This window comes from Bacillus cereus (genome assembly GCF_002567495.1).
Taxonomy (GTDB): Bacteria; Bacillota; Bacilli; order Bacillales; family Bacillaceae_G; genus Bacillus_A; species Bacillus_A cereus_AQ.
Map to the genome: position 1 here is coordinate 148,302 of NZ_NVAP01000002.1, position 115,343 is coordinate 263,644.

Below are 115,343 nucleotides of genomic sequence, written 5' to 3' on the forward strand. Positions count from 1 at the left end.
CGAGCTGTGCAAGCTCTTCTTTATGTTCTTCCATTAAGTCAGCTAATTTGTACATAAGTCGGCTTCGCTCAGCAGTGCTCATGCGAGACCAAGGGCCTTCGTCAAAAGCCATACGAGCTGCAACTACAGCTTTATGAATATCTTCGCGACCAGCCTCAGAAACGACAGCAAGTGTTTCGCCAGTTGCTGGGTTAGGTGTTTTAAATGTCTTGCCGGAAGCGCTTTCGATGAAAGATCCATTCACATATAATTTTTTCGTACCTTGAAGAAATTTTTCTACCTTTTCATGAAGATTTACAGCTAGTTGACTCATTGTATAACCCCCTTGAAATAATAATGTAAACGCAGTACAAGACGGCGCTTATTCCGAAATCAAGGATGTGGAAACTAGATGGAAAGCCTCTAATTAAAATCATAATTAACAAATACTGAAAATTCAAATTTCATTTGTGTTACAATTGTAAAAAATATGTAACATAAGAGAGTCTTCTATATGATTATAAAAAATCCTGCTTGTTTTTGCTTTCTAGTAGGAAAAACTAGAAGAACAATGGTACAATAATACATCGTGAGAGGAGGGGAAAAATGAAAGATTATCATGAAGATCCACGCTTTCGAATAGCCCATAGAGAAGCGTTAATTGGTCTTGGACTTGCTATTATTAATTTTATAATATGGTACGGATTTGCTTATGGGCTTGGTAGTAGAAATCCGAGTGAATATACATATGTATTAGGTTTTCCCGCATGGTTCTTTTATAGCTGTATCGTTGGATTTGTTGTAATGGTTATTTTGCTTAGTTTAGTTGTTCGTTTTGTATTTCAAGATATTTCACTCGATGAGGAAGAAAAAAGTGAGGAATAATAGATGAATTGGTACGTAATCATTCCAATGATAATTTCGTTTATCGTTGTATTTTTAATTGGTGTATATGCTTCAAGACGCGTACAAGCGACTGCTCATAATAAATTTTTGCAAGAATATTTTCTTGGTGGGCGTGAGCTAGGCGGTTTATTATTAGCGATGACAATGATTGCTACATACGGTAGTGCAAGTAGTTTTATTGGTGGCCCTGGTATTGCTTACAATATGGGGCTTGGATGGGTGCTGCTATCTGCGATTCAAGTTGTAACAGGATATATCGTTTTAACGGTTATCGGTAAAAAGTTTGCAATTATCGCTAGGAAGATGGAGGCAATTACTCTTATCGATTATTTAAAAGGAAGATACAATAATAAAGCAGTTGTTATACTTTCTGCTTTATGTATTATTATCTTTTTATTTTCAGCAACAGTAGCCCAGTGGGTCGGCGGTGGACGATTAATCGAGTCGCTAACTGGTCTATCTTATACAACAGCACTATTTTTATTTACTTTTTCTGTACTTGTGTACGTATTAATTGGTGGATTTCGTGCAGTCGCTCTATCAGATACATTATTAGGAATCATTATGTTAGTAGGAACGACAATCATTTTAATTGCTACTGTCATTGCTGGTGGTGGAATTGAAAAGATTATGCAGGAACTTGTTCAAATCAATCCGAATTTAATTACACCATTCGGAGCAGATGGCAGTTTAACGAAATCATATGTTACATCATTTTGGATTTTAATTGGAATTGGTGTTGTTGGTTTACCGCAAATTAGCGTTCGTGCAATGTCTTATAAAAATTCAAAAGCTATGCACCAGGCTTTAATAATTGGAACAGTTGTCGTTGGTACAATTATGATTGGTATGCATTTAACTGGTGTATTTGCAAGAGTAGTACTTCCAGGTATAACGGTACCAGATAAAGTAATGCCGCTACTCGCGATGGAAGTGTTGCCACCTTGGCTAGCTGGAGTTTTCTTAGCTGCACCAATGGCAGCGATTATGTCTACAGTAAACTCGTTATTATTACTTGTAAGCTCGTCAATTATTAAAGATATATACGTAAATTACATAAATAAAGATGCGGCAGACAGTACGATTAAAAAGGGGAGTTTGTGGATTACGGGTATTGTAGGACTCCTTGTTTATGCCGCTGCGATTAAACCACCAGATTTCTTAATATGGTTAAATTTATTTTCTTTCGGTGGATTAGAAGCTGCATTTATTTGGCCGATCGTATTAGGGTTATATTGGAGGAAAGGAAATGCTACAGGAGCCCTTGCTTCTATTTTAGTTGGAGTAGGTTCATATATGTGTATTCATCTTTTCTATCCAAATCCGTTCGGTATACATACAGTTGTCTTCCCGATTTGTTTTGCGTTTATTGCTTATATTATTGGAAGTATGAGTGCTGTGAGAAAAACAGCATAGGTTTGCTGAAGAACGTAGTCCTATAAGGACTACGTTTTTTCGTATAAATTTGTTCTTTTTTATTCTGTATATGCACGGGTATTCATAAATTAATAACAATTGAGGGGATGGAGTTGAGGTCGATGAAAAAAGTGTTATTTTTGGGAGACCCGGGAATTGATGACTCTTTAGCCATCATGTATGGAATTATGCATCCTGATATTGATATTGTTGGTGTTGTAACAGGATATGGAAATGTAACACAAGAAAAGGCGACAATTAATGCCGCATATTTATTGCAAATGGCAGGGCGGGAAGATATACCTGTTATTAACGGTGCGAAAATTCCTTTATCTGGTGATTTTGTGACGTTTTATCCGGAGATTCATGGCGCAGATGGCTTAGGACCTATTAAGCCTCCAAAAGCTTTTTCACCGAATATAAAACCTTTTTGTGCATTTTTTGATATTCTTGAAAAATATAAAGGAGAATTAATAATAGTCGATGCTGGTAGATCAACAACATTAGCAACAGCGTTTATTTTAGAAAAGCCGATGATGAAGTATGTGAAAGAATATTATATAATGGGCGGTGCTTTTTTAATGCCTGGCAATGTTACACCAGTCGCGGAGGCGAATTTTCATGGTGATCCGATTGCGTCACAATTAGTTATGCAAAATGCTAAGAATGTGACGTTAGTACCACTTAACGTTACATCTGAAGCTATTATTACGCCGGAAATGGTAAAATATATTACGAAACACTCTAAAACGAGTTTTAATAAGTTAATCGAGCCGATATTTACGTATTATTATAAAGCTTATAAAAAGATAAACCCCAAAATAACAGGTAGCCCAGTACATGACGTTGTTACAATGATGGTTGCGGCGAATCCATCCCTTCTAGATTATGTATATCGTCGTGTCGATGTAGATACAGTTGGAATTGCAAAAGGAGAGAGTATTGCTGATTTTCGGCCTCAACCTGATTCAAAAGCATTAAAAAATTGGGTGCGAATTGGTTGGTCGTTACATTATAAAAAGTTTCTTGAGGATTTTGTGAAAATTATGACGTAGACATAATAGGAACATACAAGTTAAAATAATGGAGATGGTTCTTTAAATGACCATCTCCATTATTTTGTTTTTTTTAATGATAAATAGAGAAGAGTTACACAGTAGGAGAGGAATTTTACTTGAAAAAAACTATAGTATGCGCAGTAATTGTGGGTATTTTCGTTTTGCTAATATCGGGTAACTTTTTAGTGAAAAAAGTATGGAGTTCAAATAATGATGATGCACAGTATATTGCATCTTTTATTGAAGAACATAAAGATGAAAAAAATAGTGCACTTCTAGTAAAGAGAAATGATAAAGTTGTTTATTCAGTAAATCCAAATGTTGTATTGCCAGTTGCGAGTACGATGAAATTAATTGTGGCGCTTGAATATACGAAACAAGTTACTGAAGGGAAAATTGATTCGTCTAGTTTCGTTTCGATTAATGATGTGAATCGCTATTATGTTCCGAATACAGATGGTGGTGCACAAGATAGATGGCAAAAGTATTTGGAGAAGACAGGAAAGATAACTGAAGGAGCGGTTTCTTTAGAAGAAGTGGCCAAAGGAATGGTTAAGTTTAGTTCGAATGCGAATGCTGAATACTTAATGGAATTGTTAGGAATAGATAACATTAATCGAAATTTACAAAGTTTATCACTTCCTGCACATCAACCACTATTTCCAATTGTTTCATCTTTATATATCCCAGGATATTTGCATAAAGAATTGCATGTTCCGAAATATAAAATAGAAAAAAAGTTAAAAGAAATGTCTCAAGAGCAATATCGTGAATATGCGATGATTATTCATGAACGCTTAAAGAAGAAGGGACCATTATTACAGAAGGAAATTCCGCTTTATTTAGAGGAACGTTACGACAAAATTTGGTCAGATAGATTACCAGCAGCTTCTGCAAATGATTATATGGTACTGCTTCAAAAGGCAAATCATAAAGGTGGCCTGACAGACGCAGAAGAAAAAGTGTGGGCGAATATCGTTGAAACAGATATGAGTGCTAAGAAATACCGTAAAACGTTTAGACATGCAGGGCAAAAAAATGGCTATACGCCATGGACAGTTACAAAAGCAGTTTACGCGATGGATAAACGCGGGAACTGTACAGAAATTGTGTTCTTAGCAAATAATTTAAATGAGGACGACAGTGCAGAAATACGAAAACATTTAGCGAACTTACATTTCCAAGTGTTGCAAAGTGATAAGTATGATGCGACTTTTATTAAATAAACTCGGTGCAGAAAGCACCGAGTTTATTTTTGTTTCGCTATTTGTAAGCAGTAAGACTGCCATCTCAAAATTCGGCAAATGCGAGGTAGGAGAACAACTGCCCGTAAAAGCCCGATTGGTGTGGGTTAATAATGAGTAGGAGATGGACAAAATCCACTGATTAAAGTTTCACTTTATGTACAAGCACCTTTTTACTATCTCTGGGTATGATGGGTAGTAATACTTAGGCGAGAGGGGAAAAGGTGATGAAACAGAGTAAAGAAGAGTTTATAAAGAGTGAAGGCGCTGATTTCCCTGGAAAAACATATGTAGATTGCGTATTACAACATGTATTTGACTTTCAGCGTAATTATTTATTGAAAGATATGTTTCAAGTGCATAAAGCGCATATTACGATGCTGACTGAAGAAAGTTTAATGAAAATAGAAGAAACTAAAGTTATATTAAGCGCATTAAAAAAAGTAGAGGGAATACCAAAAGATAAATTGGTATATACAGAGCAGCACGAAGATCTCTTTTTTTTAGTGGAACATTTAATTTCTCAAGAAGCGAAGTGTGATTTTGTAAGTAATATGCATATTGGTAGAAGTAGAAATGATATGGGCGTAACGATGTATCGCATGAGTTTAAGGCGATATGTATTACGATTAATGGAAAATCATTTATTATTACAAGAAAGTGTATTACAACTTGCCGATGATCATAAGGAAACAATCATGCCAGCTTATACACATACACAACCAGCGCAGCCGACAACATTTGGTCATTATACGTTAGCAATTTACGATACGATGCAAAGAGATTTGGAACGAATGAGAAACACGTACCAGCTTTTAAATCAATCTCCAATGGGGGCAGCTGCACTCTCTACAACAAGTTTCCCAGTTAACCGAGAGCGAGTTGCTCATTTACTTGGATTTACAAATGTAATTGAGAACTCATATGATGCTGTTGCTGGAGCGGATTATTTATTAGAGGTTAGCTCGTTACTCATGGTGATGATGACGAATGCGAGTAGATGGATTCATGACTTTTTATTATTAGCGACGAAAGAATATGATGGTATTACCGTTGCAAAGCCATATGTACAAATTAGTAGTATTATGCCGCAAAAAAGAAATCCAGTTTCAATTGAGCATGCACGTGCGATTACGAGTAGCGCTTTAGGAGAATCTTTTACAGTATTTCAAATGATTCATAATACACCATTTGGTGATATTGTCGATACGGAAGATGACTTACAGCCCTATTTATATAAAGGAATTGAAAAGGTGATTCGTGTTTTTAGTATTATGAATGCAGTAATCCGAACGATGAAAGTAGAAGAAGAAACGTTAAAAAGACGTTCCTATAAACATGCGATTACGATAACAGACTTTGCAGATATTTTAACAAAAAACTATGGAATTCCATTTCGACATGCTCATCATGCAGCAAGTACTATTGCAAATATGTCATTGGGGCAGAAAAAAGAGCTTCATGAATTGCATTTGAAAGACGTAAATATATACTTACAAGAAAAATTTAATATAAATCTATTAGAAAAAGAGTGGAAAGAAATTATATCGCCAGAAGCTTTTATTCAAAAAAGAAATGTATACGGTGGACCGAGTAAAAACGAAATGGAACGTATGATTGAAAATCGTAAAAAGTCATTTCGAAAAGAAGAAGAGGTATTTGAAAAGGAAAAGCAGAGAATTTTACAAACTGAAAATGATTTGAATATATTAGTTTCGAATATTATTGAATCGTAAAGGAAGGATTTAATGAATTAATCGCCAATACTTAATTAAAATATAAATAGAGAGAAGAGATTGTCGATGATTCAACTACATGTATATGAAGAGATTCTTTGCTTTAAAGAAGATGTTACACCATTTCTAGAAAAGAATGAGCAGGAAAATAACTTAATATTAGGTGTATTACAAATGGTCCAAGAACCGATATTTATGGGGATAGCGAAACAAGGGGAAGACATTAAGGTTGTATTTCTGCAAACAGAAGAGAAGAAACAAATAATTGTCGCTACGTCTGAAATTACGGAAGAGGACATCGTAGAACTTGCGAAGCTGTTAACGAAAGTATATCCAGATATTCCTGGTTTGATTGGTAATAAGATAGTTGTACAGAAATTAGCGGAAGAGATTGCGGCGATAGAAAATAAGAAAACGAATGTTGTTATGGAACAAGGTGTGTATGTATTACAACAAGTTAAAAAGAAGTGGAACGAGGAAGGGGTTTTTCGAGAAATAACTATTGATGAGTTGCCATTAATAGAAAAATGGATATATCAATTTTGTGAAGATGTGAAGCTTCCAACTACGAAAGAGGAAGTGAAACAAACTGCACATACATTAATTACTAATAATCGGCTATTTGGTTTAGAAGTAGACGGGAAACTCGTTTCTGTAGCTGCAAAAACGAGACCGACTACAAATAATATAACAGTCAATTTCGTATATACCCCAAAAGAAGCACGGAAAAAAGGTTATGCATCTAATTGTGTAGCGGCACTTAGTCAACGTATGTTAGATGAAGGCTACAAGACAATTACGTTATATACTGATCTAGCGAATCCGACATCTAATAAAATTTATCAAGAAATTGGTTATGAACAAATTGCGGAGTCTGTGCTCATATTTTTAGAGAAATAGAACAAAAAAGCACGCTATTATAGCGTGCTTTTTTGTTATTCATCAATTCTAATAACCTCGCATTGAGGGAATTCCTCAGTTTCTAGTAAGTTACGAATAGCTTTCGCAACATATTCAGGTGATAATAGCTTTCCTTCTTCTTTTAATGCAATGAAGCGGTCTAAATTTGTGAAGTCTTCTTTAGTTGTTTCGCGAATTTGTGCTTGCATATTTGTATCAACAACACCAGGTGCAAAAGCGACGATTTTTACTGGATATTCTTTTGCTACTTCTTCAGTTGCTACGCACTGTGTAAACATATTTATACCAGCTTTCGCTGTACAATAAGCGCCCCATCCGAAATAAGGATTTTTTCCTGCACCAGATGAAATATTTATAACGCGTTTATCTACCTTCCATTCTTTCGTATGTTTCATGAACGTAGATGTAAGAATCATAGGCGCAAGTAAATTAATGTGAACGTTCGTAATGAATTGTTCACTTTCGGCTTTTTCAATCGGCTTCATAGGTGCAACTGTACCGGCATTATTAATTAAATGAATAGAGGATACATTGTCTTCTTTAATAGATGAAATGATTTCTTTAAAGTTAGTTTCTAAGTTATGTACATCTTGAAGATCTAGGGAATGGAAAATGCAATTGCTGTTATATTGCTCTGCAAGTTTAGTAAGTTCTTTATTTTCTCTTCTAGAAATAGAGATGACAGTTGTACTTTCTTCTAACAATTGCGTGGCAATAGCCTCCCCTAAACCTTGTGAAGTTCCTGTTATGATAACGTAGCGCATAGTTTTATAAGCTCCTCTCATATGTGCGGAATTTTGTTGGACAACGTACATTGTATAGTTTGTCTACATTTTATAGTATAGAGCACTTTTTACTATAAATGAAATGAGATGATTACGTGCCTTTTTTGAATCGTTTTACAACAACAGTAACGGGTGCCGTCACGTTCACTGGGAATACGTTAGGACTTAGTCCTACATCGCCTGCGCCAGGCAATAACTTTGGTACGATTGATGTATTTACAACGGTGAATACATCACTTCAAGTACCTGGATTCCCAGCAGGAACGACGGATGATTGGCCTTTAAATTCTTCAAGTGCAATTTTGAACCTTCCAGCAGGGAGTAGTGTTTTATACGCAGAACTAGTATGGGCCGGCACATACCGGACTGATACTGAGGATGTTACTGCGTTTTTAAATGATAATATTACTTTTACAACACCGTCGGGAACATTTTCTATTACGCCAGATCCCGCTACTGCGCAGCAAGGTTCAGTAGGGAAACAGTTTTATTATAGTCGCTCGGCTAATGTAACGAACCTTGTTAGTGCAGGTGGGGCCGGAACATATACAACGGGTGCTGTGCCAGCTGCAAGAACATCAGCTGATTCAACAATTAGTCGTTCAGTTGGTTGGACGCTTGAGGTTGTGTATCAAAATGCGAGTTTACCACTAAGGAACTTATCAGTGTATGCAGGACAAGAAATTATTGAGGCTTCATCACCACCAGTTGATGCTATTATTTCAGGTTTTGCAACGCCGTCTACGGGAACTGTTACAGGAAGAGTACTTGTAACTGCCCAAGAAGGTGATTCTAACATTGTTGGAGATCAACTTCGCTTTGGGCCGAATGCCAATGCTACAGTTGCATTATTCGGACCGAGAAACCCTGCGAATAACTTCTTTCAATCACAAATTTGTAATGACAGTGGTAATCTAGATACGAGCGGCACATTTGGAGATCTGAACCAGCCGTTAGGAATCGCTTTAGCGGTCCGAAGACAAGGTTGGGACATTACAAATGTAGATGCCTCTTCATCATTAGTAAACAATCAAACGTCCGCGACTGTTCGTTTCGTTACAAATGGAGATGGATACGCTGCAGCTGGTTTTGGTGTTCAAATTGATGCAACAGGTCCAATTATAAACCCTGTTAAATCAGTTGATAAAACAGTTGCAGGTATAGGAGATATTCTCACATATACGATCACCGTTCCGAATACGGGAACAGGAAGTGCAGAAAATGTGGTATTACAAGACAGTATTCCAAATGGAACAACATTTATAGCTGGTAGTGTAACGGTAGGTGGAGTAACACAACCGAGTGCGAATCCAGCTAGTGGAATTAATTTAGGTACAATCCCTAGCAATACACAAAGAATTGTTACATTTCAAGTGAGGGTCACAACATTCCCAAATCCGAACCCAATTCCAAATCGTGCAATGGTATCTTACCAATTCCGTCCTTTTGTAGGAAGTCCACTCGTTACAAGCACGTCTACTTCAAATACAGTACAAACGACAGTGAATCAAGCAACTATAAGTATGCAAAAATCTGTAGATTTACAGACGGCAACACTTAATGATGTATTAACGTACACGGTTAACGTAACGAATAATGGAAACGTTACTGCGAACAATGTTATTTTTGTTGATAGTATCCCTGTTGGAACAACATTTGTCGCAAATAGCGTTACGGTAAATGGAGTAGCGCGTCCAGGAGCGAATCCAGCAAGCAGTATTAATCTAGGAAGTATTAATGCATCGCAAACAACTGTAGTGCGCTTTCAAGTTCGAGTAACATCGACCCCTCTTGTTAATCCAATTCCAAACCGCGCGAGTGTAACATTTAACTTTACTCCAGTGCCTGGTCAACAACCAGTTTCAGGGCAAGCGACAAGTAATACTGTAGTTACGACGATTAATATAGCTGATATAACAACGAGAAAAACAGTGGATAAAGCTTTTGCAACGGTTAACGATGTTCTTACGTACATGGTAACAATTCAAAATACAGGAAATGTACTTGCGACGAATGTTATTTTTCAAGATCCAATCCCAACTGGAACGACTTTTATCACAAATAGTGTAACTGTAGATGGAATTTCACAACCTGGAGCAAATCCGGGAACTGGGTTTACAGTTGCTAACATATCTCCAGGTGGGACTAGGACAGTTATATTTCAAGTACGAGTAACTTCTACACCATCAGGTGGCACGATTGCGAATCGCGGAAATGTATCTGCTAATTTCGTCGTTATTCCGAATCAACCACCAGTAACGATTAATAGACAAACAAATACAGTTGTGACACAAGTTAATACAGGTGGTTTAAATGTAATAAAAGAAGTGAATACAACGCAAGCGGCAGTAGGGGACACTTTAACGTACACGATTGCCGTTCAAAATACAGGAAACGTTCCGCTAACAAATGTATTTTTCCAAGACACCATTTCTTCCGCTGTTTCTTTCGTTGCAAATTCTGTAACAATTAATGGAGTGCCGCAAAGTGGATTGAATCCGAATACAGGATTCTCTCTTCCGAATATTCCTGCGGCTCAAACGGTTGTAGTTACATTTGAAGTAGTAATTGTACAGGATCCAGAAAATGAAGATATTTTAAATCAGGCAAATGTAACAGCAAGTTTTCAAGTGAATCCAAGTGAACCTCCAGTTACGATTACTGTTCCGAGCAACGTTGTGAATACGACGGTACAAACAGGGAGTTTTGAAGTTGTGAAATCAGTGAATACTGATGTTGCAACAGTAGGGGATGTTTTAGTATATACAATCGAAATCATAAATGCAGGTAGTGTACCAGCGACAAATGTATTTTTCCAAGATTCAATTCCGCAAGGGACATTATTTATTGAAAATAGTGTATTGGTTAATGGTGTTTTACAAGAGGGGGCAGATCCAGGACTAGGATTCCCATTAAATGATTTACCTGCTGGTGCGAGTGTAATTATTTCATTTGAGGTATTAATTGATGAAATTCCGCCAGGAAATAATGTTGTAAATAATGCGAATGTAACGGGAGATTTCCTTGTAAATCCAACAGAGCCACCGATTACTGTAACAGTACCAAGTAATACTGTTATGACTGTTGTGAATTCTTCAGGACTAAATGTAATGAAGAGTGTAAGTGCTACTGAAGCAGGTGTAGGAGATACACTAACATATACAGTTGCTATACAAAATAGTGGAACGGTAGCAGCGACAAATGTATCATTCCTTGATCCGATTCCAGTTGGAACCACTTTTGTAGCAAATAGTGTAGTAATAAATGGAACGCCTCAACCAGGTTTAAACCCAACAATTGGATTTCCCCTTGCTAATATTCCAGTAGGAGGAATGGTGACAGTCACTTTTCAAGTGACAATCACAAGTGTACCAACGAATAGAGTGCTTCCGAATAATGCAAATGTCACTGCCGATTTCCAAGTAAGTCCGTTGCAACCACCAATTACAATTGTAACGATTAGTAATGTCGTTGTAACGCGAGTGAATGTAGGATCAATTAATGTAATAAAAAGTGTAAATACACCACAAGCAGGTGTAGGAGATACGTTAACGTATACGATTCTTATTCAAAATACAGGAACTGTTCCTGCAACAAATATTATTTTTCAAGATCCAATTCCATCTGGAGCTACATTTGTAGCGAATAGTGTAACGATAAATGGAGTCATTCAGCAAGGAGCGAATCCTATAGCAGGTTTTCCTGTTACCAATATTCCAGTTGGGCAAACTGCTACAATTACGTTCCAAGTGACAGTGACAAGCGTTCCGAGTGGTGGAAATATAAGAAACCAATCGAACGTTACCGCAAGCTTCCTTATTAATCCAGCAGGTCCTCCTATAACGACTACTACAAATAGTAATTTTGTAGTGACACAAGTAAATACAGCACAGTTAAATATACAAAAATCTTCATCTGTACAACAAGCAGCACTTGGAGAAACTTACACGTATTCTGTTGTCATTCGAAATAACGGCACAGTAACAGCAACGAATGTCTCTTTCATTGATCCAATTGCTCTAGAAACAACATTTGTAGCAAATAGTGTAACGATAAATGGAACGCCACAACCTGGATTTGATCCAAATGTAGGTTTCCTGCTTCCTAATATTGCAGCTGGAACATCATTGACAGTAACGTTCCAAGTTACAGTAGTTGCACCGTCTACACGTGGAGCAGTATTAAATACAGCATCTACTACAGCGACTTTCTTATTAAACCCTTTACAACCACCAGTGACAAGAACAAATTCAAGTAATACGACAGTAGTTACAATACCATTACCTCCTCCTGGTGAAGTTACAGCAACAAAAACAGTAAATGTTGCCGCTGGAGCTGTTGGAGATGTATTAACGTATACAGTGCTAATAACGAATGTAGGAATTATCCCTGTTACAGATGTACTTTTTCAAGATGTCATTCCGGAAGGGACGACGTTTGTTGACAATAGCGTAACGATAGGTGGAATACAGCAACCTGGATTAAATCCAGAAATAGGATTTACAGTTAGTCCGTTATTAAATGCTGGTGCGAGTATTTCTGTAACGTTCCAAGTGACCATTACGGAAATTCCAGATAATGAAGTCATATTAAATGATGCTGACGTTACATTTACTTCACAACCGAATCCGCAGGAGCCACCGATTACGCAAACGATATTAACGAATTTAGTCGTTACGACAATTAATATAGCTTCAATTTTCCCAGTGAAAATAGTAGATAAAGAGGCAGCGACGGTTGGGGAAATATTAACCTACGATGTACTAATCTTTAACTTTGGAACGGTACCGGCAACGAATGTCCAATTTCTTGATTCTAGTACGAGTGGTGTAGCATTTGTTCCAGGAAGTGTGAGTATAAACGGAATACCAGAACCTGGATTAGATCCGTTCATAGGCTTTACAGTTCCAGATATACCTGTAGGTGATTTTGTACTTGTCACATACCAAGAGATGGTAACGAGCATACCTCAAGGTGGAACAGTTGTTAACTTTGTGGACGTTACCGCTACGTTTGCTGTAAGTGAAACAGAGCCGCCTATTACTGAAACGACGACAAGTAACACGACATTAACAGAAATAAATGAATCTGGTTTGAATGTTTTAAAATCAGTAAGTCAACCAATCGTTGCAGTAGGCGATACAATCACATATACAACAGTCGTTCAAAATACGGGAACAGTGATAGCGACGAATGTTCAATATAGTGATGTATTACCTTCCTCTATAACATTCGTACCGAACAGTGTAACGATAAACGGTGTGTTGCAACCTGGGTTCAATCCTAATAATGGATTCCCGCTTCCAGATATAAATCCAGGTGAAAGTGTAGAAGTCACATTCCAAGTAACGGTTGTTAGCGTTCCAGCGAATGGAACAATTGCCAATACAGCAAATGTTACTGGAAGCTTCATATTAGTACCAGGAGAACCACCAGTTATAGTAAATCAACCAAGTAATACAACACTCACAACTGTAAATAGAGGACGCTTTAATGTTATTAAACAAGTAAATAGAGCCGCTACTCTAGTTGGAGATGTATTAACGTATACAGTGCAAATAACGAATACAGGAACAGTAACAGCTAACAATGTTCAGTTTATTGATACGATTTCAGCAGGAGCATCATTTGTACCGAATAGTGTAACGGTAAATGGAGCCGCGCAACCAAACTTAAATCCGATTACTGGATTTGGAGTTGGAGATATACTCGTTGGTGAAACCGTTATAGTGACGTTTCAAGCGACAGTTACAACCATTCCGTCATCAGGAACAATTACGAACGTTGCAAATATAACGGGAAGTTTTACTTTAGTGCCAGGAGAACCACCAGTTATAGTAAATCAGCCAAGTAATACGACAATAACGAGGGTGAATAGAGGGCGCTTCAATATAATAAAAACAGTAAATAAACAAGCAACGCGATTAGGAGATACGTTAACGTATAGTGTGCAAGTTATAAATACGGGAACTGTAACAGCGACGAATGTTCAGTTTATTGACGTTCCATCGCCTGGTTTAGAATTTGTTCCAGGAAGTGTACAGATAAATGGGATTCCTCAAGTAGGTTTAGATCCATTTGTAGGCTTTTCATTACCGGATCTCGCAGTGGGAAATGGCGTATTAATAACATTCGAAGCAACTGTAATCGCGATTCCCCCTTCTAATAGTATTATGAATTCGGCGAGTGTAACTGGTAATTTTGTATTGGTTCCAGGAGAACCTCCGTTTACAATTACGAATTCAAGTAATACGACAGTCACACCAGTAAATAGAGGTAGTTTAGATATGCTGAAAGAAGTAGATCATTCAATTGTTGGAGTAGGGGAAACGGTAACGTATACGGTTCGCATATTAAATACTGGTACTGCTGATGCAATGAATGTTCAATTTATCGATGTGTTATCTCCGGAAGCCGTTTTTGTACCAAATAGTGTAACGGTAAATGGAGTTCCGCAGCCGGGGGTAAATCCACAGGTCGGATTTACGATACCAGACATTCCAGTAGGTGAGACGGTGATTGTAACATATGAAGCTACAATTACAAGTTTTCCAGATGGTGGTACAGTAGTAAACGTTGCTGGGGCATCAGCAGAATATATTTTAGTACCAGGGGAACCGCCAGTGACGGTGATGGACACGAGTAATACAGTTATTGTAACGGTAAATACTGCAATCTTATTTGTTGCAAAAGGGGCAAACTTTGAAGTAGCAATGGTAGGAGATGTTATCACTTACGGAATTGCTGTTATAAATGATAGTACAGTTCCTGTTACGAATATCGTTTTAACAGATATCATTGATCCGAATACGCTATTTATAAATGGAACGGTAACGGTAAACGATGTACCTCTTCCATTTGCCAATCCGAATACTGGTATTCCGTTAGGTGATTTTCAGCCAAATGATGCGGCAATTATTAATTTCCAAGTTGTAATAACGGGCGGACAAATAAACAATTTAGTTACAAATACTGCTACAGCGAATGGGCTCGCAACTGTAAATCCGAATGAGCCGCCAGTAGTAGTTGAAGGTGATAGTAATACAGTCGTTATCCCGTTTATTCCTCAAAATGTCTCAACGACAGTCGTAAAAACGGCAGATTTACAGACAGCAACAATTGGAGATGTCATTACGTTTACGACAGTCATCACAAACACGGGTGATACTGTAATGCAAAATATTCGTTTTCAAGATATGTTAGATAGTAGTGTCCAATTTGTTCCTGGAAGTGTAACGGTTGATAATACGCCAGTGCCCAATGTAAGCCCGGCAGCAGGATTTCTTATAGGGAGTTTAAACTCTGGTGAAGCAAGGACAGTTTCGTTCCAAGTAGCAGTGCAAAGCGCGCCAAATGGTTCAGGAAATTATATAAATCAAGCGAGTATTCGCTTCGAACATCAAGTAGGCACAGTATTGCCACCTGTTACACAAATAGTAGAAAGTAACATAGTTGTCATTCCATTTGTTCCAACGATAGAACAAATTTGCGAAACGAATCTTAATTGCTTAGGGAAAATTCCTTTTCGATGTTCTCCGTGTAATCACTTGCAAATAAATAAAGAATAAATACAGAAAGAGCATCCTGTAAGAGTAGGATGCTCTTTCTATATTGATCATGTAGATTCGTTTTCAGGCGAGGTGAAGAATTCGTCGATTTTGTTGGAGAGTAGAAATGGAATGGCTCCTTTTATAACGGAAATATCCCAGTCCCACCATGCAAGTTTTTCTAGTTTTTCAATGATTTCTGGCGGGAACCGATATCGAACTAGTTTTGCAGGGTTACCAGCGACAATTGCATATGGAGGTACGTCTTTTGTAACAACACTCCTTGCGCCAATAATGGCCCCGTTACCAATTGTGACACCAGATAAAATACAGGATTGATAACCAATCCATACATCATTGCCGACTACGATATCACCTTTAGAAGAAGGGTGACCAGTAATATGTGCTCCTTCATTGAAGAAAGTATTAAACGGGTAAGTCGTTATCCAATCAGCTCGGTGTTCACCACCAAGTATGAAAACGACTTCTTCTGCTAATGAACAAAACTTACCTATTTTTAATTTCGTTTCATCATTCCAAGAAAGAATATTTGGACCTACTGTACTATAAGTATAATCACCGATATCATACTTACTATATTCTGGTTTTTGATTTAAATATGTCATAATAAATTTAGCATCCTTTCTAGAGCAAGCAATGGATATGGAACATTATATGCAAGATGGAGTAAGGCGAACTGTGTTGTATGAATTAGTAAACTGTAAGTGTTAGTAGGTAAAATGAATAAAGAGGAGTGAAATGTATGAGATACGAAATGGGATTATATAATAAACCGTTTCAGTCAATTCAATCAGGAAAAAAAGTATATGAAGTACGCTTATACGATAAAAAACGTCAACAAATAAACAAAGGTGATGAAATTGTATTTACGAATCTTACGACAACAGAAATGATGACGGTAAAAGTAACGGAAATAAAGCGATACGAGAGCTTTAAAGCTATGTATGAACAAATCGATAAAAAATTATTGGATTGTGAAAATGATAGTTTAGAGGAAATGTTAGAAAGTACATACAAAATATATACGAAAGAACAAGAAAAAGAGTGGGGAACAGTCGCAATTCGTATTGAGGTAATAAAATGATAAGAAATCGCGGCGCGGCTATCATCGTACAGGAAGGTAAAATTGCTCTTATAAAACGTATTCGGGAAGGTGAAACATATTATGTTTTTCCGGGCGGGGGAATTGAGGAAAGTGAAACACCTGAAGAGGCAACGAAAAGAGAGGTATATGAAGAATTAGGGGTACATATACAAGTGGAGCACCTTATTGCAAAGGTGAAATATAAAGGAAATGAATATTATTATGGTGCCTATATTACAGGCGGAGTGTTCGGAAACGGAACAGGGGAGGAATTTCAGCGGGAAGGCAGAGGAAGTTATATTCCTTTATGGATACCGATAAACGAGTTGGAAAAAGTAAATATAAAACCTTATGAAGTGGTCGGAAGTATATTCAATCATTATAAAATATAACGTCTGACAACATACAAAAAAAACCATTGACATAGTCTTCTGATTTAAGTATTGTATTCGAGTATGTTTATAATCAGGAGGTTTATATGAGCAATCAAACTACTACACATCATGTGAAAATGACAACAGCAGATCCATCTGGAATCGGTCTATTTGGATTAGCGATGGTAACACTTGTAGCATCATCTCAAAAGTTAGGCTTAACAGATGGCGTTTCACTTGTATTACCATGGGCAATCTTTTTAGGAGGATTTGCACAAATCTTTGCTTGCATTCATGACGCAAAGCATAACAATACATTCGGTACAACAGCATTTGGTGCGTACGGCCTATTTTGGTTAGGTGTTGGAATGACTTGGTTAATTCAACTTGGAGTATTTGGCGAAAAATTAGCACAAGCTGCAGATTCAAAACAGCTTGGTGTAGCCTTTATCGGATATCTAATTTTCACAATCTTTATGACGATTGGTGCAATGGAAACACACAAAGTATTATTTATGATTTTCGTCCTTATTGATTTCTTATTTATCGGTCTTTCATTAAGTACTTTAGGTGTTATGCCGCACGCAATGCATAATTTAGCAGCATATTCTGAACTTCTTATTTCATTATTATCTTTCTATGGTTCAGCAGCAGCAGTGTTAAATACACATTTCGGAAAAGTTGTTTTACCAGTAGGAAAGCCTTTTGGTATTTTTACAAAGTAATAAAAAAGCACAGATGATTGTATAGTCATCTGTGCTTTTTTTATTTATTGATAGCTATAGCGGGCGTACTTGTTAATTCAGAAATTTTTTGAGAGCTCGCAGAATTACCGTCTATTGTTACATGAACTTGTTGCTTAGGGTTCGCTGTAACTACCCATGCGTTTGGTAAATAGCGTGATTTATGAGATAAGGTGGAAGGGATATTTAAAATATCTCCCATTGCATATAATGTTGCTGATGATCCACCGTCCATTGCCATCGCATTGACAGCACCTTTTTCATAAAGAATATCTTGACAATCTCTCAAGGAAGCACCAATGCTATGAGGTTGTCTACCATCAATGACGAAAAACATAATCGATCCATCTTTTTTCTGAGCCATAATGCTTCGAGGGCCATATCCCCAACCACCATCATTTGTAATCATTTTTTCTCCATTTACAATTAGTTGAGGCATAAATCCGGCAGCGGAAACGACATTTTTATTTAACAATTGGTTAGCAGAAAACTCTCCAGAAACCATTTGTCCATATTTTGTAATACCACTAGTGAGGGTAGGGGTATTACTATCTTTCGGCGTGTTTATAACTTTACCGTTTTCAATAACAATACCGATTCCAGTTTTACCGCCACCATGCCCAGTTTCATCCCAAAAACCACTGGCATTGACAGCGGCAACCGCATGGTTTCGCTTTGCCATTACGTATATTTTTTCCCCGACGTCTTTACCTTCTGAACCTTGCTGGGTAACAAGTTTTACGTTGAATGGATTACTAATTGTCATTAATTTTCCTTCGAAAAAATGATCATTATATTTTTTCTTTATTGTCTCGATAGAAACATTTAGTGGTAAATCTTTTTGTCTTTCTAACTCTTTTTTTGAAAGTTTAGAAGTTAAAAATTCACTGTTTTTCCATTTTGGATTTGTGATGGATTGAGAAATATCATTTAATTCTTCATCAGACAATAACGTGAATTTTGCATATTGTGGATGCTGAGAAGTTAAAATACTCTCGGCTGCGATAACACGTAAATTATGACCGTATGAAGTACCGAATACAATAATAGCAGCTCCTATTAGTAAGAATATTGTTAAAAGGGAGGTTGCTTTTAAAAATCTAATAAAATACTTTCTCATCATAAGGACTCCTCTTTCTGTAAAGTGAACAATTGATTCATGATTGAGCATGATACAAACACATTTTTGATTTGAAATAAGTAATGTGAAATGATGATAATACAATAATGTTTGAAGATAGATTTGGCAATAGTTGAATATGAATGTAGATGTTTAAAATGAAATGTAAATAGTCAGATGTGAAATGTAAATAAAAGTAGAAAAAAATCAATTGAAATTGATTCTCATTATTAATATAATGAGAATGAGAATCATTTATTGTTAGAGGGGGATGCCAAAGTGGCGAAAATTTTAATAGCTTATGCAAGTATGTCAGGAAATACGGAGAGTATTGCTGATTTAATTAAAGTTAGTTTAGATGCTTTTGATCATGAAGTAGTATTGCAAGAAATGGAAGGCATGGATGCTGAAGAGTTATTAGCTTATGATGGAATCATTTTAGGATCTTATACGTGGGGCGATGGTGAATTACCATTTGAAGCGGAAGATTTTCATGAGGACTTAGAAAATATAGATTTATCAGGGAAAAAGGTAGCGGTATTCGGATCAGGTGATACGGCATATGAACTGTTTTGTGAAGCGGTAAAGATATTTGAAGAGCGTCTTGTAGAACGCGGTGCAGAGCTTGTACAAGAAGGGTTGAAAATTGAATTATCTCCAGAAGATGAAGAGGATGTTGAAAAATGCAGTAATTTTGCAATTGCATTTGCTGAGAAGTTCTAAGAATGGGAGTGTCAACGTGGAGACAATGTTAAGTGCAACTGCTATTACAAAGTTAAGAGATGGAAAACTGTTGTTAGCTACTACATATAATGGCTTATTTATTGAACAAGACGGAGAATGGAAACGAATTTTAAATGGTTTTCAAAAACGAATTAGGGATTTACATAGTGAAGATAATGTAGTATATGGTGTAGGTGACGAAGGGATTTTTATTCGAAGTATGAATGATGGAGAGAGCTGGACAATTCAGCGTTTTCCAACAAAAGCAACGAGTTGGAATGTATGTAGCAATGTACAAGGAACTGTCATTGCTCATGGAGAAAAAACGCTGTACCTTTCTAATAATTTCGGTTCGACATGGGAGACTATTCATCCGTTTCTTGAGTATGGCAGTGCAGCACCGTCTATTCGATCATTATTTTTATATAAACATTACTTATTTATCGGTACGAAAATACACGCTAAATATGGTGGTGTTTGGCTCTTTAATTTGAAGACACGTAAATTAAAGAGGATTAAAATTGTGATGAATCAGATGATCTCCGCGTTGACTTTACACAATTCATACTTAGTAGCGGCAAGTGGATCGTGTAAGGGAGTTAGTGGGAATATTTCTTATTGTAAAATAGATGAAAGCATTGCGAGTGAAAAAATATATTGGCATACATGTCAAAGTGAGCAGAAAGCAAGTAGTTATTTAGACTTAAGTGTAGATCAACATGTTTTATATACAACTTCAACGCAAAATAAGGCCGGTATTAGTAGTGTGTGCCGTGTGCTTCTTGATGAAGGTATCGTTACAGTATGTGATTCAGTTAAAGGGCACGGATGGCGCATTGTTAATCAAAAAGATGGTTATGTAGTAGCTGGATCAGGTGAATTAAAAGCAATGCAGTGGGAACAAAAAATAATTTAAATAAAAAAACTTTACTTTTATTATATTGATATGATATAGTATGTTTAAACCATTTTACTTTTAATAATATAGAGATTTAAATGAGCTGTAACTTCCGAGGAGGATAGCAATGTTAAATCTCCTCGGGGGTTGCAGTTTTTTAATGTCTGACGTATTATTGTAAAGTGGTTGAAAATGAATATGTACATATAGGTACATTGTAGGAGGATTTTTTAAATGCAAAACGGTAAAGTAAAATGGTTTAACGCAGAAAAAGGTTTCGGTTTCATCGAAGTTGAAGGCGGAGAAGACGTATTCGTTCATTTCTCAGCTATCCAAGGCGAAGGCTTCAAGTCTTTAGAAGAAGGTCAAGAAGTTACTTTCGAAGTAGAACAAGGTAACCGTGGACCTCAAGCTACAAACGTAAACAAGAAGTAATTTTTGAAAAAAGAAGGGCTAGCCCTTCTTTTTTTTTGCATTTTTATAGATATCCTCCTGCTTACATATCATAATAAGATTGAATTACTGCCCGTAAAAGCCTGATTGGTGAGGGTTGACTAAAGTTTCGCTTTATATGGAGTATTTTTGTATAAAGTACATGAATAACTAAATACTGAAAATAAAGTGTTTGTGTGAAAAGGAATTTAGAAAGAGGTTAATAAATTGAAAAACGCTACACATTTCATTGTGTTCGATATTGAGAGGAATTTCAGGCCGTATAAATCAGAAGATCCGTCAGAGATAGTTGATATCGGGGCTGTAAAAATAGAAATAGGTACAATGAAGATAATTGAAGAATTTTCGGAGTTAGTAAAACCAAGTGCGCGATTAACTCGTCATACAACAAAATTAACTGGTATTACAAAGAAAGATTTAATGGGTGTAGAAAAATTCCCTCAAATTATAGAGGAATTTATTCAGTTTATCGGAGAAAATTCTATATTTGTTTCATGGGGAAAAGAAGATTATCGTTTTCTATCTCATGATTGTACATTACATGGTGTAGAATGCCCGAGTATGGAAAAAGAAAGTAGAATTGATTTGCAAAAATTTGTTTTCCAAGCGTATGAAGAATTGTTTGAACATACGCCAAGTTTACAATTTGCGGTAGAACAGCTCGGCTTAACGTGGGAAGGGAAACAACACCGTGCTTTAGCAGATGCCGAGAATACAGCAAATATACTTCTTAAAGTATATAGCGAGAGAGATATTCATAAGCGATACAAAAGACATGGTGAACTTGAACTTGTAAAAAACGGAAAACTAACGGAAAAAGCGAAAAAGAAGATGCGAAAATGGGTGTTTAAAGAGCTAAAGAAAAATACAGAACGCCCTTTTGAATGGAGTACATTTGAAAGTAGTGACACGTGGGAAAGTATAACGGAAAGATATTATATAAGTGAAAATACAGTAGAACTCCTGAAAAAACATTTTCGTACAGCGGTGAGAAAAGCGGAACGGCAGATTAGGTATTTGGCTGAGATGGAGGAGAATGCAGAGGTTAAATGACATTCTCCTCTATTTCTAGCTATATAAATTTAAATTCATTGTATTAAATACCAATTAATTTGTTGCTGTAATTGAGCAGTCATTATTGCTTTGAAATTTAGGGCGTGAGTTAGAATGTTAATCTGTTGAGGAATAGTTAATTTTTCAAATCCTTTTGCATGTGTAAAGAAATGTTGGAGGAATTTTTTCTTCTCTTCAGTTAATCTCTTATGATTTCCTATTGGAAGACCTGCGCATTTATATAAAAATTGTTTAGTATTACTTCTTAACTTTAAATCACTAATCCAATTCATAGTTTTTTCAGTGGTATGACTGTTTATGTAGTTTTTTGGAACGGTTACTTTATAATTGTAATCGCGTAAATCGTTTTTAGTAAAACCTGTCTGTTTTAAAATTTGTAATAGAGGGAAATGATTTTCCACAAGTTTATTTAAAATAAATTGTCTATTGGTTTTATTAGAATCGCCTTTGTTATGAAGTCTACGAAGTATTTTGAGGTATTGTGAAGGTTTATCTATGAAATCTTCAATAATACAAGGTATTTGTCTTATGTGTTGATTATTAGCTATAAAGTTGTAACAATCGTATTTCCCCACTAAAATGTATTCATCTTTTTGAGGATGTTTTTCAACTGGTAATAGTAGATCAAATCGATCGAGATATTCAATAGTATTGGTCATTTTTTTTTGAATAATTTTTTGTAATGTGTGAAATATACAATGGATTTATTTTTTCAATGGGGATCATGCTGATTTTAGTTAAAGAATGAGGAAGATAGTCTATAATCATGTGTATTTCCCTCCTTAAATCAAGTATATAAGACTATAAAGTTGTCTTATGATAGTAATAGAAAAGTACGTGAATAATGTGAAAAATCCTATCTCTTATAAGAGGTAGGATTTTTCACATTATTCTATTCAATTTCTCCTGGACTATAGCTATACTGCTGCTCATTCTCAATTTATTCAATCACATTTTATAACTCATTCGGAGAGAAGCTTTTATTAAAGGCAAGTGAATCAACCAGTAAAATACTATTAATCTTTTAACAACTTGTCTCCAAAATAGCAGGGCGTACATAACATACTGTATATGTGATTTTAAAGGAGATGTTTTCTTGACGAAAAGAAATTGTAGGAGTCACAATCAGTCGTTCGCTCCCTTTATCAGCCCCAATCCTATTACCTCATTTAATCCGATTCAACGTTATCCAAAAATTGATAAAACTGCTTTCATAAGTCCATTTTCTAGTGTGATAGGAGATGTGAGAATTAAAGATAATGTATATGTAGCTCCGAATGTAAGCGTTCGTGCGGATGAAGGAACTCCATTTTATATTAGTTCAAACACAAATCTGCAAGACGGAGTTATCTTACATGGTTTATTAAATAAATTTGTTTATGTTGATGATAAAAAGTATTCAATCTATATTGGGAAAAAAGTAAGTGTTGCGCATGGCGCTCTCATTCACGGTCCTTGTTATATAGGGAATAAGGTGTTCGTCGGTTTTAAAGCAATTGTGTATAATGCGATTATTGGAGAAGGAACAGTTATTTCATACAATGCAGTAGTAACAAACGGTGTACGTGTTGCGGCGAACAGGTTTGTGCCGCCTGGAGCCAATATAGATACACAAGAAAAAGCAGATGCACTTTTTCGAGTACCAAAAGACGAAGAAGAATTTGCACGAGAAGTACAACGTGTAAATCAAGAATTTCCTGCGTCTTATAACTTATTATTCGGTTCGCATCGTTGTTCTTGCGGCATACCGTACAATCATTAAAGACTAGCAATTTTTGAGAGGAAGAAGCTGTATAAAGAGAATGTACAGCTTCTTTAGCATTAGAAAAATATATCGACCTTATTTTTGATTTTGTGCGTAACTATTTGTAACTCATCTGGCTTTAAAAAATTGAGAATCTTCTTCTCAAACGTAAGTGATCAGCTTTAATCATAAGTACATTATAGAAGGAAATAGTCAGACTTTCGCTTGGCTAGTAATGTGAAATTGTATAAAATAAGTGCTTTAGTATCCTGTACTTTTAGTGACTACAGAATAGACACGCAAATATGACCAAAATAAAAGAGCGCTTGTTAAAAGCGCTCGGTAATAAATAGTTATATGGAAGTATTTATTCAATACCGCTCGGATCATACGAATACTGTTGCTTATTCTCAATCCGCTCAATCACATCTTGCAACTCATCAGGTTTTAGGAATTCAATAGGAGAGAAGCCTTTTTCAAACGTAAGTGTGTCTGCTTCAATCATAAGTACATATCGGTCATTTACCTTAGCAATATGTATTTGGTCCCCGAAATCCGCAAGCAGAGCCTTCACAGAGATATGATCTGCTTTTAGCTTTAATTCCACTTCAGGAGCATGCTCGACGATTTGAGCAGTTGCTTCCATTACTTCTTCAGTTGAAAATTGTTCCATAATTTCCCGCTTCGGACTAGCAGCCCATACTTCCATCGCTTGGTCGAATTGTTCGCGTTCTTCCGTACCTTCTTCAAATACATCTTCAATTTGGTCGTATACCATGTCCATTACTTGTGTTTTCATAATTTCAGGCATAGAGCGTTCGTACTCTACGAATTTTAAGAAGTCTTCAAAGTAGCGGGCGTGTGATGCTTGGTGTATTTTTAGTTCGCCAGGCTCCACCATACCTTCTTCAGGCATGTAGGGGTACTGGATAGATTTCATGTTTTTTGTTGTAATGGCCATTTCAACGTTACGGATAAGAGTAGATTCATCTGAAATAGAAGCAACTTTCGGTTCGAAGTCACATTTCATAACGAATACAAATGGATCATCAAAGTATTTGCGTAGTTTTGCTTGTGCGATTAAAAATACACCACCACGAACAGCGCTTGTATCAAGATATGTATAAACGAGAGGTTCGCTCATATCTTTGAAGTTTTCTTTTGTTTCTGCAAAGCGAATGCGATTAAAAAGGTTGTAATGAGGGTTTGAATCAAGTTCGTGCCCTTCTTCTACAATAAATCGACCAATTTTTGTTGGAGCTTGTTCTGTTTTTGCATGACGTTCTACTTTTCGCTTCGATATTTTTAATAACTCGCCATTTAAAAATTCTTTTAGGGAGCTATCTTCATATTCTTCAGCATCTAAAGTTTGAAAATGTTTGTAGCGTTTATCAACTGCTTCACCTTTTCCTTCTACTTGTACAACATAAAAGGACAGATAATTTATTTCAAAATCCATATTTATCACCTTGTTTCATTTCATTAACTCTTATCAGTATAGAGATGGAAAAAACTTTCGTCAATTTATATAAGGAAGGGGGAGCCCCTTCCTTCATATAATTTTTATCCCGCTATTTGCCGGGCAGTAAGACCCCCACCTCAAAATTCAGAGAAAGCAAAGAAGTTAGTTGGGGGATTAACTGCCCGTAAAAGCCCGATTGGTGAGGGCTGATAATCAGTGGAGATGAACAAAACCCCTACTGATTACAGTTTCACTTTATTTTCTCGATTAAAATCCGTCTTCTAATGCTGCGAATGGAATGTTTAGTCTGTTTTCTACTGTGCGTAAACGTTGGTTTAAGCGGTTTAGTCTACGTGTATGGCGCTCAACCGTATTTTCTAGTTGACGTACTCTTTGTTCAAGCTCATTTACGCGTCTTTCTAATTGACGATTTCCAGTGCCAGGAAAAGAGATTGGAAGTTGGAACTGTCTATTTTGGTCATATGGATTCGTTTGCTCTGCTTGATCTATATAAGATTGGTATTGTGCTTGTAAGTCATATTGTGGCTGTTGGTACGGATATTGATTATATGGATCGTATGGATTGTAGGGATACATATATAACATCCTCCATTTCTTTAAAATAGGTTAAATTCATCATAATGTATGTGCAAAAGCGGAGCGGTGGCACGGCGAATACCTATTTAAGTTGAAGGGAGTTCTCTTTATAAAAAATAACAGGAGTGTTTTTGATTTGTATTTCTTTTGTTTGATGGTATATACTGGATAAAAGGGAGGGTTTACATAAAAGTTACAATTCTATCAAACTCAAACTTTTATGTAAATATGTATAGACATTTGCAACAGAAAAGAGTAATTTATATAGAGTAAAAATAACTTGTAACATTTTATAAACATATTGTAAAATGATTGTAACAAAACATACATAAAAATGAAATAAATACATAATAGTGATGTTGGGGAAAGGGAGAGAGTATATTGTTCCGTAAAGTAAAGGGTATATTAGTTGGGGTGTTATGTGTAGCTGTAGTGAGTGGTTGCGGTGCAAAAGTAAGTGATGTTGCATTGGTAAGTGATATTGGTGGACACACTGTAGAGGCTAAAGCAGAAGTACAGGATACTATTAGTTTAGTTGATGGCCGTACAGGTACTGAAGTGAAAAAATTAGATTTATCTGGTTTAGGCTATTTTGAAGATGAAGCGAAATTTAAAAAGTCTGTAACAAAGGTTGTTGGTGAGGTTGGAAAAAGCGTCGACAAAAAGATGGTTCCTTCACGTCTAGCACCTGATGGAAGTTGGCAAGAAGGAAAACCTGCTTATGAATTAATGGAAAAAGAATTAGTAGATAAATTGTTGAATGTGGGTATGTGGGATGCTACGTATCAGTTGCCAATCGTGGAGAAAAAACCAGTCGCAACATTAGGTGATGCGCAAGGAAGTGGTACGGTAATTGGTAGATATGAAACGAATTTAGGTGGTTCTACAGGCGGCCGTATTGAGAATATTCGTTTGTCAGCAGCGAGTATAAATGGAGTTGTGTTAGCGAAAGGAGACCGTTTCTCTTTTAATGCATTAATCGGTGATACAACGCCAGATAAAGGATATCAATTAGGAAAAGAAATTGTTGATGGTAAATTAGTAGATGGATATGGCGGTGGTGTTTGTCAAACATCTTCAACTTTATACAATGCAGCAGATCAGGCTGGTCTGAAAATGGTGGAGAGAACTACACATTCTAAAACGGTAGGTTATGTTCCACAAGGAAGAGATGCTACAATTGCATATCCATATTTAGACTTAGTATTTGAAAATACGAATGATGCACCTGTGAAGCTTTATATGGGCATTCAGGGCGGAAAGCTAGTTGCTGAAGTACATAAAATGAGATAAGTATAATACCTTTATAAAAAAGCCATTATTTCTAAGTTTGATAGAATTAAGGGCTTTTTTTGTGCAATCAATATTACACCTCAAGATATAATGAATAGGAGTAAGACAGTCTAAAAAAGCATTGGATTTAATCCGTAGTTTTCTTATTGACATTATTGATTATGAGGTGTATTCTTCATAATAATAACTAAATAAATGGAAAAATTTATTAGTTTTCTTATCAAGAGAGATGGAGGGACTGGCCCGATGAAATCTCAGCAACAGGCTACAAAAGTACTGTGCTAACTCCAGCGAACGCAATAGGCGTTTGAAAGATGAGGAGAAATGGATTCACATTTAACTCTTCTTATATGCGTAAGAAGAGTTTTTTGTTTAGAGAGGGGGGATAGAGTGAAGTTTGATGTAACGTATTTTTTAGAAAGTTTTCCGCAATTATTTAAATATGTATACATAACTTTAGGGATTACTGTAGTTTCAATGATTATTTCCTTCGTTATAGGGATCGGCTTGGCAATCATAACGAAAAACAAAACGAAATATTTATACTCAATTGCAAGGGTGTATATCTCTTTCTTTAGAGGAACACCGTTATTAGTTCAATTGTTTGTGTTGTATTTCGGATTGCCACAAATATTTCCGACTTTTACAGTACTTACAGCGATGCAAGCAACTTTAATTGGTCTTAGTTTAAATAATGCTGCGTATTTGTCAGAGATTATTAGGGGTTCATTAAATGCTGTGGAGTCAGGACAAATGGATGCTTGTTTATCAGTTGGAATGACCAAAGTCCAAGCGATGCGACAGATTATTTTTCCGCAGGCAATTAGAGTAGCTGTACCATCACTTGGAAATAATTTTGTCGGATTGTTAAAAGAATCTTCGTTATCTTTTGCACTTGGGGTGGCTGAAATTTTAGCGCAAGCGAAAATGCTAGCGGCACAATCATATCGTTATATGGAAAGTTATTTGGCGGTAGCGATGGTGTATTGGATGATTACAATTGTAATTAGCTGGGGGCAAAAAAAGTTAGAAAAGAAACTAGATGCACCATATTTGTAACAGAAATGAGGTGATATTTGTGATTGAGATAAGAGATTTGTATAAGTCTTACAAACATAATGAAGTATTAAAAGGCATTTCACTTACTGTAGATAAAGGAGAAGTAGTAGTCATTATTGGCCCTTCTGGTTCGGGAAAATCGACATTATTAAGGTGCTTAAACTTATTAGAACAACCTGAGGATGGCAGTATTAGAATTGAAGATATAGAGATTCATACGAAGAAACTTTATAAAAAAGAAATCATACAATTACGTCAAAAAACAGCTATGGTTTTTCAAAACTATAATTTATTTAAAAATAAAACAGCATTGCAAAATATTACAACAGCATTAACGGTTGTACAGAAAAAAAGTGAAGAAGAAGCACAGGAAATAGCAAGAAATCTATTAAAACAAGTAGGTTTAGCTGATAAAGAGGCTTCTTATCCATCAATGTTATCAGGTGGACAACAGCAAAGAATCGGGATAGCTAGAGCAATGGCTTTAAATCCTGCTGTATTACTATTTGATGAACCGACTTCTGCACTTGATCCAGAATTAGTGAATGAAGTACTACAAGTTATTAAAGATTTGGCAAGGGAACATATAACGATGGTTATTGTTACACATGAAATGAATTTTGCGAAAGAGGTGGCAGATCACGTTATATTTATGGCTGATGGCATTGTTGTAGAGCAGGGAACGCCAGAAGAAATTTTTCAAAACCCCAAAAATGAGCGTACGAAAAAATTTTTACGACAATTAAATGCTTCTGAAGAAGGTAATCATTTCGTTATTTAGGAGGAAGAGTTATGAGGAAAACAGCATTATTACTAACATTAGCATTGACAGTATCAGTTGGGGCTTTATCAGCTTGTGGTTCGGATAAAGCAAGCGAAAAAACAAATGAAAAAGTAGTGAAAGTTGGAACTTCTGCAGGGCGTAGCCCATTTATTTTTAAAGAAGGTGAGAAAGTAAAAGGGTTTGACGCTGAGATTATTGAAGCAGCTGCTAAAAAGGCTGGATATAAAGTGGAGTGGAATGTTTCTGATTTTGAAGGATTATTCGGTTTATTAGATTCAGGTCGTATTGATACCATTGCAAATGAATTATCCGTTTCTTCGGAAAGAAAAAAGAAATATGATTTTTCAATCCCGTATGTGTATTCAGGATCTGTTTTCGCGATTAAGAAAGATAATAATGCAATTAAATCGTTAGAAGATCTAAAAGGAAAGACTGTAGGTGTTGGGCTTGGTACAGCGGGAGAACAAGAGTTAAAAGCTTTAAATAAAAATAATGCTTTTACAATTAAAACGTTCTCGGAAGATCCAACAGCGGAATTAAATGAAGTAGGGCTTGGACGCGTGGATGCCTACTATAATGATAAAGTTCAAGTGGAAACAACAATAACAAAGGCAAAACTAGATAATGTGAAAGTTGGATTTGGTCCACTTGAATGGGGAGAGATTGCATTTCCATTTGCAAAAAAGAGTGAAAAGTTAGAAGATATAAATAAAGCGTTAAAAGAATTAGAACAAGATGGAACATTAAGCGAAATATCAAAAAAATGGCTGAAAATTGATGCTACAAAAAAACAAAATTAGAGGTATTCGTTGCATAGGGCTATTTCCTATCAACTTATATAAAAAAACTAGAGGAAACTGGAGAGGAAGTTATTCATGGTACAAATTCATTCGAAAACACGTATTGGTCATGTGGAATTTAAAGTGAAAGATTTAGAGCGTCAAACTGCTTTTTATGAGAATGTAGTAGGCTTAGAAGTAATTAAACAAGAGGAGAATAAAGCATATTTAGCAGGAAAAGATGGAAAGAACACGTTACTTGTTCTTGAAAAATTAGAGGACGGGGTACTGCAAGAGCCGCGTACGACTGGTATTTATCATGTGGCCTTTTTAGTTCCGACTCGTGAGGCTTTTGCTTCGGCATTGTTTGGTGTAATTCGTAATAAGAACGTAATTGATAGCCCAGCTGAGCAAGAGGGACGTTATACATATTCAAATGAAATTTTACCAATTTCAAGGTTTAATAGTGCAAGTGATCATACGTATAGCGAAGCGTTTTATTTACAAGACTTAGAGGGAAATGGTATAGAAATTTATGCGGATCGTCCGCGCGATCAATGGGGAGAAGGACCAGGAGGAAGTACGCCACTTGATTTAAAAGAACTAGCAACGCTCGTTAATTATGAGTTTGATGGATTACCTGCTAATACTGTCGTTGGGCACGTACATTTACGAATAGCTGATGTAGAGGAATCACACGAATTTTATGTAGAAACAGTCGGTTTTGAAGTGCAACAGCGTGAAGATGATTGCTTATTTATCTCGGCGGGCGGTTATCATCATCATATCGGTGCAAATACGTGGAATGGAGTAAATAACCCGCATCCACCAGCACATGCAACTGGACTTAAGGTATATACGATTGTATTACCGCACAAAGAAGCGTTAGATGAAGTGAAAGAAAGATTAATAGAAAAACAACATAAAGTAAACGAAAGTACAAACGGATTTACAGTAGTAGATCCTAGTGGTATTACAGTGCAGTTTGAAATAGAAACAGTATAAAAGAAGTCGGAAGGTGTATAATCACTTTCCGACTTCTTTTTGATACGTAATCCAAGTAGTACAAGGGTTAAAAGGAAAGGATTTTAATATTTCTATTGCATATATACTCGTTGAATCGAATTCACCTTGAATGAAAGAGTAACCATATTTCTTTGCATACATAGCTTGTTTGAAAACGAGCAGTTTCAGTAAGGATAAATTGTCCGTAGTGTGAGTCCCGCACCATCCTAGTTCTAACGTATTATCTTTTTCTGATGTATGGAGGAAAGAGTACCCAATAATTTCGTTCTCTTCACCTATAATTAGAAAGCTTCCATCTAGTAACATATCATCAGCTAAGATCATTTCTTTCCAAGTTTGTAGCGGGAATGAGGCAACGGGATTTGCTAAATGGGTTTGCTCGTAATTTTCTTTTACTAAGTAGGCTAGTTTTTCTAGTAAATTATTATTGGATACGATGTTCGATAAAGTTTGTAAATGATAATTTGAATTAGGGACTATATCGATAGGAACTATTTTTTGTAAGTCTAATATCGGCATAAATGTTCTTCGAATTTCCATAAAATCATGTTCTTCATAATAGGCTTTTAAATGAGCTGATGTTTCCCATATAGAGGTTTGCAATGGTAGTTTGAAGTTTTCTCGTTTTTGAATGTCGCCTAATAAGTATTGTTCAATGTGTAGGTCTAAATAGAAAGGATTCGTATATATTCGAAAGTATGTGCAGTATGGATGGAAGTTACTGTTCCAGGCGAAAAAGATGCCTACTACATCTTTTTTATAGTAGGCAACATACGCATATTTTGTTTTATTGTTTCGTAATAAGTTAAGCGGAGAATATTCGTCGTTATATAAATCGATTAGTTTTCTTACTTCTAATGCATTATTATCTCTATATTTTTCTAAGAAGAGATTGCTTTCGTTTAATGAGTGATTCATAGCTCAATCCAATATCTTCTTACAATATTTCCATCTTCCTCAGTAAAGTCCTCATCACGAAGACCACCGTTATGTAATATCGTTTTTTCAGAAGCGGTATTCACTGCGTCGCAAACGACAAGTGCTTTCATGATGTTTAATTCCTTCGTTTTCTCTAATGATAATGCTAGTAACTTCGTAGCATAACCTTTTCTTCTTTCAGAAGGACGGATGCCATAACCGATATGACCGCCAGCATTAAACAAATAATGGGTTAAACTATGACGTATATTCACAGCTCCTACAACTCTATTATTATCTGTAACGAGCCAATATGTAGAATCTGGTACCCAAGTTTCAGGGATATTTATTCCGTTATGCGCATCGAGTAGTTCTTGAACCATAGATGGGAAGTTGGCAGGATCTTTTGAGATAACCCACGGGATCATCGTTTCACCGCTATCTTTCCATTCGTTATAGAAATCTAAGTATTCTTCTTGCAAATCAGTAGTGGGTGTAAGTAACGAGACGTTCATTGTTAGTAATCTCCTTTATTTATGTAGTTTTTATAAAAAATTAAGATACAAAATGAAAGCGTTTTCTAAACTTTCTCAACCTAATTTCATGTAATCCACCTTTGTTTTTTGTAGAAAATTAGTGGAGGTTTAAAATTAGAAATTATTTATTTTATGTTAATATTTAAAATATTAACATAAAACGGTCGGAGTATTAAGTGTATTTTAGTGGTATTCCTTCATATAGATAAATGAATGTTTGTGATAATTTTTGTTTTATCTATCTATAATGAATGAAAGGAGGAAGTGCCCGTGAGTGTAGATTTTGATTTTATTATACGAATCGGTGTTGCTGGCTTGTTAGGAGCAATGATTGGTATTGAAAGAGAAATTCGATCAAAAGAAGCTGGATTAAAGACTCATTTCCTCGTAGCGGTAGGGAGTGCTTTAATAATGGTCGTTTCGAAATACGCTTTTTCAGATATTGTGTTTGAAGATCATACGTCTCTTGACCCAAGTCGTATCGCAGCACAAGTTGTTAGTGGAGTTGGTTTTTTAGGTGCAGGTACAATTATTATACAAAAGCAGGCAGTGAAAGGATTAACGACAGCGGCTGGTTTGTGGGCTACGGCAGGAATAGGATTAGCAATTGGGGCAGGAATGTATGTAGTGGGCATTGGAGCGACGATTCTCGTTTTAATTGGTTTAGAAATTGTAAGTCGTATTTTTAAGGTGCAATTTTTATTTCCACAAAATATAACAGTGCAAATGTGTATAAATAAACAAGAAGCGGTACAACAAATATTAGAAACGCTACAAGTGAAAGGCATTCCAATCCTTTCATATGAGGTGAAAGCTTTACAGAAAGATACAGAAATAGTGTATAAGGTAGGAATACAACTGAAAAATATATCGTCAGAAGAAAAGAATGAGTTTATTCAGCATATGCAAGCATTACCGGAAGTTACGTTTATAAAGTTAAAATCATAGTTTGAAAAAAGAGAGATAGATGTAGCGGGAAATTTGCTATTATCTATCTCTCTTTTGATATGAAATGCACAGAAAGTCAAGCGTTAATTTTACATGGAATGGATACATGTGTGAACGTTACCTTATTTTTTTCTCAATACAGAACAAAAAGTGAAAATAGTAAAATAATGGAGCGGGACACTAAAAATGTAAGGTAGGGGAGAGCATGAAAGGCTATTCAAAAAAAATGTTAGTAGGGGTAAGTTTTGCTAGTTTAATGTTAGGGAGTTTTCAAGGGGTAAGTTTGGCAGAAGATACTAAGGGAGAGCAAGTTTCTTATCGAAATGTGCTCAAAATGGAGCCAGTCGGTGTACAACTACCAGTGCAAGAATTAGCTCATTCATCGAAATTGCTCGAGAGCAAGTCTTTTGAGAAAAGGCTACAATTTGCTGATTTATCACAAAGACCGCCTGAGGTGAAAAAGGAAAGTAAGCAATTAGCTGTAGCGAAAACTTATACAATTGCTGAATTAAATCAATTAAGCAATCAGCAGTTAGTAGATTTACTTGTAACAATTGATTGGGAGCAAATTACTGGGCTATTTCAGTTTAATACAGACAGTCTAGCATTCTATCAAAATGATAGTAGGGTGCAGGCGATTATTGATAAATTGAAGCAGCAAGGACAAGCCTATACGAAGGATGATTCAAAAGGGATTGAGACATTAGTAGAGGTATTACGTTCAGGATTTTATTTAGGATTTTATAATTCGGAACTTAGTAAATTAAATGAACGGAGTTATCATGATAAATGCTTACCTGCATTAAAAGCGATAGCTAACAATTCAAATTTCAAGCTGGGTACATTAGAGCAAAATAGAGTGGTATCGTCATACGGAAAGTTAATAGGAAACGCTTCGAGTGATGTGGAAACGATAACATCGGCTGCAAAGATTTTTAAACAATATAATGACGATTTTTCTACATTAGTAGATAATCTTTCAGCTGGAAATGCTATTTACGATATTATGCAAGGTGTTGATTACGACATTCAATCGTATTTGTATGATACGAGGAAAGCACCGAAAGATACAGTATGGTATCAGAAAATAGATAGTTATATTAATGAACTAAGTCGTTTTGCATTAATGGGAACGATTACAGCAAAAAACGGGTGGCTTATTAATAATGGCATTTATTATACAGGTAGACTCGGTACGTTCCATAGTACAGGAACGAAAGGATTACAAGTTGTAACAGATGCGATGAAGATCTATCCGTATTTAGGTGAGCAATATTTCGTAGCAGCTGAGCAAATCGCAACGAATTATGGCGGAAAAGATGCAAATGGTAAAGTGGTGAATTTAGATCAAATAAGAGAAGATGGAAAGAAAAAATATTTGCCAAAAACGTATACGTTTGATGATGGGGCCATTGTTTTGAAAACTGGAGATAAAGTGACAGAAGAAAAAGTAAAACGTTTATATTGGGCGGCAAAAGAAGTAAAGGCACAATTCCATCGTACGGTTGAAAGTGATCAGCCCTTAGAAAAAGGGAATCCTGATGATGTATTAACGATGGTTATTTATAATAGTCCAGCTGAATATCAATTTAACCGTCAATTGTACGGGTATGAAACGAATAACGGCGGTCTTTATATAGAAGGAACAGGCACGTTTTTTACTTATGAACGAACGCCACAAGAAAGTATTTATAGCTTAGAAGAGTTATTCCGACACGAGTTCACGCATTATTTACAAGGTAGATATGAAGTACCAGGACTTTGGGGACAAGGAAAAATATATGAAAATGAAAGATTATCTTGGTTTGAAGAAGGAAATGCTGAATTTTTTGCAGGGGCAACGAGAACGGATAATGTTGTACCAAGAAAGAGCATTATAGGGGGATTATCTTCAAATCCAGCAGAGCGTTACACGGCAGAGCGAACGTTAAATGCAAAGTATGGAACGTGGGATTTCTATAATTATTCCTTTGCTTTACAATCGTATATGTACAATAAGAGGTATGATATGTTTGATAAAATACATGACCTTATTAGGAAAAATGATGTAACAGCATATGATGCATATCGCTCTGCATTAAGTAAAGATGCGAATTTAAATAAAGAATATCAAGACTATATGCAAATGTTAGTTGATAATCGTGAGAAATATAACGTGCCATTAGTATCAGACGATTATTTAGCAACTCATGCACCGAAACCAGTTTCAGATATTGCGGCAGAAATAATGGCGGAAGCAAAATTGAAAAATGTATCAGTGAAGAAAAATAAATCACAGTTCTTTAACACATTTACATTACAAGGAACATATACAGGAACTGCAGCAAAAGGAGAATATGAAGACTGGAAAACAATTACACAAAACGTTAATGATACGTTAAAACGTTTAAGTGCAAAAGAATGGACAGGCTATAAAACGGTAACAGCATACTTCGTAAATTATCGCGTGAATGCATCAGGACAATTTGAATATGATGTTGTGTTCCACGGCATTAATACGGAAGAAGGTGCAGAGAATAAAGCACCAGTTGCGGTTATAAACGGTCCGTATAGTGGGAATGTAAATGAAGCAATTTCATTTAAAAGCGACGGATCAAAAGATGAAGACGGGAAAATCACTTCGTATAAATGGGAGTTTGGTGATGGAGCAGTAAGTAATGAACAAAATCCAACTCACGTATATACAAAAGAAGGAGCGTATACGGCGAAATTAACAGTAACAGACGATAAAGGAGCAACTAATACTGCTACAGCGACTGTAACTGTCCAAAAGAAAGAAGATAACAGTGCAGAAAAAGAGCCGAATAACTCATTCCAAACAGCAAACAAACTGCAGTTAAATCAAGTTTTACGTGCTAGTTTAGGAAACGGCGATACAAGTGATTTCTTTGAAATTAATGTGGAAACTGCTAAAAACCTTCAAATTAACGTAACGAATGAAAATAATATCGGAATGAACTGGGTACTTTATTCTGAAGCAGATTTAAATAATTATGTTACGTATGCTCAGCAACAAGGGAATAAACTAGTAGGTAGTTACTATACGTATCCAGGGAAGTATTATTTACACGTGTATCAGTATGGCGGGGGAACAGGGAATTATACGGTGGAAGTGAAGTAGTAAAAGGGGAGTTGTCTTTTTCAATGAATGGCAAAAGGTCTGTACTTTAACGAAAAAACAACTGCAGGCAATGTCCGTAATGATAATAACTAATTTATATTTACATTAAACAAATCTAATCAGTAAAAGAGATAAAATCGATAAACTATTATTTCATCACGATGTAAGAAAAATTATAAATATTAAGTGCGTTTAATTTAACTAAAGGATCAGAGTTTATCTGTAACAATAGATAAGCTCTGATCCTTATTATTTTTAATTAACACACATGAATTTAAGGTAATTAATAAGTAAGCTAGCGGGATTTTTGAAATTCATGTATCTAATAAAATAAACAGAAAATTTTTATCGCATTAGCAAGGGATACTAATAGAAAAGCGTGTTCCTTTCCCTAATTCACTCTCTATCTCTATATCTCCGTTTAATTCTTTAATAATACTATAAGCAATCATAGTACCAAGCCCAGTCCCTTTTTCTGTTGTTGAATAGAATGGCAAAGCAATTCGTTTTATTTGTTGAGATGACATCCCAACTCCTGAATCAATAATATCAATTATGATATTTCTTTTTATTTTTTTAATATTTATTTGTAATAATCCACCATTTTTCATAGCCTCAATTCCGTTTTGTATGATGTTGTTTAGACAGAGTCTGAATTTTTCAGGGTCTCCATTTATATAAAAGGAATCTGTACTATTTTGTTTGATTTCAACTTTGTATGATAGAGCGAGTGGTGAAATAGTATCTTTCACCTGATTTAAAATGTGATTAATATCTATTTTCTCTTTTAGGGTGTTCTGTGGTTTTGTTAAAGATAAATAGTTATTAATAGTAGATTGTATGTGCTGCATTTCAATTAACATGATTTCTAAGTACTGATCCTGAGATAACTTAGAGGCATGTTTTTCATTTAATAATTGAGTGAATCCATGTACCGTGGTTAGTGGATTGTGGATTTCGTGTGCAATTGACGCTGCTAGTTCGCTAGCTATATAAAATTTTTCAGCACGTTGCAGTTTTTCTTTCATTTTATGTTTCTCAATCATTCCCTCTATTAAATAAACGGATAATAATACTGTGAAAATATTAATGATTATATAATTTAATAAAAATTCTACGAGAGTAGAGTCTATTTTACCACCTGTATTAATTTGAGTTACAATACCGCAAATAGAAAGTGAAGTTGTACATACTAAAATAAGAAGCAAGCTTAATAATATCTTTTTTTCTTTAACATATATAGGTAAGAAGTAACGAAAGAGCATTGTTATACCAAAAATAATAGTGAAGATAATAAATGATGGAAGAACGCCATTTCCGCCTAAGTAAAATCGATAAGAAAGATATAAAATTCCTATAAAAACAATGTTTTTTGTATTTCCATATAGAAAAACTAATATGATAGGAATAAAACGTAAATCATAAATAAATCCCGCATGTAAATGAAAAGGAAAAGTCATACAAAAAATAATAGCAATGGAGGAAAGGATAGAAAATAACATATTATCACATGTTATTTTTTCTTTAAACTCTAGCCAAAATACGTGATAGCTAAGGATACAAATTATTATAATAAAGGTATTTAATAAAAGAGTAGAAATTCCCATAGTTTTGCATCTCCGATAGTTTGTAAGTAGGATTATATATGAGTTGGACTTAGATGTTTAAGTATTAGTAGACTTTTTATCTAAAAAAGGAAGGGTACTTGAAAAGTGCTGTTATATTACTCGTATTAAAATTGATAAGGAAAATAGAAAAAATAATAGATAAAAAATCTATTTAAATTTATGTACATATGAAATTATAAACTAACTTCTGTATAGATAACATTGGGATTGAGTTACTGATAAAATAAGGTTTTTTTAAGTGTGAATATGATATGTGTGGTGACTTCTGTTTTGTAGCTTTCGTTATATTAACATGGAATATATCAAATTACAAAGTGAAATTTTAGAAAAATTTTATTAGTACATTTTATCTGAAATAGAAACGCTATTTATTTGAGTGTTTTGGTACTTAATCGTATAAAATTTTGTTAGAAAAAGACTTTGAAATTTACATGATCTTTTTTATGAAGCGTAATATTGTAGCTTTATCTATGTGTATTTCTTAATAATCATTAAGGTGCAATGTTAGGATATATAGGTTTATAGATATGAATTATTACATAAAAACACACTAAAAAAAGGATGTATGATGGTAATAGAATACAAACATCAAGGGGGAACTTAAAATGAAGTTAAATAAACTAGTGCTTAGTTGTGGAGTAATTTCAGCATTAACACTTGGTGTGTTAGGGAATAATGCTTATGCTGAAGAAGTACACAAAACAAATGATACAATTCATAAAGCTGAACATGTTTCTGCAGACTTATTATTAACTCAAACAATGGATTATAGTGGCGAGGCTGTAACTTCTTTTGTATATAATGGGAGTACCGATTTAAGCTTCTTTATGAAAAATAATGGTCAAAATACAATGGGATATAGTGTAAAGGGACCAAATACAGAACTAATCGTTGGTGGGTATATAAAACCTGGAGAACAACAAATTAATGTTACAAATGTACAAAATGCTTTATCTCCATTACCGATTGGAACATATAAAATTTACGTTTCAAATGATGATGGTTCTAAGGGACAATTCCAAGTTTCAGTAAGATCTATGAATTAAATTTAAACTGCTTTGTTTTTAAGTTGATTTAATCTTTACTTACTGGAAAGAAACTATATTGAATTGAGAATTACCGATAAAAAACGGGCACCTTATCTAATTGTGAGAGGGTGCTCGTTTTTTGCTATTAAACAGAAAACAATTACTTCCAACGAACTTATAAATACATTTTGATATTTCCATCGCTAATCTACTAGTTTGTATCAACGAGAGAATGTCTATTATAAAAGATATCAAAATAAAGTTGATTTAACATTCATCTACATTATATGGGAAAATAGAAAAACCACCCTAATATGAGTGGTTTCTAGTAATTATTTTTAGGTTATACATTTAAAATTAGGCTAAGTGATAGAAATAATAAACATTTAATCCCGCATTAACTGGCAGTAAGACCCCCACCTCAAAATTCAGCGGAAGCAAAGAAGTTAGGTGGGGATCGGGCTGATTAAAGTTTCACTTTATCCGTTGTTATTATTTTGGTTCTGGATAATGATTGTAGTATGAAATTCTAATAAATTCTTGGTATACATTTGTTAATTTAGCATCTCTAAGAGCATCGTTGAACTTTTGCATACGTACACTGCCTTGAGCGTAGCCTCCACCAGGAGTATAAGGATTTCTAGCTTCAAAGTCATCCATAAATACTTTTAATTTTTTATAGTCTTGAGATTGATAGAAAGCCGCGGCCTCTTCAGGAGTAACATCAAAGTAAGAGGATGATGTTGAATTATAAGAAGCTGCTTGAGCAGTAGGTGCCTCTAGCATAGTTGCAGCGCCACCGAACATAGTAAGTGCCATAGAAGATACAATAATTTTTTTAAACATAATAAAACCTCCACGTAGAATATTTGGATTAATAGTAATCCTGTAATCATTGTAGTTACATTGAAAATGATTATCAAATGCAATTTTGCATAATGTATTCTTTGAATAAGAAGTCCTCCTTATATCTAAATGGAAGGGCCGTAATAAGGAATTAATAGATTAAAAGAGGGGTACATATTATTCGGGGTAACAAGAAAATGAAATGAAAAGGCTATTTTTAGATGGAGAAAGTTAAAAGAAATGATAGTTAACAGTTGAAGTTACCATTATTGGGAATTTAATATCGTTTATTTGTGTTGAGAAATAAATAGTATATGTTGTATAAGGAGACATGAAGGAAGATTGCTTATAGATTTTGCAATACGAGAAAGGGAAACCAGAATTTTAATTTGTCTTTAAACAAGGGACAAAATTATTACTTTCGCGTAACAAAGTATGTTAAACCTCGCTCTAAGTCCTGTAATAGACTATGAAATAATCTTTTCAAAATAAAATATAGTTTGGCTAAAAATTAAAGGACATTAATTCATTGAAGCGGTAATTACTGTTTTCAGGATAGGGGTCTTTTTTTATTTAAGAAAGAGAATATATTTTCTCAACAGGACAAATGGTAATCATCTATAAGTACTACTTATAAGGATAATAGGAAAATAGAAATAAATAATAAAGGAGAATGCGAAATGACAACATTACTATCTAATAGAAATCGAGTTAAAATCAGTGAAGAAGATGTAGATGTATTAAAGGTAATGGCACATCCTGTTCGATTACAAATTGTAAATGAATTAATGCACCATAAAATGTGTAATGTTACACAGTTAACGGAAATATTAAGACTCCCGCAATCCACTGTTTCACAACATCTATCAAAATTAAGGGGAACCGTACTCCGTGCAGAAAGAAGAGGATTAGAGATGCATTATTATATTAATAATGCTAAGGCCCGCCAGATTATAGGGATTTTAGGTTTTTAGGTTCATAATACGTAAAAAGTTTCCTAATATACAATAGGGAACTTTTTTTGTTGAACAAATTGTACATATTTATAAATAGAATGGAAAGAAGTAAACTAGTAATTTAAATAGAGGGATCTTTAAAGATAATTAAATATGCCAAAATATATGATTACAAAGTGAAACTTTTGATGCCTTTTTTTATTTATTAGGTAAAAGCAATTGGGTTGATTCTCTTACAGTACAGGTTAGATAAGATAGAAGATTAATAACTTGAACAAAAGAACTACTATTTACATATTTAACATACATATTTGTTTTTTAAATCGTAGGTGTGTTTTAGAATTTGTATATAGTAAATTCGTTAAAAAACTTGATAAATAATAAAATGTGTAAATTTTTTGACTATTTAATCAAAATTGTTTAATATTTATAATTTATTGTTTTATAATGATAACCGGGTCGATCGTGAATGTTTTAGATATTGCGATATATACTCGGATTAATTTATTCTAGGGAGGTTACAAAATTGGGTAAGAGAGTCATTATAAGAGTTTTTACATTATTATCAGTACTGGCATTATTCCTTAATGTATTTTTACCTAGGGCTAGTGCAGAGGTTATGACGCATGAGAAATATTCAATGGACTGGAGTTATAGTAATAGTCTAGGTAAGTACATTCGCACTGAAATTATTAAAAATTCAAGTGGTCAAATTGCTTATTGCTTAACTCTTGGATTAAAATCACCAAATGGTGAAGATCTTCCTGAAATCGGGAAAACAGATAATGTAGTATATAGAGTCTTATTAAATGGTTTCCCACAAAAAAGTGCTGAACAGCTGGGAGTAGCTAATAAAAATGAGGCGCATTATGCAACGCAGCTTGCGGTTTGGAATGCATTAGGTCAACTTGATGTAAATGAATTAAAACATGAGAATAAAAATGTTGAAAAAGCAGTTAAGGCTATTATTAGTAATGCTAATAATAGTGAAGAGACTCAAGATGTTTTTATGAATGTGATTCCTGCTGAAAAGCAAAAAGCAGAATTAAAGGGTGAATTCTTCGAAACAAATCTATATACAGTACAAACAAATGCTAAGAGTGGTTCGTATAAGGTAGTAGCGAAAAATGCACCTAATGGAGTTAAAATTGTTAGTGAAAATGGAGAAGTGAAAGATCAGCTTTCAGTTGGAGAAAAATTCCGTATCCAAATTCCTAAAGATACAAAAACAGGTGAATTTAATCTAAGTGTTGCTGCTAACTTAACTAAAGTTCAAGCGATTGCTTACCGAGGTACGGATACTGTTCAGAATGCTACAGTACTATTAGAAAGAAATGAAGAAAAGCTTAGTAGTGATCTTGCAGTAAATTGGGAAGCAGCCGGTTCTTTAAAAATTAAAAAGGTTGGAGAAAATGGAGAAGTTTTAGCTGGCGCAGTATTTGAAGTCTTTAATGCAAATAATGGATCAGTTGGAAAAATTACGACTGGTGCTGATGGTACTGCAGAATTAAATAACCTACAAATTGGCACATATACAGTAAAAGAAATTAAAGCACCAATAGGCTATGTTTCAGGTGATAAATCACAAACTATTGAAGTTAAGACAGGTGAAACAGGAGCTGTTCAAGTAGTAAATAACAAAGTAAAAGGTAACATCAAAATTAAAAAACTTAGTGATTCAGGAATGGTTTTACCTAATGTTGAATTCACCGTCTTCACTGAAGATGGAAAAGAAGTGAAACAAGTAGTAACTAAAGAAAATGGAATTGCAAATGTTGAAGGTCTTACGTATGGAAAGTATTATTTCTTAGAGACAAAAACACCTAATGGATATATCGGAAATAAAACAAAGTATCCTTTTGAAATTAAAGAGCACAATAAAACACTTACTTTTACAGTAGAAAATACAGAAGTAAAAGGTAGTGTGAAATTACTAAAAGTAGATAATGAAGATATTAGTAAAAAATTAGAAGGTGCAGTATTCGAGCTAAAAGATGCAAGCGGAAAAGTTATTGGTGAATATAAGACAGATAAAAATGGCGAGATTAACGTTAAAGATTTAGCGTATGGAAAGTATTCATTTGTAGAAAAGGTTTCTCCAAACGGTTACGTTCTTGTTAAAGAACAAATTGTGTTCGAAATAAAGGAACATGGGAAAATTATTGAGTTATTGGCAGTTAATCATCTTATCAAAGGTAATCTTGAAATTACAAAGGTAGATGTAGCTGATGGAAATAACAAGCTTCCAAATGCAGAATTCACTATTTATAACGAAGCAGGAAAAGAAGTAGTGAAAGGAAAAACAGACGATAAAGGTATCGCTAAATTTGAAAAGTTACCATTTGGAAAATACACATATAAAGAAACTGTTGCACCAAAAGGCTATGTATTGAATGAAGAAACATTCTCTTTTGAGATCAAAGAGAATGGTCAAATCATTAAACATATTGTCAAAGATGAAAAGATTCCTTCAATAAAAACAACAGCTACTGATAAAACAGATGGCACAAAAGAAATGCACAAGTCTAAGTCTGTAACAATTCAAGATAAAGTGGAATACAAAGACCTACAAGTAGGTAAAGAGTACACTTTAAAAGGTAAATTAATGGATAAAGAAACGAATAAATCTTTAGTTGTAAATGGTAAGGAAGTAACAGCTGAAACGAAGTTTACACCAAAAGTAGCAAATGGTTCTATTACATTAGACTTTACATTTGATGCAACTGGTTTAGAAGAAAAAGAAGTAGTAGTATTCGAAGAGTTACTGAAAGATGGAAAAGTTGTTACTACACATGCTGATATCAATGATAAAGGTCAAACAGTTAAGTTCGTTAAGCCATCAGTAAAAACAACTGCTACAAACAAAGCTGATGGTGGAAAAGAGATTCATTCAAAGGATTCTATCACTATTCAAGATAAAGTAGAGTATACTAACTTAGTTGTAGGTAAAGAGTACACTTTAAAAGGTAAGCTAATGAACAAAGCTATTAACAAACCATTATTAATTGATGGTAAAGAAGTAACAGCTGAGACTAAGTTTATTGCAAAAGAAAAGAACGGTTTTGTAACATTAGACTTTACGTTCGTTGGTGCTGAACAGCAAGGAAGAGAAGTGGTAGTGTTTGAAGACTTATTACATGAAGGGCAAGTAATTGCAACTCACGCTGACATTAACGATGTAGGTCAAACAGTTCGATTTGTAGAACCTTCTATTAAAACGACAGCTACAAACAAAGCTGATGGTTCTAAAGAGTTAGACGCTTCTAAATCTGTAACAATCCAAGATAAAGTGGAATACAAAGACTTAATCGCGGGCAAAGAGTACGTTGTAAAAGGTAAACTAATGGATAAAGCAACAAGTAAACCATTATTAGTTGATGGTAAAGAAGTAACAGCAGAATCTAAGTTTACTGCGAAAGAAAAAAATGGTTCTATCACATTAGATTTCACATGTAATGCTTCTGCATTACAAGGTAAAGAAGTAGTAGTATTTGAAGAACTGTATCAAGATAATATCTTAGTAGCTATTCACGCTGAATTTGAAGATAAGGGACAAACAGTGAAATTCAAAGAGGTAAAACCGGAACAACCTAAACCAGAACAGCCGAATCCGGATAAAAATACTCCAACATCAGAGCAACCAAAAGAGCAAGTAAAAGAACAACTACAACCTAAGAAAGAAATCGGATCTAAAATTGGTTGGTTACCGCAAACAGGTACGAACCTTACAAGTTGGATCTCTATGGCTGTAGGTGCATTACTGTTAATTTTAGGTGGAGTGATTTTCTTAAAACGTAAAAATGCATAGAAATTAAAAAATAAGCACATCTGTTTTTTTACAAGATGTGCTTATTTTTATCATTTTATATTGTTAAATAATTACTTGATTTACTATTAAGGTGGTTATCTTACAAAAGTGTAAGGTTATTTCAATTGACACTCATATGTATAAGTAACTATACTGGTTACACAATGTTGATGAATATATTTAATAGTTTCTATCTATAAGTGTATGTCCGAGAATTCTTTTTGGAATAATAGTTTGATTTCAAATTTATTATCTGTTATATAGTGATATAACAGACTTAATCTATTCTTTATTCAAGGTCGTATTATTTAAAGATCAATTATAAATGATATATTTACCAACTTGTAATAACTTGATAGAGGTGTTACATTTTGAAATACAAATTAATTGCTACAGGAATTCTTGCTGGAAGTCTACTATCCTACTCATCTAGTACATTTGCCAATACTCATAAGTTCCCAGATGTTCCTGCATGGGCTGACAAATCCGTTAATTATTTAGTTGATAAACAGGTATTGAATGGCTATCCAGATGGAACTTTTGGTTCAAATGACTCATTAGACAGAGCTTCGGCTACAAAAATTATGACAAAAGTTTTAGGTATACAAATTGACTCTAATGCAAAACCATCCTTTACAGATTCCAAAAACCACTGGGCTACTCCTTATATTGCTGCTGCTGAAAAAGCCGGTATTGTTAAAGGTGAAGGTAATGGAATCTTCAATCCATCTGGAAAAGTAACTCGCGCTGCTATGGCTACGATGCTAGTAAATGCATATAAACTACAAAGCACAGCAAATCATAACGAGCAGGTTAAATTTGAAGATTTAAAAGGGCATTGGGGAGAAAAATCTGCCAATATTTTAATTGGTTTAAAAATTTCCAATGGTACCGAGAACGGTTGGCAACCAAATAGATTTATAACACGTGCTGAAGCTGCTCAACTTACTGCAAAAACAGATATGATGCAACATCGTCCAAAAAATCCATTAGAAAGCAAAACAATCATTATTGATCCCGGACATGGTGGCGAAGATCCTGGGAAATCCACAAAGGGATTATCTGAAAGTAAGATTGTACTAGACACTTCTTTACGTCTACAACAATTACTTGAAAAGCATACACCATTTACAGTTTTATTAACTCGTCAATCTGATAATAGACCAGGACATGATCAAAAAAGCTCTTTACAGGAACGTGTTAAATTTGCTAAGGAAAATCAAGGTGATATCTTTATAAGCGTTCATGCAAATGCTTTTAATGGTAATGCAAGAGGGACAGAAACATATTACTATGAATCTTCTAAATCCGAAAAAACAAATCCTCATGTGGAAGAAAGTCGTGTTTTAGCGAAAAAAATTCAAACACGTTTAGTAGAGGCACTGCAAACACGAGATAGAGGGGTTAAACATGGAGACCTTCATGTTATAAGAGAAAATGACATGCCAGCTGTGTTAACGGAACTGGCTTTTATAGATAATGGTATTGATTACAGTAAATTATCTACGGAAAATGGCAGACAGATTGCAGCAGAAGCCATTTATGAAGGGATTTTAGATTATTATGAATGGAAAGGAAATAATGTATCTGAATATAGGCTGTAATAAGTAATTGAAAATATAGTAATTCTCGAAATGAAGAATTCTATAATTTTTTTGTACTTTTTTAAACAACAATTTTAAATTTGTATTTAAAATTGTTGTTTAAATCGTTATTTTGTGTTTTAATAATGTTGATAATAGTTATCAATAATAGTGAGATAAAGATTAGTGAAACATGTGTTTTTAGTTAGTGTCATAAAAGTTAATAATTTTCTATATTGTATCGCTATGAATCTATCTCTATTTTTGTGAACTAGAAATAATATATTTATATCTTTTAAATGTTTAAGAAGGAGTGGCTGTCTGTATGAAAAAAGCAAAAGGAATAGCTAAATGCGTTGCGGTAGCGTCCGTTATTATGTCTGGATCATTTGGTTTACAAGCAACATCTGCATTTGCAGATTCTAAAGGAACTGTAGAAAATCTTCAAAATGGTGGGAAGGTCTATAATAGCTTTAAAACAACTTATGACATGAAGCAGAATATCAAAAATTCAATAAAGGTTTCTTTTATTGAGGATCCGTACGCAGATAAAAAGATTGCAATTGTTACCACTGATGGTAGTAATATAGATGCTAAATATACAATTAATAGCGGATACTATAACGCAGGTTTAAAATGGCCATCAGCTTACCATACTGAAGCAGAAATAACAAGTGGTGATAGTGCTCAATTCCATAAAGCTGCCCCCGTTAATACAATGACTTCAGCAAAGGTCACTTCTGAGGTAGGGTATACACTTGGTGGAAGTATTAAAGTTGGAGTAAATGATAAAGGGCCAAATGCCGATGCAAGTATTACAGGTAGCTTTGCTTGGAAAGAAAGTGTATCTTACGATCAAGTAGATTATAAAACGGTACTAGAGACTCACACAGATAAAAAATTAAATTGGAAAGTAGGATTCCAATCATTTAATTTCCCAGAGTGGGGAATTTATAATCGTGATTCATTCAACACTTTCTATGGTAATCAACTATTTATGAAATCACGTAGTTATAATGAAGGAACGAATAATTTTGTTTCAAAAGATACAGTACCAGCTTTAACAGGATATGGTTTTTCTCCAAACGTAGTAGCGGTTATTACTGCTGATAAAACAGAAACTACATCAGATTTAAAAGTAACAAATCGTAGAATTTCGGATCAGTACAATATCGAATGGGTAAGTTCGAAATGGTGGGGTACAAATAATAAAGATACATATAATGAGTTCTTTACAAACCACTATAAATTAGACTGGAAAAACCATCAGGTTACTCTTGATAACCAAAAAGCTCTTGAAGAACAAATGAATGGTATCAACAGTGTGAATGATAAACTTAACAAAGGAAAAGGGAAATTATCTCTTTCAATGAATGGAAATCAACTTAAAGTTACGTCTAGCAATGCTGGATATGGTATCAGTTACGAAGATAAAAATTGGGGTATCTTTGTAAATGGTGAAAAGGTCTATACTTTTAATGAAAAATCAACTGTAGGCAATATCTCTAATGATATTAACAAATTAAACATTAGAGGACCTTATATCGAGATTAAACAGATCTAGTCAGTAAATGATGGATAATTATCTCATCAAGATACGAGTTTATTTTAAATCTGTATAATGTAACGAAAGGACCAAAGTTTATTTATAAAATAGATAAACTTTGGTCCTTATTATTTTTTTGGTTGCACACGAAATTAAGATGAAATTAGATGTTTTTTGTCCATACTTTCACTCGATTAGAAAAGAGCGTAAAGTATTTGAAAGCTATTGATGCCCCGCAAGGGGATATTGTTTAAAGTAATCAGAACTTCATTGGTTGTTAAGTTACCACTTTAAATATATAATTAAATTTCATTAATAAGATACTCTATTCAAAGTCCTTATTGGGTTTTTGAAGTGAAATATATACTATTTGAGGTGTGTGAAATGGGGAAATCCCGAGAGCAGACGATGGAAAATATCTTAAAGGCTGCTAAGAAAAAATTTGGAGAGCGTGGCTACGAAGGTACGAGCATACAAGAAATTGCAAAAGAAGCGAAAGTGAATGTTGCTATGGCCTCTTACTATTTTAATGGGAAAGAAAACCTATATTATGAGGTGTTTAAGAAATATGGTCTTGCTAATGAGCTACCCAATTTTCTTGAGAAGAATCAATTTGATCCTATCAATGCCCTTAGAGAATATTTAACGGTTTTTACTACACATATAAAAGAGAACCCTGAAATTGGATCGTTGGCATATGAGGAGATTATTAAGGAAAGTGCACGATTAGAAAAGATTAAACCGTATTTCATAGGTAATTTTGAACAGTTAAAAGAAATATTACAGGAGGGTGAAAAGCAAGGGGTTTTTCATTTCTTCTCCATAAATCATACGATACATTGGATTACTTCTATTGTTTTATTTCCAAAGTTTAAAAAATTTATTGATTCTTTAGGGCCAAATGAAACGAATGATGCAAATCATGAATGGATGCCAGAAGACTTAGTGAACAGGATTGTTACTGCATTAACAGATAAACCTAACGTGTAAATTATTCAGTGTTTATGAATTCTATTATTACTATTTAAAGCCTAATTTCTCAATGTATTGTAGAGAAATTAGGCTTTTTTTAACACGTCCTTAAACTTTTTATAGTTCAAGGACTCAATTTGCTGATTATATTTTCAAGTATTCGTTTTGAGCTACATAGATATAGTTTTCGTTGCAACTGTTTGTTGAAATGTTTTATCATGCTCAACAATAACCATTGTGGGATTAAATTGTTGAATAAGCTCTTCGATTTGCATACGGGAATAGATATCTATAAAATTTAGTGGTTCATCCCATATATATATATGAGCTTTTTCACATAAGCTTTTAGCGATAAGCAGTTTTTTCTTTTGTCCACCAGAATAATGAGATATATCTTTCTCAAATTGAATTCGGTCAAAGTCCATCTTACGTAGGATGGATTTAAATAAGGTCTCATCAATCTTGTGCTGTTCAATAAAGTCTGATAGCGATCCCTTTAAATGAGAAGTATCTTGTTGGACATAGGAAATGATGAGTCCTGTACCTAAAATCACTAAACCTGTATGCTGTATCGGATGTCCTAGAATTAGTTTTAGGATACTACTTTTTCCGCTCCCATTCGTTCCATCAAGTACAATTCGGTCACCTTGCTCAACTATGAAGCAAATCGACTCATTCACAATTTGGTCATCGTACTTAACGGACACATCAACCAAAGTAACCAATTCATTTGATTTAAATTGTAATTGTTCCAATTTTAATGACTCAGTTTTCTCCACATTTTTTAGTAATTTTGACTTTTCTTCAATAGCTTTTTGTTGCCTTGATTCAAGGTTTTTTGCTCTTTTCATCATCTTGGCTGCTTTATGTCCTACAAACCCCTTATCCAACTTAGAGCCTGAATTCCTCGTTCCATTTTTTGAAGCTTCCACATCATGAGACCAACTTGCTGAACGCTTGGAAGACTGTTTTAATCTCCCTATGTCTTTTTGTAGACGCTCATTTGTAGCCTCTTCGTGCTCTTGTTGTCTATCAAAATTTAACTTCCAAGAAGAATAGTTACCACTTTGAACTTCAATATTTGCTCTATTTATAGATAGGATATGGTCAACGCACCCATCTAAAAAGATTCTGTCATGTGAAATTAAAATAAATCCTTTTTTCTTCCTTAGATAATCAGAGACTATCTTTCGTGCATCAGTATCTAAGTGATTTGTTGGTTCATCAATTAATAGGAATTGACCCTCATTTAAAAACAGTGCAGCAAGCAACACCTTTGTTTGTTCCCCATTTGATAATGTTTTAAATGGTCTGTACATGACCTCAGCATCAACATTTAAATAGGATATCTCACGCAGAAATTCCCAATCTTCTGCTTGGGGACAAATTTCTTCAAGGATTTCATGAGTGAATTTGTTCTTATCTGCAACAGGGTAGGGGAAGTAATTGAATTCTACCGAAGCAAGGATTTTCCCACTATACTCATAATTTCTTAATAATAAATTAAAGAATGTCGTTTTACCTCGGCCATTTCTACCGATAAATCCCAGTTTCCAATCCGTATCTATTTGGAAGTTAACATTCTCAAAAATATTATCAAAGCTACCTGGGTATGAAAAAGTTAAATCTTGGACTTTTATCATTGACATAATAATTCCTCCTTTATATATCGAAACGTTTCATATAAAGTCGGAACATCCATCCGTTTTTTATTGCTCTATATAAGTTTGATGGATATTAACGACTTATATAGAGCATTACATGTGTAACAATAGTGTCTGAAGTACTCATTTTTCTCGCTCCTTTATTTGTTAGGTACATGTAACAATTAATAAGTTCCAACTAACATAAACGGGAATAAAAAAATCCCCCAATTGTAATCGGAAGGATTAGTCTTTCGTCTATACTTAATAAGTACTTATTAATCATTTGAATCATGACAAATAAAGTATGAACTGAATTTTAAAAATGGATAGACTAACCCTATATTTTGTAGTTTGAAGTTATAAAATTCAACTTAAAATATAAATTAGTTAATCATTATTCATCCATCATTCCTTTCATAATTCTGCTTTTAGAGTAACATTCTTTTTAGGGAGATGCAATATCAGCTTCACCTTCACCTTCACCTTCACCTTCACCTAATCCTAGATTATTAATAATTCTTTGAGTTCGGAGGGAATATGAAATTGACATCAATTTAAGTTGTAACTATAATAGTTACAGGTAGTTTCGAAAACTAATTCGAATTTCTATGTTAAAGATAGTATATTTTCATTCCTTTTTAAGTGTGACAGTTAGCAACTAACTATAATTCAATAGAGGATTAGATTTTATCTCATATTTAAAGAGTAGATAAGTTGTACAATCCAAATTTACGATGCACAAATACTTGAAAAACTACATTTTTTAACTGATCCTTTATGGAATCCTCAGTATTGAAAATTGTAAACATCTAAAAAAAGTTAATAAGACTGTTGTGTGTAGAAAGAAATCTTTTAAAAAGGTCATAATATGGATAATAGGTAGCACACATTTTAATTAGTAGGAGTTGTGCCACTATCAAGACATTTCTTAATAAAAGTATAGAAAAAACTCAAGAAGGTGAGTCCATTGCGTAAACATGCATATGTGCAATTTTATGTATTGATATTGGCTTTAATAGCTTATATAAGCTTTTGCTGTATATTTTTATTTGTTCTTCCAAATCATTATTTCGTATCAGATTTTAATATCCGGCTATCATCTTTAGTTGTTGAAACTACTGTATTTATCTCATTACTGTATTCTATATTATCCAGAAAAATTAAGTTAGGAGTATTCTGGATTTGCATAATTATTGCGATAGGGTGTTTCCTGATAGGAAATTTCATATCTGCTTTTCAAGTACTTAATGTAGAATTACCAATACAAAATTTTAATATCTCTGATGTATTTTTGTTGTTTTTCTTATTTTTCTTTCTCTTTTCGTTTTTTTATAAAATTATGATGGAATGTAATAAATGGGAGAAAGCGTATTTACTTTGTGATTTATGCATTGTTGTTACTGCTATTTTTACATTAGAGTGGTACTTATTTAATAAACCTTCTGCAAATATCTTATTCTTTTCAATTGGAGATGTTTTTCTTTCATTTATTTTTCCGATTATAGATTTATTGCTTCTATTACTTGGAGTTACACTAATCTTTCGACCTGCTATTTTCAATGCAAAAAGTAAATTGTTTATTTTTATCCTAGTATTAACTGGATTGGCTATTACGGACTACTTATATTTTTACTTACAAGATGATTTGTCAGATCGTTCAGTTATATTATTAAGGTGTTTGTATAGAGTTTTCCTATTATTTATCGCTATTGCTGCTACAATCCCAAAGAATACTTCTTCTAAAAGAAATTATTTCATTGTCAATCCAACATTTGGAAGGAAGCTTCTTGTCATATTTCCTTATCTTGCAGTTGCAGTCTTAATTGGCTTTACTTTGAAAGAACAAACTTCTTCAGCTACATTGATTACGGGAAATTGTATTGCTTTTGTATTTGTACTGATTCGTCATACAATTGTACGAATGCAAAACAGAGATTTAACCGAGACCTTAAAAGTGTTTAATAATCAATTAGAACAAACAGTATCTCAAAGAACAAGGGATTTAATAAACAAATCTAATGATTTGGTAAAAAATCAAGAGAGATTTAAGTCTTTATATGAGTATCATCCAGATCCTATTTTAACGATTGATTCAAATGGTATCGTATTAAATATAAACCAGGCTGGAAGTATGTTATTAGGAAAAGAAAGTGCTGCATTAATAGGGAAAGAGTGCTTCTCTATTTTTTTAGATGAAGATAAATCTGAATTGGAATCGGCTATAAAGAAAGGGAAACGATGTAGTTCATCTTCGTTACAGTTACGTGTGAAAAATAACAATGAGAAGGATATCCTCTTTTGGTATGTCACTATAGTTCCTATTATGATAGAAGGACAAACCTTTGGGAGTTATGTAATGGTAAAAGACATAACGAGGATGAAACAACAACAGGATGAGATAAATTATCTTGCATTCCATGATACGGTGACGGAGATTGGAAATCGTATATTCTTCCAACAAGAATTAGATAGATCCATTAAGCGTGCACAAAAAACACAGGATAAGTTCGGGCTCCTGTATATTGATTTAAATCGCTTTAAGACCATTAATGATACATTGGGTCATTCAATTGGTGACAGAGTTTTAAAAGAAGTTGCCAAACGTTTTAGGACATGTCTGTCACCGACTATTCCTCTAGCAAGAATAGGTGGAGATGAGTTTGCAATCATTGTCCATAACCAAACAGAGCAACAGCTATTGGATTTGTGTAAAACTCTATTTCGTATAACTGAAGAACCATTTGTAGTAAATCAGCATAGTTTTTACTTATCTCTTAGTATAGGAATAGCGGTGTATCCATTTGGAGGAATAAATACTACTGCACTTTTACAACACGCTGATATCGCTATGTATAGCGCAAAGGAAAAAGGTAACAATGCTGTTTGTATGTATGACGAGACATTATCTCAAAAAGTAACTCGTCGATTACGATTAGAACAGGATTTACCAAATGCAATTGAAAATAATGAGTTGTTTTTATTGTATCAACCACAAATTGATAGTAAGGCAGGTAAGGTTATTGGTGCAGAGGCTTTAATACGATGGCAACATCCAGAGCTTGGGCTGATTTCTCCTTTTGAGTTTATACCTATCGCAGAAGAAACGTCGCAGATTATTTCAATTGGGAAGTGGACGTTACAGAAAGCGTGTCGACAACTGAAAGAATGGCATTCTGCGGGCTTTTCAAATCTAAAGATGGGGATAAATTTATCAGCTATAGAGTTTGAACAGAAAGATTTTGTTCAAACAATGATATCTACCATAGAAGAGATAGGAGTACCTGCTAATTCGATTGATTTGGAATTAACAGAGCGAATAGCAATGGTAGATGAAAAAGAAACCTTATCGAAGTTAAAAGTATTAAAATCATATGGTGTACATTTATCAATTGACGATTTTGGTACAGGTTATTCTTCACTAGCGTATTTGCCTCTTTATCCAATTGATACTTTGAAAATTCCAAGAGAATTTGTTAATAGGATCGGAACTTCTACTGATGGAGATGAAATTATACAAACCATTATTTCACTTGCTCATACCTTAAACATGAAAGTGATAGCAGAAGGGGTAGAAACGAAGGAACAATTAACAGTGTTACAACGTAATGCATGTTATCTAATTCAGGGCTATTACTACAGTAAACCTGTAAATGAAGATGAATTCATCGGTTTTTTAATTGCAGTGCAAATGAATAAGTGAAAAATTGATATATGTATGAAGTAAAGTGAAAAGACGTTCTATCCATTTGGAGTAGAACGTCTATTTTATGTTTATTTTCAGTAGTTATGCAGTTATGTTTCAGCCTTTGAGAGTAAAATAAGTATCTATATTCCTTGTGTTAGGGATAATTTTAAAAAAAAATTATTTATAGCTATTATATTTTATTGGTGGGTATTGCTCTCGGTTAATATCTCTAACGTCTTGTTTATAAAAATATGACGTCCATGTTTTATAGGTCTTTTTATTAATTCATTTGTCGTCCCTTGTTGTGTTCTTTTGTACTGGTGTTTATATAACTGATTTTTTAATATTTATATTAAATCTAACCAATCTATTTTTTTGGGTGGGGGAATTGCCATATTCCTGTAACAAAACAAAGGTATGTTATGTGTGTAAAATATAAAGAGAAAGAAGGAAAAGTCGTGAAAAAAATTTTGCCGATTGTTGCGTTATTAGGCATGATCAGTTTTGGAGTACAGGAAATGAATGTAAGAGCTGATACCTATCATAAGAGCGATTCAAAAATTAGTTTTTTGGATTCGAAAAGAAAGGGTACTAATTTCATGAATAGTACGTCATTACCTGAAAACTATAAAAGTGCAAAAGAAGCTAATATTGAATATGTTCGTTTAGCACCTGATAAATGGGCGAAAGATAAAGATTTTCTATTTGAAGATAAACCAGATACTTCTGGAAAGGATTTTCTGATAGGTAATGCAGATAACTATCAGGGATTAGTAAAGGAAGATCTAGAAAAATTAAAGGCGGATTTAGATGCCGCACAATCACAAGGAATGAAAGTTGTTCTTACAATGTTATCCTTACCTGGTGATCGATGGCGCCAATTTAATAATAATAAGAATGACGACAGAATATGGGAAGAAGAAAAGTACCAAGAACAAGCAAGTCAATTTTGGAAGGACCTCGCTCTAGAACTAAAAGATCACCCCGCGGTGGTTGGTTATAATATTATAAATGAACCACATCCAGAAACAGCTAAAAATAATAGATATAATGATTTTTGGACGGAAGATTACGAGAAATGGTATGCAAAAGTAGAGGGAACGACAGCAGATTTAAACAGATTTTATCAAAAAGTAATCAATTCCATTCGTGAAGTAGACCAAGAAACACCGGTTATTTTAGATTCAGGTTTATACGCTACTCCATGGGCCTTTAAATACTTAAAGCCAGTAAAGGATAAAAAAACGCTTTACGCATTTCATATGTATGAACCATATGAATTAACGAGTCAAGGTGAAAAGAAAAATAAAGAATATCAATATCCAGGATTAGTAAAAGTAGGAGACTTAGAGAAACCTGTAATGTGGAATAAGCAGGGATTAGAGAAGTTTTTGAAGCCAATCCAACAATGGTCTAAGAAAAATCATGTACCATCTAATCGAATTATCGCAGAGGAGTTTGGAATTAACCGTACTGTTCCAGGTGCTACCCAATACATGCAAGATCTTATTTCTATCTTTAACCAAAAAGGATGGCATAAATCATTCTATGCATTCCGTGAAGACACATGGACAGGGATGAATTATGAATTGGGAACAGAAAAAATAAAATGGGATGAAGAGGGTAAACCGATGCGTCAAGATAATTCACTCTGGGATGTAATAAAAAAAGATTTACAAACGCGTAAATAGTTTAGAATATTAGGCCAAAGGACTAAATGTAAGCATCTAATTCAAATAGAATTAGATGCTTTTTATTTCGAAAAAAGGTGGAGTTGAATTAAAGATTCCATCTTTTCTTTTGCATAAAGAGTACCAATCAGGTTTATTTACAATGAAAAATAAGATTTTTAGAGAATAGCTTAGAAAAAATTGTGGAGGTTCAAACAAATGTGGTCACAATTGTTTAAATCTTTAAAGTGAAAAATTTTTATGAATTTTTCGTGAGATCAAAACCCTTAAATGTTGTAATTTATTTACTTATTTCTCCAATTGGATATATTTCTCTAATTGGATGGAAGTTTAGAATACAGAATTAAAACATAAAAGGCTGTTATCGATGAGTTTATCGTAAAGTTGTTATTTAATGTGTCATCAAATAACATGTATATACAATAATACATAAAGAAAAGGAGATATTTATGAAAAAATATAGAGTAATAGACACAGCTTAAATAGTATGAATAGTTTAGATTGTAAAAACATGAAGAAGAAAACAAAAAAACTTAAGAGTACTAAGGGAAAATGAGGGAGATAATATGGGGAATAATTCAAAACATAAAACTAGAAAAATACTTGCGGCTACTGCTACAGTAACTATGCTTGCGACTGGAATGATTTCTTCATCGGATGTCTTTGCGGAGCAAAAGGAGCAGCAAAAAAAATTATCGACATCACTGCAAAATGAAAAGTCAGTTAAATCAGAAAATATGGCGTTTGCAGTCCCAGGAAAAGGGGATGTTGAGGTACTGAAACAACAGGAAAGAAAAAGTATGGCATTTAGTCCATATGAACCAACTGGTTTATATGCAAAGCCAAATGAACAAATAACGATTAATGTAGAAGGTAACCAAGATATTCAGGTATATATTGGAACGTATTCGTATGATGCTTCTTGGAGAGAAGATTCTAAGATAAAATCATTTACATTAAAACCTGGTATAAACACAATCCAATCTCCAAATGGGGGGATGATTTATTTTTATAATAAACAACAAGGTGGTACCATTCGAACAACAATCACAACAGGTGGAACGACTACGCCTTTCTTTGAACTAGGAAAGCATACGAAACAAGATTTAATAAACATGCTGGACCAATATCCTAATGCACATGCAGTGGAGTTAAAAGGAGAACGTGTATTAATTACGGCCAGCCCTGCACGTGTTAAGAAATATTTGTTGGGTTCTAATACAGATCCTGTACAACTATTGAAAAAGATGGATGAAGCTACTCGAATTCAAGACAAAGTAGCTGGATTATCCGAAGAACAAGTAGATAAACATTATATTCATTACGTAGAAGAAAATCATTCTCCCGATTATTATATGTATGCAACTTCTTATCGAACTGCATATGTAGGAGATGCAATCCAATACGTGTTAGATATTAATAAATTTATAACAGATGGCTGGGGTCCTTGGCATGAGACAGGACATTTGAGACAACAATCACCTTGGAAGTTTTATAATATGACAGAAGTACAAAATAATATATACAGCCTTTCTGTAGAAAAAGCATTTAATCAACCATCCAACTTAGAGAAAAGTGGAATTTATCCAAAAGCATTTCAATATCTAGAACAAGCGAATAAAAATTATGACGAAATTAGTGATGTTTTTGTAAAACTTGTTATGCTTTGGCAACTACAGTTAGCGTATGGAGAGAATTTCTATCCTAAATTGCATCAATTGTATAGAGACATGCCTTCAGGTGAACTTCCACAAACTGATGAAAATAAAAAACAATTATTTATGATTTCAGCATCAAAAGTAGCCAAACAAAATTTGATTCCTTTCTTTGAGAAGTGGGGATTACGTCCAAATAACGATACCATTCAAAAAGTAGCTGCATTAGGATATCCAATTTTAACAGCAGAGATTTGGAAGGGGACGGATTCTAATCCAATTAAACCAGATATGCCTAATGTAAATAATATTTTAGAAGGAAACCAGTTTGCATGGTCGCTGAAAGGGATTGGAGATTTTGAATTCGCAAAAGTAAATTTAAATAAATCAACAGAAGAAATGCAAATTGATCTAAAAGTAGGTGTACCACATAACTACTTTGATAGTACATATGCAAGTATTAAAGTGCAAAACACATCAGGTAAAGTAGTATATAACAAGGAGTTTTATGGGAATAAACAGCAAAATGCCGGAACACAAAAAGTTTCAGTAAAGACCGGCGATTTTATTGAGCTTACACATTTAGAAGGCGGAGAGAGGGCAACATTAATAAATTTAGATAATAATAAACGTGAAAGCCTTGATAAAAAAGTAATGTATGAAGTTACAAAGGATGGCCTGAAAAAAGTAAATCAAATTGTTAATCCGAAACCAGATACAGAAGCTCCCACACAGCCACAAGGATTATATGCAAGCAACCTTACTTCTAACAGTGTAGAGCTAAAATGGAATCCTTCTACAGATAATATAGGTGTAAAAGAATATCAAGTATTACGTGATGGACAATTGATTCAAACCGTACAAGGAACGACATTTATTGATCAAAACTTAACAGCTAATAAGGAATATAAATATGCAGTGAAGGCTGTAGATGCAGCTGGAAATACATCGATTCAAAGTGAAATTCTTCCGGTAAAAACCAAAGATCAAAATGTATCTTATGAAAAATGGGATCCAAAGAAGGCATATACAAAGGGCGATAAAGTAGAACATCAAGGGACAGTGTATGAAGCGGTTCAAAATCATCAAGGAAATGGTGACCTGAATTGGATATTTGCGTTATCTTTATGGAAACCACTTACAATCAAATAACATGTAAGAATCAGATGTGAAGATAGAACAACATAAAATTTGGGCAGTATTTTAAAGATTTACTGAATGTTGCTTGAATTTTGATAGATTTCTCTACTAAGTTATTATTCAATAATAAAAATTAGAAAAGGATGTAGATTAGTGATTAGTCAGAAAACGAAGAAAAGATTTAATGAAGTTATTATAATGACCGCAGCATGTAGCATGTTTTCTATGTTTGGAACGTCTATTTTGCACACTAAAGCTGCAACACATTCAGCTGCTCCAGCAGTTTATGTGAGTCCCCAAAATATACCTGCCTCAGATATTATTAGTATAGACTGGTCACCAGTTCAGACACCACCTTATACGTACTGGGCTGTACACAACTGGAATGCAGGTGGTGAAGCTGGAGGATATGCTGGTTTTCAACAACAAAGTGGGTTTGATGAAAATGGAAAACGTACTTTACATTTTGCCTTATGGGATCCAATTTCCTCTAAAGAAGCAATAAAGGCCGAATACTTATCTCCGAATTCGCAAGCTGGACCCTTTGGAGGAGAAGGAACAGGAATGAAGGTTCAAACAACTTATGGTTGGAAAGACTACAATTGGTACACAATGACAATGCGTTCATGGCAAGAAAATGGTCATACTAAATTTGGACAATGGATGAAAGATGTAATAAAGAATAAATGGCATCAAATTGCAATTATGGACTTTCCGGTTGCTAATGTTGCATTTAATCATGGATTAGGAATGTTTCAAGAAGACTGGGCTGATAGTGGACAGAATGTTCGAGAAGCGCGCCTGAAAAATGGTTATAGCCGAAAATTAGTTGATAAACAATGGAGTTCTTGGAATAATCAAAGTATTTCTGGAACGCAGGATAATACTTATCAATATGATGGAGGATCTACTTCAGAATATGTATGGGTCAAAGCAGGAGGTAATACGCAGTCTACTATTGGGTCAGGAAAAATATTCACGCTAAATCAACCTACTCAACCTGAAATAGGAAAACTAGATTTTGATATCCAATCTATATATTATGAAAATGAAAAATTAAATGTATCTTGGAAACTAAAAGAAAATAGTACACCTCAATTTAAGGGGAAAATTGAAATTTATAACAATGAAAATATAACGGGCCAACCTATTAACGTAATTGATGGTATTAAATCTTATCAAAATGGAATCAGTCAATCTATATCATTACCAACAAATGCTTATGCAAAAATTGTATTAACGGATATATTTGATCAAACTGTTGAGAAAAAGGTACAAATCAAAAATGAGTCTCCAAACATTTTTGAAGGTAATGAATTTGTATGGTCGCTGAAAGGGATTGGAGATTTTGAATTTGCGAAAGTAAATTTAAATAAATCAACAGAAGAAATGCAAATTGATCTAAAAGCAGGTGTACCACATGACTACTTTGATAGTACATATGCAAGTATTAAAGTGCAAAACACATCAGGTAAAGTGGTCTATAACAAAGAGATTTATGGAAACAAACAGCAAAATGCTGAATCGCAAAAAGTTCCAGTCAAAGTAGGCGATTATATAGAGTTAATACATCTAGAAGGTGTACATAGAGCTACTCTTACAAATGTAGATAATAGTAAACAAGAGAGCTTTGGAAAAAAAGCCATATACGAAGTTACAAAGGAAGGCCTGAAGAAAGTAGAAAAAATGCCAGAAGCAACAATTTTAGAAGGAAACAAGTTTGCCTGGTCATTAAAAGGATATAGTGATAGAGAAATTGCAAAAGTAGATTATGATAAAACGATAGAAGAGATGAAGGTAAAACTAGAAGCAGGTGTACCACATTCCTATTTTGCTAGTACGTATGCGAGTATTAAGGTCCAGAATCCTTCTGGTAACGTTCTGTATAATAAGGAAATCGTGGGAAATAAACAACAAAATGCTGAAAGCCAAGCTGTGCCCGTCAAGGTAGGGGATTACATTGAATTTACCCATATAGAAGGAGAAGCAACAAAGGAAAAAACGCGAGCAACTTTAATTAACCTTGAAAATAACAAAAATGAAACCATTGGAAAAACAGCAAGATATCAAGTTACAAAAGAAGGCTTGAAGAAAGTAGAAAAAATGCCAGAAACAACGGTTTTAGATGGAAATCATTTTGGGTGGTCTTTAAAAGGATATAGTGATAGAGAAATCGCAAAAGTTGATTATAATAGGACAACAGAGAAAATGCAGGTGAATTTAGAAGCAGGCGTACCACATTCTTACTTTAATAATACGTATGCAAGTATTACAGTAAAGAATTCAACCGGTAGTGTTGTGTATAATAAGGAAATAGTGGGAAACAGACAACAAACTGCTGAAATCCAAACGGTGCCCGTAAAAGTGGGAGATTACATTGAGTTTACCCATATAGAAGGGGAAGCAGTAAAGGAAAAGACACGCGCTACACTTATTAACCTTGAGAATAATAAACAAGAATATATAGGAAAAAAAAGAACCTATCAAGTTAATTCAACGGGATTAAACAAAATAGATTAACATGAAGAACATTCTAATTATTAGTTAGATGCAAATAGTCGTTCATTATGAACGGCTATTTGGCTTTTATTTAAAGAAAAGTGAAATGAAAATACTCTCTCTTTTGTATATACTCTCCTTGCCATCAACTGCTACATTTGTTTATCAGGGGGAAAAAATTTTAAAAATGTGCTTGAGAATTGATAAATGTTTAAGTGCTATAGATTTGAGAAAAAAGAAACAGAATAGTAAGGTATTTATTGATAAATTCTCTCTCGTGTTACAATATTTTACATATTTGGTATGATGTATATGAGTTTTATGTATATTAAGGGAGGAATGGGAATGAAGAGGTTCATAACATGTGCAAGTGATAATACAATTTCAAAAAAGTTAGTTTTAATGATGTTGCCGATGGTTTTAATGATATTGATGATTACACCATCAAATGATGTATCGGCGGCCAATCTATCAAAAGCAGGTTCACTAAAAGGCGTGAATTTATTTAATGGAAGTTGGACAGTTGCTATACAGGCAGCAAATTTACAATATGTTTCTGCTGAGCCTTTGGGAAATGTAATAGCAAATCGTAATGCAGTTAATGAATGGGAGAAATTTGAATTAATTCCGACTGGGGAATTATATACGTACGCTTTAAAAGCTAAAAGTAATGGGAAGTATGTTTCGTTTGAGCCAAATGGTAGAGTAGTAGCGGATCGTACATCAATTGGGGCATGGGAAAAATTTATCTTATATAATGGTGGGGATAATAGGATATATGTATTACAAGCACTAAGTAATGGTAGATATATATCAGCAAATGGTGGTAGAGAATTAACAGCTACTAGTTATGTAGCTGGAAGCTGGGAAAGATTTGTTATTGTATACTTCTAAACTTTGAAGTGTTATATATCTAAATAATAATGGCGTGTTTAGTTTGTATAAATGCCTAATACAAGAAAGTGTTAAGTATTTAATACAAGTGTATATTAACGTGTAAAAGGGCTGCAAGTAATTAGCAGTCCTTTTTGCATGTTAAATAAGGACTTACTGAGGTTATAATGAAAAGAAAAAGAACCCTATAGGGTTCTTTTTCAAGGCATATTAACAGTAAGGAGAATCATGAAATGCTACTTCAAATCTTTATTAGGGGAAAGATTTTGAATAAGCTTAACACACATCTATTTTTACATAAATGTAATATATGGTAAATTGATAATGTTTATACTTACTATTACTAATATTCAATTAAGATAGTTAACGCTGTGTATATAGTGTTAACTGACGTTTAGTACAGTATACATTTAGAAATTTAATATTAGATTTCATTTGTTAAAAAAGCTAATAGATATATTATTTCAAATTCTAACTAACATTTAAACGATTTTAATTGAAATTGGTTATGTATTAAATCTTTTAATCCAATAAAAGTAAATAAAATAAACAAAGACCCTGTAAAAATACAGGGTTAAGGGAACGCATAGTTTCTTAGAATTATAATAGCATATATTCTTTGTATAGCTACATGAGGATTTTGACAGAATTAAGAACAAGATAGAAAATCTGTAAGAAGGCAAATATAGTGCTGGAAAAGTGATTTGAAATTAAATTATAGGTATATTGAAATAGATGAAAACTCTTGAATACCTTGATTAAATTGCTTCTAAATATGAGGTTTAGATTAGAGGGAAAATTGGATCTTACCGAAAAGGAAAATATTTTTTAGATTAAAAGAAGAAAAGACACCTTTTGGGTGTCTTTTCTTTAGGTAAACAGTTCACATATTGCTGAATTAGATACGAAACCATAATTCGACTACGAAGTAAATCTTAACATAATCTGAACTGGAAAAATATGTAATATTACATTTTTAGTTTTTAATTGTTTTATTGAATAATAGAACAGCAACGTAAATAAAAAGGGCATGCAGTCGTATCTGCCGCCTCTTTTAGGAGGAATTCAAGGCACCAATAGGACACGTATTGGTAAACAGGTTTAAAAATAGTATATGTGAAAAGAAAAAGTTCTATACCAAAAGTAGACAGGACCTTATCTTTTTTACATTTTCAAAAATGAAATTCTGTCCTTTTTGAAATCAGTACAGTACACACTTGATTTGTAATGAAATTAGAAAAAGTATACATGAAAATGGCAGACAACTATTTTGTTGCCTGCCGGTGCCAGTGGGTTGAATGAGTTAGTCAATTCAATAAATTGTGCTATCCCATTACCAGAGGAGTGAAGCCGCTAGTTCAAACGGCTTAGACATAGTTTGCCTAATAAAGAAAAAATTATGAGTAAAGATTTTGTTTGCTCTATATGAAAAGATAAATAGATATTCATCAGACAAGGATAATTTAGCATACCTTGAATAGGGTGTAGAAGCGAATTAAAGAAAAGGATATTTATTTAGGAAGGGACTGACTCAGGAGTGGGACTTTCGGACAGGATTTGGGGAGCGGTGGTTGCCTTTGGCATTGCGACTAATATCGTTGCTTGTATAATGGCATTATACATTCAAAAATATGAGCTAATGATAAATCATCTTACAAATATTTCCATTTTAATAATTATCTCATTAACGTTTATTAAAATGAAAATTAACAAATGGGTGGCTTTAGGATTTACATTGGTTGTAATAGAGAAAGGTATTAAGGCGGGATATGACTTCTACACACATAATTATTATGGTGTCAGTTGGAGTTTGGCTATTATTGTCTATTGCATATACGAGATGGAAAAGTATCATATTGAAATAAATGAATAGCCGCAACAATAAGCTGTTAGTAGGCGAAATTCTTTTTAAATATACAATAATGATGGGGAATTTACTTTACTTTTGTGTATGTAAATAAAATACGAATCTGTAATGAAAAAATAAAACTTAAAAAATTTATGATGTAATGAAATCTAAATCACAGAAAATGTAAAGAAAAGAGGAAAAGGTTATGGGGAAATATAATCAAGTTTTTGGGAAAACAGATCGTATTATTTTGAGAAGATTTAGTATTGATGACACTAATTACTTTCATTTTTATCGTTCTAATCCAGCAGTGGCTAAATTTCAGTCATGGGAAAACTATCAATATCATGAAGCAAAAACGTTTGTAAATGAACAAATTAAAAATAATCCTAATCAACCAGGTACTTGGTTCCAATTCGCAATTGCTTTGGCTGAAAATAACAAAATAATTGGGGATTGTGCGCTTCACACACTTTTAAGTGATTCTCGTATCGTAGAAATTGGATTTACTCTTTCTCCAGAATATCAGGGAAATGGATATGCGACTGAAGCTGTTTGTGCTTTATTGAATTACATATTTCATTCATTACGGAAACATAAAGTGATTGCCTTTTCGGATGTTCGAAATAACAAGTCTATTTCTGTGCTAGAACGTGTGGATATGAGGAGAGAGGGGCATTTATTACAGAATTATATGCTAAAAGGGCAATGGATTGATGAATATCAATATTCATTATTAAGGTCTGAATGGAAGGACGTTAGATAATAATCAAATTCAAAAACAAAGTAAGATGGGTGTAAGTTTAAATACTTATAAAAAAGACACTACAAGAGTGTCTTTTTTTTGAAAATACTCTATAATTAACTTTGGGGAAGGTAATGTTAGAGTATTCGTTTAGCATTATCTTTATATTGGATAAACCATGAAATCGAAAGATTTTGTGGTTTATTTTTTGAACAATAGATATTACAGTATTGGCAGTGAGCTATTGATCATTATAAGCATTGGGAGAGAAGGGATTAAAAGTCTAACATCGAATAACGGTTCCGGAATATAGCGTTGCGAAGTGATCTCCCATATCCCAAACGGTACTAGCCTGTATATAGCCCTTAAAGCCATCTGAAGAATAATAAATTTCTTTTGGTATACTTTCTTTAGATTGGAAATGTGCTTTAGAGTACTTTACATAATGGTTTTTAATAACTTTTGATTCAGGAACAATAGTGTTTTTTTGTTCCAATACTTGTCTAGCACTAGAAGGGGGGATGAATTTGACAGTGTCTTGGTAATTAGGATCTAAGGTGTCAGCTTGTACACTGTGTGACGAAACAAAGACGCATAAACTACTTCCTACGATTAATGTTGCAAATGCTAACTTTGAGAATTTTGTTAATCTACTCATTTTATAATCTCCTTTTCATAATTTTGTAAGGTACCTCCTTACACCTCACAGTCTATATCCACTACAAAAGGGTGTACATACATATTGATAGACAAATTTCTACAAAATACCTCATATTTTGGCTTTTATGTATAATAATCCAATGTCTAATAATCTATCAAAAGTAAAAAGGTAGGTCTTATATAAAAGAAAATGAATAATTTATGCAGAGTTTGTATATGGAATTATTGTTTAAATATTCTAAAATGAGTTGATAAAGATGTTGGTATGTTTTTGGGAAAACAAATGATTCCTTAGGTGAAATTTGGAAAGAAGATTCTCTGTTAGAGTTTTTTATAAGGCAATTCATTTTCGTAGATTCAAAATGTAAAAATAACTAAAGAATTAAGTACAAGCACACATTTTAAATAAAAGCTTTGTTAAAGGTAAATGTTGATATTTGAAACCAATCCGAAATCTTAGTATAATTTCATGAGAACTAATGTTCTGTATGTATTAAGGTTGAGCAAAGCGTTCGGTAATCTATTGAAACATATTCGTGATTTGTCACACAGAGAGCAAGTGTTTCAATGGGTAAAACGCTATGTTGAGCCATTTTTCTCTGTCGGTGGTCGCCTAATCAATGAAATGACTGATGCTTATGATAGTTTAGGTCTAACAACATTCAGTGTATAAACGAATGAATTAAGAAAAGGGTGAAATATTGGATAACTCGAAATGGATGCCTTTAAGTAATGTTGATGATCATGAGGAAATTTGGGCAGGAGCAAGAGTTAGGTTGTACAATGTTGGTATGAATAGAGAAGACAAAGAAAATGATTTCTATGAATATATTATTTCTTATATCTACGACAACAATAACTACTTACAACTAACTAATTTAACAACAGGAAAAGCAGGTTATATTATTTGTGTCATTGAAAAAGAATTACCAAATAATTATGCTTTGGGCAAAACATTAAAGCAAAGAATAGGCTTAGAAAATACCTATTTTAGATTTGAATGTGAATAATCAACAAATAAGGGAAGCGCCAACTCTAAGGTGTCTTCCCTTATTTAATACTTTTTATCAATAATCAATAGTAACAGAGTCTAAATAAAAAGGTGAGAAGAATGAATAACATTCTTCTCACTTTCAGCAATTAGGGTGGCATATTCATCAATATGCATTAGGGTGGAATTTTGGATGAAAAATCCACATGCATAGTATAACAAACTACATAAGGTAGAATATATGTAATATTGCATATAGGGAAAGATTCTTCTAGAGAAATAAAATACAGTTTATACTGAATTATTTATTTATTATAAAGTAATAATATATTATCGGATTTTATATCTACAACTTATGTATACGTGTTACAATGAATTTCTCCAATTTATTTTATTCTTTTATATAGAATTTATAGTTTAGTTATCCCTTACAACAAAATCGGCCGTAGAAAATGATTCATGAATAGTGTGATGCACTTAGAATGGTTCAAAGGCTGTTAAACATAATCATACAAAGAATAAATTTACGTAGTTATTTTTTAGAGAATTTATTATGGTAAAGACTTCATCCGATTTGAATAGTGCTAAATTAAAATTTTTATCCAATCAAGGTCAAATAATATCTGTTAAATGAAGGTTATGTTTCATCTATTTTATTGGGAACAATTCGTAGTTTTAGAATTGCTGAATATGGAAAGATAACATATTCGAAAGGAGGATAGATAAAACGCTGCCTGTGAAATTTAAATCGCAAAATAAGGAAGTGCAGATAATAGGATTTAATAGGGGTTTCATTTCGAATGGTACTGTAAATATATGTAGAAAAAATAAAGGAGAAAAATTTAAATAAACTATATCAGTAGTAAAAGTGAAAGGGAGAAGTATCTAGTGTTTAATATAAAAGAAAGTTTGGGACAAATAAAGCTTAAAACGAAGTTGTCTATGGCATTTATTGCAATATTAATTATACCAAGTCTAATCGTAGGAATATCATCTTATAATAAAGCAAAAACAGATCTTAATGAAACAATTTTACAATCAGCACAAGATAATATAAGTATTTTAGATAAGATTGTTGATGATGAATTAGAAAATAAGCAAACAGATGTCACTCATTTTGCAAAGGTACTCACACAAGGTGATTATAACTCTGAACAATCGCAAAATGTACAGAGTAAATTTGATCAATATATACAGTTACATCCAGAGATAGAAACGATTTATACGGCATCCAGTAACAATCAATTTATTCATGCACCTGTTGGAAAAATACCAGAAGGGTTTAATCCGTTAGAAAGCAGTTGGTATAAGGATGCAGTAAAAGCAAATGGAGAGATTATTGTTTCATCTCCATATAAATCAAAGTCTACAGGAAATATGGTAATAGCAATTGCAAAGCAAAATGCAGATAAAAGTGGTGTCATTGGCGTAGATTTGAATATTAAAGATATCGTAAAAACATCCAAAATGATTAAAATTGGAAAGCAAGGGTTTGTATCTATAGTCAGTCAAGATAAAACAATAGTTGTTCATCCATCACTAAAGCCAGGAGAGAAATTAGATAAAACTTTAGCGGATGAACTGTACAAGAAAGAAGATGACGTAATTACTTATAGCCTTAACGGGGAAGATCGAAACATAAGCTTTAAGACAAACAAAAAAACAGGTTGGAAAATAGCTGGCGTAATGCCTACGAAAGAAATTGAAGAAGCTACCAATCCTATTTTTTATAAAACGCTCACTATAATAGGGGCTTCATTATTGTTAGGTGGAATTGTAATTTTATTCATACTTAGATCAATTATTAATCCACTAAGACAATTAGTTATTTCGGCCCAAAGAATTAGTCAGGGAGATTTGACCGAGAAAATAGATATTCGTTCAAAGGATGAACTTGGTCAATTAGGCGGTAGTTTCAATACAATGGCAGAGTCGTTACGTAATATTATTTCTCAAATTAACACATCTGCAGGACATGTAGCTGCGTCTTCTGAGGAACTAACTGCTAGTGTAGAACAAGCAAGTGTTGCGACGGAACAAATTACAAATGAGATGGAAGAGATCTCGAACAGTGCAGAGGTTCAAAATAATGAAGTTGAGTCTGGAGCTGAATTAATTGGTGAGGTAACGCGAAATATTCAATATGTAGCTGAGAATGCATCTGAAGTATCGGCTTCATCCATATACACAAAACAAAAAGCCAATGAAGGTGAACAATTAGTAGAACAAACTGTAACACAAATGCAGTCTATCCATCACTCTGTTTCTCAATCCGATAATGTAATAAAATTATTAGATAAGAAATCGCAACAAATTGGAAGTATATTAGAAGCGATTCAAAATATTGCGGAACAAACAAATTTATTAGCATTGAATGCAGCAATTGAAGCAGCTAGAGCAGGAGAACAGGGGCGAGGATTTGCAATTGTTGCCGATGAAGTTAGGAAGCTAGCAGAGCAATCATCTGATTCTTCGATGGAAATAGGAAGTTTAATTAAGGAAATACAAGCAGACGTACATGAGACTGTAAAAGCTATGAATGAAGTAGGAGTAGAAGTACAGTCGGGAATTAAGGCTGCGAATGATACAAAACAAAGTTTTTATGAGATTTCAAAGTCTGCAAATGATATTGTATCAAAAGTGCATGGTATGGTAGAACTATCAAATAAAATGACAACTGATGCAATGAAAGTTGATACATCGATTGATCAAATAGCTATGGCTGTAAAAGAGAATTCTTCAAGTATGCAAACGATAGCTGGTTCATCTGAGGAACAACATGCTTCTATGGAAGAGATAAATTCTTCAGCAATACAATTAGCACAGATGGCGGAAGAACTTCAAGAGTTAATTGGTGGATTTAAGATTTAAGTTGAGATTCTAGGAGAGAATGCTAGAATCTTATTACAGAGTGGAAATGAAAAATTTTATAACATAGTAAATAAGTATAATACGTACTCTCTACACGTATTGAACAGGCAGATAAGCCATTTAAAAACCCTCCATTTGGAGGGTTTTTAAATACACTTACATTAAATTTGTTGTGGTGCACCACCATTACTATATGAAGGAGTAGGATAATGTCCATGAGTAGCAAGTTGATCTGTTTTAGAAAACTGAGAAATTCCCACCGTTAACACTCCAATGAAAGCAATGCCAGATAATAATAAGCTGATTTTTTTCATTATTTTAAGACTCCTTTTTCAATTAATTTTAGTCTTGCTTGATAACAAATATGGAAATAGTCACTTACCTTTTTATGGTTCTCTAATTGTCTACATTTTGTGGCAAATAATTCAGCGTATTCGACAACATATTCCCATAACTCTTCTTTCTCAAAGTATAAGATTCCTTCTTGAATGATTTTTTCTAATTCTTCCAATGGAATGTTTTCGTTTAATCTTTTTAAAATAAAGAAGTGATGTATATATTCTTCGTTATGGATTTCTCTGCAGATTTTTAATCCCTTAACAATGAGTTTGCTAGCCGTCGATTGTTCTCCTAATTTATAATGTTCCTTAGCTTGTAGGAAGATAGCTTTGAAGTGTGTAGGGATTTTCTCTGTTACTTCTGACAGGTGACGAATAGCTAAAGTAGACATACTTTGATCAGAATACAGCCAACCGATAGTACTTTTTACGTATAACAAGGAATCTTCTTCCTTATTCTTTTGTAGTAAATCAATTGCACATTGTAGATATTCTTCAGCTTGTTCGTACTGTTTTAAATAGATGCAGCAACCACCTAACAAACTATTACAAAAGGCTGTTTTTACTTCATAACCTTCATATTTTGAAAAGATTACTCTCGATTTATTTGCGTATTCGATAGAAGCGAGCATGTTATAGGTATGGTGATAAAAAGTAGCAATTCTATAGTAGAATTCAGCGTGTTCAATTTCATCTGGTATGTCTACTAATATCTTTTCTGCCAGTTTATAATGTTCCTCTGCTTCAGTATAATTTGATATAAAAGTGGAATGAATGGATTTAAAAAAGTGATAATAGAAGCGTAGGAAATGGTCTGTAGGCATATCATAGTCGCTAATAGCATCAAAGCTATTTTGTTGAATACCAAGGCTATCTGTTAAGACAGTGTAACGAAATTCAAGTAGTGAGTAATATAGTAATAAATTTTGATCTTGATGCTCTTGATTTGGTTCGATGCTTAACTGATTAATTTTTTCATCAATTTTCTTTTTTAGATTAGTAGCTTTTATAACTTGTTGAGATAGCATAGATCGATACCAGTCGTTCAATAGAGAGGTTAACTGCTCATTTCCTTTTACTGAGACACTCATAATATACGCCCCCATCTTATAGAAATATCCTAATCCAATTTAATTGTAATTATCATAGCAAAATAGAAGCAAAAATGGAGTGATTTTACAACTTTTTCAAGAAAATTCAGAAAATACTCAATTGTTGTCGAATTTACTTATAATTTAAGTTATCTGCTCGGTATAAGTCATCAATCTAATGTGAAATAATAAACAAAAATGTTGATATGTATTTATTGTAGCTAGGTACACAGAACTAAAAATAAGATATTCTTGTGAACTCAAAAAGCCGAAATTCCTTAACTTGGGAATTTCGGTTTTGAGGTTATGTCATGGAATTGCAATTCCATGACATATCTACTGCACTAGAGTTATAATTTCTTCAGCTCTTTAAATTAGAAACTGGTACTTGATTAGCGTAGTGAAATTATTGCCTTTTTAAAAGAACGGAAAGAGTTTTTCGAGTTAGCATCTTTTGCATAATAATTATTGAAGAGGGAAATTCCACTTAGAAATACTTTTAAGCGGAAGAATAGACTAGTTTAATTTCTAATGGTCCCAGTATCCTTTATTTTGACGTGTGTCTTTACATTTATTTTAGCCTCTGCTATCGCTTGCGACCAATTTCCTTTTAGTTTTTTCCACTCTTTATATTGAAAAGCTCTAGCATATAGGGATAATCCGATTGGATCAATTTTATTCTGCTGAATTTCATTCAACATATTTTGTAAATTCGTATTAATTTCTTTTTGAATAGCAGATTTTAAATTATTTATGTTTTTTTTATTATTATAATGCTCCTTGATTAAATTCGCATTTGTTTTTTCAATTAATGCTACATTAGCATATATATCGAGATTAAATACAAACTTTCCGTTTTGAAAATTAACATCTACTTTCCTTCTTGCGTTCTGTACGAAGATAGAAGTGTTTGGTCTTTTATTAGATTTAGGAGGAAGCTCAAGGTGTAGTATCATTCGGCCGTTACTTTTTGGCTTATTTATAAGGTTGAAAAATTTAACATCTTTTTTAGGGATATGAGTTAAATATTTTCCTTTTCGATTTAAAAATGCGATTCCTACTGTGTCGATTTCATTCTTTGATTTCTTGATAATTGGAACAGTTTGTGTCATTCCTTCTTCATTTTGTTCTCTCATTAATTGTTGAATTGTAGAAGAAACGGATTGATTATTTTGAATTGAGGATTCGATTACACTATTTATATAAGATGGTAGTGATGGTTTACTAGGTTTATGAATTTTAAAAATTTCTTCTGTTGGTCCATCTACAAGTACTACTTTAGCGTTGATGGTAGCGTAAGGATCACGGTAAGAAGAATCAAGCTCCTGCAACCAATTTGCTTCTTTTGCTAATTTTTCCCCAATTAAAATGATTTCAGCTTTGGAGGCTGTCATATAGCCCGTTAACTTTGTATCTATCTTACTGAATCCAGTATATACAGTTGATGCTTGTGTCCAATGCTCTATAGTACTTTTTGGCTGTTTATGATGAAACAGTGGTATGCTTGTGCCAACTTTTATTTCTCCATTAGGGGTTCTATCCAAGCCAATTAACAGGATTAATGAAACCTTTTCAAGAGGAATTCTCTGACTACAACCAATTAAATATACAAAACAAATTACAATCCATATCCATTTTCGAATCAAAGTTGGTTCCTCCTAGTAACCCAAGTAAAAAAAATACTGTAAGCGAAAAATACGATTGGCAATAGAATAAAGAAAATGACATTTAAGATATCCATAAGAGAATATATAAATAAATATTGATCTACATCGGGATTAATAAAAACAAATAAGCCGACTATAAATAACATAAAAGCAACCAGCGCCCAATTGCGGGTGTTTTTTTGAAATGAAATGGTCATAGATTCAAAACTGAAAAATAAATACGGATATATTGTAGTGGAAAATACAATCAAATAGTAAGCGATATATATAATTTCTAATCGTTCTATGAAAGAAAAACGAACCCCTTTTAACAGATGAAATACTGGCCAAATTACGTCTTTTATTCCCTCTGGGCTAAAGTATATATAAGAAAGAATAGTCACATATAGATAGAAAAACATGGTTCCAGTATTCGCTATTAGTAGTCCTTTTAAGGCATTTTGTTTTTTTTGTAAGAACGGATAAATATAATATGCAATTTCTAAGCCGGCATAAGGAGTAATGGTTTCTTTTGTTGCTTTTATAATAGGGTATAATCCATCTTTAAAAATAGGTAGTAGATGTAAAGGATTGTAGTTACTTTTTAGTGAAAAAAGAAGAAATAGTGGCATCCAAGTAGTGAAGAAGAAAACAAGCATAGAATAACTAGTCAGAGCCCTTAACCCACTTAGGGCTAGAATAATAAAAGGTAATAGTAATAATATAGTGATTTGATAAGCAGGAGTGGAAGGGAATATCCACACTTTTACAACATCAGTTGCCTTTAATAAAGTATTAAAACCAGCAAAGAATAGATAAAAGGCATATAAAAGAAAAAAAATTGTCCCTATCCATTTACCAAAGTATGTTTTTAAAATTTGTGAGAAATTTTTGTTAGGATTTTTTTGTAACATTAATATAATAAATACGCCGATTATAGAGGTAGTTAACCATCCAAGAATGATAGAAATCCAGCCATCTGTGCCAGCTGTAGCAGCAAGTGGGCTTGGCATAATTAACATACCTGATGCAAGTTGCAGTGAATGAATGAAAATAATAAATTCGAATAAAGTTATATTTTGGAATTTAAGATTCACCATGCGAACCACCTTCTTTTTTCTTTTCTTGTTTCGGCTGTCCTGTGCTCGAGCGGGTGGTGATCATAGAAATGGGAAATCTTACAAAAGAATCTTTTAACTCTTGGAGCCGAAATGGCGCAATTGGCAATCCGTATGGTGAACCATAGGAGGTTAGTGAAACAAAATGAGCAAATAAGAGCATTACTCCACTAACGATACCTACAATCCCATAAAAGTATGCCAATAACATCATTGGAAAACGAATAAGGCGTATAGAACTTGATAAATCATAATTAGAAACAATAAATGATGCAATGGCTGTAATAGATACGATAATAACCATAACGTTACTCACAAGTCCAGCTTGAACAGCCGCCTGTCCAATTACAATCCCTCCAACAATTCCAATAGTTTGTCCAATAGGTTGTGGTAAGCGAATACCAGCTTCACGAAGCATTTCTAGTGTGATTTCCATTATAAAAGCTTCCAATAAGGGAGAGAAGGGGACTTTAACTCTTGACGTTGCAATAGAAGTGTATAAATCTATAGGAATGATTTCAAAGTGAAAAGAGACTATAGCAATATAAAATGCGGGTAAAAAAATAGCTATAATAAATCCTGCAAATCGTAATAAGCGAAAAAATGATGCAATGAGCCAATGAATATTATAGTCATCTGGGGTTTGAAAAAATCCAATCAAATTCATAGGAACAACCATTGCGCCAGGGGATCTATCCATTAACACGGCTACTTTTCCATCAAGTATATGATTTGAAATGGCATCTGGGCGTTCGCTTAAATAAGCCTGTGGAAAAGGAGTCCAATTTTGATCTTTTGTATAATTAGATAGTTCTCCGATGCTCAATACCGCATCCGTTTTGATTTTACAGATTCTAGTTTCTATTTCTTGGACTACATCTGTGTTTGCTACATCGCCTAAGTAAATTAAATAGACTAAAGAAGTGGCTCGTTCTCCAATCGTCAGCTTTTTGATTTTTAACTCTGTAGAAGGAATATATCGACGAATAAGTCCTATGTTTTTTGTGGCATTTTCAATAAATCCATCATGTGATCCTTTAATAGTAACTTCTGAAATTGGTTCTTGAATGGCTCTCTCTGCCCAGCCTTTTGTATTTATTAGAAGTGACCGCTTTTCTCCCTCCATAAACAGTACACATTGACCCTCAAGTAATCCCTCTTTAATTTCATTCCATGTATATACTATTTTTGTATGAGTAGCAATAATATTAGAATTAAATATTTGACTGTCTTCATTTACTTCTTGTAATAATGGTGTAACAACATTGGCTTTTAATGCAATACCATCTGTAAGGCCTTCAAAATAATATAGTAAAATATTCGTGTTTGTTTTTAATTGCAAAGGATGTTCAATCAAATCTGCACTAATATCAAAGATATCATCTAGTGTATGTTTAAGTTGTTTTAAGTTACTTGTTTGGATCTTTTCAATGGTTTTATCTGTCTTAGTTTCTAAGGTCTCTTCATTTAAGGACAAAATTGACACCTCTTTAATATATAACGATTAGTTGTAGTTATTATTTTTATATGATTGAATTTTATTCACTAATTTAAAAGAATTGGAGCTAAGAATTGATGTGCTATATTATTAATTCAATAATTTAGAGCAAAAAATAGAGGTGATTTGTGTGGAAATCTAAGTATCAAGATAAGAATTGAAATTTGAATGATTATAATAAAAAAGAACCCTTGATAGGCTCTTTTTCATAGTTGATAAATATGTTATCAACAATAGATGGCGATTAAGGTATTAATTTAGATGCCTTTAAGTTAATCAGCTGAATTTTGTAGGAAGAATTCTTTTTTCATACCTTAACACTCAATGAAAAAGGATATTTCATTTATTTGGGTGTTCTAGTGTATTTGAATTTTGCGCACTAATAAATTTTGTTTAGGGACAAAATGCATTTTCTTAATTATCAGAAAAATAAATACGACAAAATTCTTATTAATTATTTTGGTAGGTATCAAATATTTCTTTGGCCTTATTTTCTTGATATTACCGTACGTTTATATGTTTCTAAGGGAAAGAAATACTTTCATTTTTATTACCATCTATTGTTTGATTAAGATGGTAACATGAAAATGAAACGTTTACAACCAGAAAGTAAAGAAAAAATACTAAAATGCGACTTTTTTCGACAATTATTTTATGCTTATATTTCATTTTATTATAGGAAAAGGCGGAGGGAAGCGGACCTTTTCCTATAAAATGTTTTGTTGGAATTAGAAATAACTAAAAAAGTATTAATTGCTTAAAATTAAAATAAAATTCAATGAGTAAGAGCTCAAAATCATGAAATTCATTGATAAAGTTATAATTTAATTTTTGAACCTCAGGTGTCTTGAAAGTATGGTCAAATTTTAATCCATGTGGCGTTTCTTCCTTTTGTAACAAGCTTAATATGGCCAAATACTTGCAAGGAATTTAAAGCCTTACTGATTGTACTTTCTGCAATGTCTGGATAAGTGTTACGAATATTTTCCTTGGTAAAAGGTTGTTTTTGTTTAAGTATAAAATCCTGAATTCTCTCAACTTTAGTATTTTTACATATAGAATCTAGAACTGTGTTATGAAGATCTTTGTAAGCCTCTAATATAATTGTTAAAAACGTTTTTAACCAAAAGCTATTATTATGTTCCTCGCAGTACCAATTCACCGAAGATTTATAAATCGAATTGTAATAATCAGATTCATTTTTCTTAATATATTTATCCAAACATACATATTTTACAAATGTATGTCCACTCTTAATTAACAGCAATTGCATTAACATAAATGCCAGTCTGTTATTACCTTGATTGAAAGGGACTATGCAATAAAAATTTAATATAAAACGAGCTATTAATAAAAGTGAATGTAGCCCCTTACTAGTATTTAATGAGTTGTATTGATCACATAATTGCTCCATAAACTGTGGGATAAGTTCATGCGGAAGAATGCGGTAACTATTCAAGTGCATTCCATGTTCTGGAACTCCTGGAATAATAAAAGGTTTTTCACGCCATTTGGCACTGTCAGAGGTAATATAATGTATTAGTTGAAAATGTAATTCCTGTATAGTTGCTGGATTAATTAATAAAGTACAGGAGTTTTTATGTACAAAAGAAAGTGTTTGATAATAGCAAAAAATAGCATCTTCAGAAATATTTTGAGGTACTATATCATCTAAAATAAGTTCTTTTAATCTTTTATTAGGAACTTTTATATCCTCATAAATAGTTGTGAAATTTTTTATGTAATGTAGTGGTATAGTTTTTTCTAAACTATTAAATATGTCAGGGTTTTGTTCCTGATAAGCAGCTAATTTTCCTTTGAATTCGCTAATTTCACTTATTAAATTTATTAACCTCCTTTTTAATTCAATATTTTTGTACTTATCATCAAAAAAGTCTCTCATTTTTGTTCCTCCTGTAACCCCTTAACACGTTGTTGCATATATCTTTCCATTCTAAAGGTATGCCACGACATCATTGTGAAATAAAAACATTTTAGGTCTGATTTTGAATATATATCAGAATCTATATTTTTATTTAACAATTAAAATATGGAAATTATAAAGAAGAATCGTTAGGATTCAATTTTAATAGGCATAATCCTAACATCAAATGCACAAATGTACAATAAAAAAAATAAAACTATCGACTCTTTTGAAATATTATCTAAAAGAGTTTTAAGAAATTTAGGTATAGATGTGCCTTAGTTTAGGAGTAAATAATAAAGTGGTAATAGAGTTTTCATAGGTAATTAAAAAGTATATAGACTATTAATTTGTGACAATTACGTGCCTAATCTATCATGTGCTTTTATGAGAATTCTAAAATTAAATCCTAACGAGCTGAATTTTCTATATTTAGCATAAATATTAGAAGAGGCGTGCTGATGAAATGTATCATTTTATATAGAAATATGTAACGTTTCGCACTCGTATTGTAAAATATTTTGACATACGTTAATTTAAATATTAGGTACAGGAACATTTAATAAAAACTCAGTACGAAAGTACCCTTAAACGTTTCACCCTAAGAACGTTTCTCAAGCACACTGAAGTTTACCCTTTGTTTCTGTGCCTTATTAGATAAAAATAACATAATAAATTTTTATAATATGATAATGAAAAATGGATTTTCCTTAAACATTAACAATCTCTTGATGATCTGTTTAAAGTAAGGAAATGCAGGGTAGACAATGGTATTAATAAAGAAAATACAGTTAAGCTAGATACCTTAAGTTATTTTATAAGTTATTAAGCGTTAGATTGAATTAGTAAGAATATTATATGTGTTTGCTAAATGGCTTGTTTTAATTGGTCTGTTACTATTAATTTGTGAATTTTAACATTTAGAAGCTAGTCAACATATAGGTTATATTAGTTATGTGGGTTTTAACTTCAAGTGTATATGTTTAAGGTTAAAGGATTTGTGAGTGGTATAAAAGAAGTGAAAGTCTGGAAGAAACGGATATAATCGGTTTCTTCCAGACTTTTTTTGCTTTTTTGTAATATAAAAAATTTATTTTTCCTACATGATTTAATTATCCGTTTTAATATTTGAATTTTTTGTGAAATAAAATGAGGTTTTTATTCTTCTTTAAATACATAATGTTACAAAATAGCGTAATTGTATTTACTTTATTTTTATAGGAGATTAAAAATAATAATAAATGTACCAATTTATGAGGGATATTAATATATTAATTGGTGATTTGTTCGTTTATCCCTATATTGCTATTATATTAGCGAAAACAATATATTGGGGGGACAAGAATGAATTTGAAATTAACATCTAAATTGGAAATATTAAGAAAAAGTAAAAAAGGAATTGGTGCTTGTGTTCTGGCTGCAGGGGTGACGGCAATTACAATGATTCCTCAAAGTGCGTATGCACATGGGTTTGTTGAAAAACCGAGTAGTCGTGCTGCTTTATGTAGTCAGAATTATGGGTCATTAAATTTAAATTGTGGAAATGTAATGTATGAACCTCAAAGTCTAGAAGCACCTAAAGGGTTTCCAGAAGGTGGACCGATTGATGGTAAAATCGGTTCGGCAGGAGGACTATTTGGAGGAACTCTTGACCAACAAACAACAAATCGTTGGTTCAAAAACACAATTAAGGGTGGAGCAAATACATTTACATGGAAATATACAGCAGCACATTCTACAAGTAAATGGCATTATTACATTACAAAAAAGGGATGGGATCCTAATAAACCATTAACACGTGCTGAATTAGAACCAATTGGAACTGTGAAACATGACGGTTCGGCCGCATCAAATAATTTAACACATACAATTAATGTACCAACTGATCGTAATGGTTATCATGTTATTTTAGCTGTATGGGATGTAGCAGATACGTCAAATGCGTTTTATAATGTAATTGATGTAAATTTAGTAAATAATGAAACTCCTGATACAGTAGCTCCAAGTCAACCAACTGAATTAAATGCCTCTAAAGTTTCTGCCAATAGTGTTGAAATAACATGGAAGGCCTCTACTGATAATATAGGTGTAAAAGAATATCAAGTGTTACGTAATGGCGAAGTAATTGATACGGTACCAGGTACAACTTTTATTGATAAAAAATTAAAAGCAGATACGGAATATACCTATACAATAAAGGCATTAGACTCTGCTGGAAACATATCAAAAGAAAGTGAAAAACTAAAGGTTAAGACAACACATGCAATCCCGGATATAGAGGCTCCAACTCAACCAAAAGGATTACATAGTATGGGTACAACAGCGACAACTGTTGATTTGATGTGGAGTCCGTCTGAAGATAATGTAGGTGTTGACCATTATATTGTATATAGAGAAAGCGCTGGGGTTATGAATAAAATTGGGACAGCGGCTAATACATCCTTTATGGATAAAGATTTGAAGGCTAATACATCGTATAAATATGTAGTGACGGCGGTTGATTTAGCTGGAAATGAATCTAGTAGAAGTGATGTTTTGAATGTAACAACAAAGTCAGAGGATTCCATATATGAAAAATGGGATGCAAGAAAAGCATATACTAAAGGCGATAGAGTAGTACATGAGGGAAAAGTGTATGAAGCAGTTCAAGATCATCAAGGAAATGGCGACTCAAATTGGATTTTTGCCTTATCGCTTTGGAAGCCAGTTTTGAATAAGTGACAGGTGGGAAAAGGTAGTTAACATTTTTGGGTTTTCTTTTAAAAATTAAGGGCTGTTCCAAATATGAATTATCTTATGATTTAAATGATAAATCAATAAGATTTAAACCCCATCCTAATGTTTACGAAATGAAATTAAAAAAGAATCCCAATGGAATTTCATTGGGATTCTTTTTTTCTAATTTGTAATAGCGTATATTTTCACTGTGAATTTGTTAGTGGCACCCGTTGGACTTGCAATATAGTATTTAGTATTTGTGTAAGCTTCAGTCCTAGATCCATGTGAAATGTTTTTCCAACGAGTAGAATCTATTCCTAGGGAAACATCAATCATTACATTGAAAGAGATAGTAGAAGAATAATCTTTTTCTGAAGGCTCAATAACCCATTTTAATTCTTTGGTACCTACAGGTAAACTATCAATTTTAAAGTTTTGACTGGATCGATTTTGTTGCCCGGATAAAGGACTAGATTCAGATGATATTTGCGAAATTAATATTTCGTTTTCATTAGAATGTAGACCATTTAATTTAATGATACTATCAATTAAACCTGGACCAGGAAAATCAGCTGTGATGATACCAGAATGTTTAATTACGCCTTGTTGTAAGAGATCGGTCCCAAGTGTATTCATTCCCCCATAGTATACTTGTCCGTTTCTATCGCGAGGGAAATCACTCCATGCATTTGTGGAATTCGTTTGAATCAATTTAGGACTACTATCAGTATTTCTGCTCTCTTTTCCGCTTGCAATAAACCAAGGATATACATTATTTAAAAAAGCCGCTGCGCCCCCCGTACCACTAAAATGGTTGAGGTAAATTTTTCCATTATTAAAGTTAGTATTTGCATTTTGTAGATGAGTTTTTATCGCAATCCATTTTGCATATATTTCGTCTGGTCCGCCTCCAATTTCAAATTTATCTTGTATATTCAAACCTTCGTAATCAATACCGTACAATTGAGTGGATGTAAAGTTTTGTAAGATTACAATTTTCCCGCGGGTATCTCCTAAAGTAGGGTTATTTCTATCTGAAGTTGGTACGGAGTTAGGGTTCCAAAAATATGAAGCATTAACGTTTTTATATTTTAAAAATATCTCCTCAAATGATAGAGATCCACTCTCAGGGGTAGTTTCTTCTTTTAGGCGCATTAATATTGTTTCTGTTGGATGATCTTTTAAAAATTGAATTGTCTCTTTTAATACATCTTCAAACACAGCTTTTTGATTTACAATGCCATGATACATCGCAAAAGAATCTTTTACACGTTTAACACGCATATCTACATATCGGATTCCAGAATTTAATTGTTGGGATAGACTCATAGTTTGATTTCTTGTCAAATTTTCATCAAGAAAGCTTGCTCCATGTAAAGCCATTGTACCGTGAGTCCCTGGAATAGATATTTCACTTAATTTTGTAGAATCTTCTATTTTCGACATCCACGCTGGATTTTGATATCCTATATTGGATTCATAGGAATACCCTGAATGACTATCAGCTAAAATAGTAGATGGTGTACTTAAACTTGCTAGTGTAATACAAGTGAGGATGCTAATTTTAATGAAATTTCTCATTTTTATTTTCTTCATTTTATCTCTCCTGACCTTTAAACAATTGCTAGATGATTTTTTCCTATATTTATTGTTTTTCATTCTTAAGATAATAAATTTTTGTATTTAAAAATAATTAAAAATAGGGGGAGTAAGTTATTTGAGACTTTAATAATTTGTTTTAATGAATTGTACCTAATAGCCAAACGGATTCTTGGAAAATCGAAGTATAGCCTCCAAAAAACAACTGTTTATCGTATTGTATACAAACAAAACAGAAGTCCTAAAAAAGACTTCTATTTTGTGACATATAATGAATGATAAGGTGGTAAACAAATCAAGATAATGTGAATGAGTGGTAAAAATTTATCAATAGCTGTTTTAGAATCTCTTATAACAAGGTTGATTACAAAAAGTGAATCCCTACAATGCTAATAAAAATTGAAAAATTCTACTCATTAAAACTTAGACTAACTACAGTTGCGATTGATTGGGCTGCATGTTCCCAGCTTCCATCTATAACTTTACCAATCTGCTGACCAAGTGCATTTAAATCATTTGGATTAACTGGAATACCATTATAAGCAGCAAGAATTGATAAAAGTGGAGCAGCAAATGGTGTCCAACCACCTCTATCAATATTAAATACAGGTTTATCTAGTACCTTTCCATCTTGTACTGTAAACTCATAATAAAATTGATCATCTGGACGAAAACTTAAATGATGAGAAATTTGCCCCTTAACATATTTTTTTCCTGCACCTAGATTTACTACTTCTATTTCTTTTACATTAAATTCATGTTCAAATACTTTAATTTTTTTGACTTCTGGACCATTTAAGGCAGCTTGAACGGCTGTTTCCAAATTATTTTGTGCAAAAGGTTGAATACTCATTTGTGCCTCTTTTGGTTGAATAGGAGCCTCTTTTTCTGCAGCAAACACCGAGGTAGTAGGTAGCACACCTGTAGCTAATGTAGCTGCAAGTGCTGTTGTCATAATGATTTTTCTTTTCATCTTCATAGTTTTCCTTCCTCTCTTAAAGTTATAATATATAATCTTTTAAAGACTGACACAGTGCAATTTTTTTCATAATGTACGCAAAAAATCAGTTTAAGAATTATGTGAAATCGTGTCAGAAAATTAAAGGTAATTATATATGTATTTAAGATGATATCCATCTACACATGTTTTTTCAATTTTTAGATAAATATAACGGTAATGACTTCTTGAGAATCAATTTAGCACCTTGTTTATCTAGAAAAGTCCTATAAACACATTTAGTTCATAGTAAAAGTAATATATTTGATATTAAATGTCTTGCGTAATGCGATAAAATTTCACAATTTTTCATCATTATATACAGAAAAAGGTAACGAAACTTAAGCGATATTTAATACTTGTCATAGTTGTGAATTATGTGAATCTACTTATTGTAACAGCTAAGATGTTAGATCCTGTTTTTTAAAACATAACTTATCCGGATTCATGAAAAGTATTTTAATATATTAGTTTTATTTGATGTAACAATATATGGTTTTGTTATTTAAAATAAAATATGGAAGTAACATAGGGGATTTACGCATATAGTAATTTTAATGGTATAATTAACAAAATTTTCATTTAAATCAGATAAAAACATAGTGTTTTTAACTTATAATAATGTTACTACGATGAAAATATGGCTACTAATTAGTTCATTTAAAAATCAATTTTAGATAGGAAGAGGATAATGAAGACCAGAGATAGTTATAAAATTATTGTAATTGGTGCTGGGACTGCAGGACTATCTTCTACTGCACATTTATTACGAAATGTCCCCCTATTGAAAGAAAGTATAGCAATTATTGATCCATCAAAAAAACATTACTTTCAGCCACTATGGAGTTTAGTGGGGGGAGGCGTTGTTTCAAAGGAAAGTACGATGCGTGATCAAGAATCGCTTATTCCAAAAGGAGCAACGTGGATCCCTAAAAGTGTTGTTAAGTTATGTCCATCTGAAAATAAGATACTTTTAGATGATGGACTGTTGCTTGAGTATGAAATTCTTATTGTAGCAGCCGGAATACAAATAAATTGGGAAGGTATTAAAGGCTTAAAAGAGTCTATTGGGAATAATGGGGTTTGTAGTAATTACTCTTATAAATATGTTGATTCAACTTGGAGAGAAATTAAAAAATTTAAAGGAGGAAATGCGGTTTTTACCCACCCCAATACTCCTATTAAATGCGGTGGTGCTCCACAAAAGATTATGTATTTAGCAGAAGAGTATTTTTCTAATAGCGGTGTAAGAAACAAAAGTGAAGTAATGTTTTATACTGCGAACGCTAACATATTTCAGGTTCCACGTTATGCAAATACTTTAGAACAAGTACTAGAAAGAAAGCAAATTACAACAAATTATAATAAAAACTTAGTAGAAATTATTGCCGAAAAGAAAGAAGCAATTTTTGAAGATACGCAAACACTGAAAAGAGAAACTGTACCATACAGTATGATCCATGTTGTTCCACCAATGGGGCCACCTAATTTTATTAAAGAGAGTGAGATAAGTGATTCTCAGGGGTGGGTAGATATAAGCCCTTATACTTTACAGCATGTACACTATAAGAATATTTTTGGACTTGGAGATTGTACCAATTTACCCACCTCTAAAACTGGAGCGGCAATTCGAAAACAAATACCTGTCTTAAAACAAAATATTATGGACGTAATTAACGGAAGAGACTTGCATGCTAAATATGATGGATATACATCCTGTCCGATTGTTACAGGATATAAAAGTCTTATACTCGCTGAATTTAACTATGAACATGAGCCCCAAGAAACGTTTCCATTTAATCAAGCGAAAGAACGGTATAGTATGTTTTTACTTAAAAGATATATGTTGCCCTATATGTATTGGAATTTAATGTTGAAAGGGATCTTATAGGAGAAGATAAAAAGTGGTTATAAAAATTGAAAAACAATTTGAAATAACTATTTGGAGGGAATAACTATGCTTTTAAAATATTTTTATGATGAAAAATTAGCACATGCTTCCTATTTAGTCGGTTGTCAGAAGGAAGGTGTAGCAATTGTAATTGATCCAGGTCGCTATATAGAACAATATATAGAGTTTGCTAAGAAAGAGGGGATGGAAGTAATTGCTGCAGCTGAGACTCACATTCATGCAGATTTTCTTTCTGGATCTAGAGAACTTTCTAATCTTTATCATGCAAATTTATATGTATCTGATGAAGGAGATTGTGATTGGAAATATCAATATCTTAACGAAGGTCGATACAAATTGGTTAGAGAGGGCACAGAGTTTAAAGTAGGCCATATAAAATTTAATGTAATTCACACCCCAGGGCATACGCCTGAAAGTATTTCTTTTTTAGTAACTGATACAAGTCAAAATAACTATACCAATGATAAGCCGATAGGAATATTCACAGGTGATTTTATATTTGTAGGGGATATAGGAAGACCGGATTTATTAGAAACTGCTGTCGGCATGAAAGATACTGCAAAAATAGGAGCGAAACAATTATTTGATTCTATACAAAAAATAAAAATACTCCCTGATTATTTGCAAATATGGCCTTCACATGGTGCAGGAAGCGCATGTGGAAAAGCATTAGGAGCAATTCCAACTTCTACATTAGGTTATGAAAAGATGTTCAATTGGGCATTTCAGTGTACTGAAGAAAGTGATTTTGTATCGACTTTATTGACGGGACAGCCAGAGCCTCCAAAGTATTTTTCATTAATGAAGAATTTAAATAAGTATGGTCCGCCAATTCGTAAGAAGAGAAAAAGTACTGCTATTAATACAGTAGAAGAACTTCAAGAAATTTTGAGGAGCGTTCATCAAATAGTTGATATAAGGGATGTAGAGAGTTTTGCTGCAGGTCATATTGAGAAGTCAATTAACATACCTTATAACAATTCATTCACAACTTGGTGTGGATGGTTATTAGATTATAAAAAAGAAACTTTAATAATTCTAGATGAAGAAAAGGTTAAAGTGGAGGCAGTTATTAGAGAATTTGAATCCATTGGGTTAGATAATATTATTGCTTTTGCATCCTTAAAAGTAATACAAAGACTTGATAGATTTGAAAGTTACAAAGAAAAAACATCGATTGAATTATATCCGCATATAAAAGGTGAAAGCGTTAAGGTTATCGATGTGCGTAGTAAAAAAGAGTGGGAGGAAGGACACCTTCATGATGCAATACATATCACTTTAGGTAATCTAATTGAACAGATAGATTATATACCGAAAGATTGTCCAATAGTTTTGCAATGTCGAACCGGACTACGTTCCGCTATAGCAGCTAGTATTTTACAAAGAGCTGGTATAAAGGAAGTAGTGAATTTAAAGGGAGGATTTCTTGCATGGAAAAAAGAAGGGTTTCCTTATACAACATGCAATCTCAATGTGTAGGAGAATATTATATGATAGGTAAGGATAATTAAAAGAAGTTATAGATAACGTGTTAGACAAGGAAATCATAATTGTTGCAGCTTCAGGAAATACATTAGGATTATTAATTGATTATCCGGTAAATATGAAAATGTAATATTTGTTTTAGCATTAATGAATTTAACATTTGATCCATCTTTTATGGAATGGTAGTGTTGGAAGTACTTAGATATTATCAATATGAACCCAATCAAAAATTCTCTTGGATGTAAGAGAATTTTTTTATTGGGAATAGTAAGGGGGAGGGGAGGTGCATTACATATGGGAAAAGGTAGAAGTAATAATGCTGGTAAAAAGAAACCGAATTTTGATGATTCATCTAATTTTGCTAAACAAAGCCAACCGACAGAAAAGAAGAAGAAATAAGAACAGGAGCTCTCTTGATAAAGGGAGCTCCTATTAAAAGTGTATTAACGCTTCAGAACAACATATCGAAATAGCTATAAATACAAGGTTTTAATTTTTACGAATGGCCCCTCATTTAATATTATTGTCCCGCTTTTTTATACTTATTGACGCGTTAAATCCATTTGAAATGCTCCTTAATGGCGTTGGGCATGACCTCAATTAAAATTTTTTAAACCTAATTGGACTTACCATTAAGAGAGCGAGGATTAAAGTAATCCATGCATTGCTATATGAAAACAATCCCATACCAGCCAATGATAATCCTGCAGCTGGAATAGGTAATCCCTTAAAATATCCAATAGTTGGTTTAACACTAAATTTAGCTAATCTTAAAGCACCCATTATTGGGAAAAGGATAAATGCCAAAGACGTTAAAATAGAAGGTGTTGCTATCGTATGAAATAAAAGCGCAGGAGCGACGCCGAAACTAACAATATCAGCTAAGGAATCCAATTCTACGCCAAACTCACTGTTCACTTTTAATTTTCTCGCAATTCTTCCATCAAGAAAATCTAAAACAGCTGAAAAGAAAATGAAAATGGAGGCTGCTCCTAAATATTCACTCATATTCAAGGTGATGGAGAAAACACCGCACAATAAATTTCCAATCGTAAATAAATTCGGTATAACTTTTACAAGCTGATTAAACAAGTTTGTTCCTCCTAAATTAATTAAACTTCACATTTCTATAGCAATTTCTATATATTCTTCCGTTATTCTTAAAAATATATGACCACTGTATTACTGTAAGCTAATTAAATTTCGATAAGAGAAAAATTGATTTCTTAAACGTTCCGCTGGTTTATAAAAATGTTTAATCATTTTCAGTACGCGTTATTGAATATTAGTACCTGATAGTTGATATTTTGAGTAGTCAGGGATTTTCCGGTTCTGGTGCAAAAAATTCAAGGTAATTAAAAATAATCTCTAAAAAGGAGACATAATGATACTATTATTTTAAAAAGGTTCGTGGTTGGTATCGAATATAAAAAAGTTGGGGTTTTTATACAAAAAGCGCCCGAAAGGGTGCCTTTTGTATCTCTTAAAATGACTTAAGATGTGTTTACTTGAGTTCATTAGGTAGTTAGAGGTTCATAGACTATCTTTAACGAAAATGTTGGGCGGTTTATAATTTTTATATATAAATTTAATGATAATAAGAGAGTAAAACCATAGGGGACTTAGAAAGTTCCATGGAAAGTACATATCAAGCTGACTGGAAGATTGGAAATTTAATAACTGGTAATACATTTTACTTAACGCAACATTTTGGTGCGTTAAGTAAAATTTTTAAAGTCCACACAAATGGTACCCTAGAACGATTCCAAACAAGAGAACCAGAATTAGAATAAAATTTGTTGCAGGATCTATTAAATTCATTCTTTGTTATGAAAACACATTTTTAGCGGAAATATCTTCTTCACTATTTTGCGCTGGAGAGACTTTATAAAAAATGGTTACGTTTCCTGATCTTGAAATAATCCTCTCAAATTGCAATCCTACTTTTTCTAAAAGTTTTTTAAATGAAATTTCTAAAAGTTTGATAGGCAATACCAAGGGAAAAGACCGTAGCTACCATATGTGCAGTCCATTTAGGAATATTTAAATTCAATACGGTATTGTACAAGATTCCATATATGATACAAATGATTAATACAAATGCAATGAATTGAAGAGCTAACAAAAATAGTGGTTGTTCCATTTATTCTCACTCCCTTCGTTTAATATATTAATATATTTTTTTTGAAAGTGGAAGTTTTATTTCTATAAAGTTCCAAAAATGTGATATGAAAGGGATATTAGTAATCACAAGAATTGATGCAACTATGATGTAACTAAAAATAGTATTACAAAATCAGTAAAATAGTAAAGAAGGTCGCCATTCACGGCGACCTTCTTTACTATGCGTTATATCCAAATAACTTTAGATCTTCTCCAGATCCTGAGATAATCTTCTCAAATCGTAATCCTACTTTTTCTAAAAGCTTTCCTGAATTGATGTTATCTATAGAAGTAATTGCTACAATGCGTTTTAGGCCTAGCTTTTGTACACCATACTCAATTACCGCAGAAGCTGACTCGTAGCCATATCCTTTTGAACGGAACTTTTCTAAAAAGGCAAAGCCGATATCAACATCTTCTAATGAATCTCTTTTAATAAGACCACACATACCAAGTGGAGTGAGATCTTCTTTTCGTTCTACTAAGTAAAGGCCAAATCCGAGGTTGTTATACATATCGATGGGACCGTTTACAATATAATTTTTTGCATCGTCTAAGTTTCTAACTCCTTTGTCACCGATAAACTGAATCCATGCAGGATCGTTTACTAATTCGAGAATAAAAGGAGCGTCTTTTATATCAAACCAACGAAGATTAAGACGTTCAGTTTCAAGAACTATCAATTATTACACCACCTTTAAAAAGTTATAACAATTAGTATGGATTGTGCAAAACAAAAGTGCAACATATTTTAATGGGGCTTTGTTTGTTCACATAAAGTTCGTTTGTTTTGTATAGAGAGATATTTTATAATTAGGATTGATTGTAAAGAGTGAGATGCTTATACAATGACTCCTAGGTGACTAGGAGTTTTTACTATATAACTATCATTATTACTAAATATGACACACTACACATTCTACTTAAGGAGGTACATAATGAAGAAATTATATAATGCGTCGTTTACGTATTTAATTATCGGTTTATTATCAGGGATTTTCGCTAGGGAGTATGGCAAGTATAAAGGGATTTTAGGGTCTACTTTATTAAATCTTTTGCATACGCATACGCTTGTACTCGGCTTTTTCTTCTTTTTAATTGCTTTAGGATTAGCAAAAGTATTCGCGTTTCATGAAGTGAAAGGCTTTAATAAGTGGTTTGTTTTACATAATATTGCATTAACTTTAATGTTAGGTTCGCTAGCAGCGAGGGGACTTCTTCAACTAAATGGAGCGGACTTTAAAGGGTTAACTTATATTGTAGGCTTCTCTCATTCGTTGATGGCAGTAACTTTAATTTGGTTTATGTTGTTAATAAAGAAATCATTTAAAATGTAATGAAAAAGAACTTGTAGCGTGTGCTGCAGGTTCTTTTTTGTATGTTTAGGGTTAATAATCTTATTTTTCTAATTATTTTGTATAAAAATGGTATACTAATTTTAAACTTAAAAAGGAGAGTTGATTATGGAAATAACAATTGAACATGTAGTAAATGAATTAAAAGGCATACTTCCTGAAGATCGAGTAGCAATAAATATGACAGTAAGAGAGTTACATAGTAAAGATGAATCTTACCATGTTAGTAGTTTACCTGATGTAGTTGTTTTTCCAAAAACGACCGACGAAGTTAGCGCGATAATGAAAATAGCGAGTCAGCACGGAACAGCTGTCGTTCCATTTGGAGTAGGGTCCAGTTTAGAGGGACATGTAATTCCTTATGAAAAGGGAATTACGGTTGATTTTTCATTAATGAACAAAATACTCGATATAAGAGAGAAAGATTTTCTTGTGAGAGTACAGCCAGGTGTGACGCGCTCTCAGCTTAATAAAGAATTGAAAAAGTATGGATTGTTTTTTAGTGTAGACCCAGGAGCCGATGCAACGTTAGGTGGGATGGCTGCTACAAATGCGAGCGGAACGACAGCAGTAAAGTATGGTGTAATGCGTGACCAAGTCCGAGATTTAGAAGTCGTTCTTGCTGATGGAGAAGTAATACATACCGGGAATTTAGCAGCGAAGTCATCATCAGGTTATCATTTAAATGGTATTTTCGTAGGATCAGAAGGGACACTTGGATGTTTCACGGAGTTAACTTTAAAAGTATACGGTATACCAGAATATGTTATGGCTGCGAGGGCATCGTTTCCAACTATAAATAATGCAGTAGAAGCTGTTATTAACATATTGCAAGCGGGCATTCCAATTGCGAGAATTGAACTAGTTGATGAACTATCTATGAGACAAGTAAATCATTACAATGAAACAAGTTACAGAGAAGAACCGACACTGTTTGTAGAGTTTCACGGCAATGAAGCAGGGCTAAAGCAAGATATTGAATTTACGAAAGAAATCGTTCTTGATCATAAATGTAAAGAAATTGCGTTTGAGACGGAAACAGCGGCGAGAAATAAACTGTGGGATGCAAGACATAACTTAGCGTACTCTTACGTGCATAGTTATCCTGGTAAAAAATTAATGAGTACGGATGTATGTGTACCGATTTCAGAATTAGCTGGTGCGATTCAGCATGCAAAAGAGGTATTAGATAAAGTAGGTCTTATTGGTGGTATTCTCGGTCATGTTGGGGACGGGAATTTCCATGTGCTTTTAATGATTGATACAAATGATAAAGAGGAAGTGAAGAAGGCAGACGAAATAAACGAAAGTATCGTTCTGTATGCTCTTAAACGAGGGGGAACGTGTACGGGAGAACATGGCGTTGGGGTCGGAAAACGAAAGTATCAAGAAGAAGAACATGGTGCGGCATTATTTGTAATGGAGAAAATAAAGAAAGCTCTTGATCCGCAAAATATTTTGAATCCGAATAAGGTGTTTCAATTAAAAGATAGGGGCTGAGTGGATGAAAGTACTAGAAGCGATAAGTAATATAGCTGGAAAGTATTTTGCATTTTGGACCGGCTGCTGCACTCCCAAGTGTATTAGCGGCAGTATGGCATAACATTGCAGGGCCAATATTAGCGACAGTTTTGTCAAAAATACAAAGGAAAAATTTATCAATAAATATAGAAAAAAAAGAGATAAGCATTTCATTTGAAATAGAGGAATGATAAATAATGCAAAAACGTATTGTACATTTTGAAGGAATGGTTGTATTTTTAGCCACGATTTATATGTATTCGATATATGAATTTAGTTGGATTATATTTTTTGTATTCCTTTTAGCGCCGGATTTATCCATGTTAGCGTATGGCATCAATAATCACGTTGGTGCTAACATTTATAATTTATTTCACACATATATCATATCGATATTAATTGTTATCATAGGTGTTTATTTTAAGATAGATATAGTTATTATGATTGGTTTAATATGGACAGCACATATTGGAATGGATCGAATGTTTGGATATGGGTTGAAATATGAGCCGGATTTTAAGGATACTCATATTCAGAGGTTATAAGAAAAAGTATTCATATTTACAGCGGGTTTATTAAAATATTGAACAAAATTCAGTGAATGAATTTTGTTCAATTGTTGAGAAATATATATATAGATAGATGTAAATAATCGAATTATGTTATTTTTATGATAATTAAAAGAAGGAGAGTGGATTTTATGAATATACAAATCATTGGCAATGAATTAATTAATAAGATGCTGAATGATTGGTATCGAGATATTAGAGCTCAACGTATAAGTGAAGCAAAAAAATTAAAAGAAGAGATCGATAAAAAGCTTTATATTATCGAATCAGATGTAAAGGTTTCATTTCACTATTATCTGTTAGAATTTCGATATAAAGTGCTAATAGATGGTTTAGGTAATTTGAAAAAAGCTTTTGATAAAATAGATGCATTGCCTAAACTAAATGATGAATATTCTGATTATTATTATTATTATTTATTTAAAGCCATTCATTATACAATTCTTACTAACTATAGTGAAGCCAGCAACTATTTTGAAAAAGCTGAAGGGTTATTAGAGCATATTTCAGATGAAATTGAATATGCAGAGTTTAATTATAGAGTTGCTATATTAAAATACCACTTGCATTACGCATATTCAGCTATTGAATACGCTTCAAAGGCAAGAGATATTTTTGTTAAACAAGCAGGGTATGAAGTGAACATAGCGCTGTGCGAAAATATATTAGGATTATCTTTTTCGGAATTAAAGCAGCATGATAAAGGTGAGGAATATATTGCGTCAGCAATAAACATTTTACAAAAAAATGATGCTGAAATGTTAGTATTAAGAATCAGACATAATTTAGGTTTATTGTATGCGAGTCAAAATCTTTCAGTTTTAGCAATTAGACACTTATCTGAGGTTTCTAAAAAAATGCCTACTCATTATAAGGCGATCTTTTTAGAGGCAAGAGAATATTATAAATTAGGTGAAATAGAAAAAGCGAAGGAATTAATTGAAAGTGGAGTGAAGGTTTGTGAGGAATTAAAAAATGATGAATATAGATATCACTTTTTAATTCTAAAGGGATTTTGTCAGCATTTAGAGGTAGAAAAAATAGAAAAAATTATTCTCGAAGGTTTTTCTTACTTTGAAAGAAAAAATTTATCGGAGTATATTCACGAATATACTGAAAGTCTGGCATTAGAGTTTCATAAAGTAGGTAATATAGAAAAAGCAGAAAAGTATTTTTTTATGAGTTATGAAATAAAAAAGAGAATATTTGAAAAAGAAGCATTAAAATAAAGAAAAAACTTGGATTATCTATAATGGGAATAGCAGCTGGAGTTATGGGGTTTTATGGTAGAAGGTCTTTGCAATAAATTAGCTCACAGTGGATATGGTGGAACGTTTATAATTATAAAACCTAATGAAAATCCATATGCTGTCTCTGAAGATACAACGATGCCTACAAAACAAATCTTCTATTGAACGTGTGTAATTAAACAAGTCACAAATTATAATTTGTGACTTGTTTAAGGTTGGATACTAAATGTGTTGCTTTCAATATTGAAAGCAACTTTTAAGTTTGTGATTAATAGTTAACTTAATAAATTGGGGGTTAAAATAAAAACAAATTTTTAATCAAGTCCCACAAAAAGTACGATAAGGGCGATTCGTCGGTGCAGGCGGAGCGCAGTATTCTTCTTGTTCTGTAGAATACGCATAAGGGTTTGATAAAGCTTCAAGAAGTTTCTCCATTACGCTATAGTCGTCATTTGTAACAGCTGCTTCTAGTGCCTCTTCTACACGGTGGTTCCTCGGGATGATTGATGGGTTATTATTTTTCATCATCTCGTAGGCGTTTTCTTTCGATTCTTCTTGTCTTTCTAATCGAGATTGCCACAGTTTGTACCACTCTTTAAATTCAGGACTTTCAAATAAAGCTGTATTTTCAATAGTATCAAGAGTTAGTGAACGGAATGTATTTGTATAATCCGCTTTATATTTCTCCATCATTTTTAAAAGTTGCTCAATAAGTGATTGATCTTGTTCCTCATTGCTAAATAGTCCTAATTTCTTTTTCATTCCAAGGAACCAATGGTTTTCATACTGTACGCTAAATTTCGAGATTTCGTCTTGGGCGATTTTTAGTGCTTCTTCTTCATCTTCGTGCAGAATTGGTATTAAAGATTCTGCTAATCGGGCGAGGTCCCATGCGGCCATATATGGTTGATTTCCATATGCATAACGGCCTTGTGTGTCAATAGAGCTAAATACGGTTCCTTGGTCGTAAGTGTCCATAAATGCACAAGGACCGTAATCAATCGTTTCTCCACTGATTGTTATATTGTCAGTGTTCATTACGCCGTGAATAAATCCAACAAGTTGCCATTTTGCGATAAGACTTGCTTGTCTTTTAATGACTTCTTGTAGTAATGCAGTATATCGGTTTTCATGGGATTCAATTTCTGGGTAATGTCTTTTTATCGTATAGTCAGCTATCGATTTAAGGTCCTCTATTGAACCACGAGCTGCAGCATATTGAAATGTACCGACGCGTATATGGCTACTAGCTACTCTAGTTAAAATTGCTCCAGGTAACTTTGTTTCACGATATGTTGGTTCACCAGTTGTGACAACTGCTAAACTACGAGTAGTCGGAATATCAAGTGCATACATTGCCTCACTAATAATATATTCACGTAGCATCGGACCGAGTGCAGCACGACCATCTCCTCGGCGTGAATAGGGAGTAGGGCCAGAACCTTTCAGTTGAATATCGAAACGTTTACCTGAAGGAGTAATTTGTTCGCCAATTAAAAGAGCACGACCGTCGCCTAACATATTAAAATGTCCGAATTGATGACCAGCATATGCTTGAGCTAATGGATGAGCTCCTTCTGGGAGTGCATTACCAGCGAAAATAGCAATTTCAGCTTCCTTTTTCAGTTCTTCAGGGGTAAAGCCAAGAGATATCGCAAGTGAATGGTTTAGTTTAACTAGCTCCGGTGAACTTACAGGAGTAAGGGGGATTTCTGTATAAAAAGATTGTGGTAAAGTCGTATAACTATTATCTAAATTCCAACCTGTTTCATTATTTTTAGTCATTGTATCTCCTCCTTTGTGTATTTTAAATTATGTATTTGTACGTATGTATTCTTTGTAAAGTTAGCTAAAAGTATAATATAATATTTCCCCTTGCAATCTATTGTAAGGACTTCACTGTACTATGTCTATTTAACAGTAAATATAAAAGATCCATTTTTTAAAAATGGATCTTTTGTATTATTTGATTTTTACAATTATTTTACCTTTTGCTCTTCCAGCCTCTGAATATTCCATTGCTTCTTGCGCATCTTCAAAAGGGAAAACTCGATCGATTACCGGTTTGATTTCACCAGCCTCAATATAGTTTGCAATAGTGCGTAGTTGATCTCCGCTTGGCTTCATAAATAAAAATGAATATTGAGCATTATACTTTTTTTCAAGTGCAGTAAGTTTTTTACTTGCTAATGAAAATAAGAGTGTTTTAAAGAATCCAGAACCAAATTCTTTACCGAAACGAGCATTCGGCATGCCTGAAACGGAAACAATGTTCCCGCCGCTTTTTATAATATTGAATGATTTTTCAAGTGTTGCACCGCCGATTGTATCAAATACCGCATCAAAATTTGTTAATATATCTTCAAATTTTTCTGTTTTGTAATTAATAATTTCATCTGCGCCAAGAGACTTTACTAAATCAGAACCAGCTTCACTAGCAGTCGTTGTAACAGTAGCGCCCATTATTTTTGCTAACTGAATGGCGAAAGTACCAACACCACCAGATCCAGCGTGAATTAAAATCTTCTGTCCTTTTTGTAAGTGCATGATGTCATGTAGTGCTTGATATGATGTTAAGCCAACGAGTGGAATCGAAGCCGCTTCCTCAAAACTTAAATTTTTAGGTTTTAAGGCTACATCAGCCTCGTGAATGGCTATATATTCCGCGAAAGTACCAATTTTATTTTTTCTTGGGCGTGCATATATTTCATCACCGACTTTAAAGTGAGTCACTTTTGCTCCAACCTTTACGATGACACCAGAAAAGTCATTTCCAAGGATTAGAGGCATTTCATATTTAAGTAACATTTTCACTTTTCCATCGCGTATTTTAAAATCAATCGGGTTAATACTAGCTGCATGAATTTCTGCGAGCACCTCATACTCATTTATTTCAGGAGTAGGTACCTCTGTCATACGCATTGGGACTTTTCCATACTTATCAATTATCATTGCTTTCATTTCTTATACCTCCAAATTTTAATAAAACTTTTGCAATAGCTTCTCAATATCTAATACAAGATTTTTTAATAAACCTAATTTTGTACGTATATCAATATAATAAAAATTCTTTGTACCTTCTTTTCTCATTAAAATAATGCCAGCTTCTCGTAAAATCTTAAGGTGATGTGATACTGCCGGACGGGAAAGGTGTGTTTGCTTCGTGATTTCTCCTACACGTAATCCTTTTTGACATTCCGTTTCCATTAGCACTAATAAAATAGCTTGACGCGTTTCATCACCAATTGCCAATAATACTTTTTGAGAATCAATAAAATCTTTTTTTATAATATTTAATTGTTCTTGTTTATTCATTTCAATCACTTTGCCTCCAGCTAATTAGTCGAAAGGTTTAAGATGATGAACCATTACTTCGATACGGTAATGCTACATGATTGTTGTATGAGGTGCAATATTGGGAAAGAAAATCGAGACGAATGAATTTTTTATTGTTGAAAATTATAGGGAGATAGAAAAGGGATGGGAAGAACTATATAACACAATAGATGAAGTCTTAAAAACAAAAAATGATGTAACAATAAAATAAGCGGTCGTAACCTTATATAATCCATAAGGTTACGACCGCTTATAATGTTTGTATTATTTTTGATTTTTACGATAGAACATGGTTCAACGTAAAGTAAGTTCTTTTGTTTTACACTTTCATACAGACACAATTCAGGTGGATTATAGATGTATGAAAAGGGAAAACAAATTTTGGGGCGTAATCTATCTATATGATAATTCAAAATGAAATATAAGTCTATATTTTAATGTTTTTTTTGATTATATTTATGTCACTGAGCTCAGAACAATGATATGGAGGGTAAATATATGAAATCGAATTATGTACCAGTTTTAATTGTTGGAGGAGGATTATCAGGATTAGCATCTGCGCTATTCCTTGCAAAACATAACATTAATTATTTACTGATTGAAAGGCATCCGTCTACTGCAATTCATCCAAAAGCAGGTGGAATCACTTTTCGTACGATGGAGTTATTTCGAGAATTAGGTTTAGAACAAAGAATTAGATTGGCGGGTAAAGCATTAGAAAATTGCCGAGGAAGAATAGCTGTTCATACATTAGCTGAGGCGAATAAGGAAGAATTGGAAAAGATGAGGACCGCTCAGTATGGAAACGATGAAAAGTTACTTCAAAAGGTAGAAGAGATTAGTCCATCAAAACAAACTGCTTGTTATCAAATTATTTTAGAAGAGATGATGTTACAAGAAGCGAAAATGCTAGGCGGGCAACTATCTTTTTATCATGAATTAGTTTCATTTGAACAAAATGAAAACGGGGTAAAAGCAATGATTCAAAATCGTGAAACAGAAAAAGAAAGTGTAATACATTGTGACTATGTAATTGCAGCAGATGGAGCGAAAAGTAAAATACGTGAGCAGTTAGGGATTAAAACTGAGGGTCGTGGAACCATTGGCGGCTATTATATGAATATTTATTTTGAAGCTGATTTAAGTGAGTTTATAGGAGGAGACGCATTCGGTTTTTCGATGGTACTTCATCCGGAGGTTCTTGGTGCACTTATCCCGGTTGATAACGTAAAAAAATGGATTTATCATGTAGCCTACGATCCATTAAAAGGAGAAGGGTTAGAGGACTTCACTATAGAACGTTGTAAACAAATTATTGAAATAGCAATTGGGAGCATTAATGTTGAACCGAAAATATTAAGTGTTTTACCGTGGGAAGCGGCCGAAAATACAGCGGTAAAATTGCAAGATAATCGGATTTTTCTAGTTGGCGATTCAGCACATATTATGCCACCAACTGGAGGATTTGGTTCAAATACAGGAATACAAGATGCACATAATTTAGCATGGAAATTAGCGGCTGTTATAAAAGGGAAGGCAAAACCAAAATTGTTAGAAACATATCATGAAGAGAGATACCCTGTTGCAAAATTAACGACAGATTATGCGAGTGGTTTACTGTTTCGTGCTGCGAATAGAGAGGAAGGCAGTTTGAATAATATGGACGGTTTAGCAGTTACAGTTGGATATCAGTATTGTTCAGAGGCGATTATAGATGACTCAGTCACTCCACATAGAATCGATAGTGTAGAGTTGAACGGAAGACCTGGAACGCGAGCGCCACATTTATGGGGAATGTATGAAGGAAAGAAAGTTTCTATACTAGACTTATTCGGTAACAGTTTTGTATTACTTACAGGAGTAGAAAATAGTTCTTGGGCTGAAGCAGCACATACTGTTTCAGCTAAATTAGGAATAAATATAAAAGGGTATCGTGTTGGCTTAAGAGGAGACTTTATTGCTCAAGAAGATATTTTTAGCAAATTATATGGTATAGAGAATGGCGGAGCTGTATTAATTAGGCCAGATGGCTTTATAGGATGGTGTTCAGAAAAAGCGGTAGTAAACCCAGATATAGTACTAGAAGAGGTAATGGGAAATTTATTATGTGATTTTTAATTAAGGAAGAATTGTCTTATATGAGACAATTCTGTATACGTGCAGTTAGGTCCCATGATAATATACGTCTAGTTATATTTACAAATAAAGGGCTGAGTATGATGCGAAGAAAAGGTTATTATATATACAATGAAACTAAGAAAATGTACAACAATGAAATAATAATTTCAGATAAAGTTCAATCTATGAATCCTACGTTAGAAACATTGAAGGAAATGATATTTAACGGTGAAATAGAAGAGGTGTTTATCTCACATTATTTCGATGATCGGAAAAGTAATTTAGAACGTGAATCAATAGAAAATGTGAGGAGAGAGTGGGATATAAGTTATCATAATAATATTTGCCTAACTAATGAACCGGTATCTTTAGAAGATTTCCCTGATGAATACCTTTACTTCGTTGAATTGTGGGGAAATGAAAAAGGAAATGTGATTTTAGTGTTGTTTATGCATCATTAAAATGCTTGGTGAAGAAGGAAGTCTTTTTATAGACTTCCTTATATTTTTTATGTCGAGAAAATAGTATGTGAGATGTTGGTAATAAGATGTGGATTGCTCTAATTCTTCAATATACTGAAAAAATAATATTCACAAATTTCAATAGGTTTGATATGATTAAATTCGACAAGTTAATAGAGGCCGGAGATATTTGAGAAAAGCCATAAATTTATTTAGGGATACAGGAGTGTATTCTAAATATTTTATGGCTTTTTTTATTGAATGAACCGTACAAAATAGGGAGCTATATGTGAAAAGGAGGGCTATAGTACTAGTTTTCTATATTAATAACATAGAAAAAAGTATATTTGTAAGATTGGAATTTTAATATAGGTTTATAAAAAATAATGAAAGTGTGTCTTCTATTTCGTGTAAATCTCATTAGCTTGTTGAAATTTGCAACGTAGGAAGGGTTAGAAGGATGAGAAAAATTATTAGCGTTTTAGTTATTTTCTTTATGACGGGAAGTATCTTTGCTGGGGGAGCTGTTCATGCGAAAACAGAAGGGAAGCATGAATGGAATACGAATAAGTTTTTAAATATTGCACATCGCGGAGCAAGTGGACATGCACCTGAGCATACTTTTGCTTCTTATGATCTAGTGAAAAAAATGAAAGCGGATTATTTAGAGTTAGATATTCAATTAACAAAGGATGGCCAATTAATTGCAATGCATGATACAGCAGTTGATCGCACTACAAATGGAACAGGCGAAGTACGCGATAAAACGTTAAGCGAAATAAAGAGTTTAGATGCTGGGTCATGGTTTAATAAAGCGTATCCAGAAAAGGCTAAGCAAGAGTATGTTGGGCAAAAGGTTCCAACTCTTGAAGAAATCTTCCAAAAGTACGGAAGAAGTATGAAATATTATATTGAAACAAAATCACCAGATGTGTATCCAGGAATGGAAGAGAAATTGTTGACGTTGTTACAAAAATATAATTTAGTAGGTCAAAACATGTCTTCTAGTCGTGTTATGATTCAATCATTTAGTAAAGATAGTTTGAAAAAGATTCATAGTATGAATGAAAATATTCCGTTAGTTCAATTGCTTTGGTATTATCCAAATGAAAACAGTGAAATTGTTGAATGGTCTGGCATTACACATGAACCGAAAAGTGTAACGAATGATGATTTTCAAGAAATTAAAAAGTATGCAGCCGGTATTGGGCCAAATTTACGTAATGATAACGGAGAACTAATTATTGATGAATCATATATGAAAATAGCTAGGAAAAATGGACTGTTAATTCACCCTTATACAATTAATGAGAAACCAGATATGAGACTGTTAATCAAATGGGGTGCTACAGGAATGTTTACAAATTATCCAGATCGATTACATAGTGTATTGAAAGAAAAATAAGTGGAAAAGGGTATACCATTGTTTTGGGTATACCCTTTTTAATCTAACTCCCCAATAAACAAAAGCTCTTTTTCATAGCATTCATCTGCATCATAAATAATTTCTTGAAAGTGAAGCGTTTTGAAGGTATGACAAACTGAAATTTCCCATGTCTCCCAAAAATTAATTTCATTTGAAAGAAGAATCCATTTTTGGAATTTACTATTTCTATTAAAAAAATGATGAAAGTAGTCATCATTTTTAAATATGATAATTTGAGAGCTCCATAAGTTTTCTATAGAAATCAAAACAACAACTCGATATGTATGTGTATCACTCGGTTTTATTTTCATTAAATGATTTAATCGATTTAATAAGGTTTGAATACATAATCGTTTTACTTTCCTAGGTGTTTTACGAGAGTCGATAAGAACCTGTGAAACCGGTAATGGCATATACCAATATTCATCGTTATAGAAAGTAGAAGGGAACGTTTTTGTATGTTCCTCAATTTGTTTTATCATAGTATTTGTTTTTCGTTTCATACCACGTATTTTCTTTTCACGCATTTTGAATCATCTCTATAAATTTTTGTAATGCAGCTGAGTGAAACATATCTTTTCTCGTAATAAAAGTAGTGGGAACTTTTTTGAAGCTATCTGGTAAAGGATTGAATGATATGTCATGTTTATGACCATTTAAAATAGACTTCATCATAATTGCTATGCCCATACCTGATTTTACACATGCGAGTATCGCTTCAATTGTTCCAAACTCTAATACTCGTTTAGGTGAAATTCCTTCTTCTTGAAGCCAATCTTCTAATAAATTTCTATAATAGCACCCATGACTAAAAGCGAGTAAATTCATATCTCCTACGTCTTTAAGAGAGGATAAAGGTTTTTTACTAATGAGAACTAATTCTTCTTCACGAAATATATTTGTATGAATTTCAGCATGCTGAGTAGAGCCAGCTATAAACGCTCCGTCTAGTTTTCGCTCTAATACAAGCCTAATTAATTGTTCTGTCGTATTTGTTTCTAAAATCAATTCGATTTTTGGGTATTTCTCATAATAGGCCGTTAATATAGATGGAAGCCTTACAGCAGTTGTAGATTCTGTACATCCAATTTTTAAAGTGCCTCTTGGTTCGATTCCATTACTTTGAACTGCTTTAACAGATTGATCCATTAAGTGGATAATTTGTTTGGCGTATGTTAATAAAATCTCACCGTTAGAAGTTAAAGTTACACCTTTTCCGTTTCGGTAAAATAAAGGCACACCTAATTTGTTTTCTAGTTGTTTCATACGCATTGTTACGCCAGATTGTACATAGTTTAAATTTTTAGCTGCGTGAGATATATTTTTTTCTTTCGCAACTTCGTAAAATACAGTTAAATCTTTTATGTCCACGTATCATCCCTCCGAAAAAGGTATCAATTTTTTTGATGGATTATATGATGAATCTTTATTTTATATGATATCAGAACTTTCATACAATGGAAGGGGATGGAGGGATTATAGTGTTAATGGAAGAAAGGGTGAATAGTACTTATAAGTGGGTTATGTTAATTTTTGCAACGGCTGCTCAAACAACAGCGACACTTATAACGTATGGTATCGGGGCTTTCGCTTTATTTTGGAAAAAAGAATATGCACTTACAGATATGGAGAGTGGATTGTTAGTCAGTGTTGTAAATATTGGGCCGCTATTTTGTATGCTTTTTGTCGGACGGCTACTTGATCAATATAATGAAAAATTGTTAGTTTCTTTAGGTTCATTTTTGCTAGGGAGTTCGTTTTTACTGACTAATATAGTAAGTAGGTTTGATGGATTACTATTTGTACTTTTACTAGTAGGAACGTTTTATAGTGTTTCTCAGCCAGGCGGGAGCAAAGTGGTTTTGAAATGGTTCCCAAAAGAAAGTCGTGGATTAGCAATGGGGATAAGGCAAGCTGGTATACCGATTGGTGGCGCGTTAGCCGGAGTATTGATCCCGTTTTTTACAATGAAATATAATATGGCTTATGCGGTAAATAGTATTGCATGCATTTGTATAATTGGAGGGTTTTTATTTTTTATATTTTATAAGGAACCATATATTCAGGAGAAAGTTAAACAAGAACGTATTAAACTTTCTTTTTGGATGCAGTTAAAAGAAATAATGTGTAAAAAAGAGTTGTATGCAATATATATAACTGGTATTTGTATGATTTCATTGCAAATGGTGTTAGTTGGACATTTTATAAAATTTTTAGTAACAGAACAATCAATTTCACCAATTTTAGCCGGAAAAGTATTTTCCGTTATGTTCTTTTGTGGAATGGTTGGTAGGGTTGTATTAGCAGCTGCGAGTGATTTGTTTTATAAGGGAAATCGGCGAACCCCTTTATTTATAACTGTTTGTATTTCTATTTTCTTCATTCTAATGTTAGTAATGAGTATATATACAATAACGAATGTATTGTATGGTGTAAGTGCATTGTTAGGGTTCTTTTCAATTGGGTGGTTTAGTCTTTTTATAGCCGAAGTTGCAGAATCAGCAAGTGAAGAATCGGTAGGGATGACAGTGAGTTTTGCACTTACATTAAATCAAATCGCTATTATTGTTGCGCCTGCTTTATTCGGTTATATTGTAGATGAGAAGGGATATACGTATGCGTGGTTGTGCATAGTTGTTCTACTAACTATTTCAGCGGTTAGCTTATATAGGAAGCATAGAAAATAAAGGAATGTTAGCAATGTAAATTTTTTATGAAGAAAGTCTAAAGAAATGTTGAATGAGCGACATTTCTTTTTTTATTTGTTGTATAATCAAAACATAAATGAGATTAGTTTTCAATTCTGTTCATTTCCTTTTAATATCATAATTTGTTTTTCTTAATATTAAATTAATTGCATGTTGTTTTTGTTATCCGATAATGAAACATCTTATCATCTAAACGATTGCGTTTATCAGTATTTTTCATATTACAGCTCTATTCTTTTTAGTATGTAACAAATGTTACAAAAGAATTTGAAATTATAGTGTGATGCATCCGATTGTATGGTGGAAATTTTGTAAGAAAGAAATACAATAGAGAGTAGTCAAAAATTGAAAATGAGAAAAAGGAATCTAGTTTTAACAGAATGAATATTGAATAATATTATGAAATATTCGATAATTAAAAGATATAAAATAGAATGGATGTACGTTAAGTGAAACTAGATAAAAGAGGGTTCCTAGTATGTTAAAGAAATGGTTAATCGTTTTCTTTATTTTTGCTGTTTTTTGTGGAAGTGTTGTTACACTAATACATGCAAATAAAGGTAAGAAATATGATATAAAGGCATTTTCTAATGTAGATAGTAAGCAAAAAGATGTTAAGCAGGAAGTTGATGCGAATGAGAAAAAGCGTTATGAAATTGCAGCTGAAAAACTAGATCAGTACTTAAAAGATAAAGGATTTAATGGGAGTGTTCTTGTAGCAAGTAAAGATCATGTCATTTTACGAAAAGGCTACGGTTATGCGAATGTGAAAGATCAAGTATTCACAACGCCAAGAACGAAATATCGCATTGGGTCTATTACGAAAACAGTAGTTGCAATATCTATTATGCAACTAAGAGAAAAAGGGAAATTAAATATTGAAGACAATGTAAATAAATATATCCCATCGTTTCCGGCAGATAAAAATATTACGTTACGAAATTTGTTAACACATACGTCTGGATTACCAGAACAGGGACAAGGTAGTGTTGACGCAGCATCACGTTTAAAATTAGTAACGTGGATTGGGGCACAAACGTTACAATTTCCAGCAGGGACAGGATGGAAATATACAGATTATAATTATATGGTGCTTGCATATATTGTAGAAAAGATATCGAATAAACCACTTGCTGAATATGTGAAAGAAAATATTTTGACTCCTGTTGAAATGCATGAATCTGGAATGGGCGCAACTCTCCCAGAAGATATTTTCTTAGCAGAAGGGTATACGAAAAAAGATAATGAGTTAATAGCCACGCCTCGCTTAAAAATGAATTGGCTGTATGGGTGTGGTGAAATGTATACGACCGTTGGAGATATGAAAAAGTTAGATGAAGCCATTATGGATGGTAAACTACTTTCTAAACAAAGTGTGTTAGATATGTTTACTGCATCACCTGCAAGAAAATATGGATTTAGTTTCTATATTTATCCAGATTATTATCATAACCACGGTGTATTAGCTGGTTGGAACACTTTTAATAATTTTAACTGGGATAAAAGAACGTTTGTCATATTATTTTCTAACGTCCAAAATGGTATGAATGATGCATTTAATCAAGAGTTTAGAAAAATGGCGAATGATTTAATAGAAGGAAAATAATTATAAAAAATCGGTATTGATATGTAATTATCAATACCGATTTTTTTATTTTATAAAGTTTTACTTGCTGCCCACAAATAGCGGGAGAAATAGGTAAGAAAGGTGATTAACATTTGAATAAATCTATATAGGCAGTTAAATGATAGTAATGCAAAGAATAGATGGTAATTTTTACATTGATAAAAAAGCTTGAGCTTCACACTATGTGAAGCTTTACATTATTGGAGACAAGAACAGGAGGTTGAAAAAATGAAAAAAGCAGTAAAGTTTTGTTTAATAGCTACATTATCTACGACGATTATTAGTGGGTGTTCTTTTGAAGGTGATAATGGTAATGAAAATGCAAAAGGGAAAGAAAGTGAAAAAGTAGAGGTACAGAAAAAAGTTGGGAAGTATACGATGCCAGATGAAAAAGATAAACATGAAGGTACATGGCTGCAATGGCCTCATGAATACACATATGGCGAAGAGTATAAGCAGGAAGTTGAACCTATTTGGGTTAAGATGGCAAGTGCTTTAACTGAAGGTGAGAAAGTCCACATTGTTGCATACGATGAAGAGGAGAAAGAGCGAATCAATAAGCTTTTAATAGATAAAGGACTAAATATGGATAAAATTGATTTCTTTATCGCTCCTACTGATGATGTATGGGCAAGAGATAGTGGACCGATTTTTGTTTATGACAATAATAAAAATTTAAAAATATTAGACCCAGCATTTAATGGATGGGGAAAGAAAACGCCTTACAAAAATGATGCTCGAATACGAGAGAATGTTAGTAAACAATCAGGAATTGAAAGAATTGATTGGGGGAAATTTGTACTTGAAGGTGGCGCAATTGAATTAGATAGCAATGGGACTGCGTTATTAACTAGAAGTGCAGTAACGAATAAAAATAGAAATCCTGATTTATCAGAAAAGGAAATTGAAAAATATATAAGTGACCTTGGGGTGTCAAACTTTATTTGGTTAGACGGAGTGCCTAATTTAGATATTACGGACTTCCATATTGATGGATTTGCTAAATTCCATAATAAATCTACCATTGTAACGATGAAAGAAGATGACCTAGCAGAATGGGGTTTGTCTAATAAAGATATGGATACATTGTTAGATGCAAAAAATGCTTCAGGACAGAAATATAAGTATGAATACTTGCCGCTTAGTAAAGAAAAGGTTGCTTTAGAAAATGGAAAAACTCTCGATTATAAGGGATCGTATATCAATTATTATATTGGGAATAAAGTGATATTGGTGCCTAATTATAATGATCCGAATGATAAAATCGCAAACGATACGATTCAGAAGTTATACCCAGATCGTAAAGTAGTCGGTATTGATGTGAGAGAGCTTTATAAAAATGGTGGTATGATTCATTGTGTGACACAACAACAACCAATTGCATTGAAGTAATTGATTGGAATTTCGTTGTGCTGCTATATAGACAAAATAGGTGAAATATTATCTTTGCCTATTTTGTCATTTCTTATTATTTGTAAAAATAAAATTTAAATATAATGATAAATGAATTATAGTGTGTGTTCGCTTTTCGTTTTATATGGTAAAGGAGAAAAATATTTGTGTTAAAGAATTTTAAAATAGTATTTTCGTATTTCCCTATCGTTTTACAGTACATTTTAAATGTAGCTTTGATTTGCTTAGGGGTTGTTTTAAGTGTATTTCTTATGAAAGAAGTCGTTCAGTTTATACAAGAACTGAAATTGGGTGGTAACGAATCTAGTTATCATTTAATTGATAGTATCGTCGTGTTCTTTTTGTACTTTGAATTCATCGTAATGATTATAAAGTATTTTCAAATGAATTTTCATTTCCCATTACGATATTTTATATATATAGGTATAACAGCTATCGTTCGTCTTATTATTATAGATCACGATAGTCCGATAGATTCATTGTTATATGCTTGCGCGATTCTTGTATTAATTAGTGCTTTATTCATTGCAAATTCTAAAGTAATGCGTCGTGATTTAGAATAGTGGACATTTGTTGTTGAATTAAATAAGGTATTTTATCTTTTTCAAAAGAGGAGTAACAGTATTGAAAGAAATAATCTTAATCAGCCTTATAATGATAGGGTTTATGATTCTGCTATTTAATTGTATAGTCTCGTAATTTAAAAGAATAAAAGGTTAATAGGAAAAGAGGTTTTTGTAAATATGGTTCATTACAATAATCAAAATAGTTTACATCAAATATTTACATTAAAAGGGACAATTATAAGAGATATTTTTCCACAAATCGTCTTATATACGTGTATTTCAACGATAATAGCTGTGATTAATTATTACTATGCAGAAATAAATATAAATCAGACTCCTTGGGTGATCGTCGGGGGAGCTCTAGGATTACTATTAGTGTTTCGTACAAATACTGCCTATGATCGGTACTGGGAAGGCAGAAAGCTATTTGGCACAATTGGTGCTTGTACTAGAAATTTAGCAATTAGTTTTTTGTGTCATTGGGATTCTAAAGGGAAGAGTATAGAGCAGGAAAAAATAAAATTTTTACATTTGTTAATTGTATTTCCGAAGTTAGCGAAAGGACACTTAAGAGAGGAAAAAAATTTATCTGAAGTGAAATCATTGCTTGCTGTCTGTTCTGAGAAGGAAAAAGCTTTTTTGGTTGAGTCCAATCATTTACCGGTTAGTATAGTTTTTATGTTAAAAACTATACTATCAAAAGGTTTGAAAACGGGGCAAATTCATCCAAATGCGATAATTAGTATGGAAACGGATTTGAATATGTTACTTACATCTGTGGGTGGATGTGATCGTATCAAAACAACACCTATTCCTTTTGCGTATTTTGCGCATATAAAAATTTTATTGATTATATTTTGTGCGACTTTACCGATTGGTCTTGTTGATAGTCTCGGTTGGTTTACAGTACTTGCGACTACGTTTATAAGTTTTGCATTCATAGGTATTGAAGCGATAGGGGTTGAAATTGAAGATCCCTTTGGTCAGGATCCAAATGATCTTCCGCTAGAAGGAATTTGTATAGGAATAGAAGCACATTTAGTAAGTTTATATAATCAAAACGATCTATTAGAAGTAATGGGTTTGAATCGTGATAAAAAAATCATTTAATCATTTATTGTTGTTTTAAAATATGGTATTTAAAAACCTTGTCAAGAGTCAATTTAAGGCTTAACGTCAGCTTTATATTTTTTATATAAATATACAATATTTCTCCATGCTATAATCCATTCATGAAATGTACGCGGTTCATGAGTTGTAATGAAAAGAGAAATGAATTGAGGAATAGTTGACTTTGTGAAAGCAGTTATATAACAATTTTTAAAAAGCGAGGTAAATAATATGGAACAAAAACATAATGGCATTATTTTTACTGCAATACCAGACGAATCGAATGAATATTATCAACCATTTTATGAAGACTTGATTTACTTTAATGAATGTTTAAATGAAAAGAAATCATTTGCGGATCAACTTATATCTTTATCTGTTGAAGAACAAGACTTTCATACGAGCTGTTTTGAGTATGATGATATTTGGCTAAGAGATGTTGCACCGGTTGTCACAAATCATCTAGTTAAATTTAAATATAGACCAAATTATTTGCCGGATGATCAGGGGCGATATTTAGATCAACAGTTTAATAAATGGTTAAAAAAGAACGATTTTGAATATGTGAAATCCCCATTAATATTAGATGGTGGTAATCTTATTTGGAATAAAAAAGATACCGTAATATTAACAGAACGCATATTTGATGATAACGATGATTGGACAGAAGAGGAAATTATTGAGCAGTTAGAATGGGATTTAGATGTGAGTCGAGTTATTATTATTCCTGCTGAAGAAGGGGATGTACTAGCACACGCAGACGGAATGGTTAAATTTATTGATGAACATACAATGTTTATTAGTGATTTTTTAGGAGATCATGAATTTAGATATAATGTTCAAGAGATTATTCAAGAACAAATGCCAGAAGCTGAATTTATAGTTGTTCCTTCATCATATACAGAGAAAGGACAATATGATCAAGAGATAGCATCGGCAAAAGGGTTGTATATAAATATGTTAGAATCATGTGATGCTCTTTACGTCCCTAAGTTTGGATTAGCTAAAGATGAGGAAGTTTTACGATATATTCAACAGTATACGGAGAAACAAGTTATTCAAATTCATGTAGGAGAAATAGCAACAATGGGAGGCGCGATGAATTGTTTAACGTGGTATTGTCCAAGTCATTTGTTACCTTCAAAAATGAGGGGATTGAAAAATCAGAATGAAGATTTTTCAATGAGGAAGATTTTTGATTGGTTTTAATAAATAAGTAATGAAAAGAAAATGTATTCAAGGAGTATTGATATGTATACCATCGCTGAGTTTTCTCGGATTTGTAAAATGAGTACGCGGATGTTAAGGCATTATGACAAAGAGGAGATATTAAAACCGGCATATGTGAATCCGGTTAATGGGTATAGGTATTATGAACAAGGGCAGCTGGAGGTAGCGTTGAAAATAAAAAAGCTAAGGGAGTATAAATTTCCTCTTCCAAAAATTAAAATCGTTTTGCAGTCATCGGATCAAGATTCGTTTGTTCAACATATACAATCACAAATTATCGAGTTGTCTCATGAAGTGAAGCAAAATTTACAGGTTATTTCAGAAATGAATGAAATGGTAAAGGTGAATAGTAGTCTGAATATTGCTAGTCATAGAAGTTACGATATATTAATGGGAATGAGGAATGAAGTAACGATAATTACCCAAAGATTAAAAATAGATATAGATGATATGGATGATTATTTTTATGACTTATATGAAGAGGTACAAAAAAATACCTTTCAAATAGTCGGTTCGCCATCTGCAGTCTTTTATGATGAAGAATATATTCCAAGTAACAGTGATATTGAATTAAGAATTCCAGTTATGCAGGGGAATGATGAAGATGTAGCACAAGATTATGAAATGAAAAAACTAAACCCACATCAAATCGTTACCACTATGCATTATGGAAGTTACGACTATATAGGTTACGCCTATATAGCGTTAGAAGAATGGATTGAAAGAAATGGGTATGCAATAGTTAATTCGCCATATGAGGTTTATATAAAGGGACCTGAATGTGATTGTTTAGCAGAAGAGTATGTGACACAAATTTGTTTTTTAGTTAAGAAAATAGAATGAGAATAAGGATTGACATTAACATTATGTCAATCCTTATTCTATGTACGAAAGTAATTTATCATAATAAAAAGGAGAAATAAAGAATCACCTTATAAAGTTGCTACAAGTAAATGAATATATTCCTGTTGACCTTAACACGATGTCAAAGTATAGACTGGACATACATTCATATAAGGGGTGAACACGTATGAGAAATATAGAAAATAGTTTGTATTATATGCCTGCGGAATGGGAGAAACATGAAGGTACATGGCTCCAATGGCCACATGATAAAACACATAGGGGTGAAGGTTACAGAGCTAAGTTAGATGATATTTGGATATCGATGGCAAAGGAGCTTCACTATGGAGAAAATGTCCATATTGTTGTATGTGATGAAGAAGAAAAAATACATGTCCAATCGAAGTTAATGGAAGCTAACGTGAATATGAATAAAATTGATTTCTTAATGCAAGAAACTGATGATATTTGGATAAGAGATAACGGACCAATCTTTGTAAAAGATAAAGAAGGGAACCGCTATCTAACGCACTGGATATTTAATGGTTGGGGAGATAAATATCCGTACGAAAACGACGCTAATATTCCGAATAAAATAAGTGAAATGTATCGCATTCCAAAAGTTGAATCTAGGGTCTGTCTAGAGAGCGGGGGAATTGAGATAAACGGAAACGGGACCTTAATGGCGGCGAAAACGTCTATTATAAATGAAAATCGAAATCCTACACTAAGTCAGAAAGAAATTGAAATGGAGTTAACGAAATATTTAGGAGTAACGAATTTTATATGGATAACTGGTATACGCGGAGAGGATAATTATGATGAAGATACAGATTATCATATTGATGGCGCGGCGCGGTTTGTAAATGAAAATACGATATTGTATGAATATGATCCTTTCGGTGAAGGAGAGTCATATCTTTTGGAGGCGTACGAAAAGCATTATCAAGAATTGCGACAAGCAAGAAATATAGATGGCAAGCCATTTCAGCTCATTCCAGTACCAGTAACAAGAAAAGTGGTAAAAGAAGCAAATTGTAAAGGGTCTTACTTGAATTTTTACATTGGCAATGAAGTCGTATTGGTACCTATATACGGTGATGAACATGATAAGTTAGGGCTTCAAATCATTGAAGGGCAATTTCCAGGGAGAAGAATTGTCGGTATATATGTTAATGAATTGTATGCATATGGTGGTATGATTCACTGTGTGACGCAGCAGCATATAGAATAGAGTAATTCAAAGGAAAAAGCATGCAGAGTATATAATACTCTGCATGCTTTTTATAATGCTGAAAACTCCTCAACAAGTTGAGTGAATTGTTTCAATGCACTTTCAATTGGTTCTGGCGTTGTTAAATCGACACCAGCTTTTTTCAGTAGGTTTAGTGGATAATCAGAACTTCCACCTTTCAGGAATTCGATATAATTTTTCTGAACATTCGAATCACCGCTTAATAGTTTATCAGCGATTTGAATGGCAGAGGCGAAACCAGTTGCGTATTTGTATACGTAAAATGGACGGTAGAAATGAGGAATTCTAGCCCATCCGTATTTTACTTCTTCATCAAATACAAGTGAATCACCGTTATATTCTCTAAATAGCTTTTCATAAATTTCACTGAAGACTTGTGCATTTAATGGTTTACCTTGTTCAGCCATTTCATGTGTGATTTTTTCAAATTCTGCAAACATGATTTGTGTAAAGAAAGTACCTTTAAATTTCTCAATAAAATGGTTAATTAAATGGTTACGCACGTTCGTTTCTTTTGCTTCTTTTAATAAATAGTGAATTAATAACACTTCATTTACTGTAGAAGCGACTTCTGCGACAAAGATGGAATAATGCGCAGAAATTCTTGGTTGGTATCCATGTGAATAGTGCGTATGCATACCGTGACCGCATTCATGAGTAAGAGTGAACAGGCTGTTTAAATCATCGTGATGATTTAAAAGAATGAAAGGATGAACACCGTATACGCCAAAGTTATAAGCACCAGAACGTTTTCCTGGTGTTTCTCTTACGTCTATATATCGTTTATCTTTAAAACTTTTTAATGTTTCAATATACTCTTCTCCTAAAGGAGCTAGTGATGCAATCATAATGTCAAATGCTTCACTATATGGAATGTCTTGTTTTGCACCTTCTACTAAATCAACGCCTAAGTCATATTGTCTTAGTTCATCTACGTTTAATTTTTCTTTTCGAATTTCATTGTATGTATGTAATGTTTGAATGTTTTTTTTCGTTGTATCAATTAGGTTTTCATATACTTCTTTCGGAACCATATCGCCAAATAATGATTTCTCTAACGCCGATGGATATTTTCTTAGCTTCGAAACAGTAACGTTATTTTTAATAGCAGCGGATAAAGTAGACGCGATGGAATTCTTTAACTGAACATATGGTTTGTAATATGCTTTATAAGCTTCTTTACGTTTCTCGCGGTTCTCATCTTCTATTAACTTTGCATACATTCCGCGTGTTAAGTTCACTTTTTTTCCATCATCAGTTGTTACTTCACCAAATAGTATATCTGCATTATTTAACATACCAAATGTGTGCTGTGGAGAGGAAAGAGCCTCACCCATTTGTGATAAAATTTCTTCTTGGTCCTTATTTAATACGTGTTTTTTATAGCGGTATAATTCAAATAAGTCTTCTTTATAATATTGTAAGCCTTCTGTTTCTTCTATGTAAGAATGTAATGTGTTTTCATCTACACTAAGTAAGAATGGGGAAAAGAAAGATTTAGCTGCACTTACTTTCACATGTAATTGTGATACTTTATCGACAAGGGATTGGGCGTCAGTATCGCGTGTATCAAGGTCAGATTGTAATCGTGCATAAGCGAACATTAAAGATATTATGCTAGAAATTTCTTCACTCTTCGCTAAATAAGCTAGTAAACTATTGCCGTCGTGAATATTTCCGTTAAACTCTTTTAGTTCATTCGTTAATACTTCAATCTTTTTATAGTCACTTTCCCAATCTTCAATCGTATCGTAAATATCCGTTAAATTCCATTTTTCATTATCGAGTACTTGTAATCGATCTTTAAGTTCTGTCATAATCATTTCCTTTCTAAACATGTAGTTATATTCCTATATAACTATGAAATACAACAAATTGCAAAAAATCCCTGCTGGAAATTGAAAAGCATTGCCAAAAGGTTATAATGAAATTCCGAACTTCGAATGTAAAAGATTTGTATATTGCTCGCTTGTAATTGTTTCTTTTGTTTTTTTGCCATTTTGCACTATTGTAAGGCTATCTTTTGTTAAAGAGGCATGCCCATCTTCAGTTAGTTTTACAATAAGAGGTACTTTATTAAAAGGTGATCCTTCATGTTTAACGATAATTTCTTGTGCTGTATTTGCTTTTTCTTCATTTACCTCTTCCAAGTAAAATGCATAACCTAACGTCCAATCATCAGTAGAAGATAGATTTAAAAACTCATTATTTTTACGCATTTCTAAAATATAGTTACCTTTTTCAGTCGTTTCTTTACGAATACGATAATCTCCTGTTACGGAGTGTACGATTTCACCTGAGAAAGGAACAGGGGCAAGAGGTAAGTAAGATCCGAACCCAACTTCAATTAAATAAAGTTCATTATGATGTGTTAATACGGTTGCGATATGTCCAGAATCAACAGCCCATATAGAATTTGCAGCGTTATACACTGTTCCTGAAACGAGATGAACATCGAATCCAGAATCTTTCAGGAAGTAATACATAGTAGGATTGAGTTCATAACAAAGGCCGCCACGGTTGTTTACTAAAATTTTCTCTTTCAGATTTTCTTTTGATATTTCTTTGAAATTCTTTTCGATAATATTTAAGTTTTCAAATGGAACAGTTTGTGCCATTGCGTACATAAGATTACATAAATCTTCAAATGAAACTGTTTCTTTTTCTTCTATATGTAATCGCGTGAAAAATTGTTTCTGAAAATCGGTCATAGAAATCCCCCTGTTATCCTTTATAGGTAAATTGTAAACAATTTTGAATAAGATGTGAAATTAAAACTACATTGAAGTATTTGTGGAATATTTGAAGTTAGAACAAAAATAATGTGGGAGAGTGAGAGATTGATACTTTACTAAAGGTAGGCCGAATATTATAATAATTTTAACAGATTATGCAAACGTTTTCTTTGGGGGTAAATATGTTGAAAAAAATTATGGTAGTCTGTTTATTGTTTATTTTGCTTCTTCCTAATATATACGAAGGGGATAAGGCGGAAGCAGCAACGATAAACAATGGAACATTAATGCAGTATTTTGAGTGGTACGCTCCGAACGATGGGAATCATTGGAATCGTTTGCGTACTGATGCTGAAAATTTAGCTCATAAAGGAATTACATCTGTATGGATACCACCTGCATATAAAGGGACCTCACAAAATGATGTGGGGTATGGGGCCTATGATTTATATGATTTGGGGGAATTCAATCAAAAGGGAACGGTGCGGACGAAATATGGGACAAAAACACAGTTGAAATCTGCAATTGAAGCTTTACATAAGCAAAACATCGGTGTATACGGTGATGTAGTTATGAACCATAAAGGTGGGGCTGATTATACAGAGACTGTAACGGCAGTTGAGGTAGACCCGAGTAACCGAAATATTGAAGTATCAGGTGATTATCAAATTAGTGCGTGGACGGGGTTTAACTTTCCGGGACGTGGGGATTCTTATTCTAATTTTAAATGGAAATGGTATCATTTTGATGGAACGGATTGGGATGAAGGACGGAAATTAAATCGGATTTATAAATTTAGAGGCATAGGTAAAGCGTGGGACTGGGAAGTGTCTAGCGAGAATGGGAATTATGATTATTTGATGTATGCAGATCTTGATTTTGATCATCCAGATGTTGCGAATGAAATGAAAAAATGGGGAACGTGGTATGCGAATGAATTAAATTTAGATGGTTTTCGTTTAGATGCTGTTAAACATATTGATCATGAATATCTACGCGATTGGGTAAATCATGTCAGACAGCAAACGGGGAAAGAAATGTTTACAGTAGCTGAATATTGGCAAAATGATATCCAAGCTTTAAATAATTATTTGTCTAAAGTGAATTATAATCAATCTGTGTTCGATGCACCGCTTCATTACAATTTTCATTATGCATCAACAGGAAATGGAAATTATGATATGAGAAATATTTTAAAAGGAACGGTAGTTGCAAATCACCCTACACTTGCAGTTACTCTCGTTGAAAATCATGATTCACAGCCTGGCCAATCATTAGAATCTGTAGTGAGCCCTTGGTTCAAACCGTTGGCATATGCATTTATTTTAACGCGTGAAGAGGGCTATCCTTCTGTTTTCTATGGTGATTACTATGGTACAAAAGGAAATAGTAACTATGAAATTCCAGCGTTAAAGGACAAAATTAATCCGATTTTGACGGCTCGAAAAAACTTTGCATATGGTATGCAGCGTGATTATTTTGATCATCCAGATGTGATTGGCTGGACAAGAGAAGGTGATAGTGTACATGCTAATTCTGGTTTAGCAACATTAATCTCTGATGGACCAGGAGGATCAAAGTGGATGGATGTTGGAAAGAATAACGCAGGGGAAGTATGGTACGATATTACTGGTAATCAAACAAATACTGTAACAATTAATAAGGACGGATGGGGGCAGTTCCATGTAAGTGGAGGCTCAGTTTCTATATATGTTCAGCAGTAGGTTAGTGATGAAAAAGAAGAGGGAGACTGAAATATAAGTTTTCCTCTTCTTTTTTACATTCTGTATAGTTAGAAATGTATGACACCTTTACTTCTTACATAACATATAGTATGATGTTTTCAGTAAATTAGATTTCAATGACTATAATATAAATTAATGAGAGGTGCTTTTTGTGAGTGCGGTAGGTATTAAATAGGAAAAATTTAATGAAATAAATCGGATAAGACCAGGGGATTTTTATGTACATCATACCCCTAATTTTGTCATGCATTTATTTCAAAACCTATGAAGATACCTACAATACTTTATAAAGCGTGTAATAAGGGGATTGCCATCTGTTTTTTTATGGCTTATTTCCTCATATGTTATTACACATGCCTTGTAAATGTAAAAGCTGCGGTATCCCCGCAGCTTTTTTGTATATATTTTTAATGTATAAAAATGGTAATTGAATAATGTAGAGCTCATTGGAATCTAATGAGTAGGTATCTTCATTGATGATAGAAATCAATCATAGTGAGGAGAAACAAAATGAATACGATGACTTTTGAAAAGTTACAAT

At 33.3% G+C, this 115,343-nt stretch carries 91 protein-coding genes, 1 pseudogene and 1 riboswitch (2 of these 93 cut by a window edge); of the genes and pseudogenes, 61 read left to right on the forward strand and 31 right to left on the reverse strand.

The annotated features are described in order from the left end of the window. Positions 1 to 313, reverse strand: partial view of an aldehyde dehydrogenase DhaS gene (gene dhaS / locus COK05_RS00945; RefSeq protein ID WP_098611095.1) — the 5' end (the start) only. It extends 1,172 nt beyond the left edge of the window; the window shows 313 of its 1,485 coding nt (coding positions 1–313); it begins with the start codon at positions 311 to 313; its stop codon lies off the left edge, out of view. Positions 314 to 585: 272 nt separating this feature from the next. Here dhaS and COK05_RS00950 point away from each other — a divergent pair, with 272 nt between their 5' ends. The 6 genes from COK05_RS00950 (at position 586) to COK05_RS00975 (ending at position 7,239) form a co-directional block, all read left to right on the forward strand. Continuing rightward, on the forward strand, positions 586 to 864 hold the full coding sequence (locus COK05_RS00950) for a YhdT family protein (RefSeq protein ID WP_098611096.1): 279 nt from the start codon (positions 586 to 588) through the stop codon (positions 862 to 864). Positions 865 to 867: 3 nt separating this feature from the next. Beyond that, positions 868 to 2,301, forward strand: coding sequence for a sodium/pantothenate symporter (gene panF / locus COK05_RS00955; RefSeq protein WP_098611097.1), 1,434 nt, complete (start codon positions 868 to 870; stop codon positions 2,299 to 2,301). A gap of 122 nt (positions 2,302 to 2,423) precedes the next feature. Beyond that, a complete protein-coding gene (locus COK05_RS00960; RefSeq protein WP_098611098.1) occupies positions 2,424 to 3,356 on the forward strand; it encodes a nucleoside hydrolase in 933 nt (310 codons plus the stop codon). Between the two features lie 119 nt (positions 3,357 to 3,475). Further along, complete coding sequence (locus COK05_RS00965; RefSeq protein ID WP_098611099.1) at positions 3,476 to 4,585, forward strand: serine hydrolase; 1,110 nt, start codon at positions 3,476 to 3,478, stop codon at positions 4,583 to 4,585. Between the two features lie 245 nt (positions 4,586 to 4,830). Further along, positions 4,831 to 6,339 carry an argininosuccinate lyase gene (gene argH, locus COK05_RS00970; RefSeq protein WP_098611100.1) on the forward strand — a complete coding sequence of 503 codons (1,509 nt, stop codon included), beginning with the start codon at positions 4,831 to 4,833 and terminating at the stop codon, positions 6,337 to 6,339. Positions 6,340 to 6,405: 66 nt separating this feature from the next. Further along, a complete protein-coding gene (locus COK05_RS00975; RefSeq protein WP_098611101.1) occupies positions 6,406 to 7,239 on the forward strand; it encodes a GNAT family N-acetyltransferase in 834 nt (277 codons plus the stop codon). A 35-nt stretch (positions 7,240 to 7,274) separates the two neighbouring features. On the opposite strand, the gene COK05_RS00980 is transcribed toward COK05_RS00975, so the two are convergent. Continuing rightward, positions 7,275 to 8,024, reverse strand: a complete 750-nt coding sequence (locus tag COK05_RS00980; RefSeq protein ID WP_098611102.1) for a (S)-benzoin forming benzil reductase — start codon at positions 8,022 to 8,024, stop codon at positions 7,275 to 7,277. A 116-nt stretch (positions 8,025 to 8,140) separates the two neighbouring features. On the opposite strand from COK05_RS00980, the gene COK05_RS00985 reads away from it, so the two are divergent. After that, positions 8,141 to 15,613, forward strand: coding sequence for a DUF7507 domain-containing protein (locus COK05_RS00985; protein ID WP_098611103.1), 7,473 nt, complete (start codon positions 8,141 to 8,143; stop codon positions 15,611 to 15,613). 47 nt (positions 15,614 to 15,660) lie between these two features. Here COK05_RS00985 and COK05_RS00990 read toward each other — a convergent pair whose 3' ends face one another. Then, positions 15,661 to 16,218 carry a CatB-related O-acetyltransferase gene (locus COK05_RS00990; protein WP_098611104.1) on the reverse strand — a complete coding sequence of 186 codons (558 nt, stop codon included), beginning with the start codon at positions 16,216 to 16,218 and terminating at the stop codon, positions 15,661 to 15,663. A gap of 137 nt (positions 16,219 to 16,355) precedes the next feature. Between COK05_RS00990 and COK05_RS00995 the strand changes: the two genes are divergently transcribed. From COK05_RS00995 to COK05_RS01005, 3 genes are all read left to right on the forward strand, one after another. Then, positions 16,356 to 16,697 (forward strand): ASCH domain-containing protein, encoded by a 342-nt coding sequence (locus COK05_RS00995; RefSeq protein WP_098611105.1) that lies wholly within the window; start codon positions 16,356 to 16,358, stop codon positions 16,695 to 16,697. Beyond that, positions 16,694 to 17,089: an NUDIX hydrolase gene (locus COK05_RS01000; protein WP_098611106.1), complete on the forward strand. Its 396-nt coding sequence runs from the start codon at positions 16,694 to 16,696 to the stop codon at positions 17,087 to 17,089. The genes COK05_RS00995 and COK05_RS01000 overlap by 4 nt, the downstream gene beginning before the upstream one ends. Positions 17,090 to 17,175: 86 nt before the next feature. Then, positions 17,176 to 17,796 (forward strand): acetate uptake transporter, encoded by a 621-nt coding sequence (locus COK05_RS01005; RefSeq protein ID WP_098611107.1) that lies wholly within the window; start codon positions 17,176 to 17,178, stop codon positions 17,794 to 17,796. Positions 17,797 to 17,836: 40 nt separating this feature from the next. Here COK05_RS01005 and COK05_RS01010 read toward each other — a convergent pair whose 3' ends face one another. Then, complete coding sequence (locus COK05_RS01010; RefSeq protein WP_098611192.1) at positions 17,837 to 18,934, reverse strand: phosphodiester glycosidase family protein; 1,098 nt, start codon at positions 18,932 to 18,934, stop codon at positions 17,837 to 17,839. A 279-nt stretch (positions 18,935 to 19,213) separates the two neighbouring features. On the opposite strand from COK05_RS01010, the gene COK05_RS01015 reads away from it, so the two are divergent. The 4 genes from COK05_RS01015 (at position 19,214) to COK05_RS01030 (ending at position 22,061) form a co-directional block, all read left to right on the forward strand. Then, positions 19,214 to 19,657 carry a flavodoxin gene (locus COK05_RS01015; RefSeq protein ID WP_098611108.1) on the forward strand — a complete coding sequence of 148 codons (444 nt, stop codon included), beginning with the start codon at positions 19,214 to 19,216 and terminating at the stop codon, positions 19,655 to 19,657. Between the two features lie 16 nt (positions 19,658 to 19,673). Further along, complete coding sequence (locus COK05_RS01020; protein WP_098611109.1) at positions 19,674 to 20,573, forward strand: WD40/YVTN/BNR-like repeat-containing protein; 900 nt, start codon at positions 19,674 to 19,676, stop codon at positions 20,571 to 20,573. Positions 20,574 to 20,789: 216 nt separating this feature from the next. Further along, complete coding sequence (gene cspB / locus COK05_RS01025) at positions 20,790 to 20,990, forward strand: cold shock-like protein CspB (protein ID WP_098611110.1); 201 nt, start codon at positions 20,790 to 20,792, stop codon at positions 20,988 to 20,990. A gap of 225 nt (positions 20,991 to 21,215) precedes the next feature. Beyond that, positions 21,216 to 22,061, forward strand: coding sequence for an exonuclease (locus tag COK05_RS01030; protein ID WP_098611111.1), 846 nt, complete (start codon positions 21,216 to 21,218; stop codon positions 22,059 to 22,061). A 35-nt stretch (positions 22,062 to 22,096) separates the two neighbouring features. Here the strand turns inward: COK05_RS01030 and COK05_RS01035 are convergent, their stop codons facing one another. Continuing rightward, positions 22,097 to 22,741 (reverse strand): hypothetical protein, encoded by a 645-nt coding sequence (locus tag COK05_RS01035; RefSeq protein WP_255290293.1) that lies wholly within the window; start codon positions 22,739 to 22,741, stop codon positions 22,097 to 22,099. A 437-nt stretch (positions 22,742 to 23,178) separates the two neighbouring features. Here COK05_RS01035 and COK05_RS01040 point away from each other — a divergent pair, with 437 nt between their 5' ends. Continuing rightward, entirely contained in the window at positions 23,179 to 23,844 is a 666-nt protein-coding gene (locus tag COK05_RS01040) for a carbonate dehydratase (protein ID WP_098611112.1), read from the forward strand. Between the two features lie 349 nt (positions 23,845 to 24,193). Here COK05_RS01040 and COK05_RS01045 read toward each other — a convergent pair whose 3' ends face one another. Beyond that, entirely contained in the window at positions 24,194 to 25,285 is a 1,092-nt protein-coding gene (locus COK05_RS01045) for a DUF3900 domain-containing protein (RefSeq protein WP_098611113.1), read from the reverse strand. Positions 25,286 to 25,555: 270 nt separating this feature from the next. Beyond that, a complete protein-coding gene (locus COK05_RS01050) occupies positions 25,556 to 25,885 on the reverse strand; it encodes a hypothetical protein (RefSeq protein WP_098611114.1) in 330 nt (109 codons plus the stop codon). A gap of 381 nt (positions 25,886 to 26,266) precedes the next feature. Between COK05_RS01050 and COK05_RS01055 the strand changes: the two genes are divergently transcribed. From COK05_RS01055 to COK05_RS01075, 5 genes are all read left to right on the forward strand, one after another. After that, the gene (locus COK05_RS01055; RefSeq protein ID WP_098611115.1) at positions 26,267 to 27,178 is read left to right on the forward strand and encodes a VanW family protein; all 912 of its coding nucleotides are present in this window, start codon (positions 26,267 to 26,269) and stop codon (positions 27,176 to 27,178) included. A gap of 214 nt (positions 27,179 to 27,392) precedes the next feature. Continuing rightward, a riboswitch (SAM riboswitch) is annotated at positions 27,393 to 27,499 on the forward strand. A gap of 69 nt (positions 27,500 to 27,568) precedes the next feature. Beyond that, the gene (locus COK05_RS01060) at positions 27,569 to 28,237 is read left to right on the forward strand and encodes an amino acid ABC transporter permease (protein WP_098611116.1); all 669 of its coding nucleotides are present in this window, start codon (positions 27,569 to 27,571) and stop codon (positions 28,235 to 28,237) included. Positions 28,238 to 28,256: 19 nt separating this feature from the next. Further along, entirely contained in the window at positions 28,257 to 29,018 is a 762-nt protein-coding gene (locus COK05_RS01065) for an amino acid ABC transporter ATP-binding protein (RefSeq protein WP_176539399.1), read from the forward strand. 11 nt (positions 29,019 to 29,029) lie between these two features. Beyond that, positions 29,030 to 29,821, forward strand: a complete 792-nt coding sequence (locus COK05_RS01070) for an amino acid ABC transporter substrate-binding protein (RefSeq protein ID WP_098611118.1) — start codon at positions 29,030 to 29,032, stop codon at positions 29,819 to 29,821. A 75-nt stretch (positions 29,822 to 29,896) separates the two neighbouring features. Further along, positions 29,897 to 30,805, forward strand: coding sequence for a VOC family protein (locus COK05_RS01075; RefSeq protein ID WP_098611119.1), 909 nt, complete (start codon positions 29,897 to 29,899; stop codon positions 30,803 to 30,805). A 21-nt stretch (positions 30,806 to 30,826) separates the two neighbouring features. Here COK05_RS01075 and COK05_RS01080 read toward each other — a convergent pair whose 3' ends face one another. Beyond that, positions 30,827 to 31,744, reverse strand: a complete 918-nt coding sequence (locus COK05_RS01080) for a GNAT family acetyltransferase (protein WP_098611120.1) — start codon at positions 31,742 to 31,744, stop codon at positions 30,827 to 30,829. Next, positions 31,741 to 32,259, reverse strand: coding sequence for a GNAT family N-acetyltransferase (locus tag COK05_RS01085; RefSeq protein ID WP_098611121.1), 519 nt, complete (start codon positions 32,257 to 32,259; stop codon positions 31,741 to 31,743). The genes COK05_RS01080 and COK05_RS01085 overlap by 4 nt, the downstream gene beginning before the upstream one ends. Positions 32,260 to 32,550: 291 nt before the next feature. Between COK05_RS01085 and COK05_RS01090 the strand changes: the two genes are divergently transcribed. Both COK05_RS01090 and colA read left to right on the forward strand, forming a co-directional pair. Further along, entirely contained in the window at positions 32,551 to 33,228 is a 678-nt protein-coding gene (locus COK05_RS01090; RefSeq protein WP_098611122.1) for an MgtC/SapB family protein, read from the forward strand. 205 nt (positions 33,229 to 33,433) lie between these two features. After that, complete coding sequence (gene colA, locus COK05_RS01095; RefSeq protein WP_098611123.1) at positions 33,434 to 36,349, forward strand: collagenase ColA; 2,916 nt, start codon at positions 33,434 to 33,436, stop codon at positions 36,347 to 36,349. Between the two features lie 353 nt (positions 36,350 to 36,702). Here colA and COK05_RS01100 read toward each other — a convergent pair whose 3' ends face one another. Next, entirely contained in the window at positions 36,703 to 37,956 is a 1,254-nt protein-coding gene (locus COK05_RS01100) for a sensor histidine kinase (RefSeq protein WP_098611124.1), read from the reverse strand. A gap of 626 nt (positions 37,957 to 38,582) precedes the next feature. Here COK05_RS01100 and COK05_RS01105 point away from each other — a divergent pair. Continuing rightward, positions 38,583 to 39,023, forward strand: coding sequence for a hypothetical protein (locus COK05_RS01105; protein ID WP_098611125.1), 441 nt, complete (start codon positions 38,583 to 38,585; stop codon positions 39,021 to 39,023). 474 nt (positions 39,024 to 39,497) lie between these two features. Here COK05_RS01105 and COK05_RS01110 read toward each other — a convergent pair whose 3' ends face one another. Continuing rightward, complete coding sequence (locus COK05_RS01110; RefSeq protein ID WP_098611126.1) at positions 39,498 to 39,851, reverse strand: hypothetical protein; 354 nt, start codon at positions 39,849 to 39,851, stop codon at positions 39,498 to 39,500. Positions 39,852 to 40,531: 680 nt separating this feature from the next. Here COK05_RS01110 and COK05_RS01115 point away from each other — a divergent pair. The 5 genes from COK05_RS01115 (at position 40,532) to hlyIIR (ending at position 48,734) form a co-directional block, all read left to right on the forward strand. After that, a complete protein-coding gene (locus tag COK05_RS01115; RefSeq protein WP_098611127.1) occupies positions 40,532 to 40,825 on the forward strand; it encodes an ArsR/SmtB family transcription factor in 294 nt (97 codons plus the stop codon). A gap of 508 nt (positions 40,826 to 41,333) precedes the next feature. Then, positions 41,334 to 44,615, forward strand: a complete 3,282-nt coding sequence (locus tag COK05_RS01120; RefSeq protein ID WP_098611128.1) for a VaFE repeat-containing surface-anchored protein — start codon at positions 41,334 to 41,336, stop codon at positions 44,613 to 44,615. A 371-nt stretch (positions 44,616 to 44,986) separates the two neighbouring features. Beyond that, positions 44,987 to 46,219 (forward strand): N-acetylmuramoyl-L-alanine amidase, encoded by a 1,233-nt coding sequence (locus tag COK05_RS01125; protein WP_098611129.1) that lies wholly within the window; start codon positions 44,987 to 44,989, stop codon positions 46,217 to 46,219. A gap of 304 nt (positions 46,220 to 46,523) precedes the next feature. Next, positions 46,524 to 47,762 carry a hemolysin II HlyII gene (hlyII, locus tag COK05_RS01130; RefSeq protein ID WP_098611130.1) on the forward strand — a complete coding sequence of 413 codons (1,239 nt, stop codon included), beginning with the start codon at positions 46,524 to 46,526 and terminating at the stop codon, positions 47,760 to 47,762. 366 nt (positions 47,763 to 48,128) lie between these two features. Continuing rightward, the gene (gene hlyIIR / locus COK05_RS01135; RefSeq protein WP_098611131.1) at positions 48,129 to 48,734 is read left to right on the forward strand and encodes a hemolysin II regulator HlyIIR; all 606 of its coding nucleotides are present in this window, start codon (positions 48,129 to 48,131) and stop codon (positions 48,732 to 48,734) included. A 152-nt stretch (positions 48,735 to 48,886) separates the two neighbouring features. Here hlyIIR and COK05_RS01140 read toward each other — a convergent pair whose 3' ends face one another. Continuing rightward, positions 48,887 to 50,365, reverse strand: a complete 1,479-nt coding sequence (locus COK05_RS01140) for an Lsa family ABC-F type ribosomal protection protein (RefSeq protein WP_098611132.1) — start codon at positions 50,363 to 50,365, stop codon at positions 48,887 to 48,889. A 964-nt stretch (positions 50,366 to 51,329) separates the two neighbouring features. Between COK05_RS01140 and COK05_RS01145 the strand changes: the two genes are divergently transcribed. From COK05_RS01145 to COK05_RS01180, 7 genes are all read left to right on the forward strand, one after another. Then, on the forward strand, positions 51,330 to 54,062 hold the full coding sequence (locus COK05_RS01145; protein WP_141538845.1) for a sensor domain-containing protein: 2,733 nt from the start codon (positions 51,330 to 51,332) through the stop codon (positions 54,060 to 54,062). 407 nt (positions 54,063 to 54,469) lie between these two features. After that, on the forward strand, positions 54,470 to 55,738 hold the full coding sequence (locus COK05_RS01150) for a glycoside hydrolase family 5 protein (protein ID WP_098611134.1): 1,269 nt from the start codon (positions 54,470 to 54,472) through the stop codon (positions 55,736 to 55,738). A gap of 566 nt (positions 55,739 to 56,304) precedes the next feature. Next, positions 56,305 to 58,545, forward strand: coding sequence for a M60 family metallopeptidase (locus tag COK05_RS01155; protein ID WP_098611135.1), 2,241 nt, complete (start codon positions 56,305 to 56,307; stop codon positions 58,543 to 58,545). 141 nt (positions 58,546 to 58,686) lie between these two features. Next, positions 58,687 to 61,053 (forward strand): putative mucin/carbohydrate-binding domain-containing protein, encoded by a 2,367-nt coding sequence (locus COK05_RS01160; RefSeq protein WP_098611136.1) that lies wholly within the window; start codon positions 58,687 to 58,689, stop codon positions 61,051 to 61,053. Between the two features lie 324 nt (positions 61,054 to 61,377). Next, positions 61,378 to 61,926 (forward strand): fascin domain-containing protein, encoded by a 549-nt coding sequence (locus COK05_RS01170; RefSeq protein ID WP_098611137.1) that lies wholly within the window; start codon positions 61,378 to 61,380, stop codon positions 61,924 to 61,926. Positions 61,927 to 63,463: 1,537 nt separating this feature from the next. Beyond that, positions 63,464 to 63,799 carry a hypothetical protein gene (locus COK05_RS01175; protein ID WP_098611138.1) on the forward strand — a complete coding sequence of 112 codons (336 nt, stop codon included), beginning with the start codon at positions 63,464 to 63,466 and terminating at the stop codon, positions 63,797 to 63,799. A gap of 181 nt (positions 63,800 to 63,980) precedes the next feature. After that, on the forward strand, positions 63,981 to 64,541 hold the full coding sequence (locus COK05_RS01180) for a GNAT family N-acetyltransferase (RefSeq protein ID WP_098611139.1): 561 nt from the start codon (positions 63,981 to 63,983) through the stop codon (positions 64,539 to 64,541). A 262-nt stretch (positions 64,542 to 64,803) separates the two neighbouring features. Here the strand turns inward: COK05_RS01180 and COK05_RS01185 are convergent, their stop codons facing one another. Next, positions 64,804 to 65,178, reverse strand: coding sequence for a hypothetical protein (locus COK05_RS01185; RefSeq protein ID WP_098611140.1), 375 nt, complete (start codon positions 65,176 to 65,178; stop codon positions 64,804 to 64,806). A gap of 501 nt (positions 65,179 to 65,679) precedes the next feature. Between COK05_RS01185 and COK05_RS01190 the strand changes: the two are divergent. The 3 genes and pseudogenes from COK05_RS01190 to COK05_RS01200 form a co-directional block, all read left to right on the forward strand. Continuing rightward, a pseudogene (locus tag COK05_RS01190) lies at positions 65,680 to 65,814 on the forward strand (IS1595 family transposase); the annotation flags it as partial. An 85-nt stretch (positions 65,815 to 65,899) separates the two neighbouring features. Then, positions 65,900 to 66,190 carry a hypothetical protein gene (locus tag COK05_RS01195; RefSeq protein ID WP_098611193.1) on the forward strand — a complete coding sequence of 97 codons (291 nt, stop codon included), beginning with the start codon at positions 65,900 to 65,902 and terminating at the stop codon, positions 66,188 to 66,190. An 869-nt stretch (positions 66,191 to 67,059) separates the two neighbouring features. Next, a complete protein-coding gene (locus tag COK05_RS01200) occupies positions 67,060 to 69,042 on the forward strand; it encodes a methyl-accepting chemotaxis protein (protein ID WP_141538846.1) in 1,983 nt (660 codons plus the stop codon). 161 nt (positions 69,043 to 69,203) lie between these two features. Here COK05_RS01200 and COK05_RS31205 read toward each other — a convergent pair whose 3' ends face one another. From COK05_RS31205 to COK05_RS01230, 6 genes are all read right to left on the reverse strand, one after another. Further along, positions 69,204 to 69,356, reverse strand: coding sequence for a hypothetical protein (locus COK05_RS31205; RefSeq protein ID WP_098611141.1), 153 nt, complete (start codon positions 69,354 to 69,356; stop codon positions 69,204 to 69,206). Then, a complete protein-coding gene (locus tag COK05_RS01210; RefSeq protein WP_098611142.1) occupies positions 69,356 to 70,471 on the reverse strand; it encodes a tetratricopeptide repeat protein in 1,116 nt (371 codons plus the stop codon). Before COK05_RS01210 ends, COK05_RS31205 begins: the two co-directional genes overlap by 1 nt. A 521-nt stretch (positions 70,472 to 70,992) precedes the next feature. Then, positions 70,993 to 72,117, reverse strand: coding sequence for a Ger(x)C family spore germination protein (locus COK05_RS01215; RefSeq protein ID WP_098611143.1), 1,125 nt, complete (start codon positions 72,115 to 72,117; stop codon positions 70,993 to 70,995). Beyond that, positions 72,114 to 73,217 (reverse strand): GerAB/ArcD/ProY family transporter, encoded by a 1,104-nt coding sequence (locus COK05_RS01220; RefSeq protein ID WP_098611144.1) that lies wholly within the window; start codon positions 73,215 to 73,217, stop codon positions 72,114 to 72,116. Before COK05_RS01220 ends, COK05_RS01215 begins: the two co-directional genes overlap by 4 nt. Continuing rightward, positions 73,204 to 74,712: a spore germination protein gene (locus tag COK05_RS01225; protein ID WP_098611145.1), complete on the reverse strand. Its 1,509-nt coding sequence runs from the start codon at positions 74,710 to 74,712 to the stop codon at positions 73,204 to 73,206. The genes COK05_RS01220 and COK05_RS01225 overlap by 14 nt, the downstream gene beginning before the upstream one ends. Positions 74,713 to 75,592: 880 nt before the next feature. Further along, entirely contained in the window at positions 75,593 to 76,636 is a 1,044-nt protein-coding gene (locus COK05_RS01230) for a Fic family protein (protein ID WP_098611146.1), read from the reverse strand. Between the two features lie 1,365 nt (positions 76,637 to 78,001). On the opposite strand from COK05_RS01230, the gene COK05_RS01235 reads away from it, so the two are divergent. Then, on the forward strand, positions 78,002 to 79,378 hold the full coding sequence (locus COK05_RS01235) for a lytic polysaccharide monooxygenase (protein ID WP_098611147.1): 1,377 nt from the start codon (positions 78,002 to 78,004) through the stop codon (positions 79,376 to 79,378). A gap of 177 nt (positions 79,379 to 79,555) precedes the next feature. Here the strand turns inward: COK05_RS01235 and COK05_RS01240 are convergent, their stop codons facing one another. Beyond that, a complete protein-coding gene (locus tag COK05_RS01240) occupies positions 79,556 to 80,971 on the reverse strand; it encodes a phosphatidylinositol-specific phospholipase C (RefSeq protein WP_098611148.1) in 1,416 nt (471 codons plus the stop codon). A gap of 412 nt (positions 80,972 to 81,383) precedes the next feature. Beyond that, positions 81,384 to 81,953 carry a hypothetical protein gene (locus tag COK05_RS01250; RefSeq protein WP_016130655.1) on the reverse strand — a complete coding sequence of 190 codons (570 nt, stop codon included), beginning with the start codon at positions 81,951 to 81,953 and terminating at the stop codon, positions 81,384 to 81,386. A gap of 709 nt (positions 81,954 to 82,662) precedes the next feature. Between COK05_RS01250 and COK05_RS01255 the strand changes: the two genes are divergently transcribed. Continuing rightward, positions 82,663 to 83,862, forward strand: coding sequence for an FAD/NAD(P)-binding oxidoreductase (locus COK05_RS01255; RefSeq protein WP_098611150.1), 1,200 nt, complete (start codon positions 82,663 to 82,665; stop codon positions 83,860 to 83,862). A gap of 66 nt (positions 83,863 to 83,928) precedes the next feature. Next, entirely contained in the window at positions 83,929 to 85,365 is a 1,437-nt protein-coding gene (locus COK05_RS01260) for an MBL fold metallo-hydrolase (protein ID WP_098611151.1), read from the forward strand. Positions 85,366 to 85,971: 606 nt separating this feature from the next. Here the strand turns inward: COK05_RS01260 and pssA are convergent. The 3 genes from pssA to COK05_RS01280 all read right to left on the reverse strand — a co-directional run bounded on the left by pssA (position 85,972) and on the right by COK05_RS01280 (position 88,217). After that, positions 85,972 to 86,463, reverse strand: coding sequence for a CDP-diacylglycerol--serine O-phosphatidyltransferase (gene pssA, locus COK05_RS01270; protein ID WP_098611152.1), 492 nt, complete (start codon positions 86,461 to 86,463; stop codon positions 85,972 to 85,974). A gap of 868 nt (positions 86,464 to 87,331) precedes the next feature. Further along, entirely contained in the window at positions 87,332 to 87,514 is a 183-nt protein-coding gene (locus tag COK05_RS01275; RefSeq protein WP_098611153.1) for a hypothetical protein, read from the reverse strand. Between the two features lie 199 nt (positions 87,515 to 87,713). Further along, positions 87,714 to 88,217 (reverse strand): GNAT family N-acetyltransferase, encoded by a 504-nt coding sequence (locus COK05_RS01280; protein ID WP_098611154.1) that lies wholly within the window; start codon positions 88,215 to 88,217, stop codon positions 87,714 to 87,716. Positions 88,218 to 88,472: 255 nt separating this feature from the next. Here COK05_RS01280 and COK05_RS01285 point away from each other — a divergent pair, with 255 nt between their 5' ends. The 6 genes from COK05_RS01285 to COK05_RS31585 all read left to right on the forward strand — a co-directional run bounded on the left by COK05_RS01285 (position 88,473) and on the right by COK05_RS31585 (position 92,394). Continuing rightward, the gene (locus COK05_RS01285; protein WP_000737891.1) at positions 88,473 to 88,871 is read left to right on the forward strand and encodes a DUF2871 family protein; all 399 of its coding nucleotides are present in this window, start codon (positions 88,473 to 88,475) and stop codon (positions 88,869 to 88,871) included. Positions 88,872 to 88,997: 126 nt separating this feature from the next. Beyond that, complete coding sequence (locus COK05_RS01290) at positions 88,998 to 90,389, forward strand: FAD-binding oxidoreductase (RefSeq protein ID WP_098611155.1); 1,392 nt, start codon at positions 88,998 to 89,000, stop codon at positions 90,387 to 90,389. Positions 90,390 to 90,436: 47 nt separating this feature from the next. Beyond that, complete coding sequence (locus COK05_RS01295) at positions 90,437 to 90,601, forward strand: transporter (RefSeq protein ID WP_098611156.1); 165 nt, start codon at positions 90,437 to 90,439, stop codon at positions 90,599 to 90,601. A 6-nt stretch (positions 90,602 to 90,607) separates the two neighbouring features. Next, complete coding sequence (locus tag COK05_RS01300; protein ID WP_098611157.1) at positions 90,608 to 90,955, forward strand: DUF4260 domain-containing protein; 348 nt, start codon at positions 90,608 to 90,610, stop codon at positions 90,953 to 90,955. A 155-nt stretch (positions 90,956 to 91,110) separates the two neighbouring features. After that, on the forward strand, positions 91,111 to 92,208 hold the full coding sequence (locus tag COK05_RS01305; RefSeq protein WP_098611158.1) for a hypothetical protein: 1,098 nt from the start codon (positions 91,111 to 91,113) through the stop codon (positions 92,206 to 92,208). Between the two features lie 54 nt (positions 92,209 to 92,262). Continuing rightward, entirely contained in the window at positions 92,263 to 92,394 is a 132-nt protein-coding gene (locus COK05_RS31585; RefSeq protein ID WP_098611159.1) for a hypothetical protein, read from the forward strand. A 153-nt stretch (positions 92,395 to 92,547) separates the two neighbouring features. On the opposite strand, the gene COK05_RS01315 is transcribed toward COK05_RS31585, so the two are convergent. The 3 genes from COK05_RS01315 to COK05_RS01325 form a co-directional block, all read right to left on the reverse strand. After that, complete coding sequence (locus COK05_RS01315) at positions 92,548 to 94,014, reverse strand: protein adenylyltransferase SelO (protein ID WP_098611160.1); 1,467 nt, start codon at positions 94,012 to 94,014, stop codon at positions 92,548 to 92,550. A gap of 177 nt (positions 94,015 to 94,191) precedes the next feature. Next, a complete protein-coding gene (locus COK05_RS01320; RefSeq protein WP_098611161.1) occupies positions 94,192 to 95,190 on the reverse strand; it encodes an NADP-dependent oxidoreductase in 999 nt (332 codons plus the stop codon). 18 nt (positions 95,191 to 95,208) lie between these two features. After that, positions 95,209 to 95,553 (reverse strand): ArsR/SmtB family transcription factor, encoded by a 345-nt coding sequence (locus tag COK05_RS01325; RefSeq protein WP_098611162.1) that lies wholly within the window; start codon positions 95,551 to 95,553, stop codon positions 95,209 to 95,211. 91 nt (positions 95,554 to 95,644) lie between these two features. On the opposite strand from COK05_RS01325, the gene COK05_RS31590 reads away from it, so the two are divergent. The 4 genes from COK05_RS31590 to COK05_RS01340 all read left to right on the forward strand — a co-directional run bounded on the left by COK05_RS31590 (position 95,645) and on the right by COK05_RS01340 (position 99,549). Further along, a complete protein-coding gene (locus tag COK05_RS31590; protein ID WP_255290294.1) occupies positions 95,645 to 95,776 on the forward strand; it encodes a hypothetical protein in 132 nt (43 codons plus the stop codon). 287 nt (positions 95,777 to 96,063) lie between these two features. Further along, a complete protein-coding gene (locus tag COK05_RS01330; protein ID WP_141538847.1) occupies positions 96,064 to 97,683 on the forward strand; it encodes an FAD-dependent oxidoreductase in 1,620 nt (539 codons plus the stop codon). 98 nt (positions 97,684 to 97,781) lie between these two features. Then, positions 97,782 to 98,144: a hypothetical protein gene (locus tag COK05_RS01335; RefSeq protein WP_255290295.1), complete on the forward strand. Its 363-nt coding sequence runs from the start codon at positions 97,782 to 97,784 to the stop codon at positions 98,142 to 98,144. Positions 98,145 to 98,604: 460 nt separating this feature from the next. Beyond that, positions 98,605 to 99,549: a glycerophosphodiester phosphodiesterase gene (locus COK05_RS01340; protein ID WP_098611164.1), complete on the forward strand. Its 945-nt coding sequence runs from the start codon at positions 98,605 to 98,607 to the stop codon at positions 99,547 to 99,549. Between the two features lie 38 nt (positions 99,550 to 99,587). On the opposite strand, the gene COK05_RS01345 is transcribed toward COK05_RS01340, so the two are convergent. Further along, positions 99,588 to 100,097 (reverse strand): DUF3916 domain-containing protein, encoded by a 510-nt coding sequence (locus tag COK05_RS01345; RefSeq protein WP_098611165.1) that lies wholly within the window; start codon positions 100,095 to 100,097, stop codon positions 99,588 to 99,590. Continuing rightward, positions 100,090 to 100,941 carry a LysR family transcriptional regulator gene (locus COK05_RS01350; protein ID WP_098611166.1) on the reverse strand — a complete coding sequence of 284 codons (852 nt, stop codon included), beginning with the start codon at positions 100,939 to 100,941 and terminating at the stop codon, positions 100,090 to 100,092. The genes COK05_RS01345 and COK05_RS01350 overlap by 8 nt, the downstream gene beginning before the upstream one ends. A gap of 86 nt (positions 100,942 to 101,027) precedes the next feature. Here COK05_RS01350 and COK05_RS01355 point away from each other — a divergent pair, with 86 nt between their 5' ends. The 8 genes from COK05_RS01355 (at position 101,028) to COK05_RS01405 (ending at position 110,301) form a co-directional block, all read left to right on the forward strand. Further along, positions 101,028 to 102,257 (forward strand): MFS transporter, encoded by a 1,230-nt coding sequence (locus tag COK05_RS01355; RefSeq protein WP_141538848.1) that lies wholly within the window; start codon positions 101,028 to 101,030, stop codon positions 102,255 to 102,257. A 499-nt stretch (positions 102,258 to 102,756) separates the two neighbouring features. Beyond that, positions 102,757 to 103,884: a serine hydrolase domain-containing protein gene (locus tag COK05_RS01370; protein WP_098611167.1), complete on the forward strand. Its 1,128-nt coding sequence runs from the start codon at positions 102,757 to 102,759 to the stop codon at positions 103,882 to 103,884. 249 nt (positions 103,885 to 104,133) lie between these two features. Beyond that, entirely contained in the window at positions 104,134 to 105,297 is a 1,164-nt protein-coding gene (locus COK05_RS01375; RefSeq protein WP_141538849.1) for an agmatine deiminase family protein, read from the forward strand. Between the two features lie 167 nt (positions 105,298 to 105,464). Beyond that, on the forward strand, positions 105,465 to 105,881 hold the full coding sequence (gene psiE, locus COK05_RS01380; RefSeq protein ID WP_141538850.1) for a phosphate-starvation-inducible protein PsiE: 417 nt from the start codon (positions 105,465 to 105,467) through the stop codon (positions 105,879 to 105,881). 180 nt (positions 105,882 to 106,061) lie between these two features. Next, positions 106,062 to 106,994 (forward strand): bestrophin family protein, encoded by a 933-nt coding sequence (locus COK05_RS01385; RefSeq protein WP_098611169.1) that lies wholly within the window; start codon positions 106,062 to 106,064, stop codon positions 106,992 to 106,994. Between the two features lie 231 nt (positions 106,995 to 107,225). After that, complete coding sequence (locus COK05_RS01395) at positions 107,226 to 108,203, forward strand: agmatine deiminase family protein (protein WP_060631732.1); 978 nt, start codon at positions 107,226 to 107,228, stop codon at positions 108,201 to 108,203. 42 nt (positions 108,204 to 108,245) lie between these two features. After that, positions 108,246 to 109,067 carry a MerR family transcriptional regulator gene (locus tag COK05_RS01400; protein WP_098611171.1) on the forward strand — a complete coding sequence of 274 codons (822 nt, stop codon included), beginning with the start codon at positions 108,246 to 108,248 and terminating at the stop codon, positions 109,065 to 109,067. Between the two features lie 187 nt (positions 109,068 to 109,254). Continuing rightward, entirely contained in the window at positions 109,255 to 110,301 is a 1,047-nt protein-coding gene (locus COK05_RS01405; RefSeq protein WP_098611172.1) for an agmatine deiminase family protein, read from the forward strand. Between the two features lie 50 nt (positions 110,302 to 110,351). Here the strand turns inward: COK05_RS01405 and pepF are convergent, their stop codons facing one another. Next, positions 110,352 to 112,139 (reverse strand): oligoendopeptidase F, encoded by a 1,788-nt coding sequence (pepF, locus tag COK05_RS01410; RefSeq protein ID WP_098611198.1) that lies wholly within the window; start codon positions 112,137 to 112,139, stop codon positions 110,352 to 110,354. Between the two features lie 102 nt (positions 112,140 to 112,241). After that, positions 112,242 to 113,033 carry an arylamine N-acetyltransferase family protein gene (locus COK05_RS01415; protein WP_098611173.1) on the reverse strand — a complete coding sequence of 264 codons (792 nt, stop codon included), beginning with the start codon at positions 113,031 to 113,033 and terminating at the stop codon, positions 112,242 to 112,244. Between the two features lie 206 nt (positions 113,034 to 113,239). Between COK05_RS01415 and amyS the strand changes: the two genes are divergently transcribed. Both amyS and COK05_RS01425 read left to right on the forward strand, forming a co-directional pair. Continuing rightward, positions 113,240 to 114,781 carry an alpha-amylase gene (amyS, locus tag COK05_RS01420; RefSeq protein WP_098611174.1) on the forward strand — a complete coding sequence of 514 codons (1,542 nt, stop codon included), beginning with the start codon at positions 113,240 to 113,242 and terminating at the stop codon, positions 114,779 to 114,781. Between the two features lie 531 nt (positions 114,782 to 115,312). After that, positions 115,313 to 115,343 carry the beginning of an endonuclease MutS2 gene (locus tag COK05_RS01425; RefSeq protein WP_098611175.1) on the forward strand. Its footprint extends 1,871 nt past the window's final position, so the window shows 31 of its 1,902 coding nt (coding positions 1–31); the start codon lies at positions 115,313 to 115,315; its stop codon lies off the right edge, out of view.

Excerpts from the sequence above, each read along its gene's own strand:
- COK05_RS01155 (WP_098611135.1), top strand. The coding sequence starts at position 56,305 with ATGGGGAATAATTCAAAACATAAAACTAGAAAAATACTTGCGGCTACT.
- COK05_RS01220 (WP_098611144.1), bottom strand. The coding sequence starts at position 73,217 with ATGGTGAATCTTAAATTCCAAAATATAACTTTATTCGAATTTATTATT.
- COK05_RS01000 (WP_098611106.1), top strand. The coding sequence starts at position 16,694 with ATGATAAGAAATCGCGGCGCGGCTATCATCGTACAGGAAGGTAAAATT.
- COK05_RS01315 (WP_098611160.1), bottom strand. The coding sequence starts at position 94,014 with ATGACTAAAAATAATGAAACAGGTTGGAATTTAGATAATAGTTATACG.
- COK05_RS01185 (WP_098611140.1), bottom strand. The coding sequence starts at position 65,178 with ATGAGTAGATTAACAAAATTCTCAAAGTTAGCATTTGCAACATTAATC.
- COK05_RS01050 (WP_098611114.1), bottom strand. The coding sequence starts at position 25,885 with ATGTATCCCTACAATCCATACGATCCATATAATCAATATCCGTACCAA.
- COK05_RS01340 (WP_098611164.1), top strand. The coding sequence starts at position 98,605 with ATGAGAAAAATTATTAGCGTTTTAGTTATTTTCTTTATGACGGGAAGT.
- COK05_RS01255 (WP_098611150.1), top strand. The coding sequence starts at position 82,663 with ATGAAGACCAGAGATAGTTATAAAATTATTGTAATTGGTGCTGGGACT.
- hlyIIR (WP_098611131.1), top strand. The coding sequence starts at position 48,129 with ATGGGGAAATCCCGAGAGCAGACGATGGAAAATATCTTAAAGGCTGCT.
- colA (WP_098611123.1), top strand. The coding sequence starts at position 33,434 with ATGAAAGGCTATTCAAAAAAAATGTTAGTAGGGGTAAGTTTTGCTAGT.
- COK05_RS01330 (WP_141538847.1), top strand. The coding sequence starts at position 96,064 with ATGAAATCGAATTATGTACCAGTTTTAATTGTTGGAGGAGGATTATCA.
- COK05_RS00980 (WP_098611102.1), bottom strand. The coding sequence starts at position 8,024 with ATGCGCTACGTTATCATAACAGGAACTTCACAAGGTTTAGGGGAGGCT.
- COK05_RS01110 (WP_098611126.1), bottom strand. The coding sequence starts at position 39,851 with ATGTTTAAAAAAATTATTGTATCTTCTATGGCACTTACTATGTTCGGT.
- COK05_RS01260 (WP_098611151.1), top strand. The coding sequence starts at position 83,929 with ATGCTTTTAAAATATTTTTATGATGAAAAATTAGCACATGCTTCCTAT.
- COK05_RS01105 (WP_098611125.1), top strand. The coding sequence starts at position 38,583 with ATGAAGTTAAATAAACTAGTGCTTAGTTGTGGAGTAATTTCAGCATTA.
- COK05_RS01070 (WP_098611118.1), top strand. The coding sequence starts at position 29,030 with ATGAGGAAAACAGCATTATTACTAACATTAGCATTGACAGTATCAGTT.
- COK05_RS01235 (WP_098611147.1), top strand. The coding sequence starts at position 78,002 with ATGAATTTGAAATTAACATCTAAATTGGAAATATTAAGAAAAAGTAAA.
- COK05_RS01010 (WP_098611192.1), bottom strand. The coding sequence starts at position 18,934 with ATGAGAAAGTATTTTATTAGATTTTTAAAAGCAACCTCCCTTTTAACA.
- COK05_RS01290 (WP_098611155.1), top strand. The coding sequence starts at position 88,998 with ATGGAAATAACAATTGAACATGTAGTAAATGAATTAAAAGGCATACTT.
- COK05_RS01170 (WP_098611137.1), top strand. The coding sequence starts at position 61,378 with ATGAAGAGGTTCATAACATGTGCAAGTGATAATACAATTTCAAAAAAG.
- panF (WP_098611097.1), top strand. The coding sequence starts at position 868 with ATGAATTGGTACGTAATCATTCCAATGATAATTTCGTTTATCGTTGTA.
- COK05_RS01115 (WP_098611127.1), top strand. The coding sequence starts at position 40,532 with ATGACAACATTACTATCTAATAGAAATCGAGTTAAAATCAGTGAAGAA.
- COK05_RS31205 (WP_098611141.1), bottom strand. The coding sequence starts at position 69,356 with ATGAAAAAAATCAGCTTATTATTATCTGGCATTGCTTTCATTGGAGTG.
- COK05_RS01240 (WP_098611148.1), bottom strand. The coding sequence starts at position 80,971 with ATGAAGAAAATAAAAATGAGAAATTTCATTAAAATTAGCATCCTCACT.
- COK05_RS01400 (WP_098611171.1), top strand. The coding sequence starts at position 108,246 with ATGTATACCATCGCTGAGTTTTCTCGGATTTGTAAAATGAGTACGCGG.
- COK05_RS01405 (WP_098611172.1), top strand. The coding sequence starts at position 109,255 with ATGAGAAATATAGAAAATAGTTTGTATTATATGCCTGCGGAATGGGAG.
- COK05_RS01285 (WP_000737891.1), top strand. The coding sequence starts at position 88,473 with ATGAAGAAATTATATAATGCGTCGTTTACGTATTTAATTATCGGTTTA.
- COK05_RS01035 (WP_255290293.1), bottom strand. The coding sequence starts at position 22,741 with ATGACCAATACTATTGAATATCTCGATCGATTTGATCTACTATTACCA.
- COK05_RS00995 (WP_098611105.1), top strand. The coding sequence starts at position 16,356 with ATGAGATACGAAATGGGATTATATAATAAACCGTTTCAGTCAATTCAA.
- COK05_RS01375 (WP_141538849.1), top strand. The coding sequence starts at position 104,134 with ATGAAAAAAGCAGTAAAGTTTTGTTTAATAGCTACATTATCTACGACG.
- COK05_RS01045 (WP_098611113.1), bottom strand. The coding sequence starts at position 25,285 with ATGGATTTTGAAATAAATTATCTGTCCTTTTATGTTGTACAAGTAGAA.
- COK05_RS01195 (WP_098611193.1), top strand. The coding sequence starts at position 65,900 with ATGCCTTTAAGTAATGTTGATGATCATGAGGAAATTTGGGCAGGAGCA.
- COK05_RS01100 (WP_098611124.1), bottom strand. The coding sequence starts at position 37,956 with ATGGGAATTTCTACTCTTTTATTAAATACCTTTATTATAATAATTTGT.
- COK05_RS01080 (WP_098611120.1), bottom strand. The coding sequence starts at position 31,744 with ATGAATCACTCATTAAACGAAAGCAATCTCTTCTTAGAAAAATATAGA.
- cspB (WP_098611110.1), top strand. The coding sequence starts at position 20,790 with ATGCAAAACGGTAAAGTAAAATGGTTTAACGCAGAAAAAGGTTTCGGT.
- COK05_RS01075 (WP_098611119.1), top strand. The coding sequence starts at position 29,897 with ATGGTACAAATTCATTCGAAAACACGTATTGGTCATGTGGAATTTAAA.
- COK05_RS01230 (WP_098611146.1), bottom strand. The coding sequence starts at position 76,636 with ATGAGAGACTTTTTTGATGATAAGTACAAAAATATTGAATTAAAAAGG.
- COK05_RS01395 (WP_060631732.1), top strand. The coding sequence starts at position 107,226 with ATGGAACAAAAACATAATGGCATTATTTTTACTGCAATACCAGACGAA.
- COK05_RS01300 (WP_098611157.1), top strand. The coding sequence starts at position 90,608 with ATGCAAAAACGTATTGTACATTTTGAAGGAATGGTTGTATTTTTAGCC.
- COK05_RS01150 (WP_098611134.1), top strand. The coding sequence starts at position 54,470 with ATGTGTGTAAAATATAAAGAGAAAGAAGGAAAAGTCGTGAAAAAAATT.
- argH (WP_098611100.1), top strand. The coding sequence starts at position 4,831 with ATGAAACAGAGTAAAGAAGAGTTTATAAAGAGTGAAGGCGCTGATTTC.
- COK05_RS31585 (WP_098611159.1), top strand. The coding sequence starts at position 92,263 with ATGGTAGAAGGTCTTTGCAATAAATTAGCTCACAGTGGATATGGTGGA.
- COK05_RS01250 (WP_016130655.1), bottom strand. The coding sequence starts at position 81,953 with ATGAAGATGAAAAGAAAAATCATTATGACAACAGCACTTGCAGCTACA.
- COK05_RS01415 (WP_098611173.1), bottom strand. The coding sequence starts at position 113,033 with ATGACCGATTTTCAGAAACAATTTTTCACGCGATTACATATAGAAGAA.
- COK05_RS01085 (WP_098611121.1), bottom strand. The coding sequence starts at position 32,259 with ATGAACGTCTCGTTACTTACACCCACTACTGATTTGCAAGAAGAATAC.
- COK05_RS00975 (WP_098611101.1), top strand. The coding sequence starts at position 6,406 with ATGATTCAACTACATGTATATGAAGAGATTCTTTGCTTTAAAGAAGAT.
- amyS (WP_098611174.1), top strand. The coding sequence starts at position 113,240 with ATGTTGAAAAAAATTATGGTAGTCTGTTTATTGTTTATTTTGCTTCTT.
- COK05_RS00960 (WP_098611098.1), top strand. The coding sequence starts at position 2,424 with ATGAAAAAAGTGTTATTTTTGGGAGACCCGGGAATTGATGACTCTTTA.
- COK05_RS01345 (WP_098611165.1), bottom strand. The coding sequence starts at position 100,097 with ATGCGTGAAAAGAAAATACGTGGTATGAAACGAAAAACAAATACTATG.
- hlyII (WP_098611130.1), top strand. The coding sequence starts at position 46,524 with ATGAAAAAAGCAAAAGGAATAGCTAAATGCGTTGCGGTAGCGTCCGTT.
- COK05_RS01385 (WP_098611169.1), top strand. The coding sequence starts at position 106,062 with ATGGTTCATTACAATAATCAAAATAGTTTACATCAAATATTTACATTA.
- COK05_RS01320 (WP_098611161.1), bottom strand. The coding sequence starts at position 95,190 with ATGAAAGCAATGATAATTGATAAGTATGGAAAAGTCCCAATGCGTATG.
- COK05_RS01335 (WP_255290295.1), top strand. The coding sequence starts at position 97,782 with ATGATGCGAAGAAAAGGTTATTATATATACAATGAAACTAAGAAAATG.
- COK05_RS01275 (WP_098611153.1), bottom strand. The coding sequence starts at position 87,514 with ATGGAACAACCACTATTTTTGTTAGCTCTTCAATTCATTGCATTTGTA.
- COK05_RS01005 (WP_098611107.1), top strand. The coding sequence starts at position 17,176 with ATGAGCAATCAAACTACTACACATCATGTGAAAATGACAACAGCAGAT.
- COK05_RS01140 (WP_098611132.1), bottom strand. The coding sequence starts at position 50,365 with ATGTCAATGATAAAAGTCCAAGATTTAACTTTTTCATACCCAGGTAGC.
- COK05_RS01305 (WP_098611158.1), top strand. The coding sequence starts at position 91,111 with ATGAATATACAAATCATTGGCAATGAATTAATTAATAAGATGCTGAAT.
- COK05_RS01370 (WP_098611167.1), top strand. The coding sequence starts at position 102,757 with ATGTTAAAGAAATGGTTAATCGTTTTCTTTATTTTTGCTGTTTTTTGT.
- COK05_RS01355 (WP_141538848.1), top strand. The coding sequence starts at position 101,028 with ATGGAAGGGGATGGAGGGATTATAGTGTTAATGGAAGAAAGGGTGAAT.
- COK05_RS01180 (WP_098611139.1), top strand. The coding sequence starts at position 63,981 with ATGGGGAAATATAATCAAGTTTTTGGGAAAACAGATCGTATTATTTTG.
- COK05_RS00950 (WP_098611096.1), top strand. The coding sequence starts at position 586 with ATGAAAGATTATCATGAAGATCCACGCTTTCGAATAGCCCATAGAGAA.
- pepF (WP_098611198.1), bottom strand. The coding sequence starts at position 112,139 with ATGACAGAACTTAAAGATCGATTACAAGTACTCGATAATGAAAAATGG.
- COK05_RS00990 (WP_098611104.1), bottom strand. The coding sequence starts at position 16,218 with ATGACATATTTAAATCAAAAACCAGAATATAGTAAGTATGATATCGGT.
- COK05_RS01210 (WP_098611142.1), bottom strand. The coding sequence starts at position 70,471 with ATGAGTGTCTCAGTAAAAGGAAATGAGCAGTTAACCTCTCTATTGAAC.